Raw genomic sequence first — 115,343 nt, forward strand, 5'->3', positions numbered from 1 at the left:
CCCCCCAATCCGCGGCTGGCGCGAGGGCCCGAGCCGCCGCTTGCGCCGGCCCACTCCGCCCCGCTGCCGGCTCATGCAAGCGGCGGCGTCCGCCAGGGCCCGCGTCACGAGCGCCCTAGGCCCTCCCCGGTCTCTTCCATCCGGAGAACGCGACCGCCCTGGCCTTCGAGCGTCACCGAGCTGTCACCCACGCCGCCGCCGAAAGTGTGCTAGCCATGGGGCATGAGCGGCCTCGTGCTCCTCGTGGACGACGAGCAGGATCTCCTCGAGAGCCTCGACTACGCGCTGAAGAAGGAGGGCTTCCAGACCCGTCTGGCGCGCACCGGACGCGAGGCGCTGGAGCGCGCCCTGGAGAAGCCTCCGCCCGAGCTCGTGGTGCTCGACCTGATGCTCCCCGACCTCCCCGGTACCGAGGTCTGCCGTCAGCTACGCCAGCAGGCGACGACGCGCGACGTGCCGATCGTCATGCTCACGGCGCGGGGCGAAGAGATCGACCGCGTGGTGGGCTTCGAGGTCGGGGCCGACGACTACGTCGTCAAGCCCTTCAGCGTGCGCGAGCTCGTGCTGCGCCTCCGGGCCATCCTGCGACGCGCCCACTCCGGAGAGGAGCCCGTCGCCCCGCAGAGCTTCGGCCGCCTGCGCGTCGACCCGTCGGGGCATCGCGTCTGGGTCGACGACGAAGAGGTCACGCTGACGGCGCTCGAGTTCCGCCTCCTGTTGACCCTCTTCAGCCGCCGCGGCCGCGTGCAGTCGCGCGACCAGCTCCTCGCCGAGGCCTGGGGCATCACCGCCGACGTCACCACCCGCACCGTCGACACCCACGTGAAGCGGCTGCGTCAGAAGCTCGGCGCCGCCGCCGATTACGTCGAGACCCTGCGCGGCGTCGGCTATCGCTTCCGCGCGCGCCTCGACGAGGAGTAGCGCGTGCCCCTCGGCGTGCGCGGCAAGCTCTTTGGCCTCGCGCTGCTCCTCATCGCGGTGGCGGGCCTGGCCGCCGGCCTCTACCTCGAACACGCGCTCCGTCCCTGGCTCGAGACGCGCACCGAGGCCGAGCTGACGCGGCTCACCGCGGCGGCACGCCTTACCGTGGAGACGCTGCCGGCCCCGGCGACGACCGCTACCCTGCAGCCGGTGGCCGAGCGGCTGGCCCGCGCCGTGAAGGCTCGCGTCACGGTCATCGACCGGACGGGCCGCGTCCTCGCGGACTCGGGGCTCTCACCGCGCGCCCTCTCCGAGGTGGAGAGTCACCGCGACCGTCCGGAGGTGCTCGACGCGACGCGGACCGGACGAGGCCTCGCGCGCCGCTACAGCCACACGCTGCACACCGAGCTCCTCTACGAGGCGCAGGCCTTCTCCCGCCCCGATGCGCGCGGTGTCGTGCGACTGGCCATGCCGCACTCCGAGGTGGAAGAGCTCGCGACCCGCCTGAGACGCTTCTTGCTCGCGGCCGGGCTGCTGGCCCTGCTCGCCGCGGCGCTGATGAGCGCGGTCTCCTCGCACCTCTTTTCGCGCACGCTGCGAACCCTGGTGGAGAGCGCTCGCGCCCTGGCCTCGGGCTCCGCGCGCCGCGTGACCTTCTCCTCCACCGACGAGCTCGGCCGCCTCGCGGGCTCCTTCAACCGCCTCGCCGAGGAGCTCGAGCGCGCCCTGACCAGCCTCGCCGGGGAGCGGGACCGGGCCGAGACGATCCTCGACGCGATGGAGGAGGGGGTCCTCGTGCTGGACGCGGCGGGCCGCCTGCTCCTGGCGAACCCCGCAGCGCGCCGCCTCCTCGCCCTTCCGCCCTCGGCGGTGGGGCTCCTGCTCGCCGAGGTGGTCCGCGCCCCCGCCCTCCACGCCCTCCTCGAGGCCGAGCCGCGCGTGGCGCGCCGGCGCGCCGAGCTCGAGCTCCTCGTACCGTCGGGCCCTCCCGCCCGCCGCGTGCTGGCCCAGGTCACGCCGCTCCGGGCCACCTCGGGAACCCTCGTAGTCCTCCACGACGTGACCGAGATCCGGCGCCTCGAGGCCGTACGTCGCGACTTCGTGGCCAACGTCTCCCACGAGCTCCGCACCCCCGTCAGCGTGATCCGCGCCAACGCCGAGCTCCTCCTCGACGGTGCGCTCGAGCAACCCGATGGGGGCCGCCGTCTGGCCGAGGCGCTGGGCCGCAACGCCGAGCGGCTCTCGCGCCTCGTCGCCGACCTGCTCGACCTCGCCCGGCTCGAAGCCCGCGAGCACCCCCTGGAGCTCGCCCGGCTGGCCCTCGCCCCCGCGGCGCGCAAGGCGATCGACACGGTCGAGACCTTGGCCGCCGACAAGCAGCTCACGCTCGCAGTGGAGATCGCCGACGGAGTCGAGGTCCTGGCCGACGCCTCGGCCCTCGACCAGGTGTTGCTCAACCTGGTGGACAACGCGGTGAAGTACACCTCGAACGGCGGCCGGATCGTTCTCCGCGCCCGGACCGACGAGACGCGCGACGCCGAGGTACGGCTCGAGATCGTGGACGACGGGCCCGGCATCGAGGCGCAGCACCGCGAGCGCGTCTTCGAGCGCTTCTACCGGGTGGACGCGGGTCGCTCCCGCGAGCTCGGCGGCACGGGGCTCGGGCTCGCCATCGTGAAACATCTGGTCGAGGCGCAGGGAGGCCGCGTCGGCGTGGAGCCCGTCGCGCCGCACGGGTGCTGCTTCTGGGTGGTGCTGCGGCGGCCCGAGGAGACCGCACCGCGCTGATCTTGTCGCGCGGACGTCACCCGGCCGTCACCGTCGCGGGCTACACCAGACCGCGGAGGGAAAGGCCATGAACCCGACCGCGAACCGCCTTCGTCTTCGACCCCGTCGCGCCGTCGCGCTGCTCGCCGCCGGATCCGTGCTCGGCCTCGCTCTCGCCGGCTGCAGCAAGCGAGGCGGGTCCGGCGCGGCAGCCGAGCTCGTCGAGGTCGACGGCTCCAGCACCGTCTTTCCGATCACCGAGGCGGTGGCCGAGGAGTTTCAGCGGCGCGAGCGCGTGCGCGTTACGGCCCGCTCCTCGGGGACCGGCGGCGGATTCAAGCGCTTCTGTCGCGGCGAGGTCCCGATCGTGGGCGCCTCGCGGCCGATCAAGCCGACCGAGCTCGCCGCGTGCACGAAGGGGGGCGTGCGGTTCATCGAGCTCCCCGTGGCCTACGACGGCATCGCCATCGTGGTCCACCCGGAGAACGGCTGGGCCCGCGACCTGACGGTGCGCGAGCTGAAGACCATCTGGGCTCCCGAGGCGCAAGAGAAGGTCACGCGCTGGAGCCAGGTGCGAAAGGGCTGGCCCGACGAGGAGCTCCACCTCTTCGGGCCCGGGGTCGATTCGGGCACCTACGACTACTTCACGCAGGCCGTGGTCGGCCGGGAGCACGCGAGCCGCGGGGACTTCACCTCGAGCGAGGACGACAACGTCCTCGTGCAGGGCGTGTCCCGCGACCGCCTGGCGCTCGGCTACTTCGGCCTCGGCTACTACCAGGCCAACCGGCAGCGACTCAGGGCCGTCCCCGTCGACGACGGCAGGGCGGAGAACGGCCAGGGCCCGGTCCTCCCCTCGGCCGCCAGCGTGGCCGACGGTACCTACCAGCCCCTCGCCCGGCCGATCTTCCTCTACGTGGCGCAGTCCGCGCTCGAGCGCCCGGCCGTCGCCTCCTTCGCCACCTATTATCTGGAGCACGCCCCGCGGCTGAGCGCGGCCGTGGGCTACACGCCGCTCACCGCCCGCGCGATCGGCCTCGCCCGCGAGCGCCTCGCCCGACGCACTCCGGACTCGGCCTTCGGCGGCCACGGTTCGCGAGTGGGGGTCACCGTCGAGCAGGTCCTGAGCCAGCGGTAGGGGTGCCGGCGTGAACGCCCCCGACGTGGCACGGATGGCCGCGAACCCAGGCGAGCCCTCGGTGACCCCGAGCGAGCCCTCGCTGACGTCGAGCCCGCTCGCCCCCTCGCTCGCCCGCGTCCGGCGCCCCGGCGAGTGGTTCGTGGAGCGCGGGCTCTTCCTTTCGAGCGCCGTGTCGATCCTCGTGACCCTCGGCATCGTGGCCGTGCTCGCTACGGAGAGCGTCGCGTTCTTCCGCGAGGTGCCCCTCTCCCGCTTCTTCGGGGATAGCGCCTGGACGCCGCTCTTCGCCAACCCACGCTTCGGCATCTGGCCGCTCGTCGCCGGGACGCTCCTCACCTCCGCCATCGCCCTCGGCGTCGCGGTGCCCCTCGGTCTCCTCGCCGCGATCTATCTCTCCGAGCTCGCCACTCCCGGGGTGCGACGCGTGGTGAAGCCGGCCCTCGAGCTCCTCGCCGGCGTTCCCACGCTCGTCTTCGGCTACTTCGCGCTGGTGGTCGTCACGCCGCTCCTGCAGCGCGCGATCCCCGGGCTCGCCGGGTTCAACGCGCTCGGGCCGGGCTTCGTGATGGGGCTGATGATCGTGCCCTACGTCTCCTCCCTCGCCGAGGACGCGCTGCGCGCCGTGCCGACCCGCCTGCGCGAAAACGCCTACGCGCTCGGGGCCGCGCGCGCGACCACCATCCGCCGGGTCGTCCTCCCCGCCGCGGGCTCGGGGATCACCGCGGCCGTTCTGCTCGCCGTGGCCCGCGCGGTGGGCGAGACGATGATCGTGACCATCGCCGCGGGTCAGCAGCCCCGCCTCACCCTCGACCCCCGCGTCCCCATCGAGACCATGACCGCCTACATCGTGCAGATCAGCCTCGGCGACACGCCGGCGGACACCCTCGAGTACCGCACGATCTTCGCCGTCGGGGCCGCGCTCTTCCTCCTGACCTTCGCCCTGAACGCGGTCACCCAGCGCTTCACCCGCCGCCTGCGGAGGGCCGCATGAGCCGCCCCGCGAGCCCCCGCCTCGGCGAGCGCGTCCTCTCCGCCGTCTGCCTCGGCGCCGTGCTGCTGCCGCTCCTGGCCCTCGGCGTCCTGCTCCTCTACGTGCTCCTCGATGCCCTGCCACGCCTCACCGCCACCTTCGTCTCGGGCTACCCGTCCCGCGTCGCCGAACAGGCCGGCATCCTCCCCGGGCTCGTCGGAAGCCTCTACCTCTTGCTCCTCTGCGCCGCCTTCGCCCTGCCGCTCGGAGTGGGCGCCGCCGTCTACCTCGAGGAGTACGACGCGGAGAGCCGCCTCTCGCGCCTCGTCGAGCTCAACCTGGGTGCGCTGGCCGGCGTTCCGTCCGTGATCTACGGCCTGCTCGGCCTGGCCGTCTTCGTGCGCGCCGTGGGGCTCGGCAGAAGCCTGGTCGCAGGGGCCGCGACCCTGGCCCTGCTCGTGCTGCCGATCGTGATCATCTCCGCCCGCGAGGCGCTGCGCGCGGTGCCGCGGTCCCTGCGCGAGGCCAGCCTCTCCCTCGGCGCGACGCGCTGGCAGACCACCTGGCGCGTGACGCTGCCGACCGCCCTGCCGAGCATCCTCACGGGGGCCGTCCTCGCGCTCTCGCGCGCCATGGGCGAGACCGCGCCGCTGGTCGTGGTGGGCGCCCTGACCTACGTGACCTTCCTGCCCGACGGCCTCGACGCCCCCTTCACCGCGCTGCCGATCCAGATCTTCAGCTGGGTCTCGCGCCCGCAGCCCGAGTTTCTGCACAACGCGGCGGCCGGCATCGTGGCGCTGCTCGCCCTCCTCGTGCTGCTGAACCTCGCCGCCCTCTGGCTGCGCGCGCGCCTGGAGCGCCGGGCCGCATGATGCAAGGCCTCTCACCCTTCCCCCGAGGAGCTCGCATGGCTTCCGCCCCCCTCGCGTCGTCGCCCACGGTCGCCCCGCGCGGCGACGGGGCCAAGCTCGTGACCCACCGGCTCTGCGCCTTCTACGGCGAGCAAGCTGTGTTGAAGGAGGTCTCGCTGGCGATCCCCGCCCGGCGCGTGACGGCCGTGATCGGCCCCTCGGGCTGCGGCAAGTCCACCTTCATTCGCTGCTTCAACCGCATGCACGAGCTATCGCCGCGAGCGCGCAGCACGGGGCGCATCGAGCTCGACGGCGAGGACATCTTCGCCCCCTCCGTCGACCCCGCGCTCCTGCGGCGCCGCGTGGGGATGGTCTTTCAGCGGCCGAGCCCCTTTCCGAGCATGAACGTGCGCGAGAACGTGCTCGCTGGCCTCCGGCTCACCGGGCGCCTCGACCGACGCCGCGCCGACGAGCTGGTCGAGCGCGCGCTCCTCCGGGCCGCCCTCTGGGACGAGGTGAAGGACCGGCTCGCCGCCCCGGGCGAGAGCCTCTCGGGGGGACAGCAGCAGCGCCTCTGCATCGCGCGGGCTCTCGCCGTCGAGCCGGACGTCCTGCTCATGGACGAGCCCTGCTCGGCGCTCGACCCCAGCGCCACGGCGCGCATCGAGGACCTCGTGCACGCGCTGAAGGCGCGCTACACGGTGGTCATCGTGACGCACAACATGCAGCAGGCGGCCCGCGTCTCGGACCGCGTGGCCTTCTTGCTGATGGGCGAGCTCGTCGAGGAGGGGGAGACGGCGCAGGTCTTCACCGCCCCGCGGGACAGCCGCACCGAGGACTACATCACCGGACGCTTCGGATAGGGGTTCGCATGGCCCGCACGCACACCGACCGGGAATTCGAGGAGGAGCTGCGCGAGCTCCGCGAACGGCTGCTGCTGATGGCCGGCCGGGTCGAGGAGATGATCGCCCACGCGATACGCGCGCTCCTCGAGCGGGACGCGGACCTTGCGCGCGCGACGATCGCGCTCGACCGGCTGGTGAACCGCGCCGAGCGGGAGATCGACGACCGCTGCCTGCGCCTGCTCGCGCGACGTCAGCCCCTCGGCTCCGACCTGCGCTTCGTCGCGCTGTCGCTGAAGATGGTCACCGACCTGGAGCGGATCGGCGATTTGGCGGTGAACGTCTGCGAGCGCGCGGCGAGCCTCGCGCAGCAGGCCCCCGTGAGAGTGAGCGACGGCATTCCGCGGCTCGCGACGCTCGTGCAGGGGATGGTGCGCGAGGCGATGGACTCCTTCGTCGCCGGGGACGCGACCCGCGCCGAGGAGGTCATCCACCGCGACGACGAGGCGGACGAGCTCTACCACCAGATCTTCCGCGAGCAGATCGGCGAGATGCGGCAGGCCCCGGCGAGCCTCGAGCAGTGGATCCAGGTGCAGTCGGTCTCCAAGCTCCTCGAGCGGATGGCCGACCACGCCACGAACCTGGCCGAGGAGGTGATCTTCATGGTGCGCGGCGAGGACATCCGCCACCAGGGGAAGCTCCCCGCGTAGCGCGGCTGCGGGCTACGCGACGGGCGCCCCACCGAGGAGCTCGGCCAGGGTGCGCAGCCGCGCGGTGAAGCCAAGCTGCTCGCGCGCGGCGGTCACGTCGGCCTTCAGGATCGCCGGAAACCCGACCTGCGGAGGCTGCCAGCCGAGGTCCAGGCTCTGCCCCGTATGCGCACGCACCGCCGCGACCACCTCGTCGATCGAATACGACACGCCAGTGGCGATGTTGTAGTGGCCGAAGGCCTTCCCCTCCGCCACCGCATGCGAGGCGCGCAGGAAGGCCTCCGCCACATCGGTGGCGTGGACGTAGTCGCGCAGCACCGTGCCGTCGGGGGTCGCGTAGCCGCGCACCAGCACCCCGGCGCGGTGATACTCCTCGGGACGGATGGCCCGCCGCTCGGCGCTCACCGCGAGGAGCAGCGGGAAGATCAGCCCGAGGCTCTGCTCCACCTCGGGGAGCCCGGCGTCCTGCGCCGTCCCCATCACGTTGAAGAGCCGGAGCGAGATCGCCGCGAGCCGCCCGCGGTCCACCAGGTCGTCGAGGATCTGCTCGGTGAGGAGCTTGCTCGCGCCGTACGGATTGACCGGCCGCAGAGGCGAGCTCTCCCGCAGCACCACGTCCCCCGGGTCACCGTAGACCGCCGCGCTCGAGGCGAAGACCAGCTCGCGCACCCCCGCCGCCTCCATCGCCGCGAGGAGCGAGAGGGTCCCGGTCAGGTTCTGGTGGTAGTAGCGCATCGGCGCGCGCAGAGATTCTCCAACCTCGGTCAGCGCCGCGAGGTGCAGGACCTGCCCGATGCTCTGTTCCCGCAGCAAGGCCTCGAGCGCGGGCCCCGCCGTGACGAGGTCCATCCCGACCGGCGTCTCGCCGTCGAGGCGCACGCGGCTCAGCTTCCCGGGCCGGTCGAGGCTCACCACCGTGTGCCCCGCGGCGAGGAAGCGGGCCACCACGTGCCGCCCGATGTAGCCCTGCCCCCCCGTCACCAGCACCCGTCGTCTGCCCTGCGCATCCGTCATGTCGTCGCCTCCTCGATAGCGCGTCTGCCGGCCGATCCCTCGCATCTTCCCACGATGTACGCGAGAGGGTTGACAGGTAGGACTACAGCCGATATGAACTATTACTCAGAGCAAACACTCAGAGCAAGCATTCTGATCGCTGACTCGGATCCAAGAGGCGGTAACAAATTGGTTATTGAAGGGAATGGCAACGTTTCCGGAACGGGCCGGCCCACCCGCAAGGCGCGGCTGAAGGCCAAGCACCCGGAGCGGTACGCGGAGATCGTCCGCGTCGCCACGCGCCTCTTTTCCACCGACGGCTACGGCTCGGCCAACGTGAACCGCGTCGCCGCCGAGGTGGGCGTCGGCGTCGGCACGCTCTACAGCCACTTCGACGACAAGGACGACCTCTTTCTGGCCTGCGTCGAGGAAGCCGCGGCCACCGACCTCCGCGTGAAAGAGGAGCGCATCGACAAGCACGCCCCCGCGCTCGAGATGGTGCGCGCCATCATGCGCGTGGACCGCGAGCTGCATCAGCTCGACCCCGACGGCCAGCAGCTCCTCAAGTCGGTCTTCTACGGCATCAACTCGCACCTCGAGGTGGCGAAGGCCGCGCAGGCCATGTACCTCGGCAGCATCCAGCTCGTGACCCAGGCGCTGACCAAGGGGATCGAGGAGGGGGTCTTCGACCTGCGCGGGGACGTGGTGGTCGCCGCGCTCCTACTCACCGGGCTCATGGAGACCTTCCACGTGCTCGGCGGGCTCCTCGGCGAGACGAACACCAACGGCCGACCGCACCCGGCGGACCGCGCGCTCACCTTGCTCTGCGAGGGGATCCTCGCCCGGCCGGCCGCCACGAACAAGGAGACACCCTGATGAACCGCTTTCGCGAGAAGAGCTTCTGGCTCGAGGGGGACGCGTACGAGCCGGGTCCGTCGGTCGCGGGCTCGCGGCGCGTGGACGTCGCGATCGTGGGCGGCGGCTTCACGGGAACCTCGTCGGCCTACTTCCTCAAGCGCGCGCGCCCCGACTGGAAGGTGGCCGTGCTCGAGGCCGATGCGATCGGCTACGGCGCGAGCGGCCGCAACGGCGGCTTCGTGATGCCCCTCATCGGCTGGAACATGCCGGACGTCTACAAGCGGCTCGGCCACGAGCGCACCCAGCGCGCCTACCGCTTCATGTACCAGGCGGTGGACCACGTCGAGCAGATGGTCCGCGAGCACCAGATGGCCTGCGACCACGAGCGCACCGGCTACCTCATGCTCGCGATGAACGAGGCGCGCCTGCCGCACCTCGAGGAGGAGGCGAAGCTCGCCGCCAAGCTGGGCTACGACTACGACTTCCTCGACCGGCAGGGCGTCGCCGAGCACATCCGCTCCGACGCCTTCCTCGGCGGCTTCTTCGACCCGCGCTGCGCGATCATGAATCCGGCGCTCTACGTGCGCGAGATGCGGCGGGTCATCACCGGCCTCGGGGTCGAGGTCTTCGAAAACACCCCGGTCCAGCGCATCGAGGAGGGGCGGAGCATCACGCTGCACACGGCCGGCGGCGCGGTGGTCGCCGACCGCGTGGTACTCGCTACCAACGCCTACAGCGGGCAGCTCGGCTACTTCAAGAACCGCGTGATGCCGGTCTACACGTACATCGTCCTGACCGAGCCGCTCACCGACGCGCAGCTGCGCGAGATCGGCTGGCAGCGCCGCACGAGCCTCGAGACCGCGAGGAACCTGATCCACTACTTCCGGCTCACGGCGGACAACCGCATCGCCTTCGGCGGCGAGGACGTGGACTACCACTTCGGCGGCCAGATCCCCGACGTGGAGGGCTCCCCCGAGATCTTCGCGCGGCTCCGCGCGCGCGTGAGCGCCTTCTTCCCGTCGCTCGCGAACGTGCGCTTCACGCACGCCTGGGGGGGACCCATCGCCTTCACCCTGGACTTCTTCCCCACCGTCGGCGTGATGGGCGCGCACCGGAACCTCTTCTACGGCCTCGGCTACTGCGGCCACGGGGTGTCGATCGCGAACTACGTCGGCGCGGTGATCGCCGACCTCGCACTCGAGAAGCAGACCGAGCTCACCGAGCTCTTCTTCATCAATCGCAAGCCGTTCCCCATGCCGCCCGAACCCGCGCGCTGGCCGATGGCCCAGGGCTACCGCCGCGCGCTCCAGGCTCAGGACTGGTGGCACGCCCGCAGCGCACCCGCGTCGGGCCGATCCCTTTCGCGGCCGAAGACCGGCTTGAAGGAGGCGTGATGTACACCGAGCTGCTCCCCTACGAGAAGCTGACCCAGTCCGCGCTCCTCGCGCTCCCGCGCGAGCAGGCGGCCGTCTTCTGGACCGTGAGCCCCATCGAGGTGCACGGACCGCACCTGCCGCTCGGGACCGACATCCGGGTAGGGGACGAGGTCATGCGCCGCACCGCCAAGCTGTGGCTCGCCAAGTACCCGAACCGCCCGGCGCTCATGCTGCCCGCCCTCTGCCTCGGGGCGGATACGCTGCGCTTGCCCGGCTCTCTTCAGGTGAGCGGCGAGCTGATCGTGGACGCCATCGTCCAGGTCGGCACCGCGCTCCACGGCATCGGCTTCCGGACGCTCGTCATCGGGAGCAACCACGGCGGCCCGCGCCACCTCATCGCGCTCGAGAAGGCGCGGCGCATCCTGACCAAGGAAAAGGGGATGGTGGTGGTGAACCCGTTCGGGGCCTTCATGAACGCCATGACCGTGCGGGACCCGGAGGTCCTCGGCTTCGCCGGCATGGACCCCGCCTCGCCTCTCGGCGGCAACGACGACGTCCACGCCGGCACCTTCGAGACGAGCCTCGCGCTCGCGCTCTTCGCCGAGGACGTGGACCCCTCGTACCGGAAGCTCCCCAAGGTGGTCGTCCCCCGCACCGGCCGCGTGGCGGGCCTGATGCGCGCCGCCGCCCAGCGACTTCGCCGTCGCCAGAAACACGGCGGGCACAGCAGGACGGCGCTCGGCCTCGAGAACGCGGCGGGGCTCCTCGAGTGGCTGGCCATGAAGCCCACGCCGGGCTACGTGGGCGAGCCGCCCCTGGCCGACGCGACCGTCGGGGACCGTGCCCTCACCGGCATGGCCACGCACGCGCTCGACCTGCTCGAGCACACGCTCGCCGGCGACGCCCCCGAGAAGGCCAGCGAGCCCTTCCTCTGGGACGCGCGGATCATCGCGCGGCTGCCGCTCTGAGGTGAGCGACCTCGGCGCCCACGCTCCCGGTCTGGCCGCGGAGCGCCTCGCAGTGCCCCCCGTGGCGAGCGCCCTGCCGCGCGCCGCGCAGGCCTCCTACGCCGTGGGGAGCATGAGCTACACCATCGTCGAGCGCCTGCTCACGATGTGGCTCGCCTTCTACTATCTCGACGAGGCCAGCCCGGGGCACGTGGCCCTCTCGGCGAGCGCCTTCTTCGGCATCCTCTGGGTCGGACGCGCCCTCGACGCCGTCTGCGACGTGGTGATCGCCGGCAGCTCCGACCGTTCGAACGCGCGCCTCGGTCGCCGCCGCGCCTACATGGCGTGGGGCGGCCTGCCGATGTGCCTCCTCGCCGCGGCGATCTTCTTCCCCGTGCGCGGCGCGGGGGCCTTTGGCGCCGGCCTCTACCTGGCCGTCACGCTCAGCGTCTTCTGGGTCTTCTTCACCGTCTACACCGTCCCCTACCTCGCCCTCCTCTCCGAGCTCGCCACGACGCACCAGACGCGCGTGAACCTCGCGACCTTCAAGGCCACCGCCTCGCTCCTCGGCGCCGCGCTGGTCTTCGTGCTCTCGCCGCAGCTCATCGCCCCGCTCGGCTTCCAGGGGATGGTCGTGGTGCTCTCGGCCTTCGCCGTCGTCACCGCCTACGTGACCGTCGTCGGCGTGAACGAGCGGCGCTACGCCGTCTCCGAGCCCTCGGCCGTGCGGCTCCTGGCCTCCATCCGCCAGACCTTCGCCGACCGCGCCTTCGTGCGCTACCTGCTCGCGTTCCTCCTCTTCTGGCTCGGCTTCAACGTGGTCACCACCGGCATCCCCTTCTACGTGAAGAACCTGCTCGGCCTGCCGGAGGCGGCGGCGGGGGGTCTGATGGGCGTGGCCTTCGGCGGGGCCTTCCTGGCCTTTCCGCTGGTCAACCGCGTGGCCCTCCACCTCGGGCTGAAGCGCGCCTTCTGGGCCTGCATGATCCTCTTCGCCGCCGTGCTGCCGCTCATCTACTTCTGGGAGAGCGCCCCGCTCGGCCTCTCCCCGAAGACCGTGGCCTACGCCGTGATGGCCCTGGCGGGCCTGCCGCTCGCCGGCCTCTTCGTCCTCCCCGACGCCATCGTCGCGCGCCTCGCGCACCGCACCACCTGCGCCGAGGGTTCCGGCCGCGAGGGGATGTACTTCGGCGTGCAGGGCTTCTGCCTCAAGCTCACCTTCGGACTCTCGGGCTCGCTGATGGGCCTGCTCTTCGACCTGTTCGGCAAAGGGGGCTCGGCCGGCAACCTGGGCCTCAAGCTCACCGCCCCGGCGGGGGGCCTGCTCGTGGCCCTCGGGGCGGTCGTGTTCGCTCGCTTCCCCTCTGACGCGCTGAAGGACAACGCACGATGAAACGGTCGCTCTACTTGCTCCCGCTGCTCCTCGCGGCGCTCCCCCAGCCCGTGCGGGCCGACGACGCGGCCACGCTGCCGAAGGGCGTGGGTCGCGTGCGCATCAAACCCATCTACAGCTTCTTCAGCCGGCGCTGGAACCAGGACGGGGCCTCCGAGCGGCTGACCCACGACTTCGACCGCCGCGACCTGAACGCCGAGGTCTTCCCCGACCTGAACAAATTAGAACGTCTGTACGATTACAAGGCGGGCTCGCTGACGCTCGGCACGAGCAACGTCCAGAGCAACGTGCAGGTCGTGGTGCTCCCCATCGCCGCCGAGTTCGGCATCCTGGATCGCCTGACGGTCGGTGTGATCGTCCCCATCGTCCACCTGCGCCACACGCTCACCTCGCTGAGCGTGGACCCCGAGCCCCGCTGCACCCCCGACCGCTGTGGCATGGGGAAGAACCCCGGCGACACGAAGGTCAGCCGCGACGACTCCAAGTACCTGCCCCTCGACCACGACAAGGACGCGTCGACCAAGCTCCTCGCGCCCCTCAACACCGAGGACGTGCAGCACCTCCTCGGCGACGAGCTCTCGTACCAGCGCATGGAGAGCTGGAGCGGCACGGGCCTCGGGGACATCGAGCTCGGCTTCAAGGTGCGGGTCTTCTCCTGGCGCTTCTACACCACCGCGCTGCAGGCCGGCGTGCGGCTCCCCACGGGGCGCACCGACGACCCGAACAACCTCCTCGACCTCGGCTTCGGCGACGGACAGACCGACCTCGGCTTCTACTGGCAGAACGACTTCACCCCGTGGCGCGGGCTCCGGCTGAACGTCACGATGAAGTACACCGCGCAGCTCCCCGACCGAGAGCTCAAGCGCGTGCCAACCGCCGTGAACGTCCCCCTGGCCAAGAAGGAGAACATGGAGGAGGTCTGGCGCGACCTCGGCGACATCTTCGAGCTGGACCTCCTCGCCGCCTACGCCGTCCTGCCGGTCCTCAAGCCCTTCGTGCGCTACAACTTCGTCGCCAAGGGAGAGGACGACGTGCGCGGGGACAAGGGGCTGGCCTACCAGTCGCTCATGGACGAGACCGCCGTGCGCAACCACCGCATCGAGGCCGGGGTGACCTTCACCACCATCCCCTGGGTCGCGGCCAAGAAGTTCTCCATCCCCCTCGACGCCACGCTCTCCTACGAGCGCTCCCTCGCCGGCAAAAACAACGCCGCCATCTCCAACGTCCTGGCGCTCGAGATCGCCGGCTACTTCAAGGTGTTCTAGCCATGCACGCACGACGAGCCGTCTGGCCGCTCCTCCTGGCCGTACTTCCCGCGTTCACCTGCTACCAGGGCAAGGTGGACGTCGAGCTCCCCGTCTGGGACCAGGACATCAACGAGCACGAATCCGACGTCGCCGACCGGGCGATCAAGATCCTTCTCGGGATGCCGAACATCCAGATGGTCTACTGCCGCCGCGCGGATCAGTACGAGGTGCACGGCAAGGCGGGGAAGCTCTTCTACAAGCGCAACCGCGGCCCCGAGGGCTACAGCTACGAGGTCACCCTGCGCGAGGGCAGAGACCCGCTCGCGAACCAGGACCCGAAGGCGCACCCGGAGCTGAAGGGGGAGCTCGCGCTCGGCGACAACCCGAAGGGGACCGACTACACCGCGCAAGACAAGGGCTACACGGGCCCCACCGACCCGCGCATCTCGTTTCCCGACGGGGACAAGGTGGCCTGGCCGCTGGCCTACGAGCGCATCGCCGCGCTCTTCGACGGCAAGGACACCGGCGACCTGGTGATCGAGTTCACCCCCTGGGGCTGGGCCCCGCTCGGGGTCTACGACGGGCTCCCCAAGCCCGGGGCCCACGGACACCTGCACGAGATCGCCTCGCGCGCGCCGATCATCTTCGCCGGGAAGGGGGCGCAGAAGAAGAAGGTGGTGGACGCCTTCATCCGCAGCGTGGATATCGCCCCCACGGTGGCCAAGGCCATGGGCATCCAGAAGACCTTCGGCGTGGACGAGAAGGGCCACTATAGCCAGGAGGTCTACCTGAAGTGGCAGGACGGCCACGTGCTCGACGAGGCGCTCTCGGGCGAGACCCCCACCTACGTGCTCATGATCATGAACGACGCGCTCATGCACAGCGAGCTGATGAACCAGCTCCAGGGAGACGCCCCGCTCCCCACCTACCGCTGGATGGTGGAGAACGGCACGCTCTACAAGTACGGCGCGATCGTCAACTTCCCGAGCAACACCTATCCGAGCCACAACGCCATCGGCACGGGCGCCTACTCCGGACACCACGGCCTGGTGGACAACTGGTTCTACGACCGGCGCGCCAAGAAGCGCTACAACCCGATCCTCGAGGTCTTCGACACCGACCGCTTCATAGTCGACGAGGTGGAGACCCTCTACCAGGCCGTGCACCGGAGCTTCCCCACCTGGCACCCGGAGAAGAGCCCGCTCGGCAACTTCGTGGCCTCCTTCAGCTCCCCCATCACCAAGGGTGCCGACCTCGCGCTCTTCGAGGGGGTGCAGCCCATCGACTGGGACAAGTGCCCCGAGCCCGACGGCCTGCCCTTCCCCCCCACCGACGAGACGATCTCGACGCGCGCGCAGGCGGCCGACAACCTCGGCATCATGACTCTGGTCAAGGCCTACGTCGGCACCTACGAGCGCGACGGAAAGAAGCTCCGCTGCTCGCAGGTGCCGCGGCTCGGGATCATCAACCTGGGTCTCACCGACGACGAGATGCACCGCAGCGGGCCGCATTCGGACGGCGCGCGGCGCGCCATGGCGCAGACCGACGTGCGCATGGGCATCATCTTCGACACGCTGAAGAAGGCGGGAATCTTCGACAAGACCATGATCGTTCTCACCTCGGACCACGGGCAGGCGCTGCAGGACGTGCAGCGCAACCAGGAGATCGCCCCCGTGCTGGAGAAGGCCGGCATCCGCTTCCAGGCGAAGGACGTGGCGCTCCTCTACCTCCTCGTGAATCGCGTGCTGCTCTCCACGAAGGACTTCGTGGCGGGCCAGCAGACCACGGTCGACGTCACGGTCCAGGACGACGACACCGAGGAGCCGGTCCCCGGCGCGACCGTGACCTTCGTCTCGGGCAACGCCAGGGTCACCGCCAAGACCGACGCGCAGGGCAAGGCCCAGCTCACCTTCACCCCCGGCGCCGCCAAGACGCAGGTCACCGTCACCGACGGAAAACACACGGACTTCGATCGCAGCTATCCATAGAACGACGGCCCTGAGGGGGCGGAGCCCCCGACGAGTGAGGAGGAGAACGACGATGCGGTATCAGCTCTTCGGAATCGGACTCGGCACGCTGCTCGCGGTGGGCTGCAGCAGCAACACCACCACCCCGCCCGCGACGGACGGCGGCGGCGCCACGGACAGCGGAGGGGCGGGCCTCGTGATCACCATCTCGGCCCCCACCGCCGACGCGAAGGACGTCTCCGTCTCGGCGCCCGTGCTGAAGGCCACCTTCAACCGCGCGGTGACCGACCCGGACAAGCTGACCGTCGTGCTCGAGAAAGACGGAAAGCTCTACTACGGGCTGAAGAAGTACTCGGCCACGAACCACGAGCTCATCTTTACCCCCTTCACCACGCTGCAGAGCCGCAGCACCTACACCTTCAAGGTCGCCGCCGAGGGGATCGAGGCCAAGGTGAGCTTCACCACCGAGAAGGCCAACGAGGGCGCGCTCCCCGCGGCCGCCGGCAAGAGCTACGACTTCCGCATCAAGACCATCACCTACCCCTCCGAGCTCGCGGGCGTCTTCAACAGCCAGCTCAAGACCGCGCCCCCGGTGCTGATGCACGTCGTTTCGCTCAAGGAGACGACCGTCAAGGACGGCAACACCTTCGGCTCGATCCTCATCGCGGGGAGCACAGGCAAGGTCGGCGAGCCGCTTGGGCAGGCCAAGGTGCTCGTCGAGGACGCGACGCATACCAGCACGACGGCCATGGCCATTCAGGGGACCACCGAGGGAACCTGGCTCGGCGCGGGCCCCTCGGACCTGCACCTCACCGCCTCGGGCGTGCCGCTCGTGATCCGCGAGTTCTTCGTCAGCGGGCTCATCAGCACCGATGGGACGACGCTCTCGAACCTCCGGCTGGTGGGACTCATCGACCCCGAGGAGCTCGGGAAGGCCGTGAACGTGGACCTGGGCTTCATCTGCGCCGACGCCCGCTTCTCCAAGTTCTGCGACGCCCAGAAGCGCATCCGCGTGGCCGCCGAGGTGGAGAGCGCGCCCAACCCCATCGCGTTCACGACCTTCATCACCAAGCCGGTCAACGCCGCCAACGACGTGGAGCCGAACGCCGTAGTGCAGGTCCACTTCAGCGAGCCGGTCAACGCCGGCGAGACCAAGGTCGGTCTCAAGGACGCGGCCGGCAAGGAGGTGCCCGGCAAGACCGCCGTGGAGGGCAAGTCCGGCACCTTCACCCCGGACGCGCCGCTCGCCGCGAAGACCAAGTACACCGTCGAGGCGACCGGGGTCTCGGTGGACGGCAAGAAGGACGTTCGCCACCTGACCTTCACCACCAAGTAACGCGCGGGACGCGGGAGGGACGACCATGAGCCAGTGGGGCGCGAAGGCACTCGATCGGGGTTCTAAAGCAGACGTTCTAGAACGGGCGGGGCAGCACCTCTCCTCGGGGAAGCGGGAGTTCTACCGCTCGGTGGGGCTCGAGCTCGTGATGGGGGAGCGCCAGGGGGTCTACTTCAAGGACCTGGACGGGCGCGAGCTCTTCAACGCGCATTGCAACGGCGGGGTCTTCAACCTGGGTCACCGCCACCCCCGCATCGTGGCGGCGCTCGTCGAGGCGGCGCAGCACCTCGACCTGGGGAACCACCACCTCCTCAGCGCCACGCGCTCTCTCCTCGCCGAACGGCTCTGTCGCTCGGCCCCGGGGGACCTGGCCTTCGCGGTCTTCGCCTCGGGCGGGGGCGAGGCGGTGGACTTCGCCATCAAGCTGGCCCGGGCCCACACGCGACGGCCGGGGATCATCTCGGCCATCGGCGGCTATCACGGGCACACCGGGCTGGCCCTCGCCACGGGGGACGCGCAGTACAAGGACCCCTTCGAACCGCTCGCGCCGGGTTTCAGCCAGGTCCCGTTCGATGACCTGGCCGCGCTCGAGGCAGCCATCACCGACGAGACGGCGGCCGTGATCCTCGAGACCGTCCCGGCCACCCTCGGGATGCCCATCGCGCAGCCGGACTACTTTCGCGAGGTCCGGCGGCTCTGCGACGCCCGCGGCGCCCAGCTCATCATCGACGAGGTGCAGACGGGGCTCGGCCGCACCGGGCGCATGTGGGGGATCGACCACTACGGCGTGGTCCCGGACCTGCTGCTGACCGCCAAGGGACTCGGCGGCGGCATGTACCCCATCGCGGCCACGCTCTACCGGCCGCACCTCGACGCCTTCATGCGGCAGAACCCGTTCATTCACATCTCCACCGGGGGCGGAGCCGAGCTCGGCTGCGCCGTCGCGCTCGAGGTGCTCGAGGTCACCGAGGAGCCCGGCTTCCTCGAGACCGTCCGCGAGCGGGCGGTCCAGCTGCAGGAGGGGCTGACCCGGCTGCGCGAGGAGCACAGCCGCATCTTCGTCGAGGTCCGGCAGCTCGGGCTGATGGTCGGGCTCGCCATGTCGCACCCCTCCTTCGGACCCCTGCTCTGCCGCATCGCTCCCGAGGTGGGCCTTTTCTGCGTCTACGCCAACAACGATCAGCGGGTGCTCCAGTTTCTCATTCCGCTCATCTCCACCCCCTCCGAGGTGCAGGAGGCGCTCGGTCGCCTCGGCATGGCTCTCTCCCAGCTCGAGCGCCTCCAGGGAGGCCGTGCATGATCGACCTCGTGTACCTGACCGCGGTGGAGCGCGAGGTGGAGGCCGCGCTCGGCCGCGGAGAGACGCCGGCCGTCCCGATCATCGGGGCCGGCGAGGTGAGCGTGGTGCTCGGCCTCTCCGACCGCGGCGAGGACTTCGCGTGCAAGCGCATGCCCCGCTTCCCCGCCGGCGAGGCTGTCCCCCGCTACCGCGAGCTCTGCGGGCGCTACGCGGAGCTGCTCACCGAGCAACTCGGCCTCCACCTGCCCCGCCACGAGGTCCTCGACCTCGACGCCGCAAACGGGCAGCGCGCGGTCTACTACGTGCAGGAGCGCCTCCCCGCCGCGGCGCTGGCCCACAAGGTCCTGGCCCAGCTCCCGACGGACGAGGGGGTCCGGCTCCTGGAGCTCCTCTTCGGGCGCGTGGCGCGGCTTGCCGAGCACAACCGCGAGACGCCACACCTGATGCTGGGGCTCGACGCCCAGGTCTCGAACTGGGTCGTCCTCCCCTTCGACGGGGCGCGACCGAGCCTGCCCGAGAGCCCCGAGCTCTGGTACCTGGACACCAGCACCCCCTTTCTGCGGGTGGACGGAGCGGAGCAGCTCGACCTCGAGATCCTCCTGTCGTCCCTGCCGGCGCCGCTCGTGCCGGTGGTGCGGCTCTTCTTGATCGGGGACATCATCCAGGCCTACTACGAGCCCCGACGCATTCTAGTAGATGTGCTCGGAAACCTGATCAAGGAGCGCCTCGACGCGCTGCTCCCCGGGGGCGTGGCCGCGGCGAACCGGGTCCTGCAGGAGCGGTGCCCCTGGCTCGAGGCCCGGACGATCACCGAGGACGAGGTGCGGAAGTTCTACAAGGGCAACGCCCGCACCTGGGAGCTCCTGCAGCGGCTGCGACGCGCCGACCGCTTCGTGAAGCGCAAGCTGCTCCGCCGGCCGTATCCGTTTCTCCTGCCGGACCAGATCGAACGCTGAGCAGCAAGGCGTCTCGGCATAGCGCTGGCTCTTCCGTGAGGCTCCGATGGTCAAGATCCACGACGGTCGTCTGCTCACCACCCCCGAGGAGCTGGCTCCCGGGGTCCCCTGGCTCGTGACGGGAAACGAGTACGTCAGCCTCCCCACCCTGCGACCGACCGACGGGGCCGTGGAACGGCTCGGCGTGCTTCACTTCGCCGAGGCTTCGCTCCTCGAGGTCTGCGGGAGCAGCCCTGCGGCGAAGGAGCCGGGGAGCGAGGCGCTCTTCCTGCCGCGGCTCGTGCGCGGGGGGGTCCCCGAGCCTCTCGCGGGCAAGCTGACCTGGGAGCGGCTCGGGGACTTCGTCCCGCGCTTCCGATACGCCTCGAGCGACGGAGCGCTAGGCCTCGAGGGCACGGTCTTCGCCCCCCCCGGCGAGAAGGGCTTCGTCTACGCCTTGCGCGTCGAGCACCGGGGCGCGGCGGGGGTGGCGGCGGTGGAGCTCGAGCTGGGTCTCGACGGGAGCTGGGGCGACAGCCTGCAGACGGTCTTCACCAGCGGCCGCGTCCACGGCGTGCACCGCGCGAGCTACAACCGCTGGCTGGAAGGACCGGTCTTCGAGCTGCGCGCGGGCACCGCCCGGCTCGGCTGGGCCGTGATGGCCTCGGAGGCGCTCACCCGCTGCGACTGGGGGGCGGCAGCCGGCGAGGCGGCCGTCGAGTCACCCGCGTCGGCCGAGTCGGCGGCGTCGACCGATTCACGCGCGGCGACCGACTCGCCCCGCGAGCTCACCCTCCCGGTGGGGGAGCCGCTCCGCTTCGGCTACGCGTCCACGCTGCGCCTCGCGCCGGGAGAGGCCCGGACCCTCGCCTTCTACGTGGCCGTGAACCGCGAGGGGGACGGGGCCCGCACCACCGCGATCCACCTGGCACGGCGCGGATTCACAGACCTCCTCGACGAGACGCTGGCCTGGCACGCGGCCCGACGGGTGCTGCTCCCCCGGGCCCCCGAGGCCGACCGCGCGCGCCTCGAGCAGGTGGCGAACCTGAACCTGGCCTTCAATCGCCTCTTCGCCCTCGGTCGCACGATCGACACCGAGGAGCTCGTAGCCATCACCTCGCGCAGCCCGCGCTACTACGTGAGCGCCGCCTTCTGGTCGCGCGACAGCTTCCTCTGGAGCCTGCCCGCCGTGGCCCTGACCGATACGGCCGCGGCCCGCGAGCTGCTGCTCAACGCCTTCACGCGGCACCTCCGCAACGCCGGGGTGCACGCGCTCTACCTGGACGGAGCCGTGCTCTACCCGGGCTTCGAGCTGGACGAGCTCTGCGCCTTCGTCCTCGGGATCGATACCTACGTGCGCCACAGCGGTGAGCTCGCCTTTCTGGACGAGCCGCTCGTGCGTCAGACCCTCGGACGCGTCGAGACGGAGCTCTTCCGCCATCGCCACGGCACGCACTGGCTGTTCGACACCTTCCTCTACCCCTCCGACGATCCGGCAACCTACCCCTACCTGACCTACGACAACGCGCTCGTGGCCCGGACCTTCGAGCTCCTCGCCGACTGGGCCGAGCTCAAGCTCCTGCCCGCGGCCCGGCCGACGCACCCGCGCGCCGAGGGCCTCACCTACCGGCAGCTCGCCTCCGCCGTGCGCCAGGCGATCTTCGAGCACCTGGTCGTCCCGGGCCCCCTCGGCCCCATGTTCGCCTGGTCGACCGACCTCGGCGCCCCGCCCCGGCACAAGGTCTACGACGAGCCGCCCGGGAGTCTGCAGCTCCTCGCGCACTACGGCCTCTGCAGCCTCGAAAGCCCGGTGCTGCAGAACACCATCGCCTGGATCCACTCGCCCCATAACCCCTACGCGTACGAGGGACGCTTCGCCGAGGTGGGGTGCCCGCACTCCGAACATCCCTTCGTGATGGGGCTCTTCAACAGCCTCCTCTGCGGGCGGGCGGAGTCGACGCGAGAGACGCTCGCCCACGCGCCTCTGGACGGGGGGCTGGCCTGCGAAGCCTTCGACCGCGAGAGCGGCGAGGCCAAGACCGGGGCAGCGTTCGCCACCTGCGCGGGCTTTCTGGGCTACGCGATGTGGAAGGCCTGGGGCTGAGCCGCGGGGCCCGGTAGCCCGCCGCCGCGCTCCGCTACCGGCCGTACTTCCGCAGGATGTGCCAGTTGTTCGCGTCGACGGCGCGCTGATCCGCGTAGTTCACCTGGTAGCCCATGCCGGAGTCCACCATGCTGGGCGCGGGCGTGGCCTGCGACAGGGGTTGACGGTGCAGGCGCTGGCCGAGCGGCTGCCCGAGCAACGCGCGCACCGCGCGGCGCCCTTGGTCCAGCCCGAGAGACTGCTGCGCGCCGTCGGGCTCGGCGCGCTTGAAGCGCTGGTAGCTCGTCTCCACCGAGGCCTCGGGGATGTCGAAGCCCCACTTGCGGCGCACGTCCACGACCACGCCGCGCACGACGTCCTCGACGAAGAAGGTGCGCAGCACCTCCTCCATGCGGGCCAGGCGCGGAAAGCGCGCCACCAGCCCGGCCATCTCCTCGGGGCGTGGCTCGAGGTCCGGGCGATCGGCCCGCGCCGGCGGACGGCCGCTCGGATAGACCACACTTTCCTTGCGTAGCCCCGCGGTGGCGAAGTGCGTTTCGTCCGCCGCCCCCTCTCCGAAGACGCTCACCGCCCGGTAGAGCGCCGTGCGCTGCCCCTCGGGAGCGGCCGGCCAGTAGTAGACCTGGGCCGCATCCACGCCGTGCTTGTCGAACGTCACGTTCCCGCCCGGCCGCATACTCACCACGCCCCAGGTGTACCGCGTGCGGCGCTCTTGCAGCAGTATGCCGGGACCGTAGAGCCGGATGCGCTCGGCCAGCCCCTCGCGCGAGAGGAGCGGGAGCACCCCCCGCAACACCTCGGCCACCACCGCCTCGGCGGGCGGACACGCGCTCAGGACCAGCGTCGCGGGGTCGACGACCCGGATCGTGCCCGAGGGCGTGTTCGAGACGACCTGCTCCGCGCGGGCCGGCAGCGCGGCGAGCGCGAGGAACCCCGAGAGCGCGAACAGCGCCGGCGGTCCGAGGACCAGCGGCCGAGCGAGCTGACCAGTACGGGATGCGAGCATCGAAGCCTCCGGGACCGCAGGTTGCAAGGCACGGTCCAAACGCGCCGTGGGGAATCACACGACTTTTCTGGGACGGGCCGCGCAGGGACGCGGCTTCCGTCGCCGCTCTGGATCCAGGGCCGGGGAGCCACTGCAGATGAACGTGGGCAGCGGAGGCGTGGGGCGAGAGCGCGAGCGGTCGTGGGCGCACGCGGGCGGCCGGGGTGGGTCGGTGCGGCGGGGAGTGTTTCTTGCGTGTGTGTCTTCGTGCAAGGACAACGCCGAACACTGTACGTGCAAGGACCTTGCCTTTGTTCGTGCAAGGACATCTCTTGACGTCAGACCGGCGCTTTGCTAGTATTAGCCCTATTCATGCTGGCGTGTAAACGCACATCCTCCTCGGGCAATGACCGGTTCATGGGCGCCCGTCTTGCGGCGGGTTCTGCGAAGCAGCTTCCACTGCCTATGCGGGAGGCGACGGGATGGGGCGGGAAGCGCGAGGGCGCGGGAAGGAAGAAACGGCCCGGGAGCGGACTGCCGCATCGCGCGCGACCGCTGCTGGCGAGCCGGTTTCCGGTGCACGTGACCATGAAGGTCGTGGAGGGGCTGCCGAACCTGCGGAGCAAGAAGCAGCTACGAGCGATCGAAAACGCCTTCGTGAAGTCGGCGGGGCGCTTCGGCATGAACCTCGCGCACTACTCGATCCAGAAGAACCACCTGCACCTCGTGACCGAGGCCAAGGATCGGGAGGTGCTCATGCGAGGGCTGCGGGCGCTGGCGATTCGCCTCGCGCACGCGCTGAATGGGACCGTGGGCCGCAGGGGACGGGTCTTTCGGGACCGCTACCACCAGCACATCCTGAAGACGCCGAGCGAGGTGAAGGCCGCCCTCTCGTACGTGCTTCAAAATCGACGCAAGCACGAACGCGCACGCGGCAAGTGGGTCCCGCGGCGCGACCTCGACGCGTGCAGCTCGGCGCGCTACTTCACCGGGTGGAAGGACCTTGTGCCGATCCCCCCCGACGGAGACCCGCCGGTGCTCGAGCCGCGGACCTGGCTCCTCAAGACCGGCTGGAAGCTGCGGGGACTGATTCCCACGAGCGCGGTGCCGGGCACGAAAGACCTGGCCGGCTGAGGGGCCTGGACGGCTGCGCTCTCGGCGCCCTGGCCTTGGGGACGATGAAGCCGCTACGAGGACGCTGCACTACGTGTGCGCGCGGAGCTGCACCACGGAGCCGGTCTCCTCGGGGCGCCGGCGCTGCAGGATGCGCTCGGCCACGTGGCGCGCCTTGCGCACCTCGAGGGGGAAGCGCGCCAGCTCGAGCTCGGAGGAGCCGAGGTTGATCACGCCGTTCACGAGCAGCACCTGGTAGGTCAGCTCCTCGATGCCGTTCCAGAAGCGGATCGGATCGTAGACGCCCAGGTCCACGTCCAGCTCGCCGAGGTCGACGGCGTAATCGCGATTGGCGCAGATGTCGCGGATGGCCGCGAGCTGGTCGGGGAGCGCGATCCCCGGGCGGAAGCTGCCGCGCGCGACCCCGCTCGCCGGATCGTACCTGTAATACGGCGTGGCCAGCGTGAACGGCCGCCCCTCCGCGTCGAGGAAGGCGACGTGCGTGCTTTCGTGCTCCTCGAGGAGCAGCAGATTGTAGCCCTCGAGGTCCACGGGAAGGTTCGCCCCGGCCTCCACGAGGCCGCCGTAGGGCTTGCGCATCGCCTGGTGCACGGCGTCCTTGTTGCGTTGGAAGCGCGCGTTCACCTCCTCGTCCTCGAGGAGAAACTCGACGATGTCGAGTGCCGCCTTGGCCGGCCCCGAGAACTCGTACCCTTCGCGCGCGAGCTGGGTCTTGATCACGCCGGTGTGAACCTTCGCGCCCCGCATGGCGTCGGCGAAGAGACCGAGCGTCCGGTCCATCCCCTCGGGGTCCACGAAAGGGTTGCCGCAGAAGGTGCTCACCAGCGGCTCGTAGATCTGGTCGTAGACCTCCCGGTCCAGCACCACCCGCTGACGCCCCTCGCAGAGCAGCCAGAAGAGGTTCTGCATCAGGTCGTACTCCACGCCGTAGATCTGCCGCTCCTGGCCCCCCTGCCGGAAGCGCTTCCCCTTGAACGCCGCGCTCACGATCTCGCGCGCCAGGTAGACGTCCCCCGCTCCGTCGCGAAAGACGAGGCAGGTGCGCTCCTTCCCGCCGACCGGCATCACCTCCCAGGCGAGGAGGTCGTCGACCGCGTGCCGGTAGCGCGTGACGAGCGCCGTCTCCTCCGCCAGCTCGAGCCCGGCCCGCAGCGTCGGCTGGTCCCCCGCCGTCCCCTTGTTCTTGCGCAGGCCGCGCACGAGCACGTGCTTGAGCACGTGGTGCGCGTCCTCGCTCACCTCCACCGCGTTGCCGCGCGTGCCCTCGTAGTTGTTGATGTAGAAGAAGCCGTTCACCCGCGTCGGCCGCAAGAGCTTCTTGCGGTCACAGATCCCCGGGATGGTCACGCGCGGGTTCTTCGGGTGGTCGAGGTTCGAGTAGCTCCCCTTCTTCAGCAGGTCCCCGTAGCGCGCCTTCCACCCCTCGGTGATGTCGGTCAGGCGCATGAAGTCGCCCGTCTCGGTGCCGAAGGCGTAGAGCTGACGGTCCTCGCCGCGCCAGATCGAGAGCATGTCGCCGGCGAGGATGTCCACCTTGCGCACCTCGGCCGCCAGGGCCTTGCCGCTGATCATCTGCTCCATCAGCGCGGTGATCGTCTCCGACTTGCCCGCCCCGCTGTCGGCCGAGAAAACGAGCGTCTTGCGCAGCCCGTTCTTGAAGGTGATGGTGATCATCGCCCCATGCACGGGCAGACCGCCGAGCGCCTTGACCTGCTCGTTGTGCAGCGTGAGCAGCGACTTCTTCAGAAAGCCGACGTAGTCCGTCGCGTCCTCGCGCGCCACCCAGGCGGTCGGCAGGAGCGCGCCCCCGGCCTTGCGGTCGAGGATATAGCCCGTCTTGTAGCTGTCCCCGACGATCTTGGCCGGCAGGCCGAAGAGGAGCACGCCGTCCCAGTCGAGCCCCTTCAGGTTCTCCTTCAGCTGCACGGCCTCGATCTGCGGGAAGAGCCGGAGCTCGTCGCTGATCAGGTGAAAGCACGACCTGTGGATCACGAGCAGCATGCGGAAGGGCCCCACCTGCACCGCCTTGCAGACGTAGTGCCCGAGCTCGGCGAGCTCCGCGAAGGCGTCGAGGCGTCGCCGGAAGAAGTCGAGGCCCGGCGTGGCGCGTCCCGCGACGTCCCCGCTCCCGTCGCGGCGGATGAAGCCGTAGCGATAGTCGGAGACGCGCTTCGTGGCCCCCGTGGTGGCCGACGGCATCGGGTTCAGCGCCGTCGTCGCCCCCGCGAAGGTGCAGCCGGAGACGATCGCCTTCAGGTACGGCGGTAGCCCCGCGTGCGGCTTCACCCCGTCGAGCTCCTCGTAGCCGATCTCGAAGCTCGAGGGCGCGGCGGTGCGCGCCTCGGGCAGCTCGAAGGCGTGCATCAGCTCGTTGACGAGCCGGTTCACGTTGTCGCTGATCCCCTGCAGCGCGGCGACCTTCTCCTCGTAGCGCCGTGCCTCGAGCCGCACCGCGAGCACCTTGATCGTGCTCGCGCCGTGCCACTCGTCGTAGAGCGCGCGCATCAGCTGGCGGAAGACGTCGTCGATGAGGTGCCGGTCGTGATAGGCGGCCTGACAGGCCAGCGGCCCGTAGCGGTTCACCACGCGGTCGAAGGAGAGGTCCGCGAGGCGCGCCTCCCGGCGGTAGACCTTCTTCAGCAGCCGGCGGTAGAGCAGGCGGAAGACCTCGCTGCCGAGGAGCTCGTCCACCGTCTCGCAGCCGCGGGTCTGCACGAAGACCTTGTCCGCGACGGAGCGCCCCTCCTCGATGCAGTAGACGACCCCCTTCTCGCTCGGGCTCACGGCGAAGCCCATCCGCGTCGGCGCGCGCTTCGGGGCCGGCGCGTCGGCCGGCCGCGGCACGATTCCGTGCGCCGCGAGCAAGGGGAGCAGGTCCTCGACCAGCCGCTCGAGCTCGTCGCCCCCCTCCCCGGCGAAGATCCGGGGCAGCGCAGCCGGGTCACGCCCCGCGCGGTCGAACTCGTCCCAGTAGCGCCGCAGGATGGTGACGTAGGTCTCGATGGCCTGCCCGAGGCGGTCGTAGCTCGCGCGGTCCCCGGCCAGGCTCCCTCCCAGCGAGAGGCGCACGAAGCCGTCCCCGGCGTGGATCACGTCGGCCTTGCGGTACTCGCTCGCCGCCTGCAGGAAGGCGCGGATCCCGCGCACGTCGCCCCCGTCGCAGAGGCGCACGCAATAATAGAACGCGCCGTGGGGCTCGATGGCCTGCCGGTCGGGTGCGGCGCGTAGAAACGCCAGGCGGCACTGCTCGACGCGCTTCTCCACGTCGGTGCGTAGGCGCCGCTCGAGGCGGAGCTGTTTCAGGCCCTTCACCAGGCCGCTCAGGCACTCGGAGAGATGGCGGGCCGTGGCGCCGCGCTGCTCGAGGCGCAAGAGCTCCTCGTAGCCGCCGAGCAGGGTCTCGAAGACCACCACCGAGAAGGTCTCGTCCTCGACGCGACCGAGCGCCTCCTCGAGGAGTACGCGGAGCTTCTCTTGCGGCGTCCCGGTGGCCGTCGGGTCGACCAGCTCCGCCGCGATGCGTTCGACCTCGCGGGTGGTGCGCTTCGCCGCCAGGCCCGACTCGAGCTTGAGCTGCGTCAGGTAGAGCGACATGAGGTGCGGCCCCGAGGCGCGCCGCTCGGCGTACTCCACCGCCTCCGGGACGTTGGAGTGCAAAAGGCCCGTCCGGTCGCCGGCCCCCTCGAGCCCTTTCGTCGTGGCGCTGACGGTGATGACCCGCACCGGGCGCGCGAAGTGGCTGCGGTACTTCTCGTAGACCTGCGCCAGGCAGTCGTCCCCCTCGCGGGCCTTGCGCTCGCTGAAGATCAGCTTGTGGTACGAGTTGTCGTCGAGAATCGTGAGGCCGTACTCCTCCGCGATCTGCAGCAGCTTCAGCACCGTCTCGCGCCGGTAGACCACCGCCGTCGGGTTGTGCGGCGAATTCACGACGAGCAGCATGCTCCGACAATAGAGCTCGAAGACCTCGGGGAAGCGCCGGAAGAGGTAGCGCAGCTCCTCGAGCCGCTGCACGAGCACGAGCGGGTCGAGCTCGTGGTGCGCGTTCTGCGGCACGAGGATCTGGCAGTGCGTCGGGTAGTCCTTCTCCGGAAAGACGTCCTGGTAGGTCCAGGCCATCTCGGGGAGGATCAGCGTCGGGTAGAAGTGCCCCTGCTCGACGAGGTTCAGCACCGCCTCGATCTCGCCCACCGCGACGGGGTCGAGCTCGCCCTTGAGGTCCGCGATCGAGCGCTGCGCCGTCCGCACCAGCTCCTGCACCGGCGTCAGCACGTCGCGCAATCTCCGGTCGTAGCGCCCCACCTTGTCGCCGACGAGCTCCTCGAGACGTCCGTGCAAGGCGCCGAGCCCCGCCTCGGACATCGCGCGCTTGAGGAGCGCCGCCGCCCCTCCGGTCACGTTGCCAAAGGCCGCCTTGTCCACCCCCTCCCGCGTGAGCCGCGCCATCTTGCTCGCCGCGTCGGCCGCCCGGTAGACCATCGTGCGCGCCATGTGGTCGGCCAGGCGCACCCCCTCCTCGCCGGCCTTCCACTGCGTGGGTGAGAGCGCGCGCACCTGCGACTGCTTGATCGCGGCCTGGATCTCGTCGGTGCTGGAGTCGGGGATCTGCAGGCCGCTCTTCAGCTCCTTGACGCGCTGACGGCAGCTCTCGAGGTGCGCCGCGCGGAACTCCTCCACGTGGCGCCGCACCGCCTCGCGGTGGTATTCGCCCACGAGCGTGAGCGCGCCGCGGCCGCCTCCCGGCAACACCGTCACGCGGTACTCCGCGGGGGGCAGCCCCTTGTAGAAGTAGCGCATCCAGCCTTCGGCCACCTCGCGGCGCAGGGCCTCGGCGCGCTCGTGGCGCGTGCGATCCGAGGAGGTGGCGACCTCCTCGAGGAACCGCACCATGCGGGCGAGCTTGGCGAGCGCCAGGTAGTCGAACAGCCCGTTGCGGCGCCACTCCTGCGCGCGGATCTCCTCGACCGTCGCGGCGCGCACCCCCTCCTCGACCAGCGAGGCCAGCCGCTGGTCGAGCGCCTGCCGGATCTCCGAGAGCACTCGGGGCGGGACGCGCTCGAGGATGCGACGGAGCTGCAGCTGGGTGTTCGCGGGGCGGCCGGCGAAGCTCACCTGCACGTTGCGCAGCGTCCGCGCCACGTGCGGAAAGAGCGTGTAGACGATGGTCGTGTTCGACTGCCGGGCCCGCGTCGAGTCGTCGATCAGGATCAGCCGCCCGAGGACGCTGGCCCAGCCGGTCTCCCCCTCGCGCGCAACGAAGATGCGGTGCGGAATGCGCGTGACCCGCGCCACGAAGACCGCGTTGGGCTCGATCTGCATGCGCGCCATCAGCCCGGCGTCTACCTTGTCCACGCCGTCGACGAGCCGCACCGGGGAGGCTCCCTGGGGGCCCGCCTTGTCGAAGACGTGGTTCTGCACCAGCTCGATCACGCGCTCGGGGCTCTCGGTGACGATCGCGCGGTTGAAGAGGCGCGCCCCTTCGCAGTTCACGAACTCCGCCGCCTCGCGCAGGAACTCCGTCTCCTCGGCCGCGGTGTTGTAGTGCAGGCTCGATTCCACGAGCGTGCCGAGCAGTCCGAGGAGCTGCTCGACGGCGACCGGCTCGCAATCGAGCGTCTCGACGTGCGCGGCCAGCTCGCCCGCCGGACGGCCGAGCAGGGTGCGCGCGACCAGCTCCCGCATCCCCTGCGTCACCGGGGGCGTGCCGATGGAGAGGCTGTAGCGCGTGAGCACCTCGAGCGCCGCGGCGTCGAGCTCGAGGCGACCGTCGCCGACGCGCACGCTGCGCCCGAGCTTGCGCCGCAGCCGCGTCTTGAAGGTCTCGGCCGCGCGTACGACCTGGAAGACCGGCGACTCCCCCGTCGCGGGCATCAGCTGATCGAGCAGCGTGTAGCCCATGCGGTCGAAGGTCTGCTCGTACTCGCGGACCTGTCGCGTGACCGCCTCGAGCTCGCCGACGCTCGAGCCGTGGAGCTCCTCGGGCAGCGCGAGGATCTTGTCGATCTCGGGGATGAGCTGGGTGTGGATCGTCCCCTCGTGCATCGAGGCCGCGACGGTCTTGAGGGCCCGGATACGATCGGTGAGAGCGGCTACCTGTTCCATGCGCGTGCCCTGGAGAGCGCCGCGCCTTCGAAAGGGGGGGCGGCGGCTCGCGGGCCGAGTGTAGCAGAAAGTAGGTTCTGGAGCGCCCGGGGCCCAAGGTGCCGCGGCGGGCCAGACCGGGCCCTGGGCTTTTTCGTTCGATCGAAGCCCGGCCGTCCGCTAGACTGAAGGGAAGCGAGGGAACTCAAGCTCCAAGCAGCGACCGGACGAGAGACAGGAGGACGTTTCTTCGAACAGCGAGGTGAGGGCATGCGAACGCTCCGCGAGGTGCGAGTGCTCTTGGCCGCCTGCTGTACGCTGGCTGCTTGCCACAACCGTATCCCCGTTCCCGCCGACGAGGCGGGGCCCCCGACCGCCGACGCCGGGGTGGACGGACCGATCGTCGTCCCCGACGGGCCGCCACCGGACGCGCGACGCGCCTGCCGCAAGGAGACGACGCCGCTCCAGTCGGTGACCGATCCGCGCGGGAACTTCACCCTGGCCGTGCCGGAGCGGGTGCAGGTCCGCATCATCGGCATCGACGGGGCGCCGCGCCCCACGGCCGCGGCCACGCTCGACGACGGCGAGGTCGCCGCCTTCGTCGCCACGCGGTCGGCCGAAGGCTCGGACCCGGTGGAGTCGCTCGCCGAGTTCCAGCAGCGGGTGGGGGCGATGCTCGAGGACCATGGGCTCGGCACCGTCGTACTGCGCGCCTCGGGTGCGCGCGGCACGAGCGCCGAGGGGAACCCGGACGTCAAGGAAGCGGTGTGGGACATCGCGAGTCCCAAGGCCGTCGCCCCCGCGTACCTCCGCAACTGGCTCATCGCCGTGGCGACAAACCGCGGCTACGGCGAGCTGGTCAACCTGCCAAGCCCCGGCGGCCGCCTCACGACGAGCCTGGTGCTCAAGGTGACGCTCGTCGCGCGCACCGATCAGATCGTGGTCAACGCGGCGGTGACGGATCGCGCGAGCTATGACGCGCCGACGAGCCCGGTGGCGGTGATCGCGGAGGACCTGGCGAACGGAACGGCCGTCGCCGCCGCCGGTCGCTCGACGAGCATGACCTGCGACGTGGGGCCGATCACGGGTCGAGCGGTGGCCGACATCATCTGGGTCGTGGACGAGTCCAACTCGATGAGCGACAACCGCCAGGACATCGTCAACAACGCGAACAAGTTCTTCGCCAAGGCGATCGCCGCCGGGCTCGACTTCCGCATGGGCGTCGTCGGCGTGAAGGACCCCGGCAAGGCGGGCGTCACCCTCGGGAAGTTCTGCTCGAGCATCTCGACGGACCCGGCGGACGACGGCGGGGAGGATCGCTTTCTCGGCCCGAACGAGCAGGCCACCTTCTCCTCGTGCGTGAAGAATCCGCCCTATCACGAGCTCGGGGCCGAGTTCGGCCTGACCCACGGCTACCACGCGGTGCTGCGGCATCTGCCGCGCGCCGCCAACCACCCGGCCAAGATCCGCCCCGAGGCCAAGCTCGCGCTGATCTTCGTCACCGACGAGGCGCCGCACGAGCTGAAGCAGGGGACCTCGTACGGGGGCAAGGAAGGCTTTCTCTCGTACGCGGACTACCGCAGCACGGGGTGCCACCTCGACGAGAAGAAGCAGCAGACCCTCGAGGAGTTCATCACCCCCTGGACCGAGCTCTTCTCGGGGGCGGAGAGCCCCGAGGCGCGCGCGACGGTGCACCTCATCGGGGGCGTTTGCAGCAACACCTGCCGCGCCGAGATGGCGTACGGCTACCAGGAGTTGGCGCGACGCTTCGGGGGTCAGGTGGGCGACGTCTGCCAGGCCGACCTGAGCCCCACGCTGCAGGTCATCGTGGACAGCATCGTGGCCTCGGCCTCGCCGCGGGTCCTCGGCCAGCGGCCCATCAGCTCCACGCTCACCGTCGAGGTGAACGGGCTGCGCCTGCCCCGCAGCCACCAGAAGGGCTTCGCCTACAACGCCACCTCGAACGCGCTCAGCTTCATCAACGTGGGCGTGAACAAGGGGAACCAGGTGGTGGCCTCCTACCGACGGTTCGAGCTATAGTCGCGGCGCCATGCCACTGCTGCCCGTCCCTGCCGAGTCGCGCGAGCGCCTGCAACGCACCGTGTACCGTGAGTTCCTGACCGAGCCCGGCCTGGCCCACGAGGTGGGGCTCGAGTCGCTGCCGACGAAGCTGGCCAGCCGCCTCGGCTGCTCGGCCGACGAGGCGGTCGAGAAGCTCCTCGAGGCGCCGTTCCTCGAGGCGCTCACGCTGGCGCAGCTCCAGCAGCTCGTGGCGATCCGCGACATGGCGCTCATCTCGCGCACCGCCGCCGCGCTCTCGGCGGAGCTCAAGGAGCCCGAGGTGACCTACGAGGCGTGCTGTCGGGCGGCGCTCATCTACGCTGCCGCCGGCATGGAGCCGCACGTCTTCGCCGCGCTCAGGGCCGCCGCGGCCAAGCACGACGAGTGGGCGCGACACCATTACCTCTACGGACTGCTCCTCGGGATGGGCGGCGACGCGGACCGCGCGATGTGGGAGCTCGGGATGGCGCTGTCGCGCGAGCCGTACGAAGACGGGCGCATTCGCGTGCGGCAGGCCATGGAGCTGCTCGAGCCGTACTCGACCCGAGAATAGCGACTAGAAGCGGATCGGCCGGCGTCGGCGTCGGAGGAGCGTGAGCAGCGCAACGAACGCCAGCGCAGCGCACGACGCGGCGCCCCTGCCCACGGGAACCACGGCGCACCCGGCCGCTGGCGACTCGGCGGTCCCGTCTGAAGCCGACAGCGCAAGCCCGAGGTTCTGGTCCAGGATCTTGCGCGCATCCTGCACCGTCCGTCCGCAGCTCGACGTCCCCTTCAGCTCGGCCTGCCCGAAGCAGCAGGCGGTGCGGCTCAGCGTCGGGTACATGATGTCCTGCAGGTCGTCCACGTGCTCGAGGCCGAAGGTGTGACCTAGCTCGTGCGCGATGACCAGCGCCAGGCGCGCGGGGCTGTCCACGCGGTCGGCAAAGACGAGGGACACGTCGCTCGGCTGCGTATTCTCGCAGTCGAGGGGGGAGGCGCCGATTCCCCCCTCGGCGGCACCGAGCACTCCCTCGCCGCGGCCCCCGACGACCACCATTGTGTAGGGGCCGGCCGCAGGGCGGGTTGTCACGAGCTCCACCTGCCAGGGACGAAAGAGACGCGCCAGCTCGACGAGCAGCTCGGGCTGCGCGCGCGCCCGGCCCCCGAGTGGCTCCCAGTCGAGCGCCGGGTAGGCGAGCTCGGGAACGAGCAGCGCCGGCGAGGAGCTCGCGTGGGCATCGCTCCCGCCACGTACGAGCCGCTCGCCCTCGAGGGCCACGTAGACCACCTGCTTGAGGGACCGGGGGCCCGGCTCGGCGCGGGCGAAGCCGGTCCCGAGACTGGCCACGAGCCCGAAGACCACCACTGCCGCTCGCCGGAGGTTCACTGGTCTCGTCACGCCTGAACGGTATTGGAGGGAGCCCACGTCTTCTTTGACACCGGGCGCCCGGAAAAACGACCCCTCGCGACCTCGGCGCCCGCGAACCGTCGCCACCGCGCCGCGCCATAAATCTACACAAAACAATGTAACTTAAAATACATTTCTAGCGCCGCCGCTGGCAGTGGTCCAGCCAGAACTCACCCAGGTTGATTTCCGCCATAGCACAAGCGTTTAAAACAAGATACTTAGATGAATGGCGCAACTTGACCACATAGGCGTTGACTGGAGTCAATGCAGGGTGATTTACTACCTGGAGATCGTGGGGCGGGCGGCTGTGACATCCTCAAGATGTATTCTGGTTTACTTTCTGGGAGCGTTGCTCGGCGGTTGCCGCGCACCTGCCGGCGGAGAGCTCGTGGTCGAGCCGATCCCGGAGCCGGGGCTTCCGCTGACGACCCTCGCCCGCGTCACGATCACGCCCGAGGGCACCGGCTCACGCGAGCTGGCCTGGACCGCGGGTAGCCCACGCAGTGGCGCCACGGCGCGTCTCGTTTGGCAGGGGCTCGCTCCGACCCGCGAGGGTGCGGTCGTGGCCGAGGCCTTCGACGCTCGTGGCACGCTCGTGGGCCGGGGCCAGGCGCAGGGCGTAGCCCTCGAGGACGGCGCGCGCACGGTTGTTGCGATACGGCTGCGACGCGTCGAGCAACCCGGTGACGCCGGGGTGGCCGCGCTCCGGCTCGGGCCCGGCCGCTTCATCTCGGGCGAGGCGCTCCCCGTGGCGGTCGAGCTCCTCGGGCCGGCTTCCTCCGGCGCGCTCCTCTGGTCGTCGAGCGCGGGCACGATCGAGGAGCCCCGTGCCCCCATCACCACGCTCCGCGTCCCGCTCGAAGAGGGCACCGTCGCACTCACCGCCTCGCTGCTCGTTCCCCAGGGGGCGATCCCGCCGCTCAGCGCCACCTTCGCCGTGCGGCCCACGGGCTCGGCCGACGTCACGACCACCTTCAACACCTGGCCGGCGATCACGTCGCTCGCCCCGAGCCCCGCCCTCGTCGCGCCGGGGGCGAGCACGAGCCTTGTCCTCTCGGCGAACGACAGCGACGGGGATCCGATGACCTACGCCTGGAGCGACGGCGGCGGGGCCTGCGCAGGCACCTTCAGCGACGCCTCCGCCGCGAGCCCGAGCTGGACGGCTCCCGCGACCGTGCCCCCCTCGGGGAGCTGCACGCTTTCGGTCGCGATCACGGACGGGCGAGGGGGCTCGACCAGCGGCGCCGTCACGCTCACCGTCGGCACCCGGGCGGGGAATGTCGCCCCGGCGATCGGACCCACGTTTCAGGCCACGGAACGACTCGCCCCCGGCGAGAGCGCCACCTTCCGCGTCGCGGCGACCGATCCCGAGGGAGGCCCGCTCACCTTCGCCTGGAGCGCGAGCGCGGGCTCGCTCGGCACGCCCACGACGACGGCCGGCGAGAGCGAGGTGCGCTTCACCGCCCCCGCAGCCGCCTGCGGGCAACGCCTCCGGGCCCTCGTCACCGACGACGCCGGCGCCACCACCGAGCAGCTCTTCTCCGTGACCTGCCCCACCTGCGGCAACGGCGCGCTCGACGCGGGCGAGGTCTGCGACGGCAGCGCGCTCGGCGGGCGCACCTGCGCGATCGAGGGCTTCACCGCGGGCACGCTCGCTTGCACAACGAGTTGCACGCTGGACCGCACGGGCTGCCGCAAGGTCACCGCGCTCGCGAGCGGCACGACGGCCACGCTCCGCGCCGTCGGCGGGAGCCCCGCGCGGACCTGGGCGGTCGGCGCCTCCGGAGCCGCGGTCGCCCTCACCCCCGGCGGGGGAGCGCAGCTTCGGCCCGCTCCCGTCACGAGCACGCTGCGCGCGGTCTGGGCCGCCTCGGCGAACGACGCGTTTTTCGTGGGCGAGGGCGGCACCGCGCTCCGCTTCGACGGGCTGCGTTTCGCCCCGCAGAGCGTGGGCACGGCCGTCGGGCTCTACGGCTGCTGGGGCGGGAGCGCGTCGAACGGTTGGCTCGTGGGGGCCGCGGGCACCGCGCGCCGCTTCGACGGCGCGAGCTGGCAGGCCGTGACCTCGGGCGTGACGCAGGACCTGTTCGCGGTCGCCGGCCTGGGCGCGAGCGAGATCCTCGCGGTAGGCGCCTCCGGGGTCGCGCGGCGAGGCGGCGCCTCGGGCCTCGTCGCGGTCACGACCGGCACCACGCGCAACCTCTTCGGCCTCTGGCTCGCCGGCCCGACCGACGGCTGGGCCGTGGGGGCGAACGGCACCTTGCTGCGCTTCGACGGCACGCGCTTCGTCGCCACGCCCTCGGGAACCGGCCGCCCCCTCTACGGCGTGTGGGGGAGCGGCCCAAGCGAGGTCTGGGCCGTGGGCGCGATGGGAACGCTGCTCCGCTTCGACGGGGCGAGCTGGAAGAGCGTGGCCTCGGGCACGACGAAGGACCTCTATGGCGTGTGGGGCGCGGGCCCGAGCGAGGCTTGGGCCGTGGGCGCGAGCGGAACGGTGCTGCGCCTCGAGGCGGGGCAGGCGGATTGACGACTTTGAAGGTTCTGTGACAGCGCAGGGGGCTCTGGGCCCCCGCAAGAAGGTGCGGACGACGATGCGGGGTTGGGTGGAGCGATACGGTCGCGCGCTGGCGGTGGCCACACTTCTCCTCGGGCTTGCGGCCTGCGGCAAGGGTGGCGCCGAGGGGAGCGCGGTGATCGGCGTGTCCGTGAAGAAGCTCTCCGGGGCGGACGTCACGCGCGTGACGGTGACCGTGACCGGCACCGGGATCGGCGCGCCGATGACGGCCAACCTGGGCCTCGCGAGCGGCCAGTGGAAGGGCACGATCGGCGGGATCCCCGTGGGCGCGGACCGCACCTTCAAGGCCGACGCGTACGACGCCGCCGACCAGCTCCTCTACACGGGGCAGGTCACGGGCGTGAACATCGTGAGCGGCACGCCGGCGCTCCTGACGCTGCTGCTCCAGCAGGCGGTCACACCGAACCCGTTCGCCAACTCGGCGCCGGTGATCGACGCGGTGGCGGCCTCGGCGGCGAGCGTCGAGCCGAGCGGCACCCTCCAGCTCAACGTCCTCGCGCACGACCCGGATTCGGACCCCCTGACGTATGCCTGGAACGCGACGGCCGGCAGCTTCACGAACGCCTCCAGCGCCACACCGACCTGGACCGCCCCGGCCACCGAGGGGCCGCAGACCCTCACCATCACCGTCTCGGACAACAAGGGGGCGAGCCAGGCCTTCAGCGTGCAGCTCAACGTGGGCGCGTCGAGCGGCAGCGGCACGATCGAGGTCAGCTTCAACACCTGGCCCGTGGTGCAAGGGATGAACGTCACCCCGTCGCTGCTCGGCGCGAGCCAGACCGCGGCGCTCACGGTGACGGCCATGGACCCCGACAGCGATCCGCTGACCTTCTTCTGGAGCGACGGCGGCGGCGCCTGCGCGGGCAGTTTCAGCAGCACGACCGTGCAGAACCCCTCGTGGACCGCGCCGGCGGTGCTGCCGGCCTCGGGAGCCTGCACCCTCACCGTCACGGTCAGCGACGGCCGCGGCGGGGCCTCGACCGGCTCTCTCACGCTCCAGACCTCCGCGCCGCCCGTCTTTGCCAGCGGCCCGGTGCTCGTCGCGGCGGTGGGACCGGCCACGACCTTTGATGGGGCCCACTACCTCATCCCGCCGGTGACGATCGGCGCCACGACGTACTTCTCGGCGACCGACGGCGTGCACGGCTACGAGCTCTGGAAGAGCGACGGCACCGCGACGGGCACCGTCCTGGTCAAGGACATCAACTCGAACGGCAACGGCGGCCCGCAACTGCTGGTGGCCGTCGGCACCACGCTCTACTTCACGGCCAACGACGGCACGAACGGCACCGAGCTCTGGAAGAGTGACGGCACCGCGGCAGGCACCGTCCTGGTCAAGGACATCTACGGCGGCTCGACCTCGAGCGACCCAACGAGCCTGACGGCCGTGGGCGGCACGCTCTACTTCTCGGCCACGAGCGTCACGAACGGGACGGAGCTCTGGAAGTCCGACGGCACGAGCGCCGGCACCGTAATGGTCAAGGACGTCTACCCCGGGAGCGGGGGCTCGTCCCCGGCCTCGCTCGTGGGCCTCGGGAGCACCCTCTATTTCGTCGCCAACGATGGGACGAGCGGCTACGAGCTGTGGAAGAGCGACGGCACCTCGGCCGGGACGGTCTTGGTGAAGAACATCAGCCCGGGTGGCTCCTCCAGCCCCAGCAATCTCTCCGCCGCGGGCGGCGTGCTCTACTTCGGAGCCGACGACGGCACGAACGGCGAGGAGCTCTGGAAGTCCGACGGCACCTCCGCCGGTACGGTGCTCGTGAAGGACATCAGCCCGGGCAGCGCTCCCTCCGCGCCCTATGGGATGACCGCGATGGGGTCGGCGGTCTATTTCGACGCCGACGATGGGATCCACGGCACCGAGCTCTGGAAGACCGATGGCACGGCGGCGGGCACCGTCCTCGTCTCCGACATCGACCCGGGCGACGCGTACGCCAATCCCAGCAACTTCACGGTCATCGGCAGCTCGCTCTATTTCCAAGCCACCACCTCGGCCAACGGCACCGAGCTCTGGAAATCCGACGGCACGGCCCTAGGCACGGTCCTCGTCAAGGATCTCAACCCTGGACCCGGCAGCTCGCTTCCCTACTATTACTTCCGCGCGGTCGGAGAAAGCACGCTCCTCTTCGTCGCCGACGACGGAGCGACGGGGTACGAGCTCTGGAAGAGCGACGGCACCACCTCGGGCACCGTCCTCGTCAAGGACGTGAACCTGCGACGAAAGGGCTTCAGCTACAACACGAAGAACCTGACGGCCGTGGGGAGCACCATCTACTTCGCCGCGGACGACGGCGACGTCACCAACGGCCAGGAGCTCTGGAAGTCCGACGGCACGACGGCCGGTACGGCGATGGTCAAGGACATCAACCCGGGAGCGGGCTCCTCCAACCCCACCAACTTGACCGCCAGCGGGAGCACGGTCTTCTTCGTTGCCACCGACGGCACAAGCGGCGCCGAGCTCTGGAAGTCCGACGGCACGAGCGCCGGCACCGTGATGGTCAAAGACATCAACCTCGGTGCCGCCAGCAGCAACCCGAGCTACCTGGTCTCCTTCGGGGGCGCGCTCTACTTCGCCGCCAGCGACGGCACGAACGGCGCCGAGCTCTGGAAGTCCGACGGCACGAGCGCCGGCACCGTGATGGTCAAGGACATCAACCCGGGTGCCACTACCAGCAATCCGAGCTACCTGGTCGCCTTCGGGGGCGCCCTCTACTTCGCGGCACGTGACGGCACGAGCGGCGCCGAGCTCTGGAAGTCAGACGGCACCACCGCCGGCACCGGGCTCGTGAAGGACATCAACACCGGGGCTGCGGGCTCGACCCCGATGGGCTTTCAGGTCGTGGGGAGCACGCTCTACTTCCAGGCCCTGAGCGCCACGACCGGCACCGAGCTCTGGAAAACCGACGGGACGGCCGCCGGTACCGTGCTGGTCAAGGACATCCTGCCTGGCTTGGGGAGCTCGTCCCCGAGCCAGCTCACCAACGTGGCCGGCACGCTCTTCTTCCGGGCCAACGACGGCGCGAACGGCACCGAGCTTTGGAAGTCCGACGGCACCGCCGCCGGCACCGGGCTCGTGAAGGACATCTACCCAGGCCCCACGGGCTCCACGCCGTGGAATCTCACGGCCCTCGGGAGCACGCTCCTCTTCCGCGCCACCGACGGCGTGGGCGGCGTCGAGCTCTGGAAGAGCGACGGCACGACCGCTGGAACGACGATCGTGAAGGACATCTGCCCGGGCGCGAGCGGTTCGAGCCCGAACGCCTTCGCCGTGGCCGGAAGCGCGATCTACTTCAACGCCGAGGACGGCACCCACGGCACCGAGCTCTGGAGGACCGACGGCACGAGCGGAGGCACGGTGCTGGTGAAGGACCTCCGCCCCGGCATGGATGCTTCCACGCCGGACTACCTCGTCGTCGTGGGCACGAAGCTCTTCTTCACGGCCACGACCCACCCGGAGGGGCTCGGCCTCTGGTCGCTCTATTACTGACGCAGGCAACAGGTTTCGCGTCGGATGACGCGCTCGAAGTTTGGATCTCACAGGCTACGCACAGGGGCGCACAGGGCCCCGCAACAGGGAGTGGACGATGATGCGGTCTTGGGTCGAGCGGTACGGCAGCGTGCTGGCGGTGGCAGCGCTTCTCTTCGGGCTTTCCGCCTGCGGTAAGGGCGGCGCCGAGGGGAGCGCGGTGATCGGCGTGTCGGTGAAGAAGCTCTCCGGAGCCGACGTCACGCGCGTAACGGTCACCGTCACGGGAACGGGGATCGGAACCCCGATCACGGCCAACCTGGGCCTCGTGAGCGGCCAGTGGAAGGGCACGATCAGCGGCATCCCCGTGGGCGCGGACCGCACCTTCAAGGCCGACGCCTACGACGCTGCCGACCAGCTCCTCTACACGGGCCAGGTCACGGGCGTGAACGTCGTGAGCGGCACGCCGGCACTCGTCACGCTGTTGCTCCAACAGGCGACGGCGCCGAACCCCTACGCCAACTCCGCCCCGGTGATCGACGCGGTGGTGGCCTCGGCGGCGAACGTCGAGCCGGGCGGCACGGTCCAGCTCACCGTGCTCGCGCACGACCCGGATTCGGACCCCCTGACCTACGCCTGGGGTGCGACTGCCGGCAGCTTCACGAGCGGCTCGACCGCCACGCCCACCTGGACCGCCCCGGCCACCGAGGGGCCACAGACCCTCACCATCACCGTCTCGGACAGCAAGGGCGCGAGCCAGGCCTTCAGCGTGCAGCTCAACGTGGGCTCGTCGAGCAGCAGCGCCTCTCTCGAGGTGAGCTTCAACACCTGGCCCGTGGTGCAGGGGATGAACGCCACCCCGTCGCAGCTCGGTGCGGGCCAGACCACGGCGCTCACGCTCACGGCCATGGACCCGGACAGCGATCCCCTGACCTTCCTCTGGAGCGACGGCGGCGGCGCCTGCGCGGGCAGCTTCAGCAGCGCCACCGTGCAGAACCCCTCCTGGACCGCCCCAGCGGTCGTGCCGCCTTCCGGGGCCTGCACCCTCACCGTCACGGTCAGCGACGGGCGCGGCGGAGCCTCGACCGGCTCTTTCACGCTCCAGACCTCCGCTCCGCCGGTGTTTGCGAGCGGCCCGGTGCTCGTGGCGGCCGTAGGCCCCTCGACGACCTTCAATGGCGCCAACTACTCCGTCACGCCCGCGACGATCGGCAGTACGACCTACTTCGTCGCAACTGACGGCCAGCACGGCTACGAACTCTGGAAGACCGATGGCACCGCCGGCGGCACGGCCATGGTCAAGGACATCAACCCCAACGGGAACGGGAGCCCGCAGTCGCTCCTGGCTGTCGGAACCACGCTCTTCTTCGTCGCCAACGACGGAACGAACGGCGTCGAGCTCTGGAAGAGCGACGGCTCCGCGGCAGGCACCGTGATGGTCAAGGACATCTACAGCGGCTCGAACTCGAGCGGCCCGACGGGCCTGACGGTCATGGGCGGCACCGTCTACTTCTCCGCCACGAACGGCACGAACGGCACCGAGCTCTGGAAGAGTGACGGGACCACCGCCGGAACCCTGATGGTCAAGGACATCGTGGGTGGCAGCGGCGGCAGCAACCCGTATCAATTCGTCGCGGTCGGCAGCACGCTCTTCTTCAGCGCCAGCGACGGAACGAACGGTATCGAGCTCTGGAAGTCCGACGGCACGCCGAGCGGAACTGTCCTGGTGAAGGACCTCAACCCGGGAACGCCGTTCTACTACGGCCCAAGCTCGCTCGTGGCCGTCGGAAGCAGCCTCTTCTTCGCCGTGGACGACGGCGCGACCGGGAGCGAGCTCTGGAAGAGCGACGGCTCGTCCGCTGGGACGGTGATGGTGAAGGACATCAACCCGGGCAGCGGCTCCTCGAGCCCCACGAATCTCGTGGCCGCGGGCGGCGTGGTCTACTTCCGAGCGGACGACGGAACGAACGGCACCGAGCTCTGGAAATCCGACGGCACCTCGGCCGGTACGGTGCTCGTGAAGGACATCAACCCGGGCAGCGCTCCCTCCACGGCCTATGGGATGACGGCGGTGGGGGCGACGGTCTACTTCGGCGCCGACGATGGGACCCACGGGTACGAGCTCTGGAAGACCGACGGCACGGCGCTGGGTACCGTCCTCGTCTCTGAGATCAACCCGGGCGTCTCGGGCGCCGACCCCAGCCACTTCACGGTGATCGGCAGCTCGTTCTATTTCCAGGCGACCACGGCGACCAACGGCCCCGAGCTCTGGAGGTCCGACGGCACCGCCCTCGGCACGGCCCTCGTCAAGGATATCAAGCCTGGCACCGAAGGCGCGGCTCCGGCGCCCCTCGTCGCGGCCGGAAGCACCCTCTTCTTCGTCGCCGACGACGGGGCTCACGGCTACGAGTTCTGGAAGAGCGACGGCACCACGTCGGGCACCGTCCTCGTCAAGGACGTGAACCTGCGACGACAGGGCTTCAGCAACGCCAGGTACCTGACCGCCGTGGGAAGCACCGTGTTCTTCGCCGTGGACGATGGCGTGACCGGCCAGGAGCTCTGGAAAACTGACGGCACGACGGCGGGTACCGTGATGGTCAAAGATATCTATCCGGGAGCGGGCTCCTCGGGCCCGTACAGCTTGACCGTCGTCGGGAGCACGCTCTTCTTCATCGCCACCGACGGCACCAACGGCGTCGAGCTCTGGAAGTCCGACGGCACGAACGCAGGGACGGTGATGGTCAAGGACATCACCCCGGGCGGCGACAGCACCAGCCCGACCTACTTGCTTTCCTTCGGCGGCGCCCTCTACTTCACCGCCGGCGACGGCACGAACGGCGCCGAGCTCTGGAAGTCCGACGGCACGAGCGCCGGCACCGTGATGGTCAAGGACATCAACCCGGGCGCCCCGAGCGGCAGCCCGAGCTACTTGACGACCTTCGGGGGCGCGATCTACTTCGCGGCAAACGACGGCACGAGCGGCATCGAACTCTGGAAGTCCGATGGCACCAGCGGCGGCACCGTGATGGTCAAGGACCTCGCCCTCGGGGTGACGAACGCGAGCCCCTCAGGCTTCCTGGCCGTGGGGAGCACGCTCTACTTCTCCGCCACGGACGGCACGACCGGCCCCGAGCTCTGGAAGTCCGATGGCACCGCGGGGGGCACCGTGCTGGTAAAGGACATTCGCCCGGGCACCAGCGGCTCGGCTCCGAACCTCCTCACCAACGTGGCCGGAACGCTCTTCTTCCGCGCCAACGACGGCGCCTCCGGCATCGAGCTCTGGAAGTCCGACGGCACCAACTCCGGGACCATCATTGTGAAGGACATCTACACCGGCAACTCCTCCTCGACGCCCTGGAATCTGACCGCCCTGGGCAGCACGCTCATCTTCCGGGCCAATGACGGGGTGGGCGGCATCGAGCTCTGGAAGAGCGACGGCACGCTTGCCGGTACCACCGTGCTGAAGGAGATCTACCCGGGCGCGAACGGTTCGAACCCGGACGCCTTCGCAGTCGCCGGAAGCTCGATCTACTTCAGGGCTAACGACAGTACGCACGGCAGCGAGCTCTGGAAGACCGACGGCACGACGGCGGGCACGGTGCTGGTAAAGGACCTCCTCCCCGGCGTCGACGCTTCCAGCCCCGATTACCTCCTCGTAGTGGGCACGAAGCTCTTCTTCACCGCCACGAGCCATCCGGAGGGCCTCGGCCTCTGGTCGCTCTACTACTAGCGGCGAGCGACGTGGCGACGCTCCCCAAGCTCGCGCGTGAGGCGGCCCGGCTCCGTCGGGTCGGCTTCGCGCTCGGGGTCTCCCTCCTCGCCGCGGCCTGCGGCGCGGAGGGCTTGCCGGGCGGCGCCGCTCTCGGCGTCTCGGTCAAGGGCCTCTCCGCGGCCGACGTCACGCGCGTGACGGTCACCGTCACGGGGGGGGGGATCGGCACGCCCATCGTGCAGAACCTCGCGCTCACCGCGGGCGTTTGGCGCGGCACGATCGCCAAGATCCCCTCCGGTACGAACCGGACCTTCGCCGCGCAGGCCGCGAACGCCGCCGGCACAGTGCTCTACGAGGGCCAGCTCTCCGGCGTGACCATCGCCACCGGCTCGACGGCGGTAGTCACGCTGCTCCTGCAGCAGAAGACGCCCCCCCTCCCCTTCGGCAACAGCGTGCCGGTGATCGACGGGCTCTTCGCCTCGAGCAACGCCGTGGCGCCCGGCACCCCGGTGAGCCTCTCGCTCGCCGCGCACGACCCCGACCCCGCCGACGCCCTGCGCTTCACCTGGAGCGCGAGCGGCGGCGTCTTCAACGACCTCGGCGCCGCGGCCCCGCTCTGGACCGCGCCCGCCACCGAGGGTCCGGTCACGCTCGCCGTGACCGTCAGCGACGGCAGGGGGGGCGACGTCACCCTCTCCTTCGGGATCGACGTCTCCTTCGCGCACGCGAAGGGCGCCGCCCGGATCGAGGCCGGCTTCAACACCTGGCCGGTGGTCGCCAGCCTCCTCGCCACCCCCTCGCGGCTCGACGTGGGCGAGAGCACGACGCTCACCCTCACCGCGAGCGACGGCGACAGCGATACGCTCACCTTCGCCTGGGCCGACGGCGGCGGGGCCTGCGCGGGGAGCTTCAGCAGCCCGAGCGTACAGAACCCCACCTGGACCGCCCCGGCCACCCTTCCTCCCTCGGGCGACTGTACGCTCGCGGTCACCGTCTCCGACGGACGCGGGGGAACGACCACGGGCTCTTTGCGCCTCTCGGTCAGCGCGCCCCCGCCCGTGAACCTCGCCCCCGCGATCGGCGCGAGCTTTCAGTCCACGACCTCCATAGTTCCCGGCGCCACGGTCTCCTTCTGGGTCGAGGCGCAGGACCCCGAGGGACAGCCGATCACCTTCGCCTGGAGCGCGAGCTCGGGGGCGATGGGCACCGCGACCAGCACGGCCACGCGCAGCGACGCGAGCTGGACCGCCCCCGCCACGGGCTGCGCGCACACCGTCACCGCGACCATCACCGACGCGGCCGGGGCCAGCGCCACCAGGAGCTTCGCCGTCTCGACCTGCCCCTGAAGCTGGCCTACACTGCAGTCCTCCTTCATCCATGCGTCACCGAGCCGCCGCGCTATCGCTCTGCCTCGCCGCCTGCGGAGGCGCTCCGTCGGGCCCCACCTCTGACGCCGCGCCCGCCGCCGACGGCGCGCTCTTTCGCTGCGAGACCCCGGGCCGCGCCTGCAACGCGCACGACCCGTGCGCCATCGATCCGGTCTGCGGCCCGGACCACCTCTGCCGCGCCACGCGCTTCCAGCTCTGCGACGACGGCCTCGACTGCACGGAGAACCTCTGCGAAGGGAGCGGGGCCTGCCGCTTCGCCCCCAAGCCCGGCTTCTGCGCGCTCCCGATCCGCCAGCCGGGCAAGACCACCGAGCTCCGCTGCTTCAAGGCCGAGGAGCGAAGCCCCCTCGATCCGTGCCAGAGCTGCGACCCGACGGGGGACCCCACCGCCTGGCACCCCGCCACCGGCGGCTCCTGCGATGACAAGAACGGCTGCACCAAGGACGACTACTGCAACGCGGGCCGCTGTACCGGCACCTACTACGGCGAGAAGTGCGCCGACGGCCTCTCCTGCACGGACGACCTCTGCGACGGCAAGGGGGGCTGCCTCGGCAACCAGCTCCGCGCGAGCTCGTGCCTGGTCGACAAGAAGTGCTTCACCGCCGGCGACACGGACGCCAAGAGCTGCAGCAGCTGCGAGCCCAAGACCTCGCAGGAGGCCTTCACGCCACTCGCGGTCTTCTGCCGCATCAACGGGCTCTGCTACAAGCCGGGGCAGAAGGACGACACCGGCTGCTACGTCTGCGACCCGGTCCGCAACCCGAACGACTGGTCGGCGGTGGCCGGCCTCTGCCTGATCGACGGCGCGTGCTTTCGCAAGGGCGACACGAACGACGGGGGCTGCGGCGTCTGCGATCCGAGCCTGAGCAGCTCCGCCTGGAGCATCCCGGGCGACGCCTGCTACATCGACGGCCTGTGCCGCAAGCCCGACGAGCTCGACGACACGGGCTGCGGGAAATGCATCCCGTCGAAGAGCAAGCTCGAGTGGACCCCGGTCCCCGACCGCTGCCTGATCGACGGCGCCTGCTACACGCCGGGCGCGACGAACCAGGGCGGCTGTGGCGAGTGCGTCCCCGCCGAGAGCCCGACGCGCTGGCGCGTGAAGGGCGCCGCGTGCCTCATCGGAAACGTCTGCCGTACGAGCGGCGAGCTGGACCCCACCGCCTGCGCGGCCTGCGCGCCCGACAAGAGCAAGACCGACTGGAGCCCTCTCTCCGGCAAGTGCGTGATCGCCGGGGTCTGCTTCTCCGACGGGCAGAAGGACGCGACCGGGTGCCTGGCCTGCAGCACCGCGCAGAACCCGAAGGACTGGAGCCCTGCCGCCGGCAGTCAGACGAGCTTCTGGGACTTCGAGAGCGGTGCGCTCCCCATCGGCTGGGCCGTGCTGAACAAGGACCCCGTGGTGGGCTGGCAGGTGAGCCCGCGCCGGCCGTTCGCGGGCAAGCAGAGCGTCTATTACGGCCACCCGAAGAACGGGAACTACGTCTCGGGAGGCGCGAACCGCGGCACGCTCACGACCTCCTCGGTCGCGCTCCCGACGGGCAAGAAGGCGGCCCTCCGCTTCCGCCTCTGGATGGACACCGAGGCGGGCGAGAACTACGACCGGTTCGCGCTCACCGCGCTCGACGGCGCGGGTAACACTGTGGTCTGGAAGAAGACCAGCGCCACCGTGCCCCGCATGCGCCAGTGGCTGGAGATCCTCGTGGACCTCACGAGCCTCGCCGGCCGCACCGTGCGCCTCGAGTGGAAGCTCGACACGGGGGACGGCATCGCCAACCAGGGCGAGGGCATCTACATCGACGACGTGACGGTCTATACGAACTGCCCCTGAATGCGGCTGGGCGAAGACCACAAGCGATTCATTTCCAGACTTGTTAAAGGACTATTAACAGGTCAGTATTAAATCCATGAAAGCGCTGCGCGTCTCGGAAGACATCGTCCCCGTGAGCGAGTTCAAGGCCCAGGCCGCCGAGTGGTTGCGACGTCTGACGACCACGGGACAGCCCCTGGTGATCACCCAGAACGGCAAGCCCGCCGGCGTTCTTCTCTCGCCCGAGGCCTACGACGAGCTCGCCGAACGGGCGCGCTTCGTCGCTGCAGTAGAGGATGGGCTCGCCGATTCGCAGGCCGGCCGCTTGACCGACCAGGCCACGTTGGCGGCGGAGCTGAAGGCCCGGTATCGCGCGCGCCCCCGCCGATGACCTCCCGAGGGCGCGGCGGACGACGGCGCGGCGCCCGGCCCGTCGTACGCTGGACCGATCGAGCTCGCCGGGACCTACTCCAGATCGGCGACCACATCGCGGCGGATAACCCGGCGGCCGCTGAGAGCTGGGTGGCGAAGCTCCTGGAGCTCGCGGCCCGCGCGGGCGCGCTTCCTCGTGCCGGACGCCGCGTCCCGGAAATCGGCCGCGACGACGTCCGGGAGGTCTTCCTGCGGACCTATCGACTGGTCTACCGCGTCACCGACGACGGCATTCACGTGCTCACGGTGTCGGAGGGACATCGCCTCCTTCCGCGAGAGGTGCTGGCGGACGACGCCCTGAAGGGCGGCAACGAATAGAGCCCGGCGAGGGCATCTACATCGACGACGTGACGGTCTATACTGCCTGCCCATGATCGCGTCGCGCTCCTCGCTCGGACAGGCTCTCGTCGTCGTCATCCTCGCCGTCGCCCTTCTGCCCGCCTGCACCTGCGGCCCGAGGGAAACCCCGCGCACACCGGACGCCGCGCTCGGCGGGACGCCCGGTCGGCTGCCCGATCTCCGCCAGCACGCGAAGCGTGCCGCCCTCTACACCAAGGAGACGCGCCGTCGGCTCGTCGGCGGGCACCCACCGGTCGCGCCCGCGCGAGTGCTGGTGCGCGTCGCGAACGAGCTGCCGAGCGTCGGCGTGCCCGCGAGTTTCGCGGCGTGGCGGCGAGCTATGGGCGAGAAGGCGCAGGGCCTGGCCGCGGGGGCACCGCCCAAACCGGCGTACAACGCGGTCGTCGAGACCTGCGTCGCCTGTCATCGGCTGTACGCCCCGAAGACCGTCCCTGCGATGGAGGCGTTTCGGCTGCCGTGAGGGGGACGGGTTCAGGCCCGTCGCCGGGTAGCCGTCCGCAATCTTTGCGCACCCCTGCAAGCTTTGCCGGCGGGGCGCCTCTCGGCAGTATCCAACCGATGGAAATCACAACGTTGGGGGAAATCGCCACCTCGGCACGGACGATGCACCTCCGGGCTCCAGCCGAAGGAGCGTCCATGCGTCGCACCGCTCTCCTCTCCTTAATCGTTGCCCTGCTCATCCCCGGGCCGGCCCCTCGCGCCCGTCTGAATCCCCTCCGAGTGCTCACCTCCCAGACCGTGCGGCCGGAGATCTTGTTCGCTATCGACCTCTCGGGGTCGATGCGCCAGGTCCCAGGTTCAGGTGCCTGGCAGGGCGCCGGCTGTATGGCCACCAACACCGAGATCGACAAGTGCGGAGATGGCATCTGCAGCGGCTATGAAACCACCTCGAGCTGCGCCAACGACTGCAGAAACATCGACGACAACTCGAGCACCGCATCGGTGCGCCAGACCGCCGGTTCCGCCGAGCAGTGCATGAACACGACCTCCGGCAGCAGCAGGCAGGGCATGACCGAACGGGCGCTGAGGAACGTGTTGCCGCTCGTCCGCTCGGCGAGCGTGGGCCTCGCGGGATTCAAGATGACGGGCTACTACGAATACTTCACGGGCTCGTATGCGGTCAGCTCCTGCGGCGCGTGCTCCGGGACCACCGGGACCTGCGGCTCCTGCAAGAAGGTCACGGTTTTTCTCAGCGAGCTCGAGCTCAGGTCCGCGGCGGTATGGACGGGTGGCCTGGGCTGGGACAACACGAATAACAAGCCCGTGACGAGCTTCACCGTCAACAGCACGGTCTACACGCTCCTCTCGGGCGCGGGGCTCGCCATCACCACGGACAGCCTCTATAGACGGTTGAGCTCCGGGGTCTACGTCTACAAGCGATTCTCGTGGTCCACCACGAACGGCAAGGCCTATAACGACGGCACCAACGACTGGGAGTATCTGGGCAGCTACTATGCCTACATGCAGGTCCCTCGGTCGTCGGCGACGACCTCGACAATCAGCACGACCTACAAGGGCCCGCAGTACGTGAGCGGGAGCTCCACGTACGTCTACCGGCGGTTCAAGAAGGACGGTGCACCTGCAGGGAATCCGATGCAAGGCATCTCCAGAGACCCGGCGGACGGTTCCGAGATCATCATCCCGCTCCTGCAGCCGACGAGCACCACGCCGCAGTCGACCTTCGATGACAACGTGGCCAAGATCGTGGCGCGCTTCAATCGCGTGGACAACGGCGGGTTCTTCATGAAGACCAACACGCCGACGGAGGCGCTCGTCCAGCTCGCCCAATCGCACTTCGCGGCACGTGCAGCCGGCACGTCGCCTTACACGACGCCCGATGCCGCCGCGGGTTGCCGTTCGCGCGTCGTGATCTTGCTGAGCGACGGCGAGCACAACATCGGCAGTCCTCCCTCGGGGGCGACTCAGACGCTCTACGCCGCATATCCCTCGAATCCGATCAAGACCTACGCGGTGGCCTTGCCCAATCTGACCAGCACGGCCCTGGCCGAGCTCGACACCATCGCTGACGCTGGAGACGACGGCGAGATGAACGGCAGCGCCACCGCTATCAGCTCGAACAACGAGGACGACCTCGTAGAGGCGCTCAAGGAGCTCTTTGCGGAGCTCCTCCAGGGCGACTACACGACGACCCAAGCGGGGGTGGCTACATCGGCCGGCAGCACGCTCACCGGGAACGTAGCACTCGTCCCCTCGACGGAGTATCCGAGCTGGCAGGGGCGGCTGCGGGCCTACAACCTGCTCAAGGCATCCACGGACCCGGACTTCCTGATGTGGGAGGCGGGGGCTGTTCTCGCGGCGCGCACGAGCCCTCGCGCGCTCTACACCGGTCCCAACACGAGCGGGGCCACGACGCCCATTGCCGTTTCGACCTCCAACCTGACGGCGGTGAAGGCCGCCTGGAGTCGGTCGGGCGCCACCTTGCCCACGGACGCCGAGGTCACAGCCACGATCAACTACATCACGCAGAAGAAGCTCGCCCCCTTGCTCAACTCCGTGCCGGCCGTCGTGGCGGCCCCTCCCAAGTACAGCTCGAGCAACCTTTCGGGGCACGACACCTTCGAGACGACCTACGAGAACCGCGAGGCCTTGGCCTACGTGGCCTCGAACGACGGAGTGCTGCACGCTTTCCGTATCGCCGACGGGACCGAGGCCTTCGGCTACATCTCGCCCGACGCGTGGCCCAGGATCTACGCGCTCTACAAGGCGGGGGGGCAGGACCTGGACCTGACGAGGTTCCGCTGGATCCTGGCCAACTCCCCGCGCGTCGAGGACGTAAAGGTCTCCAGCTCGGCCGCATGGGCCACGCAGCTCGCTCTGAACTACGGCCCGGGCGGGGACCAGTTCGTGGTGCTGGACATCACGAACCCGAGCACCTGCACGAGCGGCGTCTGCACGCTGAACAGCCCGCCGTTCACGACCAAGTCCTACTCGCGGGACCTCGGCACGAGCGTGACGAACTACATCGCCGAGACCTGGTCGCTCCCGGCCTTCTTCTACGTCAAGCAGGGGGCCAACACCCTGAGCGCGGCGGCCTACGCGAGCGGCTACATCCCCCCCAGCGGTACGGGCACGGACGAGCGCTACTACATCTATCAGGACACCCTCTGGACGGGGAGCTCCGCGAGCACCTATACCCTCGCCCCGCTGACCAGCACGAACGCCCCCAAGGTGGACTACGCGGTGGTGGCCGACAGCGTGGCGGTGATCAATCCCGACGACCAGCGCACGATCGTAGCCACCTATCAGGTGGACGCCAACGGCCGCTTCATGCGCTTCGAGGCCGGCAAGACCACGCCGTCGAGCAAGGTGAAGACGCTCCTCGACGGCAGCTCCGGTGGCGCAGGCGCCCCGCACCCCTTCCTCCTCGCCCCCGCGGCGATCTACCGCGGCTCGAGCCGGGCCACCTTCGCCGTCATGTCCGGGGCCTTCATGGAGGAGGGCGCCTGGATGAGCAACGCCTCGTACGAGTCCAAGGTCTGGCTGCGCACCGACGACAACGGCACGCTCCAGTCTTCGGACAGCTTCACCTGCGCGATCAGCCAGGTCTGCGGCACGGCCTGCTACAACGGGGGAACCGTGGCGGCGGATTGCACGGCGCCGTCGGTGCGGGCGCTCCCCGTCTCGTCGCCGATCCTCGTCGAGAATAAGCTCAACAGCTCCAACATCGAGGCTTTCTTCCTCTACTACGACCCGCCCGCGGCGCAGTGCTCGGGCAATCAGATCGCGCTCGGAACGAGCTACGTCTTCCGCGTCAGCACCACCGGCGCGACCCAGAACCTGATGAAGATGAAGACCTACCCGAACACCATCGCGTCGGGGCTCTCCATCGTGGGCGGCGGTACGGAGATCGTGGTCAGCAAGTCGGCCAAGGGCACGGGCGCGCAGGCCAGCGTCGAGACCTTCAGCGGCGGCGCGCTCTCCGGCGGCTCATCGGGCACCCCGGGGATGGAGTCCTGGCGCGAAGTCCGGTAGTGGAGCACGGGCTCTGCGCGTCGCTAGCCGGCGTCGGGAGCACCACAGCCGATCAGCTCGTTCCGCGCCGGCCCCTCACTCCTTCGGATCGATGATGGTGGCGCAGCGTCCCTTGAAGCAGATGGCGTTGTTGCCGCAGCGGCGACCGCACACGCCGCAGTTGTGCTGGTCGTTCTGAAGGTTCACGCAGCCCCCGGGACACCAGTTCGGCTTGGTCGGCGGACAGACGCGCGCATCCGGTGGCGGCGGAACGGCCCGATCGGGCACGACGATGGAACCGTCGGAGCGCGAACCTTGATCGGGAGGACGTGATGCGCCGTCGACTCGCGCCGCCCCGTCGCCGCGACGGGCGTCCTGGCCCCGGGCCCCGTCGTGCCCCGCGATCCATCCGTCGGTGAAGCCGAGACCTCCGTCGCCCCCCGGCACGCAGAGGTCCTTCGCGCGATCGCAGACGAGCCCTTCACCGCACGGGTCCCCCGCCGCACAGCTCTCCGGCGGCGTCGGCATGCGGCTGCAACCGATGAGGAGCGACGCAGCGGCCAGGCCCCCAAGAACGATCAGGAACGGTCGCAGCGCGGCGCGGTGCACGAGTTACAGGATACCACACCGAGCGTTGGGCTTCGGGTTCGGCGCGCGAGGCCTCTGCTATGGGAGGTGCAGCTTCCCCGGAAGTCGCTAGGACGGCGGGGGTTGCGCCAGGGCGGCCTCTACCTGCTGCGCGCTGAATCCCTGAAAGACGCGGCCGTTGATCACGATGAGCGGCACGACCCCTTGCCGCAGCCGGTAGCGCTGCTGGATCGCCGCGTACTGCTGCGCCGCCTCGGGGTTCTTCTCCACGTCCAGCTCGAGAAACGGAATGCCGCGCTGCGCGAAGTAGGCCTTCGCGGACTTGCACGAGGGGCACCAAGCCGTCGTGAAGATGACCGCCTTCGGCTTGGCCTGCGCGCCCGCGGCGGCGCCTCCTGCGGTGCCGCCCGCCGCTGTCCCCGCCGCAGCCGTGGCCCGGGGCTTCCGTCGCTTGCGCGGCTTCTTCGGCCGCTGCGCCTCGGCGAGCGCGGCTTGCTTCTTCAGCTCGCTGAGCTTGGGCATCGCGCGATCCAGCCACGCGCTGCGCGGCTCCATCCAGACGCGGTAGCCGTGCGGCCCCTCCACCTTCCGCAGGTCCGCCACGTAGACCTGGTCCCCGGGCGGCCGGCTCTTCGGGTCGGTGACCATGACCAGGCTCCGCGCCGCGGCCTCCACGCTCGCGACCTGCTCGACGGTGCGCATCTCCGCGCGGTGATCGAAGTAGGTGAAGAGCAGCCCGAGACCCTCGCGCACGGCGAGGACCGGGCGCAGGCCGGCTCGGCCGCCCGTCGCGTCGCCGCGCGCCGCGGGCGTGGGAACGGGCGTCGGAATAGGCGTCGGAGCGGGGGACGCCTGGCGTGCGGGCGCTCCCTCGCGCTGGCAGGAGCACAGGCCCCCCGCGAGCAGCAAGAGGGGCACGCACCAGAAACCGCGAAGGAGCCAGGGAGCAGGGACCGGCAGGCGGACGCGCATCGCTTGTGTTCTATCGCATTCGGGGCGCCGGCGCACCCGCTCGCCGGTCGCGCGCGCAGCGCCTCCCCGGCGAGCCGGTCGGAGCGCGGGGCACCATATCTGGTGGCATCCGGGCCTCAGCGCTTCAAGATGTGGTATTTGCGCTTGACGGAGCTCCCCGCCGTGCACAAAATAATCGGAACGAGCGTCGTAACAGCGTCAGTGCAGAACCGTCGGATACAGCGGATTCGGACGTCGCCTCGGATGCGGCGACTATAGATGGAGGACCCGAGAGATGGCGAAGAAGCAAACGCGGCGTAGCGTGTCTATCCGCGGACTCACCTATGAAACCGTGCGGAAGTACTGCGAGCGCCACGGGCTCAGCATGAGCGAGTTCGTCGAGGAACGGATTTCCACCTTCTTCGGCAACGGCCAGGCGGCCGCGCCAACGGTGAAGGAAGCTCCGCCCCTGCCGGCGCGCGAACCTGCTGCCCGGCCGACCCCGGCACCGGTCAAGCCCGTCGTGGCCTCCGCCAAGCCCGCCCCCGCCCCCGCGAAGGCTGCTGCTCCGGCTCGTCCCGTGGCCCCGGCCCCGACCCCGGCGCCCGCCCCGGCCCGCGCGCCCTCGCCCGCCGCCGCAGCACCCGCCGCGAAGAGCGCGACGGCCCGTCAGGCGAAGGACCAGAGCCAGCTCAACACCGAGCAGCTCCACGACGCGGCCCGGCACTTCACCTTCTGACCGCTCTAACCACGCGTTGATCGCCCGTGCCCCCCCGTGCTAGGGTGGCCCCGCCCCAAGCGGGCGGAGCTGAGCATGCGTGCATCCCAGGCTGACCGCGAGAGATGGCTCGCCATCGTCATGGCCGCGGCCATGGACCACGACATCCTGCACCCCGAGGACGTGCTCCAGCACGTCACTCCGGAGGTGCTCGCCACGCACCTGCCCCCCGACGTGATGAGCGGGGTGCTGGCCGCCTCGCTACAGGCCGGGGTCATGACCGCGGAGGTCATACTGCGCACGGCGGGGCCCGGCGTGCTCAGCCGCTACATCCCTCCCGACGTGCTCTGGTCGGCGATCGAGACCGCCGCCCACCGCTCGCAGATCCCCGGTTGAGGTGTGACCATGGATCGCCGACGAGAGTGGATTCGCATCGTCATCGAAGAGGGCTTGCGGCTGCAAGTGCTGGAACCTGACGACCTCCTGCGCCACGCCACGCCGAGCGTGCTGGCCACGGACCTGCCGCCCCGCCTGGTCGCCACGCTGCTGCAGGTAGGCATGACGAGCGGCAGCTTCAACGCCGACCTGCTCGTCGAGAGCCTGGGCGCGGGGAACATCGCCGAGTACGTCCCGCTGCCCGTCCTCTGGGCCAGCATCGACGAGGTCGCCGGGCGCATCATCGCCGAGCACCCGCTCACCGCCGGCGCCGTGAGCGCCGAGCACGCGGGGGCTTTCGTGGACGAGGCTCTCGCCCACGCGGTGCTCCCGAACGACGACGGACCGGACATCGAGGTCCTCGACGACTAGGTCCGCAAACTTTGCGGCCTCACGGAAACCTTTGCTCGGCTCACCCCCCACGGATTTGGGCCGAGCGCCGTAACCTGCAATAATCCTCGAACGGTCGTTGAAGCAGTCACCCCCCGCCGATGGCACGGGGCCTGCACGACTCCGTCGAGGAGCAGCCCATGGCCCACGCCTCCCACAGCCCCGCGCCACGAGATGCCGGCTTCACGCTGGTCGAGCTCATGGTCGTGGTCGTGATCCTCGGCATCCTGGCGATGGTCGCGGTGCCCGCGATGCAACGCGACAGCAAGGAAGACAACTTCAACAAGTTCGTGAACCAGTTCATTCACGACCTCTTGCGGGCCCGGCACGAGGCCACCGGCTCGCGCGAGGACCGCAGCGTGATGCTCTACTCCACCTCGCGCTACACGCTGGAGGCCGTGCTCCCCGGGAGCAGCACGGTGGCCACGCTCCGCGACGTCTCGGCCCCCACGGGCGTGCAGCTCTCGGGGGCGGTGCTCACGACGGTGCTGCCGGGCGCCTCGACGCCCACGCCGACCGCCCCTCCGGCGCAGGTACGCTACCTCGGCACGGGGACCGTGCAGGCCTGCACCGGCTCCGCCTGTACGGCAGCCAACAACGCGGTCACGATCTTCTTTCAGACCACCGACGCCCTGCACCGCGCGCGCGTCGTGATCTACCAGAGCACGGGATACGCCCGTCGGTACAAGGGATGGAACTGATGCGCTCCCGACGGAAACAGAGGCGCGAGGGCGGCTTCACCATGATGGAGCTGCTCATCACCATGCTGCTGCTCGCGATCGTCATGGTGGGGCTCGCCAGCCTGCAGGTGCACACGGTCCGGCAGGTCACCTCCTCGCGCCGCTCCACCGAGGCCATGCGCCTCGGCCAGAGCGTGCTCGAGCAGTACAACGCGATGGGCTACGCGCAGCTCCCCTCGGCGGCCGCGGACTGGTCGCTCGAGACGAACGCGCAGGGGAACAACATGCAGAACGTGGCCGTGGACGGGCTCTCCGCGGGCCCGTACACCGTCCAGCGCCTCGTCGAAGACGTGGGGACGCAGAAGCTCATCACGATCCGCGTGGCGTGGAAGGACATCGCCCCCGGTGCCGCCGTCAGCACGGGTGCCGTCGAGTACCCGACGCTGCAGGTCACCATGACCACCCAGAGGTCCCAATGACCGGCCGAACGACGCGCGTCCGACGGCGCCACGAAGACGGTCTGACGATCATCGAGCTCATGGTGTCGCTCTTGCTCTCGTCGATGCTCTCGGCGGGGCTCTTCTACCTCGTCTCGGGGCAGAGCAAGACCTACTCGGCGCAGCTCGGCAGCCTCGTGACGCAGGAGAACCTCTGGGGCGCGATGGAATACCTGCAGCGGCAGGTGCGCTACGCGGGCTACGGCGGCTGGGGCGCCTGTCCGAACGGCGTGGTGAATATGTACGACGGCTCGGGGGGGACCACGGCCTCCACGCTCATCCCGTATCGGTCGTACAACAACTGCAACATCTTCAAGCGCGACCCGGCCACCTGCGGCAGCGCCACCGACGGCACCGACTCCTTCACCGTGACCTACGACTCGGACGCGCTCACCAACGGCGTAGGCACGGTGCGCATCGTGGACGCCATGCCGAGCTCGTCGTCCATCCTGAAGGTGAACGGCCCGGGCAGCTTCAAGCAGTGCGACCTGCTCATCCTGTACGAGCCGGGGACGTCGAAGCCCTGCACGGTGATCCAGGAGACCCAGGATCCTCAGAAGACCGGCAACAAGTGGCATATCCAGCACAACCCCGCCGGATGCGACGGCATCTACAACCCGCCCGGCGGGCACAACATCTTCCCCACGGGGGGCTACGGCGCGAACGCGCTGGTGATCCGCTTCGGCTCCACGAGCTCCATGCCCCGGCACTTCGCGATCGACGACACGGTCAACCCGCCGCGGCTCGTCACCTGGAGCACGCGGAACGCGAATCCCTCCGCGGACAAGGCGAACCTCGAGGTGGTAGCCGACAACATCGAGGACCTGCAGCTCACCTGGGCCTGCGACGTGAACGGCAACGGCCTCTTCGAGGAGACCCCGAGCTCCCCGACCACCGACGAGTGGGCCTACACCGCGACGGGAGACACCGCCCCCGCCTGCGGCACGGCGAAGACCGGACAGGTGCGCATCACGCTCGTGGGGCGCACCACGAGCGCCGACACGTCGAACCGCACGGGTTTCCGTCCGGGGGCCGAGGATCGCGCCGCCGGCACCGTGGCGCAGGACCTGACGGCCAGCGGCCAGCTCGGCACGTACGGCCGCGCCGTCCTGCGCGCCACAGCCACCCCTCACAACATTCGATAGGCACGCCCATGGCACGACGCACGGCAAGCGATTCTGGTTCGGTCCTGGTGCTCGCGCTTCTGCTCACCACGATCATCCTCGGCGTGGGGCTCACCGCGGCCTGGATGTCCAGCACGAGCTCGCGCGTCTCGGGCAACCTGGGACGCCGCCAGGAGGCCTTCTACGCGGCGCAGGCCGGAATCGAACGCGCCCGCGCCTATCTCGTCGCGAACAAGTCGGGGTGGGCCAGCCAGCTCGGCGGCAGCACCGCCTGCGGCTCGAACACGCGGGACCTGCCCACGAACAAGGGCCGCATCCTCTGCGACAACGGCACCGCGCTCTCCAACGTGCCGGTCATCGGCTCGGGGACCACCACGGCGACCAAGGTGTCGGGGCTGTCGAAGGTGACCTACTCGGTCTGGGTGCGCAACGACTGGGAGTCCGAGTGCGGCCTGGTCCAGAACGCGGCCGCCAGCACGGCCAACTACGCCGACTGCGACGGAAACGGCTCGGCCGATTCCTCGGACCTGGCCACGGCGGTCATCGACAACGACACGCGCGTGGTGGTGCGCTCGGAAGGGGTGGCCCGCGACGGCCTGAGCTACGTCGCGCTGGAGGCGGTGATCGGCGCCTCCACCTCGACGCAGGTCTCGGCCACGTACGGGCAGAAGGGGGGCGAGAGCTCGGGCTCCAACTCGTACCTGGGCGCGTCCCTCACCACCAACTAGCCGACCTTCAGCACCAGCGCCATGGCCGTATCCCCCGCCGCGCAGCCCGCAAAGAGTCCGTAGCCGCCGCCGGCGAGCGCCAGCTCCTCGATGAGCTCGATCACCGCGCGCGTCCCGGTGGGCCCCTGCGGATGCCCGTAGATGAGCGGCGAGCCGTAGCGGTTCATGGCCTCGGCCGCGACGCCGGTCTGCTTGCAGAAGTAAACGTCGTTCACCGCGAAGGGGTTGTGGGTCTTGATCGCGCGGCAGTCGGAGAGCTTGATCCCGGCGCGCTCGACGGCCTGCTGCGCCGCGGGGACCACGGCCATGGCCATGAAGGCCTTCTTCGTGCGCGCCTCGCCGAAGGAGAGGAGCTGGATGGGGAGCTTCGCCTCGCGGCTGAGCTTCTCCGCGCGCTCGCGCGTGCAGACCACGATCCCCGCGTTGCCGTCGGCGGGGAAGGTCTGCGTACCGTAGCTCACCGTGCCGCCCTCGAGGACCGGCTTCAGCTTGGCCAGCCCGTCGGCGGTGGTCGGGAAGGCCCCCTCGTCCGCCTCGACCACGGAGACCGCCCTGCCCTTCTTGAGCTGGACCTTGGCCAGGTAGCGCTGCTGGAAGGCGCGGCCGTTCGCCAGCGCGTCCTGATACTGCCGGTAGCGCAGCAGCGTGACCTCGTCCTGAGCCTCCTTGGAGATCCCCGCCTCGCGGGCCACGTTCTCGGCCGTCTGGATCATCGCGCCGCCGGCGTACGGGTCGCGGTTGAAGTTGTCCCAGACCCAGTCTTCCGCCTGCCCGCGCCCACCCGGAGCGGCCGGGTTCGGGTAATAGAGGTGCGGACCGTTGCTCGTGCGGTCGGCGCTCACTCCGAGCAGGCAGGTGCGCTGGCCGGTCTCGACCTCGGCGGCGGCGGTGGCGATCACCCGCGCGCTCGTGGCGCAGGCCTGGGCGATCGTGGGTCCCGTCACGCCCGCCGCGCCGATCATCCCCGCCAGCCACGGAGCGCCGTAGAAGCTCGCCGCCTGCGGGACCGTCATGCCGAGGAGCACACCATCGAAGGTCTCGGGGGCCACCTGCTTCTCGGCCAGCACGGCGGAGGCCACCTGCGCCGCGAGCTCGACGGAGTTGTAGCCGGAGAGGCTCCCCTGCCACCGACAGAACGGGGTGCTCCAGTACGCGCCGTAGGGGATGAAGGCTTTGCTGAGCGACATGGGGGACCTCCCTTATGGGTTCGGCGATGGGTTCGGCGCGGATGGTATGGGGGCCGCCACCGGGGGGTCAACGAGGATCCGGGGGATACTTTGCCTCGCTGCCGCGCGGGGCGACCTGCGCTACACTGTCGGAATCGAACGGTACGGCCGAGGGGACGGGATGAGCGAGAACATCGCCCTGCAACGCATTCGCTCCTGGGTCGAGATCAGCACCGATCTCGACGACCACAGCGAGAGCAACTTCTACACCGGCTTCGCCAACGACTTGAACGGGGGCGGCGTCTTCGTGGCCACCCGCGACACGCTCGCGGTGGGCACCAAGGCCAAGATCGAGCTCAAGTTCCCCGACGGAGGCCCGACGCTGCAGGTGAACGGCCGCGTGCGCTGGACCCGAGAACGCCACGACGGCCCCGACGGCGAACCGGGGATCGGCTTCGAGTTCGTGGACCTTTCCGACGAGGCCAGAAAGCGCATCGAGAGCTTCCTCTCCCGGCGCGAACCGCTCTTCTTCGACGACAACCCGATCACGCGACACAACCTCGAGGCCCCTCCGGCGCGGCCGCGTCGCACGCTGCTCTGGGTCGCTCTGGGGCTCGCCAGCCTCGCCGGGCTCGCCTTCCTGCTCTACCGCGCGGGGCTCTTCGGCCCGAGGTAGAGCGGCGTCTCGGCGCGAAAGCCGACCGGCAACCGCTCGGCCAGCTCCTCCCCGTCGAGCGCGTAGAGCGGGCTCACCTCCACCGCCCCTTCGCCCGAGAGCGTGCCCCCGGCCTCGGTGATCCAGCGCCGGTAGAGCGCGGTCATCAGCCCACGCGCCGAGTCGGGGCTGTCCACGCCGCTCGCGTTCTTGACCGGCGCGAACTCCTCGTCGCGGTCGATCTCGAGCACCAGCGACCGCTTCGCGTCGGGGAGCGTGTCCATGGCGAAGGTCTCGAGCTTGTAGCCGCACGGCGCGGTGGGCTCCACGCGCCGTCCGCTCGGGTCGAGGTGCGGGATCTTCTTGTGGGCCCGGTGATACGGCAGGTCTGCGCGCTCGGCCTGCTCGCGCAGGAAGGGGACGCTCCAGACGAAGAGCCCCGGATTCGCGTAGCCGTAGCGCAGCGCACCGCGGGCGTCGCGACTCTCTGCGAGCGCCTCGGGGATCACGGTGTACTCGACGACGGAGAGCCGGCCGCCGACGCGCGCGTAGGCGCCCACCTTCTCGGCCGGATGCACCTTCGGGATGGCCTTGCACGAGTAGTCGCTCTGCCGCAGCAGGTGGTAGCCCACAAAGCGCGGGTCGCAGCTCAGCGAGAGCGGGTTGTCGACCTGGACGTAGCTCGCCGCGCGGATGCCGAGCCGCTCCATCTGCGCGAGCGCGCCGCTGCCGGCGAGGGCGGCGAAGAGCCCGCCGTTGCCGTTCGCGGCCAGGACCAAGCTCCCTCGCTCCTCGAGGAGCAACCGACCCTGCTCGTCCACCGCCGGTGCGAGCCCCTGCGGAAAGATGAGCAGCCGGTCCTCGGGCAGGCCGAAGCGGTTGGCCTCGGCGAAGATGCGGCAGGTCGCCTCGTGGTTGTCGGGGCTCGTCATGAGGTAGAGCGGCGGCACGGCCCCGTAGCGCCGCCCGAGCGCGACGAGCCGCTCGACGTGCATCTGGAAGAGCGTGCGACCGCTCACCGGACCGAGGACGAAGGCCCCCTTCGGCCCGTCGAAGCCGAGCCGGCTCCCCTGCCCCCCCGCGACGAGAATGCAGGCCACCTCGCCGGCGCGCAGGGCCGCCTCGCCGCGCGCGCGGGCCTCCGCCGCGTCGGACGCGTCGAGCGGGATGAGCTCCTCGTACGGCGTGATGGTGGCCGGGTCCACGGCGAGCTCGGGAGTCTCGAGGACCCGCGCGAGCCAGGCCAGGTCGAGGGCCTCGATCTGCCCGAGGAGCCTTTCCTGGCCGGCCCCGTCCAGCTCGTCGAACCAGCGCAGCACGTGGGACTGCCCGAAGGCGCTGAGCTTCCGCTCGGCATCGGCACGCGTGATCATGGGTGCGTTCTCGTCGTCGAGTCGTTAAGCGGGGGGCGCGGCGGCCGGCGTCGGTGGCCGGGCCAGGGCTTCGATCACCCCGCTGCAAGCGGTCGGGCGTTCGAGCAGCACACGCGCGTCCACGGCCTGCGAGAAGTCGTCGTAGGGAAACTCGGGCTCGGGCCCCGCTTCCTTGAGCTTGGCGGCCAGGGCGTCGGCCGGGCACTGCACGTGCGCCGGCACCCCGGCGAGCTGCATCACGAGCAGGTTCTCCCACAGGGGGACGGGGGCGCCGCAGAAATGACACGGAGATTCCCGGTCCGGGTCCCCCGCCAAACGGGTGGCGAGGGCGCGGGCCTGCTCGACCAGCGCCGCGAGCAAATTGTGAAGATCCTCCTCGGACATCACCTCATCGTGGGGTAGTGCACGCGCTGTGTCAAGCGCCGCCAAGCCCGCGCCGTGGTACCTTCCCGCCCCGCACCGAGGAGGCCACCATGCACATCCAGCGAATCGCGCACATCGCCATCGCCGTGAAGGACCTGGAGACGCAGATCGCCCACTACCGGGACACCTTCGGCCTCGAGCTCGTGGGGCGCGAGGAGGTCGCGGACCAGAAGGTCAAGGTGGCCATGCTGCGCGTCGGTGAGACGACGATCGAGCTCCTCGAGCCGACGAGCCCCGATAGCCCGGTGGCGAAGTTTCTCGACAAGCGCGGAGAGGGGATCCACCACCTGGCCTTTCAGGTGGACGGCCTCGCCTCGGCGCTCGGGGAGCTCCGCGACAAAGGGGTGGCGCTGCTCGACGCGGAACCGCGGGACGGCGCGCACGGCCAGCGCATCGCCTTTCTGCACCCGCGCGCAACGTTCGGAGTCCTTACCGAGCTCTGCGAGCCGGGAGCCGCCCCGGACGGGGATCACGGATCCGGAGGATCCGGGAATCCGCTTGACGCTTGACGGGCCGGGGCCTTGCGCGCTACCCAATGATGGCGCCGACCAGAACGAGCCAGTGGTGAGTTCGCCTACGACGCGCGCGCCGTTTGCAGTGAGGAGGAGGGCGATGTTCAGCAAGGCCCAGGGGATGTTCAAGCTGTTGCAGGACCGGGTGAAGAGCACCCTGCAGACGGTCGCGGAGGTGGCGGAGTCGGTGGGCGTGCCGTCGTCTGTGACGTCGCTGCTCAAGGATGGCAACGGCCAGGAGGCCTGGTCCGGCGGCGGAGCGAGCTATCACGCACCGCCGGCAGCCAGCGCGCCACGCGCCACGGCGGAAGCCGTGCCCGCGGCGTCGCGGCGCACCGAGGTTCCGCGCGCGAGCGCGTACCAGCCGCCCGCGGCCGCCTTCTCCGACGACGACGCGGATGCGTTCGACGGACCCGAGGAGGGGGTCGAGAGCGACGACGAAAGCGCGGAGAACGGCTCCTTGTCGGCCGCGCCGCGCGGCAAGCGCGTCTCGCACAAGAAGCGGCCGCTCGAGGGGAACCGCGAGGCTTCGTCGCGCATCAAGCGCCTCGAGGTGGACGACGAGATCGGCGGGAGCACCTACCTCGCGCGCATCGTCTGGTCGCTCGGGGTGGCGTCGCTCGAAGGACTCGGGCCGCTCCGGCCGGCGGACATCGCCCGCATGGTCATGTCCCGCTCGGCGGTGAGCCTGGAGCCGCCCAACGTGGCGCGCTACATCCGACGCAGCAAGCCGAGCTGCATCGTGGTCGACCGCACCGAGGGGAGCTCGCAGTTCTACAAGCTCAACGGCAAGGGCAAGAAGCTGTTCGAGGAGAAGTGGGGGCCTGGGGCGGGGCCCAACTGAGCATGCTCGCCGGCCGCCGCCCTCCCCTGCGCTAGCTACGCCGTCGCATGGCCCGCGGGCGACTCCTCCTTCGCAACATCTACCACCTGGCCGTTGGCGACGACGCGAACACGCGCCTGCGCGGCGTGGACCTGCTCGTCGACGGTTCGCGCATCGCGGACATCGGGCCGTCACTGCCGCGCGGCGAGGCGGAGGTGATCGACGCCTCGACGAAGCTCGTCATCCCGGGGCTCGTCAACACGCACCACCACATGTACCAGACGCTGCAGCGCAACCTGCCTGCGGTGCAGAACGCGGGCCTCTTCGACTGGCTGAAGGGCCTCTATCCGATCTGGCGCTACCTCACGGCCGAGGTGGTCTCGGTCTCGACGCAGCTCGCCTGCGCGGAGCTGCTCAAGACCGGCTGCACCACCACCAGCGACCATCACTACATCTTCCCGGCCGGCGTCACCGAGGACCTGATCGGACTGCAGGTCCAGGCGGCCCTCGAGACGGGGATCCGCATCTGCACGAGTCGCGGGAGCATGTCCCGGGGCGAGAGCCAGGGCGGCCTGCCGCCGGACTCGGTGGTGCAGGACGAGCGCACGATCCTCGAGGACTCGGCGCGGGTCATCGCGGCGTACCACGACCCCAGCCCCTTCTCGCGGCAGCGCGTGGCGCTCGCCCCGTGCTCCCCCTTCTCGGTCACCGAGAAGCTGATGGCCGAGAGCGCGGCCCTCGCGCGGCGTCACGGCGTGCGCCTGCACACCCACCTCGCCGAGACGCTCGACGAGGAGACCTACTGCGTCGAGCGCTACGGCTGCCGCCCGCTGGCCCTGATGGAGCGCGTGGGCTGGCTCGGACCCGACGTCTGGTTCGCGCACGGCATCCACTTCGACGACGCGGAGCTCGAGGTGCTCGCACGCACCGGCACCGGCGTGGCGCACTGCCCGAGCTCGAACATGCGGCTCGGGTCGGGGATCTGCCGGGTCCCCGAGCTCCTCGCCCGCGGCGTGCGCGTCGGGCTGGCCGTGGACGGCAGCGCCTCGAACGACAGCTCGAACATGCTCGGCGAGCTCCGGAGCTGCCTGCTCGTGCACCGCGTGCACGGCACCCCGGCGGCGATGACGGCCGACCTCGCGCTGCGCCTCGCCACTCGCGGAAGCGCGGAGCTCCTCGGCTGGGAGCGCCTCGGCACCCTCGCGGTGGGGCAAGCGGCCGACCTCGCGCTCGTCGAGATGAAGCGCCTCGACTACGCGGGCGCTCTCTCGGACCCCCTCGCGGCGGCGGTCTTCGCCGGGATCAGCCACAACGTGCACACCACGATCGTGGACGGAAAGGTGGTCGTCTCGGGGGGCCGCCTCGTCTGCCTCGACGAGGACGCGCTCCGCGACCGCGCGAACGCCCTCTCGAAGCGCATGCTCGAGCAGGCGGGCCACTCGACGAAGTGGATGCTCTGATCGGCGAGCTCTGGGGTTGACCGCCGCTACAGGCGGCCGACGAAGTGCGTCCCCCCGCGCCCCGCGAGCGCGTCCTCGAGGCTGCCGGGGTTGGTGATCAGCCCGCGCTTGCCCCCGGCGCGCAAAAACCCGGCGATCGCCTCCACCTTGGGCCCCATGCTCCCCGCGGCGAAGTGCCCCTCGCCGATGAGCCGCTCCACGTCGTCCATCGTGACCGCGCTGAGCGCGCGCTGCTCGGGCTTCTTGTAGGCCACGTAGACCTGCGGCACGTCCGTGAGGATGATCATCAGCTCCGCGCCGATGTTCGAGGCCAGGATGCTCGAGGTCAGGTCCTTGTCGATCACCGCCTCGACCCCCTGGTAGTTGTCGTGGGAGTCCTTGACGATCGGGATCCCGCCGCCGCCGCACGCGATGACGATGTGCCCGCGCAGCGCGGCGTCGCGAATCATGTGGCGCTGCACCACGCGGAGCGGCTTCGGCGAGGGGACCACGCGACGCCAGCCGCGGCCGGAATCGTCGATCACCGTCCAGCCGTGCTCCTCGTGGCAGCGTCGCGCCTCCTCCTCGCTCATGAAGCGGCCGACGGGCTTGGTGGGCGCCGCGAACGCCGGGTCGCGCTTGTCCACGAGCACCTGCGAGATCACCGTCACCACGTAGCGCTGCACGTTGCGCCGACGGAGCTGGTTGAGCAGCGCCTGCTGCAGCACGTAGCCCAGCCACCCCTCCGTGTCGGCCACCAGCACGTCGAGCGGCATGGCCGGGACCTGGTCGCGCGTGAGATCCGTCTGCAGGAGCAGCTGCCCCACCTGCGGACCGTTGCCGTGCGTGATCACCACGTTGTAGTCGCGCTCGATGAGCGTCATCAGCACGAGCGAGATCTCGTCGGCGTTCTGCTGGTGGTGTTCGATCGTGCCGGCCTGCCCCGGCTGCATGAAGGCGTGGCCGCCCATGGCCACGAGCGCGAGCGGTCGTTCGGAGCGATCCATGCGCCCATGCTATCGCAGGCCACGGCGCGAGCGCCAATTGTTGGCCGGCTCACGCAACCGATCGACGCAGAAAAGATTGACCCCAGCGCAAAGCCAGGCAAAAATGCCGAGACCATCAATCATGGTACCCATGAGCAGCCTGGCCATGCCGTCGAGGCCAGCTTAGGACGGCAGCATGCACCGTAGCTCTCTGGTCTCGCGAAGCGTTGTCGCCCTATTCCTCCTCACCCTGAACGCCCGAGCCCACGCGGCCCCCTTCAAGCAGGGGGAAAAGCTTCTCGACGTGCAGCTCTTCCAGCCCGGGGTGGGGCCCAGCGACTTCCTGAACGTGCGAGGCGCCGCGTCGCCCGGTCATCTGCAGCTCTCGGCCAACGCCTACCTCATCTACATGCGCGCGCCGCTGCGCGCCACCTTCCCCGACGGCACCAAGGACCTCGCCGTGAGCCATCAGCTCGGGTGGGACCTCTCCGTCGGCGTGGGCCTCTGGAACCGTCTCATCGTCGGGGTGGGGCTGCCCATCGGCATGCTCCAGATGTGTCCCGGTGGAAACATCCAGTGCGCGCAGCTCGACCGCATCAACCTCTCGGACCAGAACTTCTCCGGCGGCGGCGTGGGCGACATCCGCCTCATGCTCCACGGAACGATTCTCGCGCCGAAGGCCGGTGGAGGTTTCGGCCTCGGGGTGGGCGCGACGGTGACCTTCCCGACGGCGGACGCGACCTCGTTCGTCGGAGAGGGCAACGTGGCCGACGCGTCCAACCCCGGTGGGAATCACGCCTTCCGCCCGACGGTGGCGGGGTTTCTCGCGGCCGACTACGCCTTCTGGCGCATGCGGGTCGGGCTGAACGCCGGCTACCTCTGGCGGCGCGACGTGACCTTCCGCCAGCTTCGCGTGAGCGACCAGGTGATGTACGGCCTCGGGGTCGGGCTGCGCGCGCTCTCGTGGCTGGAGGCGATCGCCGAGTTCGACGGGCGCCTGGCGCTCGCGGAGACCTCCAAGGCCAATAGCCCGCACGAGGTCATGCTCGCCGCACGTTTTCGGCGCGGCGCGCTGCGCTTCGACGCGGGCGTGGGCGTCGGCGTGCTCGGCGACTTCGGCGCACCGGACGTGCGCGCCTTCGCGGGGGTGGGCTTCGCCGGCAAGGTGACCGAGGCCGACGCGGACCTCGACGGCGTTCCGGACAGCGCGGACCAGTGCCCGAACGAGCCGGAGGACAAGGACGGCTTCCAGGACAAGGACGGCTGCCCCGACCTGGACAACGACAACGACGGTATTCCGGACGCGCTCGACAAGTGCCCGAACGTGGCGGCCGTCACGGCGAGCGGCTGTCCGCTCGAGGATTCGGACAAGGACGGCGTGGCCGACGACCAGGACCGCTGCCCGAACGACCCCGAGGACCGGGACGGCTTCGAGGATAGCGACGGGTGCCCCGATCCGGACAACGACAAGGACGGCATCGCGGACAAGAGCGACAAGTGCCCCGACAAGCCCGAGACCTTCAACGGCCACGAGGACGAGGACGGCTGCCCGGACACGACGCCGCAGATCGCCAAGCCGACGCCGCCGCAGGTCACGCCAACGCACATCGCGATCGGCGAGCGGGTGACCTTCGTCTCGGGCAAGGCCGAGCTGACGGAGTCGGCGAAGCGGCTCCTGGCGCAGGTCGCGGAGGAGATCAACAAGCACGCCGAGGTGAAGCTGGTGCGCATCGAGGGTCACACGGACAACCAGGGCTCCAAGGCGCGGAACCAGCGCCTCTCCGAGGAGCGCGCGCGGACCGTGCTCAAGTTCCTCGTGACCAAGCGCGTGGCCAAGAAGCGGCTGCAGGCGGTGGGCTACGGCAGCACGCGTCCGGTGGAGAAGAACGACACCGACGAGGGCCGCGCGAAGAACCGCCGGGTCGAGTTCATCGTGGTGCAGTAGGGGTGGGGTACGGCCCGCCTGGCGCGGGAGCCGGGCTCGGCGCGGGTGCTCAGCTGGTCGCGGGCGCTCAGCTCTCGGCGAGACCCACGAGACCCGAGTCGCCGAGCGGCGCGAAGAGGCTCTGCACCTCGTCCGCCGACCACGCCGTCCCTTGCGGTGCGAGCAGGCTCTCCGCGAGCCGGGCCTTGCGCCGCTGGAGCCTGAGCATCCGCTCCTCGACGGAACCGGCCACGATCAGGCTGTAGACGAAGACGGGCTTGGTCTGGCCGATGCGGTGCGCGCGGTCGGTGGCCTGCGCCTGGGCCGCGGGGTTCCACCAGGGATCGTAGTGGATCACCGTGTCGGCCGAGGTCAGGTTCAGCCCGGTGCCGCCGGCCTTCAGGCTGATGAGGAAGACGTCGACCTGGCCCTGCTCGAAGGCGTCCACCGCGCGCTGGCGGTCGACCGTCGCGCCGGTGAGCGCGACGTAGGGTCGGCCGAGCTGCTCGAGTCCCTGCCCGATGAGCGCGAGCATGCTCGTGAACTGCGAGAAGAGGAGCACGCGGCGGCCCTGCTCGAGGAGCTGGGGGAGCAGCTCGAAGAGGAGCTCGTACTTGGCCGTCTCCTCGACCTCGCGCGCGGCGCGCACGTTCACGAGGCGCGGATCGCAGCAGACCTGACGCAGCTTCATCAGGGCGTCCAGGATGGCAATCGTGGATTGCGCGAGCCCCTGCCGGGTGATGGCCTGGCGCACCTGCGCGTGGGCCGCCACGCGGATGCTCTCGTAGAGGTCGCGCTGGGCCCCCTTGAGCTCCACGGCGCGCACGATCTCGGTCTTCGGCGGGAGCTCGCGCGCCACCTGGTCCTTCGTGCGCCGCAGCACGAAGGGCGCCACGCGCTGCCGCAGGGCCTCTAGGCGATGCTCGTCCCCCGCCGCCTCGATCGGATACCGGAAGTGCTCGCGGAACTGGCGCGAGCTGCCGAGCAGCCCCGGCGTGAGGAAGTCGAAGAGCGCCCAGAGCTCGCCGAGGTGATTCTCGAGCGGCGTTCCGGAGAGGCAGAGCCGGTGCTCGGCGTCGAGCCGCTTGGCCGCCCGATGGGCCTGGCTGGAGGCGTTCTTGATCGCCTGCGCCTCGTCGAGGACCAGCAGGTGGTAGCGCTGCGCGGCGAGCTCGTCGAGGTCAAGCACGAGGAGCGGGTAGGTGGTCAGGACCACGTCGTGCTGGTAGGCCAGCCGCCGCCGTACGTGGCGCTTCGGCCCGTGCAGCACGAGCACCCGGAGCGCCGGTGCGAAGCGTGCCAGCTCGCGCCGCCAGTTCGAGACGAGACTCGTCGGGGCAACCACCAGCGACGGATGCTCGGCCCGCCCCGAGCGGTGCTCGACGAGCAGGTGCGCGATGGTCTGGAGCGTCTTGCCGAGCCCCATGTCGTCGGCCAGCACGCCCCCGACCTCCTGCGCCCGGAGGTGCTGCATCCACGCCAGCCCGTCCTCCTGGTAGGGGCGCAGGGTGGCCCGCAGGCCGCTCGGCGCCTCCACCTTGTGCACGGCCTCGGGGATGTACCCGTAGCCCCGGTCGCGCAGGCGCGTCTCCCCTTCCCACGAGACGCGCCGCTCGCCGAGGAGCGCGAGGTCGAGCCGCGCCAGCGCCCCGGCCCCGAGCGTCGGCAACTTCAGCTCGCCCCCCTTGGCTCCTTCGTAGAGCTCGAGGAGCACGTCGAGCAGCACCTTCAGGCGGTCGGGCTCGATCGGCAGGTACACGCCCTCGCCGACGGGGAGCGCGTAACACCTCCGCCGCGCCTTCTGCAGGGCCTTGAGGCTCGCCGCGTCCTCGAGCAGCGAGAGCAGCCCCGGCACCAGGTTGATGCGCCGGCCGTTCACGTCGATGCCGAGCTCGAGGCTGAACCAGTCGGGCTCCTCGTCCTCCTCGAGGCGCGCGTAGAAGGGGACCGCGTCGTCCACGACGCGCCAGCGGTACGAGTCGGCCACCTCCACCTGCCAGCCGAGCCGCCGCAGCTGCGGCACCGTGTAGGCCGTGAAGCCACAGACGGTGTGCACGTCGCTCTCCACGTGCACGAGGTAGTCGGCCTTCGAGCCCGGGGCGGCCACGTGCTCGAGGCACGAGAGCTCGACCGCACCGAAGGCCTCGAGCACCGCGCGCGCGTGATTCTCGAGCGCGACGTCCCGCTCGAGGGGAGCCGCAGCCCCGCTGCCGCCGACGAACACGCGCGAGACCGGCTGCGCGGCGGAGACCACCGTGCCGCCGTAGTCGAAGGAGAGCTGGATCGCGGGGGCCTCGGCCTCCTCGTAATCGGGGGCCCAGGCCGTGCCGCGGTCGATGAGGACCCGCTCCGTGAACAGCCGAATCCGGGGGACGCACGCGGAAGCGGGCGTCGGCGACAACGCAGTGAGCTGCATCTGCACTCACTACTTAAGGCGTGTCGATCGCCGTGTCCAGAGTTTCCGTCGGCTCCTCCGGGCGCGGCGGCCAAGCGCGACGACCGAGCGCGGCATGAGGAGATCTGGCAGCAATTGCGCGCTCCCGGCGGCGCGGGGAGGTCACCGTCCAGGGGGCGTGGTATCCTAGGTCTGTCGTATGCGTCAGACGCTCCGCAAGGCCACCGAGACGATCCGCGGGCGAAGTGAGGGCCTTCTCCGTCCGGCTCCGTTCGCGCGCGGCCTGCTCGCCGCGGGCCTGCTCGCGACAGGGCTCCTCGGCACCGGCTGCTTCGGCGAGGTCGCCGCCGAGATGCGCTTTCGCGACAGCGTGCAGCTCCACCGCAGCGGCCGCTACGAGGAGGCCCTGCGGCACTACCAGGTGCTGATCACCGACGACCCCTCGCGGGACGGGGTGCTCTCCAACATGGGGCTGCTCTACCTCCAGACGAGGCGTCCGCGGCAGGCCGAGGCAGCGCTGCGCCGCGCCATCGAGATCAACGAGCGCAACGTGATCGGCCGCTACCTCCTGGCCATGACCCTGCTCGCCACGCAGCGGCGGGACGAGGCCCGGCGCGAGACGGTCCGGACCCTGACGCACCGCCAGCAATGGATCGCCGAGGCCCGCACGCGGCACGGCACCGTCGAGGAAAGTCGCATCGACGGCCGCATCGTCTCGGAGATGTTCGCGGCCCGTCTGGACGCCCTGTGCCGGGAGACGGGGCTCCCCGCCGCCGCGGTGCGCCGCGTCCCAAGCACGGGCCCGATGGCCGGGGATCTGACCATCGCCACGCTCACGACCCGCGACGGAAAATAGTTCGCGCTCCGAAGGAATCGCCTCGGAGGGAGGGGCGGCGCAGCCGTCGTCGACCGTCGCTCCCGGTGCCCGTGACGGAAGGCGCAATACTGGACAAGCGTTAGGCAGGACGGTAGGCTCGTCGGGAAGAGGAGAGCCATGGGTGCGCGCCTGGGCGTCGAGGTCACGGATACCGAAGGGGTAAACCTCATTCGGCTATCGGGCGTCATCGACGAAGACAACGACCTGCTCGAGATCACCAAACAAGTGAAACGTCCCACGGTGCTCATCAACACCTCGGACGTGGAACGCATCAATTCCTGCGGCGTGCGCGACTGGGTGACCTGGCTCGGCGAGCTGCAGCGCCAAGGCTGTACCATCTTTCTGCTCGAGTGCTCGCCGGCCATCATGACCCAGGTGAACCTGGTCAATAACTTCGTCGGCAACGGCATCATCGCCAGCTTCTACGCGCCGTATTTCTGCTCCTCGTGCGAATCCGACAAGATGCTGCTCATCAACGTGGAAGACGCCCTCAAGGGCCTGCCGTTCCACGCGCCTACCTGTCGCTGCGATCAGTGCGATCACACGATGGAGTTCGACGACATCGAGAGCTCCTACTTCGGGTTTCTCAACACCCTGACCCAGCCGCGCATCGAAGCCAGCCTGGATCAGGTCATCAAGCGGCTCACGCGCGAGAGCAAGGGCACGCTGCGCACGCGGTCCACCTCGATGCCGCTGCCGAGCGTCGCCACCCCCTCCACCCCGTCGGCCGGTTCGTCGTCGTCGTCGGGAGCCTCGGGCATTCCGCCGATGCCCACCATCCCGAGCGGAAACCTGAAGGGCTTGCTCACCGACGTGGCCTACGACAAGGTCGGTCAGCAGCAGCAGGAGCACAAGGGCGGAATCGGCAAGCTGCTCTACCTCATCGTGGCGCTGCTCGCCGCCGCCATCGCGCTCCTCGGCTACGTCGTCCTGCGCTCGGGCAGCTAGTCAGAGCGACCGCCGCTCGTCGCGTCCTGGGACCGCTCCGGTCTGACCCTTCTCCTCCGTAACCTGCGTCAGATTGACACCCCCGCCATCGAGCGGTACATAGCCTCACCTATCCCCGCTGGGGATCAACTTACCGAGGGAGGTATCGTGATGGTGACCAAGGTCATGGCAGGACTGGGCGCGCTCGCGCTGGCGTGCGCGGGGTGCTCGAGCGACAACGGAACGCCCAAGACGGACACGGGAGTGGCGGTCGACCAGGGGATGACCCACGACAGCGCCGCGGGCGACGCGCGAAAGCCCGACGCTGGCGCTGGCGACGCGGCCAAGCCGGATGCGAAGGCGCCGACGACGTACACGGCGCTGCTCGCCGCGAGCGAGCTCTCGGGGCGGCTGACCTGGGGTCCCACCCCCTCGCCCGCGCCGACGCCGACGAAGATCCTGAGCCTCAGGCTAACCTTCGACCCCAACGACCCGAGCCTGAAGCCCGACTTCCAGGACGCGCCGTCGCCCCCGAATTGCACCGTCTACAAGTGGACGGGGACCACGCCGCCGAACCGCACCGCCGGCGACGCGGGGAAGGTGTCCGTCAAGGGTCACAAGGAGGTGAACTGGGTGGACGGCGCGGCGCCGACCACCTCCGGCAAACTGCCCGCGACCATCGATTGCACGCGCAAGCAGCTCGGCACGAGCAAGTTCTACACCTATGACTGCGGCCTCCCCGACAGCACCGTGCTGCCGGCCGATTCCTGGCTCGACGATACCTCCAAGCTGGAGTTCACCGTGGCGGGCGGGACCGAGGTCAAGGCCTTCTCGAAGAAGGACCTGGCGGCGGCGGCGATGGCCAAGCCGAAAGCCTCCTTCGACCTGAACCAGCTCGACCCGACGGCGGCCACCGTGACGGCCGAGTGGGAGACGCTCCCCACGGGCGGCGCGGACCTCGTCGCCGTGGACATGTACGCCTACCTCAAGGACAAGAGCGAACACACGCGCATCACCTGCGTCACGCTGGCCGTGGCGGGCAAGAAGCAGATCCCGGCGGATGCGCTGAAGCTGCTGCCGAAGGTCACGAAGGACGACAACCCGCTGCTCATCCAGACCGGGCTGGTGGCGCTGAAGGTCACGAGCGCGACGGAGTCCTGGGGCATCTGGTACACCGGCGTCGGGCGCGGCAGCGTCGGCCTGACCTGCCGCACCACGACCGGTTTCTGCCCCGTCAAGTAGCCCACGCCTACGCGTCCTCGCCCTCGGGCCCCGGTCGCAGCGCCGGGGTCCCCCCTGCCTCTCCCCGCACATCGCCTGTGCTAAGATGGCGGCACCGAGCCGCCGATGCACGAGGATCCGCCGACGCCGCCGCCCGTTCCCGCGAGCCCCAGCTCCCCCGACGCGGATCCGTTGATTGGCCTGTGGGTCCTCGACCAGTACCAGCTCGTGCGCCTCATCGCGCGAGGCGGCATGGGGGCCGTCTACCTGGCCGAGCAGTCGGCGATGGACCGCTTCGCCGCGGTCAAGATCCTCCACGCCCGGCGCGAGACCGAGTGGCGCAATCGTTTCCGCCAGGAGGCGCGCACCGCCAGCCGGCTCTCCCACCCGCACATCGTCACGGTCTACAACTTCGGCGAGCTCGCTGACGGGTCGCTCTTTCTGGCGATGGAATACGTGGACGGGACGAGCCTCGGCGGGCTCCTCGAGCGCGGCCCCTTGCCCCTCGGACGGGCCGTGGCCCTCGCGCGGCAGTGCGCCTCGGCGCTGGCGTACGCCCACGACCGCAAGGTGATTCACCGCGACTTCAAGCCCGACAACGTGATGGTCGCCGAGGTGCAGGGGAAGGCGCACGCAAAGGTAGTGGACTTCGGCCTGGCGCGCGTCACCGAGGAGGCGGGCCACACCAACACGGGCGCCCTCGTGGGAACGCCCCGCTACATGAGCCCCGAGCAGTGGCGCGGCGAGCCGGCCACGAGCTTCAGCGACCAGTACGCGCTGGGGATGGTGATCTACGAGCTGCTCGCGGGACGGCCGGCCCTCTACTCGGACAACCAGATCGGCTACCTGCACCTGCACCAGCACGTGATGCCCGCGGCTCCGTCGACGATTCGGCCCGCGCCCGAGGTCGCGGCCTTCGACGGCCTCGTCCTGCGCCTGCTCGCCAAGTCCCCGAAGGCGCGCTTCCCCTCGCTCGAGGAGGCCACGGCGGAGCTGGCTCGCCTCGAGCTGGCTCTCGGCCTGCAGGACACGGGGGGCGGAGGCCTCGCACGCGACGACCAGGAAGCGTTCGAAGAGCGCACCCCGCTTCCGTCGGAGGACCTCGACACCGTCTCGGTGCGGCCGGGCGGGGCGAAGCTCGAGCCCGTGGCGACGCGCGCTGCGGGTCGGGAGCAAGGCGCGGTGCGCCTCGCGCTCCTAGGTCCCACCGAGCCGCTGAAGGGCGCCGACTGGGGGATCCTGGCGCGCAAGCACCTCCGCCTCGCCGAGCGCTGCGCCTCGCCGCTCGACCTGAAGCCCTCCGCGGAGGAGCCGGACCTGTCGGTGCTGCCGCTCCCCGTCACGCGCTGGGAGGAGGCCTGGGGCCCCTGGGCCGGCGCCGGCGTCGCGCCGCAGCGAACGCTCGCCTGCTTCGACGGCGCGCCGGAGAAGGCGGACGTCTCGGAGGCCGCGGAGCAGTTTCCCCATCTCCTCGTCGGAGCGCGCCCGCTCGAACCGCTGGCCGTCGGCCTGGCGCTGAGCTGGATGGCGCGACCCGACCGGTCGGGGATCGACCAGCTCCCGCTCGACGGCGCGATCCAGGTCATCCAGATCACCTCCTCGGCGCAGAAGGCCGCCTACGTGGACTCGCTCCTCGACGACGCGCGCTCCGAAGGCGTTCGGCAGCGCGGCCTGCGCGCGCTCACCGAGCTCGCCGAGGAGATGATCATGAACGCCATCTTCGACGCCCCCACGGCCGCCGACGGCCGCCCGCGCTACGCCCAGCTCGACCGCGCGGCCGAGCTCACCTTGCGCCCGGGAGAAGAGGCCACGCTGCGCTGGATGATCGGCGACCGCTTCATCGCCGTCTCGATCCGCGACCCCTTCGGCGCCCTGACGCCGGCGGAGGCGCTCGGCGGCACCACGGGGCAGGCGCGCCAGCCAAAGCTGAGCGGGCGCGGAGGCGGCGCGGGGATGGGGCTGCGCATCATGTCGCGCGCGGCGCGGCACCTCTTCTTCGCCATCTGCCCCGGGACCTGGTGCGAGGTGCTCGCGCTCGTGGACCGCGAGCCCGATGCGAGCGCGCTGGGCCGCACGGTCTGCGTGCTGAACGGACTCGGCCAGGTCGCACGCCGCGTCGGCGATCGCCTTCGCTTGCGAGAGATGCGCCAGCGAGACGCGCTGCACCTCGAGCTCGCCGGCGAGATCAACGAGACGAGCCAGCTCCAGCCGGTCTTTGACCCGCCGGGGCGGGTGGTGCTGGACCTGGCCGGCGTGACGCGCATGAACTCGATGGGGATCCGCGTCTGGTTCGAGGCCGCGCGCGCCGGGAACCCCGAGCAGGACCTGGTCTTCGAACGCTGCTCGATGGCGGTGGTGAGCCAGCTCAACTTGCTGCCGGCCTTCAGCGAGACGGGCCGCGTGGGGTCGATCCTCGCCCCGTACGTCTGCGGGCACTGCAAGAAGGAGAGCCTCGAGCTCCTCACGCGCGCCGAGCTCGACGCGACGCTGCCTCCGGCCCGCGCCTGCGAGAGCTGCCACAGGCCGCTCGTCTTCGACGAGGTGCCCGAGGAGTACTTCGCCTTCCTGCAGGAAGCGTGAGCTACCGCCGGCGCGTCGTGAGCAGGCTCCGCGCCCGATCCCACGCGTAGCGAAGGCCGAGCATCGCCACGTGGGCCTGGTTCCGGTACTCGCCGGGGAGCGGGGCGACCTCCGCGGTGGGCGTGCGGCCCGTGAGCATGAAGAGGTACGCCAGGTCGGCCGAGAAGGCGCGGTAGGCGTACGAGAGCCCGAGGCTGACCTCGTACCGGTGTCCGTCGGGGAGCTCGGGGCCGAGCGTGTCGGCCGGCACGGGGCTCTGCTTGAAGACGAAGCCGGCGCGCAAGGGCAGGTTCGGCCGCAGCCGATACTCGGCGCCGAGGTGAACGACCACGATGGTCTTCCAGCGCTTCGGCTCGGCCACGCTGAGCTCGGGGTTCTCCGTGAACTCGAGCTGGAGCTCCCGGAAGTTGTTCCAGGTGACCACGTCCATGGCGAGGGCGAGGGCCAGCTTGGGGGTCGCGAAGGCCACGGCGCCGACCGATAGCACGTGCGGAAGATCGAGCGGCGCCTTGACGGGACCGTCGGTGAGGCGCGCCCGCAGACCCGCGGGCACGAGCTCGGCGCGGCCGGCGCGGGTGAAGGCCGCCTTGCCGTTGAAGGTGAGGGGCGCACCGCTGCGCAGGCTCACCCCCACGTGGAGCAGCTTCGGAATGGCCCGGAAGAGCACCCCGGCGTTCATGCCGAACCCGACGTCCCCGCCCGAGAGCTCCACGTCGACGTCGTCCTCGAGCCGCGCGGAGAGCGTGACCGCGCGCTCGAGCGAGACGGCAGCCTTCACGATGGAGATGCCGAAACCCACGCACACCTGGCGGTTCACCTGCAGCGCGAGCGTCGGGGCGAGGGCCACGGACTCGAGGCGGATGCGCCGGACGATGCTGCGCCCCCAGAACGCGCGGCTCTCGCCCCCCACGCTCACCGTGCTGGGCCAGGCCATTCCCAGGCCGAAGGGGACGTGCACGCTGAGGGCGGCCACCACGCGCTCGTGGAGGCGGTAGGCCACGTGCAGATGCGGGAGCCAGAAGAGCTGGCGCTCGGCGTCGATGGTCACCGGCGCGCCGCTCCCCGGGGCCGCGCCGTCGTAGCGCGCGGAGGGGGCGAGGAGCGCGAGCCCCGCCTCGAGGTGCAGCCCGCGGAGCTGACCGAGTCCGCCGGGGTTGAAGAACGCGGCCGCCGCCGTGTCGGCGAGGCCGGTGAAGGCGTTCCCCATCCCCAGGGCGCGCGCGGAATGCTGGTCGAGGAGAAAGCCCGAGGCGAGCGCCGCGGGACAGGGGGCCACGAGGGCTAAAAGCAGGAAAGCGAGAGCGCGTCGCACGACCACCTTTTTCACTCCACCGCGCGCGCTCCGGCGTCGCTCGCGACCGGCCGCTCTACACAGAATGGATCGCGACCAAGGTGACCATGTCTAGTTGCAGGTCCCCGCGGTCACGTTGGGCGTGCAGACCGTCCCCGTCGAGAGGAAGGTGGCTGCTTGGAGCTGCGCCGCCGCCGTCGCCGCCTCGCTCCCCGCCGGGTCGGCGTTCCGCAGGAAGCCGTGCCCCTGGTCGGCGAAGACCGTCTTGCTGATGTCGATCCCGGCCGCCTCGGCCAGGTACTTGCCGTAGATCGTGGGGAGCGTCTGGTCCTTGCCCGCGAGCTGTACGATCACGGACTTCTTGGGCACGTTCGTCCCGGCCTTGACCAGGTCGGGAAGCTGCGCCTTCTGCAGGTAGCGGGCGAAGTTCCCCGGGTCGCCGGGGTCCACGATCCAGCAGAAGGTGTTGATGAGCTGCAGGTAGGCCACGCTCCCCTCGGCCGCCCCCTGCGCGGTCATGAACTCCGTGACCTCTTTCTTGAAGGCCGGTGAGTTGGCGTAGGCGATCGGCAGCGGCGCCCCCGGCACGTTCAGCACGGCCCGCTGCGGGAGCGGATCCACCGCCGCGACAAGGGTGCTCAGGATCCCACCCAGGGACTGGCCGATGACCTGCACCTTGGTCGGGTCGAACTTCAGGCCGGCGATCCCCGAGGCCCCGTTGAGCGCGATGGCCCGCAGGAGCGCCGCGGCGTCCACGACGTGCTGCCGGAGGTTGTCGCGCACGGCGAAGGGGTTCGCCAGCACGAGGAAGCGCGCCCCCGAGGCGTCGGGCGTGCCGTCGCCGTCCGTGTCGAGCAGCGCGGTGGAGCACTTGCCCGCGGCGAGGTCGCAGGTCCCGCCAGCCGTACAATGTTCGTTTTTCGTGCAAAGTGAGCGAGACCCATGAAACCCGGCATCGAAGGCCAGCGTGGCGTAGCCGACCTTTGCCAGGCTGTTCGCGAGCTCGAACATGGCCGTCTTCTGCCCGTTCAGGCCGTGCTGGAAGACGGCCACGGGCCAGCCGCCCGCCGGCATCGTCCCCTTGGGCAGCGCGAGCAGGAACGGAATCAGCTCGGCCTTCCCCTTCGTCGGATCGGGGAGGAAGGCCCCCGTCTTGGCGTCGAGCGCGTTCCACGAGACGAACGTCCCGTCGGGCACGAAGCCGCCGAGCGCGTCCTTGGGAGCCGCCGCGGGCCAGCCGGCGAGGGTCGCGTCGATGGTGCCGCCGAGCTTGGGCGTGTTGAAGTCCGCCGCGGCGAGGATCTGCCAGGGCATGGCCCGGAGCTTGGTCATCGGCTCGGCGATGGTCTGGGTCTTGAAGGTCCACGCGGCGACGACGTCCTCGCGCTTGAAGCCCTGCGCCTCGAGGCTGTCGAAGAGCGGCTTGTGCGCCATGCGCGCCATCTCGGCCTGCAGCGCCGTGGCGTCGTCGAGCACGCTCACCGCGCTCTTGCCCCCGGCCGCGAGCAGCGAGTGCCGGTTGCGAATCAGGACCGTGAACACCGAAGGGATGAGCCGCCGGCCCTTGTCGTCCTTCAGCCCGCTCGTCGGCTTCAGGTCGCCCGCCTTGTAGCGGGAGAGCAGCACCACCGCGTGCTGCGTCTTCTCGCCGAGCGGCGAGGCGGGGGTAGCCACGATGGCCGGCGCCCGCTCCTCGAAGGTGAAGTTCATCGCGATGGTGGCCTTGGCGTCCAGGTCGAGCGCGAGCCCGCCCACGCCGTACTCGAGCGAGGGCGGATCGATCTTGCCCGTGACCACCGCGAACGAGCCCCCCTGCGTGGAGAAGCCGTCGAGGGTGTTCAGCCCCTGCCGGAGCGCGGCCTGCGCGGCCGACTCGCCGGGACGCGCGGGGATGTTCACCTTCCCCGTCCCCTGGTCGATCAGCAGGTTATTGGGGAAGGGGATCACGCCGGCCGTCGGGTCGTAGACCACCTCCGTTTGCGAGGTCACGCTGAAGGCCCAGAGCGACGCGACCTCCTCGCGCTTGAGCACCCCCGCACCGTCGAGCCCCTTGAGGATCGCGTCGTAGGCCTGCCGGATCAGCTCGAAGCGGGTGGCCTTCTGCAGGCCGGTCATCGCCCCCGGCTTGCTCGCCGGGTCGTCGATGAAGGAGGAGACCTTGGTATCGGTGCATTCTTTCTTCGTCGCGTCGAAGGTGCACAGGGGATGCGGGCTGAGCGCGAGGTGCATGAGCGCCGAGCGCTTCGGTGCCGTCGCGTCCTTGCTCTCCTTGTTCTTGAGCCCCTTCGCGCCGCCGAGGGCCACGAGCACCACCTTGCCGCCGCGGGGAAACCCGCCCTTGCGGCTCAGGGTGAGGCGTTTGCGGCCGGCGTTCCAGCTGGTCGACACGTCGGAGAGCGGGGAGATGCCATCCTGCGCGACCTGGAAGCCGAGGACGCTGCCGGTGATCGTCGCCTCGTCGAGCTCGGCGTAGAAGTCGAGCGTGGGCGACGACGCCGCGGGGAAGCCGTCCAGGCTGTTCAGGTAGGCGTTGAACTCCTTCTCGGCGTCGCTCGCCGTCGGGGCGCTCGGCACGGCGAGAAACCCGGTCGCGGGATCCCGCACCAGGTCCGTGGGCGACGGGACGCGGGGCGGCACCGACGCGGGCTCGAAGATCGCCTCGTTCATGTTCACGACGGTGAAGCTCCAGAGGACGGCCACCTGTTCGCGCTTGAGCCCCTTCTTCTCGGCCACCGCCAGGAGCCCGCCGAAACCGCGGCGCAGGCGCTCGAAGTCCGTGGCCTTGGCCAGGATGCTGGACTTGATGAGCGCCTCCACCTCCTCGGCGGGCTTGTCGGCGTACTTCGGATCGTCGTGGATCGCCTTCTTCACCGAGCTGTCGATCAGCGCGGAGTAGTTGTACGTGCAGCAGCCGAGGGCGGGCTTCCCGGTAGCAGGCGTGGCGCAGCGACCGCTCGCCGCGTCGAAGGAGGTGTTCGGGTCCCACTCGCAGAGCGGGGAAGCGGCCGTCGCGACCTCGAAGAGCGCCGAGCGCGTCAGCGCCTTGCCGGCCGCGTCCTTGACCCCCTTGTCCGACCCCGTCAGCACGAAGAAGGCGTACGAGGCGCCGCGCTTCCAGCCGGCGTAGTTCCAGACGCGCACCAGGCTCGTGGTCTTGCCGGCGGCCTCGACCTTCTTGTGCTCGAAGACCAGGTCCGCCACGTCGGTCGCCAGGCCCCCCTCGCCGAGCTCGTAGACCTTGATGCTCTCGGCGCTCACGCTCTTCTCGTCGAGCTCGCCGGTGAACTTGACCTCCGCGGTGGCGCTGCTCGGAAAGCCGTTCAGCGTGTTCAGGTAGCCGTCGAGATAGGCCTGCGCCGGGTTCTGCGTCGCGTCGGCCACGGGGACCTTGAGCAGGCCCGTGGCGGCATCCCGCGCCAGGTCGGTGGGAGTGGGCACCGCGGGCGGCGAAGCGGACGGGTCGAAGACCGGAGTGACCTGCCCCGTCGGAGGCGGCGTGGTCTGGATCTCCTTGGCGCAGGCCGCGAAGAGCAGGGCAGCCGAGGCAAGTCCCATCACAGGGAGTGAGGCACACCGCTTCATGGATTCCTCCGGTGTCGTCGGACAGGGTGGCGTTGCGGGGCGGAGCCTATGAATACCATGGCGGAAGTGTCAACACCCTGAGCTCGCCCGGACCATTGAGTCGCTCCATCGCGCGTGCTAGGGTCCCGCGCCAATGGAGCTCCGGGTCGCGATTCTGGCCACCAATCCCGTCGCGGCCCGCGCCGTGGCCCGCGTGATTCGCTGCGGTGGCGCCACGGTGGACGTCGTCACCACCCCCGAGGAGCTCGGCGAGGTGCTGTCCTCCGGCACCGAGCTCGTGGGCTTCGACGCCAACGCCCTCCCGGCGGTGCTCCCCTTCTTGCAGCTACGACCGTCGGTGCAGGCCTTCCTCTGGGCCAGCGAGAGCGTCGACCCACTGCTCGAACCGCTGCTCGGGGCGCCGCAGGTGAATCACGTCTTCGGCTTGCGGTATCCCGACGCGCCTCCCCGCCCGTGGGAGCTCCTGAGCATCATCCGACGCCGCAGCGGCGGCCTGGCCCCGCCCCTCGGCACGGGCCTCGACTGGGGCGCGTGGCAGCGGGAGTGGGTGCCGGCCTCGACGGCGGACCGCGACCAGGTCGTCAGCGAGGTGGAGGAGCTCTGCCGCGAGCTCGCCGGGGTGCGCGTCGCCACGACGATGGGCGAGGTGGCGCACGAGCTCCTGATGAACGCGATGTACGACGCCCCCGTGGATGGGCAGGGACAGCCGCTTTTTGCCCATCAACGGACCACCGCGATCGAGCTCGCGCCGAATCAACGCCCGCGCCTGCTCTGCGGCTGCGACGGCAACCGTTTGCTCCTCGCCGTGAACGACCCCTTCGGCCGACTGCGGCGCGAACACGTCTTCGGCGGGCTGCACCGCGCGACCGCCGCGGGGACGCTCGACCGCTCGGGTGGAGGCGCCGGCCTGGGGATGATGATGCTCTACCGCGCCGCGACGCTGCTCTTCTTCGACGTGGTGCCCGGGAGCTTCACCCAGGTGACCGTGGTGCTCGAGCTGGACGTCCCGCCCCGGGACCTTCGGCACCTGCCGCGCTCGATCCACGTCTTCAGTCCCGCGCGCTGAGGCCGCGCCCTCCCGACGCAACGGGAAGGGTTCCCACGGGTCCGTCGTCTCAGTTTTCCCTCGCCAGCTTTCGCGGCGCCGTGCTAAAGCTCGCGCACTTTTTGCGATATCGTCGAACGTCTCTTCGCCCGTCGTTCACGGAGGCCGCGATGACCCTCAAGAACTTCGTGTCGAGGTCCCTCACCCTGCTGGTCCTGCTGGCGTGCACGCGCGCGCAGGCGGCGGGCTTCGCCACGGCCGAATGCGGAGCCCGCGCTCTCGCCATGGGCAACGCCTTCACGGCCATCGCGGACAGCCCGTCGGCGGTCTACTTCAACCCGGCGGGCCTGGCCCAGATGGAGGGCCTCCAGCTCGAGGCCGGCGTGAGCCTCGTGGTGCCGAATTTCGGCTACACGCTGACGGCCCCCGGCACGACAACCGACGTGAACGTGAGCGGCAAGACCCAGTTCTTCCCCATTCCCTCCTTCTACGCGACGTACCGCATCCACGACCGCGTCGCGGCGGGCATCGGCATGAACGCTCCCTTCGGCCTCGGCATCCAGTGGCCCGACACGGTCAACGTGGGGGGCAAGGAGACCGCCTGGTGGGGCCGCAGCCTCATTCAAGAAGCCGACGTGAAGGTCGTCACCTTCAACCCCACGCTGGCCTTCAAGCTGCATCCGCGCCTGATGATCGGCGGCGGCCTGACCATCGCCCAGTCGTCGGTTTACCTCATGCGGAAGGTCACGAGCTCGAGCTCGCTCGCAGACGACGTGCAAGTGGATCTGTCGGGGGACGACCTCGGCTTCGGCGGAACGGCCGGCATTCTCTTCTCCGCCGTACCGAACCGGCTGAACGTGGGTCTCAGCTACCGCAGCGGGGTGTCGATCAACTACGAGGGCAAGGCGGCGTTCACGAAGAACGGCTCCGCCGCGAACATCCCGACCGGCCTGCGCTCGCGGCTCATCGACGGGCCGGTCACGGCACACCTCGCCTTGCCGCACGTCATCTCCTTCGGGGCTGCAGCGTTCATCCTGCCCAAGAAGCTGACCATCGGCTTCGGCGTGGACGTGACCACCTGGAGCTCGTACGAAGAGCTGGCGATCAACTTCACCGAGCACCCGGAGCTCTCGTCGGCGGAGGCCAAGCACTGGCGCAACACCGTCGCCGTGCGCCTCGGCGGGGAGTACCGCGTACTGCCGCAGCTCCCGTTGCGGCTCGGGCTGGTCTACGACCAGAGCCCCGCGCCCAAGAGCACCGTGGGACCCGAGCTCCCCGACGCGGACCGCTACGAGGTGGCGCTAGGTGCGGGCTATCGCGTGGCCGGGCTCACGATCGATCTGGCGTACCTATTCCTGTTGACCGGCGATCAGAAGACCGCCGATACGGCGCCGCTCGTTGGCACCTATCGTGCGACGGCTCACGTTCTGGCGCTCAGTCTGGGCTACGGCTTCAGTATCTAGCTGCATCTCGCGCGCCACGCCGCACCGCACCACGATCTCTCCATCACGGCCAACGGACCCGCTGACGCCCGGCGAGCGCGGCGGTATACTGGATCCATGGTCCAGTACCAACGACGACGAGCGGGGCCGCGCGTCCCGTTCGAAGGGCCGATGGTCGTCCTCGCGGCCGGACGAACGCTGGACTGCAAGGCGGCCAACCTGAGCGCCTCGGGGATGCTGCTCTATCCGCCCGCGCGCGCTCGCCCGGGCCTCCCCCTGCGGGTCGTCTTCTCGCTCCCCGCGCTCGAGGACCGGCTGGAGCTGGACGCCACCTTGGTCCGCGAAGGGACCGCCGGTGGACGCTACGCCTGGGGCGTGGCCTTCACCGAGGTAGCGCCGCAGGTGGGCACGCTCCTCCGGACCTACGTGCGTCGCGCGATTCGCGGCGAGAGCGAGCCCGAGCCCGAGATGAGCCCCGAGGCGCGCTTTCTCCTCGAGCCCACCCCGGTCGAAGCGGAGCCTCCGGCGCTCACGCGCCCCGCCCGGCCCCCACTCACGGGAGAGGTGGCCATCGGGATCACGGGGGAGCCGCGCTCGCGCGTAGGGGGCCTCTCGAGCCCCGGGGTCGGCGTCGGTTCGAGCCCCGGGGTCGGCGTCGGTTCGAGGCCGCGCGTCGGCCTCGGCACGGAACCGGGCTTCGGTACGGGTGAGCCAGCGAAGGTGGTCCGCGAAGTGCCAGCCAGCGGCCCGCATGCGTCGCGGCCCCGACGGGCCTCGCCCCCCGACGAGGACGAGCTGCTGGGCGAGGACACCGGCGTGCGCGAGCTCTACAAGGCCGCGGTGCGCGAGGTCTCCCGCGACGCGAAGCCCGGCAAGAGAAAGGGCTGGTTCAAGTAGGCCGCTTTTGCTAGATCGACGGCGCACGACGGAGGCGCCGTGAACGATCCCAAGCACGCTGCAGAACGTCTCGGACTCACCCCCATGCGGCCGCTCGAGGTGGGCGCCGGCGGCACCACCTCGGAGCTGCTGCGCGAGATGTCCGCCACGGCCTTCACGGGCCGGGCCCTCGGCGAGGCCGCCGACGTGCTCGAGGCGATGATCCGCGAGAAGGCCTTCACCGTCATGACCCTGAGCGGGGCCATGACCATGGCCGGCCTGAACAAGCTGATCATGGAGATGATCCGGCGCGGGTGGGTGCGCGTCGTAGTGGCCACGGGGGCCCTCGTGGGCCACGGGCTCGTCGAGGACCTGGGCTTCACGCACTACAAGGCGAACCCCGACGTCTCCGACGAGGAATACCTGAAGGTGCGCTTCAACCGCGTCTACGACACCGTGGAGCCCGAGCACAACCTCGAGCGCCTGGAGCTGACGATTCGCGGCCTGCTGCACGAGCTGGCCGACGCCCGCGACGAGCCGCTCGGCAGCCACGAGCTCCTGCGCTTCCTCGGCGAGCGCCTCCCCGGCCACGGCGTCCTGCAGGAGGCCGCGCGCGCCAACGTGCCGGTCTTCATCCCGGCGTTCACCGACTCCGAGCTCGGCCTGGACGTGGCCGTGCACCAGCTCATGCGCCGGCGCGACGGCAAGCGCCCGCTCGTGTACGACGGCTTCCGCGACCTCTTCCACTACGTCAGCCTCTGCGAGGGGCACCACGACGCGGGGGGAAAGCTCGGCATCTTCACCATCGGGGGCGGCGTTCCGCGAAACTGGGCCCAGCAGCTCGGTCCCTACGTGGACATCCGCGGCTCGCGTATGGGCGAGGAGAGCCCCGTGGTCCGCTACGCCTACGGCGTGCGCATCTGCCCCGACCCGGTCCACTACGGCCACCTCTCGGGCTGCACCTACTCGGAAGGCGTGAGCTGGGGGAAATTCGTCGCCCGCGGCGAGGGCGGTCGCTACGCGGAGGTGCTCTGCGACGCCACGGTGGCCTGGCCGCTCCTCGTGCGCGCGATGATCGAACGCGGCCTCTGAGGGCTGTCACGCACCGTCGCCCGAGCGCCCCTACAAGCCGCACCACTTGCTGCGTGAATGGTGCTAGCGTGCGGCCCATGCGGCGGCGGCTCGCGTTCGCGCTCTCGATGCTCCTCGCCACCTCGGCGCCGGGTCTCGCTCGCGCCGACTCCGCCGCGCCGGAGTTCCGCCACGCGGACCCGAGCGTCCGCGCCCTCGCCGCGCGCACCGCGGGGGAGAAGGGACGCGGCCAGGCCACCCCGAGCCTCATCGAGCTCCTCGACGATCCAGCGCCGATGGTCCGTCGCGAGGCGGCGCGCGCCCTCGGCTTGCTCCGCGCGCGGCAAGCGGCTCGTCCGCTCGCCGTCGTGGCGCAGACGGACCTCGACCCGCTCGTGCGCCACATCGCCAGCGAGGCGTTACGGCGCATCGACCCCCGCGGCTACGTGGCCATGATCTCGGCGGCGAATCCGCTCTTGCCGCGCGACCGCGCCGCGGCGGGAACGCCCCCCTCCCCCCGCGGCCGCCCCGCGTTCCTCTTCGCCCTCGGCCTGGGGGTAAACGCGCGACGGCCGGCCGACACGGTCGCGGGCGAGCTCGGCCTCGGGTTGCGCTGGCCCTGGGTGGAGACCCAGCTCAGCCTCGGCTTCCCCGATATGACCCTCTTCGGCCAGGTGCGCCTGAACCTGCCCATCTCGCCGCGCGTCGTCCCCTACGTCACCGGCGGGGCGGCGCTGGTCTTCAACAACCGCTCGAAGCTCCTGCCCGGACCGTCGGTGGCCTTCGCGCTCGGGGCCGGCCTGCGCGCGCGGCTCCCTGCCTCCTTCTACCTCTACCTCGAGGCGCTCGCGAGCTACACCGTGCTCGAACCAACGCCCGCGCAAGACCACGCCTCGACGCCGAGCTTCACCCTGTCCGGGACGCGCCTGCGCATCCCGCTCTTCCTCGGGCTGGGGTACGAGCTATGACCCGCACCGCACCCACGGCGCTCGCGCTCGCGCTCCTCCTCGTCGGCTGCAAGGAGGGTCCGTTCTCGGGCGAGCCGGAGGTCACGACCTGCGGCGCGGCGGATCGCCCCTGCGGCCTGAGCTGCGGGCTGGCCTGTCCGCTGGAGGCCGCGGAGGCGGTGCTCGGCTGCGTCCTGACCCTCGAAGGAGAGCTCTCCGCCGACCGCCGCCGCTGCACCTTCGCCGACGGCAGCGTCGTGAGCTTCGCGACGGCGCTCTCCACCGACGCCGCGACCTTGCGCACCCAGACGCTCGGCGTGACCATCGAGCGCGGCGGCAAGACCTGCGTCAGCATCAAGGCCGACCCCCTGGACCCCGCCGGAGGCCGCACGCAAGGCGTGACCGAGATCGTGCTCCCCGGCGGCACCTACCGGCAGGAGGTCTGGCTGGCCGCCGCCGCGCAGCCTGCGCTCTCCGACGGTGGGCGGGACGGCAGAGCCTCGAGCGCCCCCGACAGCGCCCCGACGGAGCTGCGCCCCACGCGCATGGCAGTGGAGTGTCCGAGCGGCAAGCACTACGCCGGCGAGGGGGCCGAGCTCTGCAGTCGCTGCCCGGCCCTCCAGTGTTCCGCGCTGCCCGCGCTCAGCCTTCGAGCCCTCGCCCAGGGCACCGCCGTCGAGCTTCGCCTCGTCGACGGCAAGGGCGCGACCCCGCTCTTCACCTGCCGCGCCGCGAAGCCGACGCCCTGATTCAGGCGGCGCGCCGTTGACCCCTGAGCCCGCTTCGGGAATGCTCTGGAAATGCCGCGCTCCGTGCTCCTCGTCGCCGTCGCCTCGCTGACCCTCCTCGGGGCCTGCGGCTCCGCGCCCTACCAGACCGGGGGACGGCTTCACCGCGGCACGGTCTACGTCTTCACCGGCGCCGGGCAAAGGCAGGAGCTGGTCCACGACGCGGGCTATCCGCAGCTCACCTTGACCACCCAGTTCCACCTGCGCCTCGCCGGAACGGCCGGCAGCACGCGCTACGGCATCCAGGCCACCATCGACCCGGTGAACGTGGCCCAGCGCTACGAGTTCCCGAAGAGCAGCGAGCAGCTCACGGTCACGCTCCAGCGCGACGGCAAGAGCGTGGCCGTGACGACCGTGAGCGGCTTCTTGATGGTGGAGGCCCGCGACCAGGGAAGCGAGCTCGGCTCGGCGTATTGCTCGCTCGACCTCTCGGCGGGGGGAGGCAGCCTGGCCGAGGTGGACCTGAAGTTCGACGCGGAGGCGCGTTAGACGCCATGCGCCTTCTGGTCACCTCGGACGTCCACCTGGACTTCGGCGGACACCTCACCTTGCGCTCCACGATCGACGCGATGGTCTCGCGCATGGCGGCCGAACGCCCCGACGCGCTCGTGCTGGCCGGAGACCTCGCGCACGGCTTCGCCGCCTTCGAGGCCTGTCTCGACGCGTTCGCGCCGCTCGGCGTGCCCACCGGGGTCGTGGCCGGCAACCACGACGTCTGGCGCGACGTGGACCGCCACGTTCCGAGCCGCGCCCTCTGGGAGACGGAGCTCAAGCGCGCCACCCGCCAGCGCGAGTTCGCCTGGCTCGAGGAGGACACGCTCCGCGTGGGGAGCCTGGCCGTCATCGGATCGCTCGTCTGGTACGACTACTCGGCGGCGCTGCCCGACTACGACCTCGACTACGCGCTCGTGAAGCGGCACATGATCAACGACGCGAACTGGATCGATTGGCCCTGGGGCGACGCGGACGTGGCCGAGGGGTTGAGAGAGGGCCTCGTACGGCGGCTCGCGCTCCTCGAGACGGACCCGCGCGTGGACCGCGTGCTCTTGGCCACGCACGTGCCGATCTTCTCGGAGCAGCTCATCCAGCGCCCCGACGAACCGACCTGGCAGCTCCGGCACGCCTTCTTCGGCAACCTCACCACCGGACGCGCGGTCCTGCCCTTCGAGAAGCTGCGCCACGTGGTCAGCGGCCACACGCACGCCGCCGCGCAGGGAACGGTGGACCGGAGCCCCCTTCCGCCCATACAGTGCCAGGTCATCGGCAGCGAGTACGGCGCCCCGACCTTCGTCGTCGTGGAGCTCTGAGGCAGCCGGGGAGGAATCGTGACGGACAAGGTGCGGCTGGAGCAGCGGGGCAAAACGCTCGTGGTCACGATCCAGCGCCCCGAGCGGCGCAACTGCGTGGACGGCGAGACGGCCGGAGCGCTCGAGGCCGCCGTCACGCGTTTTCGAGACGACGAGGGGCTGGCCGTCCTCGTGCTCACGGGCGCGGGTGGACAAGCGTTCTGCTCGGGCGCCGACCTGTCGGACCTCGCGGGGCTCTCGGAGCGCCCTGGTGCCTGGCAGAGCGGACCGATGGGGTGCACGCGGCTCGCCGACGTGGGCAAGCCCACCATCGCGGCGATCGACGGGTACTGCACCGCGGGCGGGCTCGAGCTGGCCTGCTGGTGCGACCTGCGCGTGGCCTCGGCGGGGGCCCAGTTCGGCGTGCTCAACCGTCGGTGGGGCGTTCCGCTCGTGGACGGCGGGACGCAGCGGCTGCCGCGCCTCGTGGGCCTCGGCAATGCCCTCTATCTGATCGAGACGGGGGTGCTGATCGACGCCATGCACGCGCTGCGCATGGGCCTCGTGCAGGAGGTGCTCACGGACGGACCGGCGTTGCCGCGGGCCCTGGCCCTGGCCGAGGCCATGGCGGCGGTCCCCCAGCGGGGCCTCCGGAACGACCGGGCCGCGGCCCTGGCGGGGTGCGGCCTGCCGCTCGAGGCCGGCCTCGAGAAGGAGCTCGAGGCCCACGCCACCACGCTCGGCGATCCGGAAATCGTGCAGGCCATCGCGCGGTTCGCCGCCGGAGACCGGCCTGCCCCGCTGCGCCCCGCAGACTGATAGTTGACATCCCCTCCACATGTGGGCAAACTGGAGGGGCTCTTATGGTGCTTTCGATCGAGGGTTTCGGGCAGTGGGTCGGTCCCGTCCGGGTCTGCCATTCGTCGGACGTCGCCAACGAGGCTGAAGGTCGTCTGAGCTCCCGCGCCGCGGGCAAAGGAGCGCATGTGGGCTAAGGGCGGGGGGAAAGACCATCCTCGTTCTCGCGTTTCCGTCGATCATGAACGAATCTCACGAGCACACCAACTTCCCCTCAACTCGCGCTGTATTGGGCAGGGGCCTCGGAACACGGCGAACGGCGGGTGCCGTCGCGTCGGGTTTCAGGGCCCCATAACGCAAGGTGCTGGAGCAATCCGGCGGGCAAAAGGAACGGTCTGATGGCAAAGAAGCTGTATGTGGGCAACCTCCCGTGGAACGCAACCTCCGACGATCTGGAAGCGCTCTTCGAGTCCTATGGCAAGGTCTCGAGTGCACAGGTGATTGTGGACCGCGAGACTGGGCAATCGAGGGGATTTGGGTTCGTGGAGATGGAGGCCCCGGATTCTGCCGAGGCCGCCATGCGCGCCCTGGACGGCAATGACTTCCGCGGTCGCACGCTGCGCGTGAACGAAGCCCGCGATAACCGCGGTGGCGGCGGTGGCGGCGGTGGCGGCGGCGGCGGTGGCGGCGGCGGACGTGGGGGTGGCGGCGGCGGACGCGGGGGTGGCGGCGGCGGACGCGGGGGTGGCGGCGGCGGCTGGGGCGGCGGACGCGACCGGGATCGCTAGAGCTTCTGACGCCAAAGGCCGTTTCTTCCTGTAACGGCGAATCGACCTCCGGATGCGCGTTCCTTCGGGGCGCATCCGGCTCCTCCTTCGTGCGCCAGCCTCGGTCGCAGCCCGCGACGAACGCCTAGCCCGATCGCTCGGTAGATCGTTCTTTCGCCCCGCGCGTTCCCACCTCCGTCACCACGGAAGGGAGCCTGCTCATGCGCAAGACCGTCATCACCCTGGGGATCGCCTCGGTGCTCGTCGTATCGGCCCTCTATGCGGCGAAGGGACCGCGCTCGCTCGGCGGGCAGCAGGCCCCGGTGCAGGACGCGAAGGGGCGCCCCAAGGTGGACCTCGTGATCGCGCTCGACACGAGCGGCAGCATGGACGGTTTGATCAACGCCGCGCGCCAGAAGCTCTGGGACCTGGTGAACGAGGTGGGCCGCGCCAAGCCCACCCCGGTGCTCCGCGTGGCGCTCGTGACCTACGGCAGCGAGGGCACCGAGGAGAACGGCTACGTGGTGATCCGCAGCAAGCTCACGAGCGACCTGGACGCCATCTACAGCAAGCTCTTCGAGCTCCGCACGAACGGCGGCACCGAGTACGTGGGCCGCGTGGTGCATCGAAGCGTGAAGGAGCTGAACTGGGACCAGGACCAGCGCACGCTCAAGCAGATCTTCGTGGCGGGCAACGAGTCGGCCGACCAGGACCAGCGTGTGCGCGCGTCGGCGGCGGTGAAGCTGGCCCGGCAGCAGGGGATCTTCGTGAACACGATCCATTGCGGCTACGCCTCGGGGGGCGAACGCGAGGGCTGGCAAGAAGTCGCGCGGCTCGGTAGCGGCGTGTTCGCGGCGATCGACCACAACCACGGCACGGTGCTCGTCAGCACGCCCTACGACGCGAAGATCAACGCGCTCAGCGCCAAGCTGAACGGCACGTACGTGGGCTACGGTCGGGCGGCGGCCGAGGGGGCGGCGATGCAGGCGGCGCAGGACAAGAACGCCGAGCAGGCGCACGCGAGCGCGGGGGCGGCGCGAGCGGTGGCCAAGGCGAGCGGCCTCTATCGCAACGAGCGCTGGGACCTGGTGGACGCGCGCAAGGCCGGCAAGCTGGACGGCATCAAGGGCGAGGCGCTCCCCGAGAAGTGGCGCAAGCTGGGCAAGAAGGAGCTGAACGCGGAGCTGGACAAGCTCGAGAAGGAGCGCGAGGGGCTGCGGCGCGAGATCCTGGCGCTGTCCAAGCAGCGCGACGCCTTCGTGGCCGTCGAGAAGAAGAAGAAGGGCCTCTCCGAGGACAAGGCCTTCGACCACGCCGTGAAGCGCGCCATCCGCGTGCAGGCCGCGTCGAAGAAGATCCGCTTCGAGTAGCCGCCGCGCACGACCCGTCCCGTCCGCAGCCCCGCTTCCCGGCCCACTCGCCTCCGCCCCCACCGACACATTCCCGTTGACCGCTTGCTCTGCGCGCCCACCGGGGGCCACAATGGTCCGGCGGAACGAGCTGGGGACGGGGAGAATGCACCAGGGAGAAATCCTCACACGCACCACGCGCTGTTGGCTCGGGGAGGACGGCATCGTGCGGTTCGTGAGCCTTCCCGAGACGCACCAGACCCTCGAGCACGCGCGGGAGAACATCGCCGTCTGCGCGAAGTTCGCCAACGGGCGTCGGCGACCGGTGCTGGTGGACATCCGCTCGCTCACGGCGATCGACGGCGACGCCCGGCGGTACTACGCGGGCGACGAGGCGGCGCAGGTCGAAAGCGCCATCGCACTGCTCGTCGGCTCGCCGGTGAGCCGCATGGTGGGAAACTTCTTCCTGTCCATCAATCGGCCCCAGGTCCCGGTGCGGCTCTTCACGATCGAGGGCGAGGCGCTGGCCTGGCTCAGGGGCTTCATCGACGAGAAGGAAGAAGGCCGGTGACGCCCGTCGCTGCCGACGTCCCGAAATCGATAGACCTGCCCACGATCGTGCTCGTCCTCCGAGACGACGGCCTGCTCGTGGCGACGAACAAGCCCGGCACGGTGCAGACGCTCGAGGACGCGCGCGAGAACGTGGAGGGCACCCGGAGCCTCGGACTTGGGCGACGACCACCGCTCCTCGTGGACATGCGCGAGTCGCGCGGCATGGAAAGGGCGGCCCGCGCCTACTACGCCGGCCCCGAAGGGGAGAAGGTGGTCTGCGCGATTGGCCTCCTCGTCGGCTCCCCTGCGACGCGGATCATCGGCAACTTCTTCATCGGTCTGAACCGCGTGCTCGTGCCCTGCAAGCTCTTTAGCGACGAAGAGGACGCGGTCGCGTGGCTGCGGGGGTTTCTTCCATGAGCGACCCTCGCCTCGACGAGGTCTTCCAACTACTGCTGCGCCTCGCCGGCGGAGAGCTCGAGGCGCGGGGCACGCCGTCGGAGGCCGGCGACGACCTGGACGCGATCCTCCTCGGCTTGAACATGCTGGCGGAGGAGCTGGGCACTCGCACCGAGGAGCTGCGGGCCTCCGAGGCCCGCTTTCGCGCCCTCAACGACGAGCTCGAGACGCGGGTAGAAGAGCGCACGACCGCGCTTCAGCGCAGCGACGCGCGCAGCTCGGCTCTGCTCGCGGCCCTACCCTTCGTGCTCTTTCGCATCGAGCGCGAGGGACGGGTGCTGGACTTCCACCTGCCGAGCAGTCTGCGGCTGCCCCCGGAGCTCCCGGAGCTGGTGGGCCTGCAGCTCGACGAGATCCCGGCCATCGATGCCGAGACGGGGGCTCGGCTGCGCGCCACGATCGAGGAGGCCCTGCGCAGTGGTGCACCAGGGCGCCTCGACCTCGAGCGTCCGTCAGGGATCTGGGAGACCGTGGTCGTGCCCGCGGGCGCGCGCGAGGTGATCTGCGTGAGTCGGGACGTGACGGCCGAGCGCCAGGCCGCGGCGGCCGTTCGCGCCGCGCTCCACGAGAAAGAGGCCCTGCTGCGGGAGATTCATCACCGCGTGAAGAACAACCTTCAGGTGGTCTCGAGCCTGATGCGGCTGCAGCTCGGCAGCCGCACCGATCCGGCGCTGGTGGAGTTCGTGACCGAGAGCCAGGCCCGCATCGCCGCGCTCGCGCTGGTCCACGAGCACCTCTACGGCTCCGACGACCTCTCCCGTATCGAGGTCGCGAGCTACGTGAACACCCTGGCCGCGAACCTCGTGCGGGGCTACGGAACGGCCGATGCGCGCGTCGCGCTGGGCGTGTCGGCCGACGGGGGCGCGGTGCTGCCGATGGACCAGGCGATCCCCTGCGGCCTGATCGTGACCGAGGCGGTCTCGAACAGCCTGAAGCACGGCTTCCCGGGCGAGCGGCGCGGACACATCTGGATCGGGTTCGCCTCGGCGAACGCCTCGCACCGGCTCTCGGTGCGCGACAACGGCGTGGGACTGCCGGCGGGCCTCGAGCCCCGCCGCCTGCGCTCGCTCGGCATGAAGCTCATGCACCAGCTCAGCCGCCAGCTCCACGGGGTGCTGGAGCTCCGCGGAGAGGGCGGCACCGAGATCTCCGTGACCTTTCCGCAGGTGGGTACCGGCGTCGCGCCGGCAGTGCTACCCGGAAGCGGGGCCGGGATCTAGTCCAAGGAGCCGGCCCGACGACCCTTCACGGCCCGCGCCGCACGGTCCACGGCCTCCCGCACCTGCGTCGAAACGAAAGGCTTGTAGACGATGGCCTCGGGACCGGCGAGCGTCGCGCGCCGCTGGGTGGCCGGATCGGCGTTGCCGGTAACGAAGATCACCGCCCCGGACCAGCTCCGACGAAGCTGCTCGGCCACCGCCACCCCGTCGTCCCTGCCGAGGCCGATGTCCAGGAGCACCACGTCGGGGTCCTCGCGCCGGACGGCCTCGTAGACCTCGGCCGCGCTGGTCGCTGTCTCCACCACCTCGTGGCCGGCCTGGAGCAGCAGGCCCTCCAGGTCGAGCGCGATCACCGCTTCGTCTTCGGCAATGAGAATGCGGGCCATGGTCCAGGCTCCCCTGCTCGCTCGGCGGCGCGCGTTGACCGGGGGTCCGGCTCTGGTACACTAGCGCGGTTTGCCAAGGAACCCCGGGATTCTATCGCGATGGACATCGTTTGTCCGCGTTGCAAAACAGAGTACGAATTCGATGACGCCAAGGTCACCGAGGCCGGCGTCACGGTCAAGTGCACCACGTGCGACTACACCTTCAAGGTGCGCAAGCGGCAGGTGGTGGAGACGGAGCCCGTCGATGCCCTGATGAACGCGCCGCGCCCTCCGTCGGGAGGGATGGGGCGGCCGTGGATGATCCGCACCGCCGACGGACACGTGCTGCACTTCCAGGAGCTCCCGACGCTCCAGCAGTGGATCGTGGAGCGCAAGGTGAGTCGCGAGGACCAGATCTCGCGCACCGGCGAGACCTGGAAGCGCCTCGGGGACATCGCCGAGCTCTCGTCCTTCTTTCAGGTCGTGGACGCCGCGATGGCCTCGCAGCCGCGGCGAGACCCGTCGCGGCAGATGCCGCCGCAGCCCGCGCCGCCGCCGCCGGTCGCGCGAAGCGGACCCGTGGCCTTCGGTCAGGCGCCGCGCGCGGACGAGCCGGCCTTCGCCGCCACCAGCGCCCCGCAGTTCGGCGCGGCGGTGGGCCAGACGGCAGCGTGGGAGGAGACCGGCTCCCGGCCCGCCCTGCGCGGGAGCTCGGCGCGCAGCGCCAGCTTCGACGTGCTCGAGGTGCCAAAGCGGGCCGTCGGGAAGTTCCTGGCGCTCGGCACGATCGGAGCGCTCCTCGTCGCGGGGGGCGCCGTGGCGCTCCTGAAGCCCGAGCTGGTGAAGGGTCTCTTCGGGCGCGGAAGCGGCAGCGCTCCGGTCCAGAGCGAGATCTACCGCAAGGGCTTCGCGCTCCTGCTGCTCGACGACGAGCAGAGCCTGAAGCAGGCCGAGCAGATCTTCGGTTCCGCCCCGGGGACGGACGCCCTCTCGGTGGCCGGACGCGCCGAGGTGCACGCCACCCGGGCCCAGCACCTCCGGGACCTGGCCGAGGTGCTCGAGCGACGGGCCGAGCTCCCGTCGCAGGCCGGGGAGCCCGGCAAGCTTCTCAAGCTGCGCGCGGCCAAGCTGCGCGAGGATGCGGTCGAGCAGCTGCGCCTCGCCGACTCGCACGCCAAGCTCGCGTTCGGCGCGATCCCCGAGCGCCCCGAGGTGCTGCGGGTCGTGGCCGAGGTGCGGCGGCAGCAAGGACAGACGGGGGCCGTGGTCCTCGACGTGATCGAGAAGGCGCGGCGGGCGCTGCCGGACGACCCGGGCATCTACTTCGTCGAGGGGGCGTACTGGGCCGATCGCGGCAAGCCCACCAAGGCCATCGACCTGCTGCGAGTGGCGCAGGCCAAGACCCGCGCGCAGACGAGCCGCACGATGCCGCGCGCCTCGATGCAGCTCGCGCTCATCGCCTTGCGGGCGGGAGATCGGGCCGAGGCAAAGCGCGAGACGACCACGGTGCTCGAGGTCAACCCGAACCACGGGTGGGCGAAGGAGCTGCGCGACGAGGCCGAGGCCGAGGCGAGCGGAGGCCCCGCGGCCGGAGCGAAGGGTGCGACGACCGCGGACGCAGGAGCCGGAGCCGTCCCCACGACGAGCACCGCGGACGCCGGAGCCGCGCAACCCGTGGCCGGCGGCGAGAAGCCCGTGGGCGGCGAGAAGCCTGTCGGCGGCGAGAAGCCCGTGGGGAGCAAGGAGCCGACCAAGGGGCCCAGCGCGGGCGCGGTGCCGTCGGGGCCCGTCCCCGCCGACTACGAAGGGCTCGTGAAGCTCGCCGACAAGCTGAGCGAGGGGGGCAAGGCGGGGCAGGCCACCAAGCTCTACGAGAAGGCGCTGAAGCTCAAGCCGCGCGGCGTGGAGGCGCTCACGGGCCTCGGGTACTGCAAGCTCGACCAGCGCCGCTACGCCATGGCCCTGAACCAGTTCCACATGGTGCTGCGCATCGAGGCCACGCACGGCGACGCCCTGCTGGGGATGGCCGAGGCGTACAAGTCGATGGGCAATCGAAGCAAGGCCGCCGACTACTACCGCGCGTACCTGACGGCGCATCCGTCGGGCCCCAAGGCCTCCATGGCCCAGCGCAACCTGGGCGAGCTGGGCGAGAAGTCCGAGGGGACGGGGGCCGGGACGGGTGCGGGTACCGGCGAGAGCGCGCCGAAGAAGGACGACGGGGCGAAGAAGGAAGACGAGCCGAAGGCTCCGGCACCGACGCCCGCGCCGATCCCCGAGCCCGGCGAGACCAAGTCGCCGCCCCCACCGCCACCAGCTCCCGTGGAGTAAGGCACCGAGGCTCGAGCCGCCGCGGCTCGGCCGTAGCTCGGTCGCAGCTAAGCTCCGGCTCGCACGCCCGCCCGCCGGGCCACCGTGCATAGCAGCTCGCAGAGGGCCCGAAGCTCGTCGGTGGAGGCATCCTCCGCCGAGAAGGCCACCTCGCCCAGGGGCACGGGCCAGCTATCCGCCGCCGGTCGCGCCACGTACTGCACCCCCTCGGCGGGCCAGACTCCGAGGAGCCCATGGACCCAGCGGCGCAGGGGCTCCCGGAGCTCCTCGCCGCTCAGGTGGTCGGCCCCCTGACCCGCTCCGCCACGCAGCACGAACTGCGGATCGAAGACCGGCAGGCGCGGCCCGGCCCCATCGGGAACCCGTCGTCCCCGTCGTCCTCGGCGGCGCAGGAGCGTCGTGGTCGCGGGGAGGCGCGGCACCTGGCCCACGTTGAGCTCGAGCTCGAGGACCTCCGTCCCGCGGCTGAGCAGCCGCAGCGTGACCGGAAGACCCTCGCTCTCGGTGCGCAGGCGCGCGACCTGCGTGCCCTCGTTGCTGAGCAGCACGACCTCGGGCGGCTGACTCGCGCCGATGTCCGTGCTGAGCCGCCGGAAGAAGGTCTTCCACGCCTCGGCCGTCGGGGGCGCAAGCGGCCGGATCCCCTCGCGGACCGTGGACGACGCGCCCTGCCCGTCGAGAGCTCCGCGCACGAGCAGGAGCAACGCCACCTGCGTGAGCAGGAGCTGGTGCGGTAGCTGGAGGTGAAACCCGGAGAGCCCGAGCAGCAGCAGGCCCTGCGCCGTGGTCCGCGAAGCGCCGGGCACCGGAAGCAGCGTGCCGATGGTCAGCACGAAGAAGAAGAAGGCCACCAGGTGGATGCCCCCCTGCAGCGACGGAGGCGGCAGGTTGATGCTCAGCCCGTAGTAGGCGGCCTGGGCGGTGGGCGCGTAGAAGTACTGCGTGGCCACCGCGAGCCCGCCGGTGGCGAGCAACGCCACGGCCATCGGGATGGGCTCGAAGAAGGCCTGTCGCCGCGGAAACGGCGCGTAGAAGAGGAAGGAGGCGAAGGCCCCCACCACCACGAGGTGCTCGCCGGCCTCGAAGAGCCGGGCAGGCAGGTCGGCGAACCTCCCCGTCGGGGCGACGGCTACGAGCTGCTGCGTGAGCAGCCAGTAGCCGTGGAGCAGGAGCGGCAGCGCGAAGTAGACGAGGCCGATCTTGGCGCGCGTGGGCACCGGTCGCCGCATCACGGCCAGGACCAGCGCGAGGATGAGCAGGAGGAAGGAGCTGTTCAGGTGCGGGGCGAGCAGGTTCGGCAGCCGCACGAAGAGCCCCACCGCCGCGAGCGGAAGGAAGAGCGCCGCCGTGACGGTCACCGCCATGCGCCCCGGGAGGTCGAGCAGGTGTCGGTCGCGGAGCTGGACCACCACGGCCCAGGAGAAGACGGCCAGGGCGAGTAGCCCCGTCAGGTAGAAGACGAAGAGCCCGCCGCGGTCGACGAAGCGGTAGAGCAGGCTCGAGCTGTCCTCGGCGCTGACGAGGTGCACCCCGACCCGGTTCAGGCCGAGCTCAAGCGCCGCGCTGACGATGAGTAGCCCGACGAGGGGGAAGCGCGAGCTCAGGTTCATGCGCAGCGGCATTGTATCGCAACTTCCGAGGAAGGCGCGGAATTGCCGACGCGATATCACGGGCCGCGCGCCCTTGCCAACGAATTTGCGCCGCTACGGGGGCGCTGTTACCGTCGGAGAATGCGATCGGCGGTGGCGCTCCTGCTCCTCGGATGGCCGCTTGCGGCGGCGGCCGAGCCGGTGGTGATGCTGGATCCCGGCCACGGGGGGAGCAACCAGGGAGCCTTCGGGCCCGAGGCCGGACGCCACGAGAAGCAGCTCACGCTGGAGCTCGCGCGTCGCTGTCAACTGGCCCTCCGACGTCTGTTGCCGGAGGCTCGGGTGGTGCTCACGCGCGGGGACGATCGGTACCTGACCCTGGCCGAGCGCGTGCGGCGGGCCAACAGCGCGCGCGCCACCCTCTTCGTCAGCCTGCACCTGAACGCCAGCCCGAGCCGCAGCGAGCAGGGCTTCCAGACCTACGTTCTCAGCGCCGAGGCCTCGGACCGCGAGGCGCGGCGCCTGGCCTGGCGCGAGAACCGTCACGACGGCCCGGGGCACGGCGGCGGTGGAGCCGCGGAGGGGCAAGCGAGCGACGTCGACCGCCGGCAGGACGATCTGCGCGCGATCGTGACCGAGGTGCGGCAGCGCTCGGCTCAGCGCCACGCGGCGCGCCTGGCGGCCGCGATCCACCGCGCGCTGACCGGGCTGCGCGGTCGCGAGCGAGACCGTGGGCTGCGGCAAGCCCCCTTCGACGTGCTGATGGGCCTCGAGATGCCCGGGGTGCTGGTCGAGCTCGGCCACATCGACCACCCGGTCGAGGGACCCGAGCTGGCTCGCGCCGAGACGCAGACCCGCCTCGCGGAGGCGCTGGCCAGTGGCATCGCCCGCCACGTGCGCGGCGAAGGGGCCGCGCCAGGAACGAGGTCGCGCCGCGCGCGTTGACAAGCCGCATCCGGGTGGCGTACCCACTGCCCATGCGGACCGACGGCCGACGAAACGACGAACTGCGTCCCATCCACCTCATCACCGGCTACCAGAAGGCGCCGGCCGGCTCGGCCCTCATCCAGTGGGGGGAGACCTGGGTGCTCTGCGCCGCCTCCGTCGACGAGACGGTGCCTCCCTTTCGCGCCGCCTCGGGGGGGGGCTGGGTGACCGGCGAGTACAACATGCTCCCCGGCGCGACGCGGCCGCGGAAGTCGCGACGGAACGGCGGGCGAGAGACGGAGATCCAGCGCCTCATCGGGCGGGTCCTGCGCGCGGCGGTGAACCTGCAGGCCCTCGGGCCGCGCACCGTCACGGTGGACTGCGACGTGCTGCAGGCGGACGGGGGGACGCGGGTCGCGTCGATCACGGGCGGCTGGGTGGCCCTCGGGCTGGCGCTGCGCAAGCTCGAGCGCGACGGGCTCGTCCGTGGCGAGGTGCTGCGCACGCCGCTCGCCGCGGTGAGCGTCGGCATGGTGGACGGCGAGGCGCGGCTCGACCTGCCCTACGTGGAGGACGCCGCCGCCGACGTAGATCTGAACGTGGCCATGACCGCCGACGGCAAGCTGGTCGAGGTGCAGGGGACGGCCGAAGGAGCGCCCTTCGAGCGAAGTCAGCTCGACGCGATGCTGGAGCTCGGCCGGCAGGGGATCGAACGGCTGTGCGAGCTCCAGGCGCGAGCCCTCGGCGCGGGGCTCGACGGAGGCCGCGTCCCCATCAGCCTATGAAGTTGCTCTTCGCCACGCGGAACCGCGGCAAGCTGCGCGAGCTCGGCGAGCTGCTCGCGCTGCCCGGGGTCGCGCTCGTGAGCCTCGAGGACGTTCCCCCCTTCCTCGAGACGGAGGAGACGGGGTCCACGTTCGCCGAGAACGCCGTGGCCAAGGCCCGGGAAGCGGCGCGCTTCACGGGGCTGCCGAGCCTGGCCGACGACAGCGGCCTGGAGGTGGACGCCCTCGGCGGCGCGCCCGGTGTGCGCTCGGCCCGCTTTGCCGGTCCGGGCGCGACGGATGCGCAGCGCAACGCGCTGCTCCTCGAGAAGCTCGCCGGCGTCGAGACCACGCGCCGCACCGCGCGCTTTCGCTGCGCGCTGGCCTTCGTAGACCCGGCGAGTCCGGACGCGCCGCTCGTGACGGAAGGCGTCTGCGAGGGGCGCATCCTGGACGCCCCGCGGGGGAAGGGCGGCTTCGGCTACGACCCGCTCTTCTTCGTGGAGAGCCTCGGACAGACCTTCGCCGAGGCGACCGCGGAGCAGAAGCACGCGCTCAGCCACCGCGGCCGCGCGATGCGGGCGATGGGCGAGCTGCTGCGCGCGCGGCTGGGCCGGTGACGCCGCCGTCTCGACGAGGACGCGCGCTCCTCGTCGGGGCGGTCCTCCTCCTCGGCCTCGCCCCGTTTCTACCTGCCGTGGGGGGCGAGTTCCTCAACTGGGACGACGACCGCTTCGTCGTCGAGAACCCGCTCGTCCGGGGCGCGTCGCTCGCGCACCTGAAGGCCATCTTCGGCGCGCCGCACTTCGAGGCCTACCACCCGCTGCACCTCGCCTCGTACCTCGTCGACCATCGGCTCTTCGGGGACTGGGCGCCCGGGTATAGGCTGCACAACCTGCTCCTCTACCTCGTCTGTCTCGAGCTCCTGCGGCGGCTGCTCCTGCGGCTCGGCGTGCCCTTCGCCGCGGCGCTCTTCGGCACGGCGCTCTTCGCGCTGCACCCGCTCCACGTCGAGGCGGTGGTCTGGGTCAGCGCGCGCAAGGAGACCCTCTCGCTGGCCTTCTTCCTCGGCTCGGCGCTCTGCTATCTCGGCGCCGCTTCCTGGCGCGAGCGGCGCATGTGGGTCGCGGCGCTGCTCTTCGGGGCGGCGCTGCTCAGCAAGACCTCGACGGTCGTCCTGCCGCTCGTGCTCGTGGCGGCGGAGAGCGCGCTCGGCCGGCGCACGCTGCGGCAGAGCCTCGTGCGCGCGCTGCCCCTCGTCGGCCTCGCCGCGGCGGTGGGGCTCTACGTCGTCGGCCTCTGGCAGGCGAACGAGATGGTGCGCCCGCTCCCCGAGGGAGGGCTCTTCGGCCGCGCGGCGCTGGTCTGCAAGACCTACGGCCACCACCTGCTGAAGCTCGTGGCGCCGCTCGACCTCGGCCCCGTGTATCCGACGAGCGGGCTCGGGCGCTTCGACCGCCTGGCTGCGCTCGGGGCGGTAGGCCTCGTCGCGCTCGGCCTCGGTAGCTGGCGCGCGCGCTCCCCTTTCGTGCGACTCGGCGCGCTCTGGCTGCTCGTCGCGCTTCTGCCCGTCGCGAACCTCGTCCCGGTCTACTTCGTCGTGCAGGACCGCTACGCCTTCATCCCGTCGGTGGCGGTGGCCCTCGTCGGCAGCGCGCTGGCGCTGCGACTCGCGGAGGCCACGCCCTCGGTTCGACGCGTCGGAGTCGCCGCGGGAGCCGCGCTCTGCCTGGCCTTCGCCGCCCTCTCCGCCCGTCAGGCTCACGCGTGGCGCTCGAACGAGAGCCTCTGGCGGCTGGCCGTGCTCTCGCAGCCCGAGGCCTACTTCGCGCACCTCGGCCTCGGACACACGCTGCGCAAGACGCGCCGCTTCGAGGAGGCCGTGACGGTGTATGCGCGCGCCGTGAGCCTCGAGCCGCGCTGGCCCTGGGCTCGCGTCGCCCTCTGCCTGGCCGACGTGGATCGACGCGACCTCGGTCGCACCGACGGCTCGCGCGCGGCCCGCGTGGAGCGAGAGCTCGCCCGCGCGTGGGGACGCGCCGAGGCATCGATCGAGCGCTCCGTGGCGCTGCTCGGCGAAGGACTGCTCCGCTGCGCGCAGGTGGCCGAGGGCCGGGCCTTCGAGCTCCTCCCCCCGAGGCCCGCCGACCTCCTCGCCGCCGCGAGCCGCTGGACCGCCGCCGGCCAGGGACAGGTGGCCCTGCGCCACCTCGCGCAGGTCGGTGAGCCGGCGCGCTCGGGCGCAGCGTGGCACGAGCTCGACGCGCAAGCTCTGGCGCTCCTCGGCCGCCACGACGTGGCCCGCGCCGCGCTCCGTCGGTCGCTCGCGCTCGAGCCCCGTCCGGCGGCCGCGCTGCTGCGCTCCGCACGCGCGCTCCTCGCCCTCGGCCGGCCCGAGCTCGCCCGCCTGTATCTCGAGGCCGTTCCGCGCGGCGCAGCCGAGGGGCCCTCGGAGGCTCCTCCAGCCACCCTGCCTGCGCCGAGAGGCCCGTGACGCGGCGTAGGGGGATCCCGGGTTCGCGTGCGCCGCGCCCAGTCGAAGCCGTTCGCGTCGGAACCGCTATCCCACGGAGATCGTAGATCAATGCGTCAACGCCAGCCTCATCGGTTCGGGCGCTGAGAGCCCCGCGGTGAGACCCGAGGACCCCTCCGGACCTGGCGGGCCGGACCGCCATTGGCCGGCACGCAGTGTGCACAGGCTGCGTGAAAACCAATCGAGCTGGAGTCGATCGATGCGCACGCCGCTGCTAGCAACCTTGGTACTGCTCGCCACCGCCAGCGCGAACCCGCGCGCCGCCGTCGCCGCGAACCCGACCCGCAATCCGATCGTGCGGGCGGGCCGCTTCCTCGGCCAGCTGCACGCGAAGACGATGGACCTGACGGTCAGGAAATACGCTCCCGGCGGCGGCCTCGGCCTTGCCGTGGCGCAAGGTATCGCCGGCGGCTTCACCGTGGCCTTGTCCGCACAGGCCTTCGCCCAGCACCACCCCGTCGGGGGCGCGCTGCTCACGCTGGCCTCGATCTTCAACTGGGGCACGAATCCGCTCCTCACGCGCACCGGCTGGGCTCGCGATAACCTCGCCGCGCCGCGCCCGGGGATTCTGCCCAAGGTGGCGCGTCTGCTGACCCACATCGCCGGCCTCGAGATCGACGCCGTGGTGCTCGCCACCGCCGGCCCCACTATCGCCGTGAAGAACGTCGTGCGCCGCCTGCACCGCCAGCCGACCGTGAGCCTCTCCGCCGAGCTCGGCCTGACGAAGTAGCGACGACGCGCCGGCAGACCGCCCCTCTCGGTTCTTGCCACACCCGCCCTCCTGAGTATTAATAGGCCGTCGTTCCGGGGTGTAGCGCAGCCTGGCTAGCGCGCCTGCTTTGGGAGCAGGATGTCGGAGGTTCGAATCCTCTCACCCCGACTTAGGTGCCACCAACAAGGGAGGGGACATGAAGCGAAGGGTGCTGGTCTGGCCGCTGCTGCTCGTCGCGGCGTGCAGCAACAACGGGACGACGAAGGCCGATGCGGGGGCCGGCGACGCGGCGGTGGCGGATAGCGCGGCGACGGCCGACCGCGGCAGCTCCACCGGCGACGGGCCCGTCACGAGCAAGGACGGCGGTGGCACGAAGGACCTCGCCGCGGCCAAGGATAGCGCCCCGGCGACGGGCCCGACCGATCCGAACAAGCCCCTCGAGCTCACGGCGGGCAAGGCCTTCTCGTCGACGCTGAAGGCAGCGAGCGGCGGGGTCGAGACGGTCCACTTCTTCAAGTTCACCACCGCCGGCAGCGGTCGCTACACGGTGTCCCTCGAGGCCGAGCAGGACGTCCAGGCCCAGTGGTGCGACAAGTCCGTCATAACGGGCTGCATGTGCGTCGCGCAAACGAACTACACGACCTGCTGCTATCCGACCGCCGGCAAGACGACCTGCTCCTTCACCATGGAGAAGTCCGCGGGCACGGGTTTCCCGGCCGGCACGACGATCTACCCGAGCGTCTTCCACTTCAAGCCGAAGGACATCCCGTACACCCTGACCATCACCGGCCCGCTCTAGGACCCGGTCACCTGCGCCGCGCTCCTTCCCGGCAGGCTGCGTCGCGCCTGCGCCCCACGCCCCGGCCCGTAGCATGGGTCAATCCGAGTCTTCCGCTGGCCAATAAGGGGCCAGGTTGACCCGTTTTCACGGCCCGCGTAGAGTCGTGGGCCTCATCAGGGCGTGAAGGAGGAACCGATGAAGCGCGTCCGACGCATCTTCGTGCGTGTGCTGCTCGTGCTGGCGATCTTGGTGGCGGGGGTCTTCGGGGTCGTCCAGTTCCGGAAGAATCGGACCTTCGCGGCGGCCGAACTCGGGCTGAAGGCCACGAAGGATCCGAAGGTCATCGCGCGCGGCCGCTACCTGGCGCTCGGCCCGGCGCACTGCTTCGGCTGCCACTCGCGACCCGAGGACGAGGCCGCCGCCCTGCGCGGCGACGAGGTCGCTCCCGCGGGGGGGCACGTCTTCGACATCCCCCCCGGCAAGCTCTTCGCGCCGAACATCACGCCCGACCCCGAGACGGGGATTGGCCGCCGCACCGACGCCGAGCTCGCGCGCATCATGCGGCTAGGGATCCGCGCGGACGGTCGCGTAGCGATGCCGCTGATGCCCTTTCAGAACCTCGCCGACGAGGACCTCGTCGCGCTGCTCTCGTACCTGCGCTCGCTCAAGCCCGTGAAGAACGCCGTGCCCGACCACGAATGGCACCTGCTCGGAGATTTCCTGCGCGCCTTCGTGCTCAAGCCCGAAGGACCGGCGGGTACGCCCCCCGCGCGCATGGTCCCGAGCGTCACCGCGGAGTACGGCCGCTACCTCGCGCACAGCGTCGCGAACTGCAACGGATGCCACACGGACCGGGACTTCCGCTCCGGGGCCTTCATCGGCAAGCCCTTCGCCGGCGGCTCCCCGATGCCCGCGATGGACGACCCGAAGTTCGAGGTGGCCGCGCCCAACATCACCGCCGACCCGAAGACCGGGCGCCTCGCCAAGTTCACCGAGGACGAGTTCGTGAAGCGCCTCAAGTCCGGCACGCCGAGCGCCCCCGGCACGCACATGCCCTGGGGGAGCTTCCGCCACATGACCGACGAGGATCTGCGCGCCGTCTACCGCTACCTCAAGACGGTCCCGCCCGTGGAGAACGACGTCGGGCCGCTCCGCCGGCCGATTCGCTGAAGCCCGGCCTGCGCCGCGCGAGCCGCGCGACTTACAACCAGGCGTAGGCGTGGCGCAGCGCCTCGTGCCCGCCGTGGGGGAGGGACTCGCCGTGCGCGAGGATGGCCCCGTCAATCTCCCACTCGAGGATGCGGTCCATCTGCCGCCGGGCCAGCTTGCGGTCGCGGATCATCACGCGCTCGAGGTGGCCGACCCCCGGCGCATTGTTGCCCATCACGCGGGCCACGAGGCGCGTGGTGGGTGACGCGTGGGTCGACAGGTTCAGCAGCGAGTCGGCGCAGATGAAGGTCCGGCTCCGGTGGTGATAGAAGACCACCTCGTTCTCGCGGCGCGCCGAGAAGTAGATCTGCTCGAGGTCCTTGTCCCAGAGTTCGTGGGCCACGTCCCCGAGCACGCACGAGAAAGCCAGGTCGGTGCGCTTCCACTCGAGCCCGGGACAGGCCGCGACCAGAGCCTTCGGGTACGCCGCCATCCACGCGCCGACGTGCAGGTGGTGAAAGATGCTAGGGGCCACGACGGCCCGCACCTCGCCGAGCGCATCCACCGCCTGCCGCGTCTGCGCGTCGAGCGCCACGGGCGAATGCACGAACAGCCCGCCGTCGGCGAGGCGCACGACGGTCATGCGCGAGCCGCACTCGACGCCCCAGAACTTGGCCTTCCGGGTGTCGGTCCAAACCTCGTCTGCAAAGGGAGTCAGCATGGGCCGGGACGGTAGCGCGAAGCGGCGCCGGGACCAAGGGCCCTGACAGATCTACTCTACACGCAGCCTCCCGCCACGCAGCGCTTCCCCTCGGCGCAGCGCACGTAGCACTTGCCGCAGTGCTCGACGTCGGTGAGCAGGTCGGAGCATCCTCGGCCGCAGTCGGTGAGGCCCGCGGCGCAGCTCGGCTGGCAGCTTCCCTTCGAGCAGACGCTCCCCTTCGCGCAGACGTTGCCGCAGCTCCCGCAGTTGTACGGGTCCTTCTGCGGAGCGACGCACTGCTGGTTGCACATCTGCTTCGGCGCCGGGCACTGGCAGAAGCCGCCGACGCAGGTCGTGCCCGCACCGCAGGCAGCGCCGCACAGGCCGCAATCCGGCGAGACGAAGAAGTCGGTGCAGTGCGCCGCGCTCCCGGTGGAGCCGCAGGCCCAGGCGAGGCTCCCGGGACAGACGCACGCGCCCGCCTGGCAGACCTTGCCGCCGCTGCAGGCCTGGCCGCACGCGCCGCAGTGCTTCCCGTCGGTGAGAAGATCGATGCAGCTCCCGTTGCAGGACTGCGTTCCGCTCGGGCAGGCCTGGCACTGCCCCTTGTAGCAGCCAAGCCCCGCCCCGCACTTGGTGCCGCAGATACCGCAGTGGCTCGGGTCCTTCTGCAGGTCCACGCAGACCGTCTTCATGGCCATCGGGTCCTGACACTTGCTCATGCCGGCGGGGCAGCTTCCCTCGCACTTGCCGTCGATGCAGTAGCACTCGTTGCTGAAGAAGCCGCACCCCATGCCCCGCTTGCAGTCGTTGTTGCAGCCGCCGCAATGCTCGATGTCGCTCTTGGTGTCCACGCACTTCGCCGGAGGCGGTGGAGCTCCGGGCCTATAGGAGCCGTAGCACTGCGTCTGACCGCCGGGGCACGCGCCCGCCGCCGGCGGCAGACAAGCTACCGGGGCAAAGAGCGACGGCGCGCGGCAGACCGTGCCCGGGCCGCACTTGTTCCCGCAGCGTCCGCAATGGTCGGCGCTGGCCGTGGAGATGCACTTCCCGTCGCAGAGCTGATTTCCCGGGTTGCAGACGCAGGCACCGGCCAGGCAGGTGCCGAGCCCACAGGCCTTGCCGCAGCCGCCGCAGTTCTCGGCGTCCAGCGCGAGGTCCGTGCAGCGCCCCTGACACAGCTGCTGCCCCGGCGGACAGACGCACTTGCCGCCGTCGCAGACCTGCCCGGCGGTGCAGCGCTTGCCGCACGCGCCGCAGTTGGCCGGGTCGCGCTTCGCGTCGGTGCAGAGTCCGCCGCAGGTGGTCGCCCCCGTCGGACAGGCGGCCACGCACTGGCTGCCGGAACAGACCTCGCCCGCCTTGCACCTCCCGCCGCAGTTGCCGGCGCAGGCGGTCCCGCTGTCGCAGACGCACTTTCCTCCCTGGCAGTGCGAGCCCGGGCCGCAGGCGACCCCGCACGCCCCGCAGTTGCGGTTGTCGGTCGCCGGATCGATGCACGCGCGTCGGTAGTCGCCGGGGAGCTGGCAGGCGAGCTGCGTCGGGGCGCACCCGCAGGTCCCGGCAGTGCAGATCGCGCCCGCGATCACGTTCTCGCAGCGCAGGTCGCACCGCCCGCAGTGCTGGGCGCTCGACTGCGTATCCACGCAGCCTCCGCCGCACACCGTGGCCGAGCACGTGCCGGTGCACTGGCCCTTGTAGCAGGTCTGTCCCGGCTTGCACTCGTTGCCGCAGGACCCGCAGGCCGAGAAATAACTGCTCAGGTCCACGCAGGCCCCGTTGCACAGGCTGTAGCCCGTCGGACACTCGTAGGCCTGACACTTCCCGGCGACGCAGACCTGGCTATTCCCGCAGCGCATCCCGCAGGCCCCGCAGTTGGCGGGGTCGGTCTGGAGGCTGGCGCACAGCCCCCCGCCGCAGACCGTCGTGCCGGCCGGGCAGGTGCAGACGCCGTTCACGCACGCGCCGCTGCCGCAGCTCGAGCCGCAGGCGCCGCAACTATTCGCGCTCGTCGCGAGATTCACGCAGCTCTCGGAGCTCGCGTAGCACATCACCTCGGGGAAGGCGCAGGGCTGGCATTTCCCCTGCGCGCAAACCTGCCAGCTCGGGCAGGCGTTGCCGCAACCGCCGCAGTTGAAGCGGTCCTTGCTCAGGTCCGTGCAGCGGGGCTGCTGCCCGGCCATGCAGGAGGTCGTGCCCGTCGGACAGCCGCAGATCCCGTTGGTGCAGACCTCTCCCGTGCCGCACTTCTTGCCGCAGACCCCGCAGCTCTCGGTGCTGCTCTGCACGTTGGTGCAGACGCCGTTGCAGGGGAGCCATCCGGCCGGGCACTGGCACTTGCCCGCCGTGCACTTGGTCCCGGCGCCGCACACCGTGCCGCAGCCGCCGCAGTTCGCGTTGTCCGCGAGCGGATCGATGCATGCGCCGCCGCAGCTCTGCTTGCCCGCGTCGCACACGCACTTCCCCTGCACGCAGGTCCCGGCGCCGCACCCCTTGTTGCACCCGCCGCAATGGGCCGGGCTGGTCAGCGGATCGACGCACTTCCCGCCGCAGCTCAGGCCGTTGCCGTCACAGCGCACGATCTGCGCGTCCTTGCCGGCTCGCAGGTCGCGACGGCCCGCGAGGTCCTCCTGCCACGGATCGAGGTCGCCCGCGCCTGCGCCATCGTCGATGCCCGCGTCACGGGCCGGACCGGTTCCACCGTCGGAGTCGGCGGCGTCGACCGCCGTGGCGGCCGAACCGTCGGTCACGAGAGTCGGCTCGTCGACTCCGCATCCCGCTGCGCAGGCCATCAAAGCTACGAGCGCTACCGCCCGGGCCGACCGAGACGAGCACCAGCTACGACGCGACATGAGACGTCCTCCGGCATGCAAACGAGCCACGGCCGAAACCCACGCCGACTTCGCGGGCGGGAGATGCCGGCCTTCGGGGGTGAACGGTCGCGCCGGTACGGCTGGTGCGCCGACGTACTGCCGCATCGGTTGCCAGGGCAGTTCGTGGCGTTCAGGAAAAATCCAACGACTATTGGTCGGGCCGCCGGTCGGGCCACTGCGAGGGTCGCCGCGGGGCGGGGCGCGAGCTCGCGGCGAGACGCTCGAGCTACTACCGATCGGCGAACTGGAAGATGCGCCCGTCCTGTTCCTTCAAGGCGAGGCTGAAGAGCTGAAGCTGCGTCATCTGATCGACCTTGCGCGGGTTCTTCAGCGCGTACGCGATAGCCTGGTCGAGCGGCATCAGCCGAATGGCCTTTCGCGCGGCGAGTCCCTCGACGGTAGTCCCGGCCGCGAGCCGGTACTCGCGCACCATCAGGTTCATGTGGAAGCTGTTCTCGCCGCCGCTCGCGTTGTAGCTCCCGGCGTTCCAGGTGCCGCTCGTCGGGATGAGGCCCATCCCGGTGAACGCGGCGTGCGCGTCGGCGATGGCCGCGCCGTAGACCGGCACGGAGCCCAGGTTGCCGCGCTCGCCTCCCCCCCCGAAGCCCGGCAGCTCGAGCCAGGCCGCGCGATACCCGGCTACGTTGCGCACGATGCCCCGCAGCTGGACCGTGGCCGTGGCCGGTCCGTCGGGGCGCGCGGTCTTGGCCGCCAGCCAGCGTTCCTTGCGCGCCGCGACCCCCGAGCTGTAGGTCGGCACGAGGGCGACGTAGAGCCGCCCGTCCGGAGCGCGCACCACGGGCAGCTCCGAGACCTGGTCGGGCGCCTCGGCCACCTGGTGCGGAGCGGGGTCGGAGGTCTGCCGCGTCCCGTCGCGCGTCCCCATGGTCAACCGGCGGGCGATGATCGCCAGATCGTCGCCGCGCCATTCGCTCCGCTCGAGCTCCTTGCCCGCCGCGAGCTGCACCTCGCTGAACGCGCTGTCGCCCACCGCGCGTCGGCGATCCGGATCCAGGGCGTGCGCCCACCGATGGCGCTTCACGAACGAGGGCGTGCCGCCCAGGCTCCGCGGCAGCGGCACCTTCAACCGATGCGCGGCGATGAGGAGCGCGAGCGCCGTACGTCCGTCGGTGAGGAGCCCACTTCGCGCGTAGCCGATCGCCTCGTCCAGCGGCAGGTCCCGAAAGACGCGCGCGCCGTTCTCGGCCACCTCGCCGCTCGGCGCGAGCTGGTCCGGCTTCACACGCGGAGTCACCCCCTGCTTCTCGAGGAGCACGACCAGGTTCGCCACCCCCGCGTTGCGATCGGGAGAGAAGGCCATCCCCTGCTGGCGCGCCACCGGCCGGAAGAGGCGCCGAAAGAGCCGGCCCAGGCCGTCGTCCGAGAGGTGCTTGACGTCCACCTCGGCCAGCTCGGCCGGGTTCAGCTCCTCCACGAGCCCCAGCATGAGCTTGCGGCTCAGGTCGGCGCCACCACCACGGCGCGCTTCGAGCGTCTCGCCGGCGCTGTCCGAGAGGGTCCAGAGGTGCCCCCCCGGCCGACGAGCGTCGCGACGCCGCTCCGCCTCGGGAGCCCGGGTCTGTTCGCGCAGCGTGACCGTATAGCGGCCGTTCGGCCCGCGCCGCACGAGGAGCACGTTGATCACGTCGAGCCCCGGCCGTCGCGCGACCACGTGGCTCGACTTCGGCACGGGGTTTATGCCCTGGCGCGCCCTCGGCAGCGTCACGGTGACCGGCTGCAGGAAGAAGCCCGCCGCCGCGGGGTCGGCGAGCAGCGCGGTGACGCGAGACCGCTCCTTGGTCCGTCGGGCGGTCTTCTCCCGGGCGGCCTCGACCGGCGCGTGCGGCAGCCAGAGGCCCAGCGCGGCGACGAGGGCGACGAGAGCGACGACCCGGCGCATCCGCGGGGAGACGGGGGTCGTAGGACAGGCGCGCACGCGACGGAGCTGAGCAAGCCGCGTGCCCGCGCTCGTGGAGGATGTGTGGCGCCGCGCGGGCCCCGGTGCGAGCTAAACCGCCGATTCGACACACCCGCCTAGGCCGCCGGTCCCTGACGGTACGGCGGGCCCCGGCCACTCCCCCGGCCTGTATCACGGGTCAGCAGACCCCATGCGCCGTCGAGCGCGCGCACGGAGGTCGACCCTCCACCCCCGCAGCTCCGAAGAGCGGCGGAATCGTCCTCCTGCCGCTCCCCGTTTGCACCGCACCGGCTCGGGTCGCCGCCCGGCCGGGTCTCGCGCCCCCAGCGCATCGCGCCTCACCGTCGACGATCCAACGAGTTAGGCCATGGTACGGGTCCTGCTAAGGGCCAGGTGACGCCATGGTCCACGCTCGCTCCGCCACTGCTCGCCCCGCTCTCTCCGTCGCGCTCGCCTCCCTCGTCGGAGGGCTCCTGCTCGCGCTCGTCGCTCCGGTGCGGCCCGCCCTCGCGAAGGGCGCCGACGGGAATCCCTCGCTGGTCCGGCAGCTCTTCGAGCGCACTCGGGGAAGGCTCCACAGGCGACCCACCGTGGAGCTCACGATCGTGGCCCGCGAGACGCTCCCCGCGGCGGGCGGCGCCTCCACGCCGGAGCCCACGCGCACGATTCGCTGGACGCGCCAGCGCAACGGACACGACTGCGGCCCCGCGCTCCTCCTGAACAGCATGCAGATGCTGGGCATCACCGTGCCGCACACGACGATGGCGGCGGTCCGCACGGCCGTCAACACGGCCCGCGAGGCGCGCAAGGATCGACCCCGCGCGGCCTACGAGTGGCTCTCGAATCTGGACCTCAACGGCTACCTGGCCACCTACGCCGGCCTCAGCGCGGAGACCTGCCAGCTCACCCAGGCGAGCGGGCCCGCGCCCCTGCTCACCAGCCTGTCCGCGCGTCCCTTCCGCTTGCTCTACATGATGTCGAACAATCACTTCACGGGGGTCACCCCCGCCGAGGAGCGCGGCAAGTACTGGTATCTGGATTCGTTCGCCGCGGGTCCGGAGCGCATCGACGCTCGGGGGCTCGCCGCGCTGCTCCTCGAGAACATCCCGAGCCTGCCGGGTGAAGCCGGCCTGGTCACCGTCCTGCGCTAGGGGGCCCGCTTCGAGACCCCCGCTCGCCGCCGCACCTTCTGCTTCGCGTCCGCGCGCCGCCGTGCTACCAGGCTCGTCATCTCACGAGCGAGGAAAGCGAGGCACGCATGGGAGCCAATGCGCGGGGTCTGCTGTCGATCGTCATGGCGAGCTGGCTCGTCGGCTGCAGCTCGAGCCCCTCGGGGACCACGGATGCCGCGACCGGACCCGTCACCGACGGCGGTCCGGCCGTCGACGGACGATCGGCGGTGGAGACCACGGCACAGGTGAGCGCCTCCGCGGGGGGCACTGTGCGCGCGCAAGGGGCGACGCTGGCCATCCCGCCAAACGCGCTCTCGGGCGACGCCGTGGTGACGCTCGCCGACCACGGCACGCCCGCCAAGCACCCCGAGGACCCGCTGCGTCCGCTCGGCAGCGCGTTCAGCGTGACGCTGAAGGCGGTGGGGGGCGGCGACGCGCCGCGCTTTCTTGCACCCGCGGTCCTCACCCTCTCCCTCGCCACGCAGCCGGCCGACGTGCAGGATGTGATCCTCGCCGAATCGGACGAGCACCCGGCCGTGACCTACCTGCACAAGGGCCGCGCCGGAAAGGCCGACGGGCCGGAGATCTTCATCTCGTACGACTACACCGTTCCGGGCACGAGATACTGGCTGCTGGGCTCTCTCGCTCCGCGGCCCAAACCCACTGAGGACGAGTTCGTGCAGGTGCCCTGGTACTGGCAAGGCGGCCACCCGTGGTGCGTACCCACGGCGCTCTCGGCGCTGCTGCGCTTCTATGATTTCGCCGAGGAGCTCGAGCCGCTGAACACGACCTTTGGCAACACCACGGCTCTCGCCAACTGGCAGATCGCCGGCAAGACCGGCCAGGCCGGCGAGTCGGGCGCTGGGTCCGACGAGCTCGACTGGGTGGGCGCCAAGGGCCACTGGCTGCAGAAGGTCTGGGATCTGGACATGGTCCTCGAAGGCCCCGAGCCGAAGACCAACCGCTTTCCGGCCTTCCTGAGCTACGTGCGCAACATCAACGCGGGCGACGCGGCGGCGGGCGTGCCGCGCAAGCCCTTGGGGCTCTTCCGCGACTTCGCGGGCCACGCGATGGTGGCCGTGGGCAGCGACGAGTTCGGCATGTTCGTCCACGATTCGAACGGCTACGTGGCGCACAAGTTCGATTGGCTCGAGGTGCATAAGAACTGGCGCGGCACCGAAGAGTCGGGCACTCCGCCCAAGCCCTCGTACAAGACCAAGCTCGCCACGGTGCTGATCACCGATCTGCCCATCAAGGCCAAAGAGAGGCGCTCGGGCTCGGTGGTGATCGGCCCTGGAGACCTGCGCTACGGCACCGGCGGGGGCCCCGGCGGCGCGACCGCGAGCCTGGCCTGGGACGGTCGCAAGCCGCACGTGAAGGGCTACTACTTCAAGTCCGACCTCGGCGGCGGCGAGGAGAAGGCGCTCCGCCCACTCCCCTTCCTCTACAAGTACCGCATCGCCAACGTGACGAACGTCGAGCTGAGCTACAAGACGGTGGCCGAGCTCTCGGGCGAGACCTACGGCGCGGGATCCGTGGAGAAGATACACACCATCACCGTGCCGGCGCACTCGCTCAGCAGCTACGTGTCGGGGCAGTTCGATCAATCACCCGCGACGGGCAAGAGCGCGCACTTCGCCGTGAAGCTCTATCAGATCGAGGACCGCAACGTGGTGCAGGACGTGAAGTGGGTGACCTACGAGATCGCTGAACCGCTCGCGCCGCAGGTGAACATCCTGACTCCCGTCAACGGCACCTCGTTCTATACGTCGAGCGCGGTGGCGCTGTCGGGGTCGTCGTACGATCCGACGACCGGCAAGCCGATCCCCGAGGGCAAGCTGCGGTGGCTGATCGACGGTACGCAGATGGCCACGGGCTCGTCGGGGTCCGTGAGCTTCGACACCACGGGGAAACACACGATCGACTTCGTCGGCACCGGCCTCGGCGGGCAAGAGGCGAAGGCCAGCATCAGCATCATCGTCGAGAAACAGCTGCCGACGACGCCGGCCAGCGTCACGATCCTCGGGCCGTCGGGCGGGAGCGTCTACGACACGGGCTCGTATCAGGCCAGCACTGCGCCCGTGACCTTCCTCGCCAGCGGCTCGCCGAACATGCAGTTCAGCTGGAGCTCCTCGGTGCAAGGAGCCCTCGGCTTCGGCGCCAGCCTGACCGCGGCGGTGCAGACCACGAAGACCGGCAACTGCGCCCCCTGGACGGAGCACACGATCACGCTCAGCGGCAAGGACGACTTCGCCCGCACGGCCACCGCGAGCATCAAGATCTGGGTCCACACGCTCTGCATCAAGTAGCGACCGACACGGGCACCGCGAGGGGCTCGCGCGCGCGCATCGGAGGACTCCAGCGGCCACGCCCCTGACCTGCGCGGCCACGCGTCGAGACGCCACCCTGCCGGGCCGAGGGATCCCCGCCCTCTCGATCTCGGTCGCCCGACCGTCGCAGGCGCCAGCCTCTCGCCCGGGGCACCTTACGCGTTCCGCGGGCCCCACGGGACGTCCCCCGCGCGAGGGCCAAGTCTTGCGCCAACTTCGGCCGCCCGCCCCTCCGCCGCGCGCCCGCTTGCCCCTGCCGGTGAAGGCGCCAGGCGTTGGTGCCCGGCTTGCACTGGCGCCGTCTCACGCGCGTACACCGCAGCAACGCCCGCCGCGAGAGCCGCGGGCCGAGGAGCACGTTCCATGCGACGAGGTCATCGCACCCTGATCGTTTCCGGCCTGATGGTCGCCAGCCTGGCCGCCTGCGGCGGAGAGGAGCTCTCGCCCGACGGGGCGCGGCAGGCGAGCGGCGCGGCGTCGACGAGCTGCGACGTGGCGGTGGACTCCCTCTCGGTCCTCATCACCGGCGGGGAGAAGCGCTGGGCCGCCTCCCGCGCGCCGATCTACTACTACGACGCCACGAAGGGGCCGGCGCTGCAGACCACGAAGGCGCTCTACGGCGAGGAGCTCTGCGTAGATCGCAAGACCACCACCATCCAGGGCGCGAAGTATCGCCTCGCGGCCTACCATCGGCTGGAGTTCGGCGAGTCGTCGGTCTACCTGGCCGAGGCCGACCTCGGGAAGGGCTACCGCTTGGGGGCCCGCCCCACCTGCCGCCGCGGGAACGTCCTCGGCTGCACGCCGGGCCAGTCCGAGCCGAGCGAGACCTGCCCGGGCGACAACATCGGCATCAAGGACGGCCTGCCGGCCTACACGCTCTGGCCGAACGTGAACCTCCGCGAGACGGCGGGGACCGACGGCAGCGTGCTCGCGGCCCTCGCCACGGCGCCGACGCCCGTCTGCCTCGACCGGCTCTGGCTCAACACCTACGAGACGCCGCGGGACGGCCACGTGTGGGCCAAGACCTGGCTCGACACGCCCAACAAGGACGGCTCGACGAGCGAGGGCACCTACCCGCGCGGCGGCAGGGCCTTCGTGGCGCTCGACCTGATCGGCATCGGCGAGCTGCCCGCGCGACGGGCGGAGGTGAGCGCCGTGACGAAGCCGACCTACGACGCGCGCTTCCTCGTGGACCTCGGCAGCTCGAACGAGCTCTTCGACCTCGAGGTACGCTACTCGGATCAGTGCGGCGAGCTCTCGCGCTTCCACAACCCGAGGAGCTCCGGTCGGCGCCTCTTCGCCACCGCGAAGCGCAGCTCCTTCGTCGAGCTGGACGTGGGAGTGCCGACGAACACCCTCTGGTGCTCGCAGCTAGTACGCCACGTCTGGGTCAACGTCCGCGCCGGCAGCACGCTCCTCGGCCAGGTCTACGGCAAGCTCTGGTGGGAGGGCTCGGCGGTGCAGTTCGCCTTCTACGGCGGCGGCGGCCTGACGGACGCGGTCTTCGCCACGGGGCGGACGGTGGACTCGCGCCTAGGTAATTAGCGGGCCCGCGTCGCTACTGCGGTCGCGCTTTCACCGAGGAGGGCGTGCAGCGATAGCTCGCGCCGAGGGTGGCCGAGGCGCTCGCGCGGTGCCGCGCCGGGAAGGCCGCCGCGTTCACCGCCCCCTGGCAGTTGCTGCTGCACCACAGGTTGCACTTGCCGCAGCAGCTCCCGCTGCACCCCGAGGCGCAGTGGCAGTTCGTCCCCGAGCACTGATCGGTGCAGGCCCCCTTGCAGCCGCCCGAGCAGTTGGAACCGCAGCTCCCCTGGCACCCTCCGGAGCACGTCCCGCCGCAACCGCCCTGGCAGTTGCCCTGACAGCCTCCGGAGCAGGTTCCCTGACAGTTGCCCTGGCACCCTCCGGAACAGCTTCCGCTGCAGTTCCCCGTGCAGTTCCCGCCGCAGGCCGTCGTGCAGCTTCCGGTGCAGTTCCCGCCGCAGGCCGTCGTGCAGCTTCCGGTGCAGTTCCCGCCGCAGGCCGTCGTGCAGCTCCCGGTGCAGTTCCCGCCGCAGGCCGTCGTGCAGCTCCCGGTGCAGTTCCCGCCGCAGGCCGTGGTGCAGCTTCCGGTGCAGTTCCCGCCGCAGGCCGTCGTGCAGCTCCCGGTGCAGTTCCCGCCGCAGGCCGTGGTGCAGCTCCCGGTGCAGCTCGCCCCGCAGGTCGTCCCGACGTCGCGTCGCGGTGCATCGGCCCTCGTCGCATCCCGCAGCCCGCGATCGGGGCGCGGCCCATCGGTGAGCGCGCTATCGGCGCTCGCGCCGTCACCGGGCGCCGCCGAGTCCCCGGCACCGTCCCCGCCAGACGCACCGTCTCCGCGCCCGTCGGTGCGTCCCGCGTCGCGAAAGGTGGCCGTCTCGGCGTCGGGCGACTGCTCGTACTTCCCGTCCCCGGCGCAGCGCGCGAGGAAGACGAACCCCACGCCGCCGAGGTACCGCAGCACCTGTCGCCGCTCGACGCGCGCTGTCGCTCGCTCGTCGGAGGCGCCTTCTCTGTCGGACGGCTTCTTCACGGACATCGGTTCATCCCGCGCGACACGCCACTCTCCATGCTACGGGAGTCCTCTCCGGCGCTCAACGAAAGAGAGCTCTTCGCCGCCTCGCACCTCACTCGAGGTAGATGTCGCACGAGTCGAAGTCGATCGACCAGTTCCCCCCGTCCTTCCCCTCCCAGCCGTATTTCCGGGCCATTCCCTCCCACCACTGCTGAAAGCGCACACTCACGCCCCCCATGTCGCGCACGGCCTTTTCGTAGAGGGGCGACTTCGCCAGCGTCTCCGCGTCCATCTTGCCGAGCGCGAGAAAGAGCTCTCCGAGCGCCGTCTTGCGCTGGAAGAGCTCCCGAACCTCGTCTCGCTCCTCGGGGGAAACCCGTCCCACGAGCTTCTTGGCCATCGCCTGCTCCTTGTCGATTGCACAGGCCGCCGCCTGCGTCGCCGCGACGACCTCGCGCGGGGCCCGCGGTTGCCGCATCTTGCGGTTGGTCAGCTTCTCGAACGGCTCCTCGTACGACACGAACGGAATGCTCGGGAGGTCGGTCATGCGCCCGTGCTCCTTCAGCGCCTCGAGGAGCTGTCGCGAGCTCTCGCGCTCCAGGTGGGCGGCCCGACAGACCTGCCACGGCGGCGTGTTCAGCTCGAGCGTGGCGCGACGGTTGAGGTACACGCAGCGACGACAATGATACGCGTCGCAGAGGGCGCAGATGGGCGCCGCGGCGCGTTCGAGCAGCCGACGGTTCGGCAGGCGTGGCTCGTC

General features: G+C 70.6%; 90 protein-coding genes and 1 tRNA gene. 71 read left to right on the forward strand and 20 right to left on the reverse strand.

All coding sequences use genetic code 11. The features are described from left to right. Window positions 1–222 precede the first annotated feature (222 nt). The 7 genes from IT371_26850 (at window position 223) to phoU (ending at window position 7,199) form a co-directional block, all read left to right on the forward strand. Window positions 223–921, forward strand: coding sequence for a response regulator transcription factor (locus IT371_26850; GenBank protein ID MCC6751301.1), 699 nt, complete (start codon window positions 223–225; stop codon window positions 919–921). Between the two features lie 3 nt (window positions 922–924). Next, complete coding sequence (locus IT371_26855; protein MCC6751302.1) at window positions 925–2,709, forward strand: HAMP domain-containing protein; 1,785 nt, start codon at window positions 925–927, stop codon at window positions 2,707–2,709. A 67-nt stretch (window positions 2,710–2,776) separates the two neighbouring features. Next, window positions 2,777–3,823, forward strand: a complete 1,047-nt coding sequence (locus IT371_26860; protein MCC6751303.1) for a PstS family phosphate ABC transporter substrate-binding protein — start codon at window positions 2,777–2,779, stop codon at window positions 3,821–3,823. Window positions 3,824–3,857: 34 nt separating this feature from the next. Beyond that, a complete protein-coding gene (gene pstC, locus IT371_26865; GenBank protein ID MCC6751304.1) occupies window positions 3,858–4,817 on the forward strand; it encodes a phosphate ABC transporter permease subunit PstC in 960 nt (319 codons plus the stop codon). Continuing rightward, entirely contained in the window at window positions 4,814–5,668 is an 855-nt protein-coding gene (pstA, locus tag IT371_26870; protein ID MCC6751305.1) for a phosphate ABC transporter permease PstA, read from the forward strand. Before pstC ends, pstA begins: the two co-directional genes overlap by 4 nt. Next, complete coding sequence (pstB, locus tag IT371_26875; protein ID MCC6751306.1) at window positions 5,668–6,510, forward strand: phosphate ABC transporter ATP-binding protein; 843 nt, start codon at window positions 5,668–5,670, stop codon at window positions 6,508–6,510. The genes pstA and pstB overlap by 1 nt, the downstream gene beginning before the upstream one ends. 8 nt (window positions 6,511–6,518) lie before the next feature. Continuing rightward, window positions 6,519–7,199 (forward strand): phosphate signaling complex protein PhoU, encoded by a 681-nt coding sequence (gene phoU / locus IT371_26880; GenBank protein ID MCC6751307.1) that lies wholly within the window; start codon window positions 6,519–6,521, stop codon window positions 7,197–7,199. Window positions 7,200–7,211: 12 nt separating this feature from the next. Here the strand turns inward: phoU and IT371_26885 are convergent, their stop codons facing one another. Then, a complete protein-coding gene (locus tag IT371_26885; protein MCC6751308.1) occupies window positions 7,212–8,213 on the reverse strand; it encodes an NAD-dependent epimerase/dehydratase family protein in 1,002 nt (333 codons plus the stop codon). A 168-nt stretch (window positions 8,214–8,381) separates the two neighbouring features. Between IT371_26885 and IT371_26890 the strand changes: the two genes are divergently transcribed. From IT371_26890 to IT371_26935, 10 genes are read left to right on the forward strand one after another with little or no spacing between them, the layout of a single operon-like run. Then, window positions 8,382–9,068 carry a TetR/AcrR family transcriptional regulator gene (locus IT371_26890; GenBank protein ID MCC6751309.1) on the forward strand — a complete coding sequence of 229 codons (687 nt, stop codon included), beginning with the start codon at window positions 8,382–8,384 and terminating at the stop codon, window positions 9,066–9,068. Further along, on the forward strand, window positions 9,068–10,444 hold the full coding sequence (locus IT371_26895; protein ID MCC6751310.1) for an FAD-dependent oxidoreductase: 1,377 nt from the start codon (window positions 9,068–9,070) through the stop codon (window positions 10,442–10,444). The genes IT371_26890 and IT371_26895 overlap by 1 nt, the downstream gene beginning before the upstream one ends. Further along, entirely contained in the window at window positions 10,444–11,394 is a 951-nt protein-coding gene (locus IT371_26900; protein MCC6751311.1) for a creatininase family protein, read from the forward strand. The genes IT371_26895 and IT371_26900 overlap by 1 nt, the downstream gene beginning before the upstream one ends. A 1-nt stretch (window position 11,395) precedes the next feature. After that, window positions 11,396–12,766, forward strand: coding sequence for an MFS transporter (locus tag IT371_26905; GenBank protein MCC6751312.1), 1,371 nt, complete (start codon window positions 11,396–11,398; stop codon window positions 12,764–12,766). Next, window positions 12,763–14,031: a hypothetical protein gene (locus IT371_26910; GenBank protein ID MCC6751313.1), complete on the forward strand. Its 1,269-nt coding sequence runs from the start codon at window positions 12,763–12,765 to the stop codon at window positions 14,029–14,031. The genes IT371_26905 and IT371_26910 overlap by 4 nt, the downstream gene beginning before the upstream one ends. A gap of 2 nt (window positions 14,032–14,033) precedes the next feature. After that, entirely contained in the window at window positions 14,034–16,001 is a 1,968-nt protein-coding gene (locus IT371_26915; protein ID MCC6751314.1) for an alkaline phosphatase family protein, read from the forward strand. A 52-nt stretch (window positions 16,002–16,053) separates the two neighbouring features. Next, window positions 16,054–17,316 (forward strand): Ig-like domain-containing protein, encoded by a 1,263-nt coding sequence (locus IT371_26920; protein MCC6751315.1) that lies wholly within the window; start codon window positions 16,054–16,056, stop codon window positions 17,314–17,316. 25 nt (window positions 17,317–17,341) lie between these two features. Continuing rightward, a complete protein-coding gene (locus IT371_26925) occupies window positions 17,342–18,616 on the forward strand; it encodes an aspartate aminotransferase family protein (protein MCC6751316.1) in 1,275 nt (424 codons plus the stop codon). Next, complete coding sequence (locus IT371_26930; protein MCC6751317.1) at window positions 18,613–19,572, forward strand: hypothetical protein; 960 nt, start codon at window positions 18,613–18,615, stop codon at window positions 19,570–19,572. Before IT371_26925 ends, IT371_26930 begins: the two co-directional genes overlap by 4 nt. 46 nt (window positions 19,573–19,618) lie before the next feature. After that, entirely contained in the window at window positions 19,619–21,655 is a 2,037-nt protein-coding gene (locus IT371_26935) for a glycoside hydrolase family 125 protein (GenBank protein MCC6751318.1), read from the forward strand. Between the two features lie 34 nt (window positions 21,656–21,689). On the opposite strand, the gene IT371_26940 is transcribed toward IT371_26935, so the two are convergent. Then, window positions 21,690–22,661: a hypothetical protein gene (locus tag IT371_26940; GenBank protein MCC6751319.1), complete on the reverse strand. Its 972-nt coding sequence runs from the start codon at window positions 22,659–22,661 to the stop codon at window positions 21,690–21,692. A gap of 444 nt (window positions 22,662–23,105) precedes the next feature. Between IT371_26940 and IT371_26945 the strand changes: the two genes are divergently transcribed. Next, window positions 23,106–23,774: a hypothetical protein gene (locus IT371_26945; protein MCC6751320.1), complete on the forward strand. Its 669-nt coding sequence runs from the start codon at window positions 23,106–23,108 to the stop codon at window positions 23,772–23,774. 69 nt (window positions 23,775–23,843) lie between these two features. On the opposite strand, the gene IT371_26950 is transcribed toward IT371_26945, so the two are convergent. Beyond that, entirely contained in the window at window positions 23,844–29,873 is a 6,030-nt protein-coding gene (locus tag IT371_26950) for an aminotransferase class I/II-fold pyridoxal phosphate-dependent enzyme (GenBank protein MCC6751321.1), read from the reverse strand. 249 nt (window positions 29,874–30,122) lie between these two features. On the opposite strand from IT371_26950, the gene IT371_26955 reads away from it, so the two are divergent. Together IT371_26955 and IT371_26960 are read left to right on the forward strand one after the other, a co-directional pair. Continuing rightward, entirely contained in the window at window positions 30,123–31,892 is a 1,770-nt protein-coding gene (locus IT371_26955; GenBank protein MCC6751322.1) for a VWA domain-containing protein, read from the forward strand. A 10-nt stretch (window positions 31,893–31,902) separates the two neighbouring features. Beyond that, window positions 31,903–32,466 carry a hypothetical protein gene (locus tag IT371_26960; protein ID MCC6751323.1) on the forward strand — a complete coding sequence of 188 codons (564 nt, stop codon included), beginning with the start codon at window positions 31,903–31,905 and terminating at the stop codon, window positions 32,464–32,466. Between the two features lie 3 nt (window positions 32,467–32,469). On the opposite strand, the gene IT371_26965 is transcribed toward IT371_26960, so the two are convergent. Continuing rightward, window positions 32,470–33,282 carry a matrixin family metalloprotease gene (locus tag IT371_26965; protein ID MCC6751324.1) on the reverse strand — a complete coding sequence of 271 codons (813 nt, stop codon included), beginning with the start codon at window positions 33,280–33,282 and terminating at the stop codon, window positions 32,470–32,472. 409 nt (window positions 33,283–33,691) lie between these two features. Here IT371_26965 and IT371_26970 point away from each other — a divergent pair, with 409 nt between their 5' ends. The 9 genes from IT371_26970 to IT371_27010 all read left to right on the forward strand — a co-directional run bounded on the left by IT371_26970 (window position 33,692) and on the right by IT371_27010 (window position 51,042). Then, window positions 33,692–35,830 carry a hypothetical protein gene (locus tag IT371_26970; GenBank protein MCC6751325.1) on the forward strand — a complete coding sequence of 713 codons (2,139 nt, stop codon included), beginning with the start codon at window positions 33,692–33,694 and terminating at the stop codon, window positions 35,828–35,830. An 850-nt stretch (window positions 35,831–36,680) separates the two neighbouring features. After that, entirely contained in the window at window positions 36,681–39,368 is a 2,688-nt protein-coding gene (locus tag IT371_26975; protein MCC6751326.1) for a hypothetical protein, read from the forward strand. 1,273 nt (window positions 39,369–40,641) lie between these two features. Continuing rightward, complete coding sequence (locus IT371_26980) at window positions 40,642–43,077, forward strand: hypothetical protein (protein ID MCC6751327.1); 2,436 nt, start codon at window positions 40,642–40,644, stop codon at window positions 43,075–43,077. A gap of 11 nt (window positions 43,078–43,088) precedes the next feature. After that, the gene (locus tag IT371_26985; protein MCC6751328.1) at window positions 43,089–44,405 is read left to right on the forward strand and encodes a hypothetical protein; all 1,317 of its coding nucleotides are present in this window, start codon (window positions 43,089–43,091) and stop codon (window positions 44,403–44,405) included. Between the two features lie 31 nt (window positions 44,406–44,436). Then, window positions 44,437–46,278 (forward strand): choice-of-anchor J domain-containing protein, encoded by a 1,842-nt coding sequence (locus IT371_26990; GenBank protein ID MCC6751329.1) that lies wholly within the window; start codon window positions 44,437–44,439, stop codon window positions 46,276–46,278. Between the two features lie 76 nt (window positions 46,279–46,354). After that, a complete protein-coding gene (locus tag IT371_26995) occupies window positions 46,355–46,648 on the forward strand; it encodes a type II toxin-antitoxin system Phd/YefM family antitoxin (protein ID MCC6751330.1) in 294 nt (97 codons plus the stop codon). After that, window positions 46,645–47,007, forward strand: a complete 363-nt coding sequence (locus IT371_27000) for a type II toxin-antitoxin system RelE/ParE family toxin (protein ID MCC6751331.1) — start codon at window positions 46,645–46,647, stop codon at window positions 47,005–47,007. Before IT371_26995 ends, IT371_27000 begins: the two co-directional genes overlap by 4 nt. Window positions 47,008–47,059: 52 nt before the next feature. Beyond that, window positions 47,060–47,509 carry a hypothetical protein gene (locus tag IT371_27005; protein ID MCC6751332.1) on the forward strand — a complete coding sequence of 150 codons (450 nt, stop codon included), beginning with the start codon at window positions 47,060–47,062 and terminating at the stop codon, window positions 47,507–47,509. Between the two features lie 365 nt (window positions 47,510–47,874). After that, window positions 47,875–51,042 (forward strand): hypothetical protein, encoded by a 3,168-nt coding sequence (locus IT371_27010; GenBank protein MCC6751333.1) that lies wholly within the window; start codon window positions 47,875–47,877, stop codon window positions 51,040–51,042. 75 nt (window positions 51,043–51,117) lie between these two features. Here IT371_27010 and IT371_27015 read toward each other — a convergent pair whose 3' ends face one another. Both IT371_27015 and IT371_27020 read right to left on the reverse strand, forming a co-directional pair. After that, the gene (locus IT371_27015; GenBank protein MCC6751334.1) at window positions 51,118–51,630 is read right to left on the reverse strand and encodes a hypothetical protein; all 513 of its coding nucleotides are present in this window, start codon (window positions 51,628–51,630) and stop codon (window positions 51,118–51,120) included. 87 nt (window positions 51,631–51,717) lie between these two features. After that, window positions 51,718–52,581 (reverse strand): hypothetical protein, encoded by an 864-nt coding sequence (locus tag IT371_27020; protein MCC6751335.1) that lies wholly within the window; start codon window positions 52,579–52,581, stop codon window positions 51,718–51,720. A gap of 274 nt (window positions 52,582–52,855) precedes the next feature. Between IT371_27020 and IT371_27025 the strand changes: the two genes are divergently transcribed. The 7 genes from IT371_27025 (at window position 52,856) to IT371_27055 (ending at window position 57,132) form a co-directional block, all read left to right on the forward strand. Further along, complete coding sequence (locus tag IT371_27025) at window positions 52,856–53,299, forward strand: hypothetical protein (protein ID MCC6751336.1); 444 nt, start codon at window positions 52,856–52,858, stop codon at window positions 53,297–53,299. Between the two features lie 75 nt (window positions 53,300–53,374). Then, window positions 53,375–53,674: a hypothetical protein gene (locus tag IT371_27030; GenBank protein MCC6751337.1), complete on the forward strand. Its 300-nt coding sequence runs from the start codon at window positions 53,375–53,377 to the stop codon at window positions 53,672–53,674. A gap of 9 nt (window positions 53,675–53,683) precedes the next feature. After that, window positions 53,684–54,085: a hypothetical protein gene (locus tag IT371_27035; protein MCC6751338.1), complete on the forward strand. Its 402-nt coding sequence runs from the start codon at window positions 53,684–53,686 to the stop codon at window positions 54,083–54,085. 158 nt (window positions 54,086–54,243) lie between these two features. Then, entirely contained in the window at window positions 54,244–54,804 is a 561-nt protein-coding gene (locus IT371_27040; protein ID MCC6751339.1) for a prepilin-type N-terminal cleavage/methylation domain-containing protein, read from the forward strand. Beyond that, the gene (locus IT371_27045; GenBank protein ID MCC6751340.1) at window positions 54,804–55,262 is read left to right on the forward strand and encodes a prepilin-type N-terminal cleavage/methylation domain-containing protein; all 459 of its coding nucleotides are present in this window, start codon (window positions 54,804–54,806) and stop codon (window positions 55,260–55,262) included. Before IT371_27040 ends, IT371_27045 begins: the two co-directional genes overlap by 1 nt. Then, the gene (locus IT371_27050; GenBank protein MCC6751341.1) at window positions 55,259–56,425 is read left to right on the forward strand and encodes a prepilin-type N-terminal cleavage/methylation domain-containing protein; all 1,167 of its coding nucleotides are present in this window, start codon (window positions 55,259–55,261) and stop codon (window positions 56,423–56,425) included. Before IT371_27045 ends, IT371_27050 begins: the two co-directional genes overlap by 4 nt. Window positions 56,426–56,433: 8 nt before the next feature. Continuing rightward, window positions 56,434–57,132 (forward strand): pilus assembly PilX N-terminal domain-containing protein, encoded by a 699-nt coding sequence (locus tag IT371_27055; GenBank protein MCC6751342.1) that lies wholly within the window; start codon window positions 56,434–56,436, stop codon window positions 57,130–57,132. Here the strand turns inward: IT371_27055 and IT371_27060 are convergent. Next, window positions 57,129–58,319 (reverse strand): thiolase family protein, encoded by a 1,191-nt coding sequence (locus tag IT371_27060; protein ID MCC6751343.1) that lies wholly within the window; start codon window positions 58,317–58,319, stop codon window positions 57,129–57,131. The two genes, IT371_27055 and IT371_27060, sit on opposite strands and share 4 nt — an antisense overlap. A gap of 160 nt (window positions 58,320–58,479) precedes the next feature. Here IT371_27060 and IT371_27065 point away from each other — a divergent pair, with 160 nt between their 5' ends. Next, the gene (locus IT371_27065; protein ID MCC6751344.1) at window positions 58,480–58,974 is read left to right on the forward strand and encodes a TIGR02266 family protein; all 495 of its coding nucleotides are present in this window, start codon (window positions 58,480–58,482) and stop codon (window positions 58,972–58,974) included. Here the strand turns inward: IT371_27065 and IT371_27070 are convergent. Both IT371_27070 and IT371_27075 read right to left on the reverse strand, forming a co-directional pair. After that, on the reverse strand, window positions 58,944–60,326 hold the full coding sequence (locus IT371_27070) for a UTP--glucose-1-phosphate uridylyltransferase (protein ID MCC6751345.1): 1,383 nt from the start codon (window positions 60,324–60,326) through the stop codon (window positions 58,944–58,946). The genes IT371_27065 and IT371_27070 overlap by 31 nt on opposite strands. 24 nt (window positions 60,327–60,350) lie before the next feature. After that, the gene (locus IT371_27075; protein ID MCC6751346.1) at window positions 60,351–60,710 is read right to left on the reverse strand and encodes a hypothetical protein; all 360 of its coding nucleotides are present in this window, start codon (window positions 60,708–60,710) and stop codon (window positions 60,351–60,353) included. Window positions 60,711–60,799: 89 nt separating this feature from the next. Here IT371_27075 and mce point away from each other — a divergent pair, with 89 nt between their 5' ends. The 3 genes from mce (at window position 60,800) to IT371_27090 (ending at window position 63,544) form a co-directional block, all read left to right on the forward strand. After that, window positions 60,800–61,258, forward strand: coding sequence for a methylmalonyl-CoA epimerase (mce, locus tag IT371_27080; GenBank protein ID MCC6751347.1), 459 nt, complete (start codon window positions 60,800–60,802; stop codon window positions 61,256–61,258). A gap of 103 nt (window positions 61,259–61,361) precedes the next feature. Continuing rightward, on the forward strand, window positions 61,362–62,105 hold the full coding sequence (locus IT371_27085; protein MCC6751348.1) for a hypothetical protein: 744 nt from the start codon (window positions 61,362–61,364) through the stop codon (window positions 62,103–62,105). A 47-nt stretch (window positions 62,106–62,152) separates the two neighbouring features. Next, window positions 62,153–63,544 (forward strand): 8-oxoguanine deaminase, encoded by a 1,392-nt coding sequence (locus IT371_27090; protein MCC6751349.1) that lies wholly within the window; start codon window positions 62,153–62,155, stop codon window positions 63,542–63,544. Window positions 63,545–63,570: 26 nt separating this feature from the next. Here IT371_27090 and arcC read toward each other — a convergent pair whose 3' ends face one another. Continuing rightward, window positions 63,571–64,530 carry a carbamate kinase gene (arcC, locus tag IT371_27095; GenBank protein MCC6751350.1) on the reverse strand — a complete coding sequence of 320 codons (960 nt, stop codon included), beginning with the start codon at window positions 64,528–64,530 and terminating at the stop codon, window positions 63,571–63,573. A gap of 175 nt (window positions 64,531–64,705) precedes the next feature. Here arcC and IT371_27100 point away from each other — a divergent pair, with 175 nt between their 5' ends. Then, a complete protein-coding gene (locus tag IT371_27100) occupies window positions 64,706–66,454 on the forward strand; it encodes an OmpA family protein (protein ID MCC6751351.1) in 1,749 nt (582 codons plus the stop codon). Between the two features lie 67 nt (window positions 66,455–66,521). On the opposite strand, the gene IT371_27105 is transcribed toward IT371_27100, so the two are convergent. Next, the gene (locus IT371_27105; protein MCC6751352.1) at window positions 66,522–68,849 is read right to left on the reverse strand and encodes a DEAD/DEAH box helicase; all 2,328 of its coding nucleotides are present in this window, start codon (window positions 68,847–68,849) and stop codon (window positions 66,522–66,524) included. 178 nt (window positions 68,850–69,027) lie between these two features. On the opposite strand from IT371_27105, the gene IT371_27110 reads away from it, so the two are divergent. The 4 genes from IT371_27110 (at window position 69,028) to IT371_27125 (ending at window position 74,433) form a co-directional block, all read left to right on the forward strand. Continuing rightward, window positions 69,028–69,684 carry a tetratricopeptide repeat protein gene (locus tag IT371_27110; protein MCC6751353.1) on the forward strand — a complete coding sequence of 219 codons (657 nt, stop codon included), beginning with the start codon at window positions 69,028–69,030 and terminating at the stop codon, window positions 69,682–69,684. A 138-nt stretch (window positions 69,685–69,822) separates the two neighbouring features. After that, window positions 69,823–70,653 (forward strand): anti-sigma factor antagonist, encoded by an 831-nt coding sequence (locus IT371_27115; protein ID MCC6751354.1) that lies wholly within the window; start codon window positions 69,823–69,825, stop codon window positions 70,651–70,653. A 150-nt stretch (window positions 70,654–70,803) separates the two neighbouring features. Then, window positions 70,804–71,874: a hypothetical protein gene (locus tag IT371_27120; GenBank protein ID MCC6751355.1), complete on the forward strand. Its 1,071-nt coding sequence runs from the start codon at window positions 70,804–70,806 to the stop codon at window positions 71,872–71,874. A gap of 105 nt (window positions 71,875–71,979) precedes the next feature. Beyond that, window positions 71,980–74,433 (forward strand): protein kinase, encoded by a 2,454-nt coding sequence (locus tag IT371_27125; protein MCC6751356.1) that lies wholly within the window; start codon window positions 71,980–71,982, stop codon window positions 74,431–74,433. Window position 74,434: 1 nt separating this feature from the next. On the opposite strand, the gene IT371_27130 is transcribed toward IT371_27125, so the two are convergent. Both IT371_27130 and IT371_27135 read right to left on the reverse strand, forming a co-directional pair. Beyond that, window positions 74,435–75,745, reverse strand: a complete 1,311-nt coding sequence (locus IT371_27130) for an outer membrane protein transport protein (protein MCC6751357.1) — start codon at window positions 75,743–75,745, stop codon at window positions 74,435–74,437. A 90-nt stretch (window positions 75,746–75,835) separates the two neighbouring features. Then, entirely contained in the window at window positions 75,836–79,306 is a 3,471-nt protein-coding gene (locus IT371_27135; GenBank protein ID MCC6751358.1) for an alpha/beta fold hydrolase, read from the reverse strand. Between the two features lie 133 nt (window positions 79,307–79,439). Between IT371_27135 and IT371_27140 the strand changes: the two genes are divergently transcribed. The 14 genes from IT371_27140 (at window position 79,440) to IT371_27205 (ending at window position 91,906) form a co-directional block, all read left to right on the forward strand. Further along, window positions 79,440–80,372 carry a hypothetical protein gene (locus IT371_27140; protein MCC6751359.1) on the forward strand — a complete coding sequence of 311 codons (933 nt, stop codon included), beginning with the start codon at window positions 79,440–79,442 and terminating at the stop codon, window positions 80,370–80,372. 149 nt (window positions 80,373–80,521) lie between these two features. Then, window positions 80,522–81,814: an outer membrane protein transport protein gene (locus tag IT371_27145; GenBank protein MCC6751360.1), complete on the forward strand. Its 1,293-nt coding sequence runs from the start codon at window positions 80,522–80,524 to the stop codon at window positions 81,812–81,814. Between the two features lie 96 nt (window positions 81,815–81,910). After that, window positions 81,911–82,690, forward strand: coding sequence for a PilZ domain-containing protein (locus IT371_27150; protein MCC6751361.1), 780 nt, complete (start codon window positions 81,911–81,913; stop codon window positions 82,688–82,690). 84 nt (window positions 82,691–82,774) lie between these two features. Then, window positions 82,775–83,761, forward strand: coding sequence for a deoxyhypusine synthase family protein (locus IT371_27155; GenBank protein ID MCC6751362.1), 987 nt, complete (start codon window positions 82,775–82,777; stop codon window positions 83,759–83,761). 77 nt (window positions 83,762–83,838) lie between these two features. Then, window positions 83,839–84,708, forward strand: coding sequence for a HEAT repeat domain-containing protein (locus IT371_27160; protein MCC6751363.1), 870 nt, complete (start codon window positions 83,839–83,841; stop codon window positions 84,706–84,708). Next, the gene (locus IT371_27165) at window positions 84,705–85,436 is read left to right on the forward strand and encodes a hypothetical protein (GenBank protein MCC6751364.1); all 732 of its coding nucleotides are present in this window, start codon (window positions 84,705–84,707) and stop codon (window positions 85,434–85,436) included. The genes IT371_27160 and IT371_27165 overlap by 4 nt, the downstream gene beginning before the upstream one ends. 51 nt (window positions 85,437–85,487) lie before the next feature. After that, entirely contained in the window at window positions 85,488–85,964 is a 477-nt protein-coding gene (locus IT371_27170; GenBank protein ID MCC6751365.1) for a hypothetical protein, read from the forward strand. 5 nt (window positions 85,965–85,969) lie between these two features. Further along, the gene (locus tag IT371_27175) at window positions 85,970–86,782 is read left to right on the forward strand and encodes a metallophosphoesterase (protein ID MCC6751366.1); all 813 of its coding nucleotides are present in this window, start codon (window positions 85,970–85,972) and stop codon (window positions 86,780–86,782) included. An 18-nt stretch (window positions 86,783–86,800) separates the two neighbouring features. After that, the gene (locus tag IT371_27180; protein MCC6751367.1) at window positions 86,801–87,580 is read left to right on the forward strand and encodes an enoyl-CoA hydratase/isomerase family protein; all 780 of its coding nucleotides are present in this window, start codon (window positions 86,801–86,803) and stop codon (window positions 87,578–87,580) included. Window positions 87,581–87,957: 377 nt separating this feature from the next. After that, window positions 87,958–88,347, forward strand: a complete 390-nt coding sequence (locus IT371_27185) for an RNA-binding protein (GenBank protein ID MCC6751368.1) — start codon at window positions 87,958–87,960, stop codon at window positions 88,345–88,347. Between the two features lie 200 nt (window positions 88,348–88,547). Beyond that, window positions 88,548–89,696 (forward strand): VWA domain-containing protein, encoded by a 1,149-nt coding sequence (locus tag IT371_27190; GenBank protein MCC6751369.1) that lies wholly within the window; start codon window positions 88,548–88,550, stop codon window positions 89,694–89,696. Window positions 89,697–89,901: 205 nt separating this feature from the next. Continuing rightward, window positions 89,902–90,246 (forward strand): STAS/SEC14 domain-containing protein, encoded by a 345-nt coding sequence (locus IT371_27195; GenBank protein ID MCC6751370.1) that lies wholly within the window; start codon window positions 89,902–89,904, stop codon window positions 90,244–90,246. After that, window positions 90,243–90,647: a hypothetical protein gene (locus IT371_27200; protein MCC6751371.1), complete on the forward strand. Its 405-nt coding sequence runs from the start codon at window positions 90,243–90,245 to the stop codon at window positions 90,645–90,647. The genes IT371_27195 and IT371_27200 overlap by 4 nt, the downstream gene beginning before the upstream one ends. Beyond that, a complete protein-coding gene (locus IT371_27205; protein ID MCC6751372.1) occupies window positions 90,644–91,906 on the forward strand; it encodes a hypothetical protein in 1,263 nt (420 codons plus the stop codon). The genes IT371_27200 and IT371_27205 overlap by 4 nt, the downstream gene beginning before the upstream one ends. On the opposite strand, the gene IT371_27210 is transcribed toward IT371_27205, so the two are convergent. Next, window positions 91,903–92,292 (reverse strand): response regulator, encoded by a 390-nt coding sequence (locus IT371_27210; protein ID MCC6751373.1) that lies wholly within the window; start codon window positions 92,290–92,292, stop codon window positions 91,903–91,905. The genes IT371_27205 and IT371_27210 overlap by 4 nt on opposite strands. A 99-nt stretch (window positions 92,293–92,391) precedes the next feature. Between IT371_27210 and IT371_27215 the strand changes: the two genes are divergently transcribed. Beyond that, on the forward strand, window positions 92,392–94,599 hold the full coding sequence (locus IT371_27215; GenBank protein ID MCC6751374.1) for a zinc-ribbon domain-containing protein: 2,208 nt from the start codon (window positions 92,392–92,394) through the stop codon (window positions 94,597–94,599). 47 nt (window positions 94,600–94,646) lie between these two features. Here the strand turns inward: IT371_27215 and IT371_27220 are convergent, their stop codons facing one another. Then, the gene (locus IT371_27220) at window positions 94,647–96,221 is read right to left on the reverse strand and encodes a hypothetical protein (GenBank protein MCC6751375.1); all 1,575 of its coding nucleotides are present in this window, start codon (window positions 96,219–96,221) and stop codon (window positions 94,647–94,649) included. A 108-nt stretch (window positions 96,222–96,329) separates the two neighbouring features. On the opposite strand from IT371_27220, the gene IT371_27225 reads away from it, so the two are divergent. From IT371_27225 to IT371_27260, 8 genes are all read left to right on the forward strand, one after another. Next, window positions 96,330–97,133 carry an N-acetylmuramoyl-L-alanine amidase gene (locus IT371_27225; GenBank protein ID MCC6751376.1) on the forward strand — a complete coding sequence of 268 codons (804 nt, stop codon included), beginning with the start codon at window positions 96,330–96,332 and terminating at the stop codon, window positions 97,131–97,133. 32 nt (window positions 97,134–97,165) lie between these two features. Then, window positions 97,166–97,900, forward strand: coding sequence for a ribonuclease PH (rph, locus tag IT371_27230; GenBank protein MCC6751377.1), 735 nt, complete (start codon window positions 97,166–97,168; stop codon window positions 97,898–97,900). After that, the gene (locus tag IT371_27235; protein MCC6751378.1) at window positions 97,897–98,499 is read left to right on the forward strand and encodes an XTP/dITP diphosphatase; all 603 of its coding nucleotides are present in this window, start codon (window positions 97,897–97,899) and stop codon (window positions 98,497–98,499) included. The genes rph and IT371_27235 overlap by 4 nt, the downstream gene beginning before the upstream one ends. Next, window positions 98,496–100,373: a hypothetical protein gene (locus IT371_27240; protein ID MCC6751379.1), complete on the forward strand. Its 1,878-nt coding sequence runs from the start codon at window positions 98,496–98,498 to the stop codon at window positions 100,371–100,373. The genes IT371_27235 and IT371_27240 overlap by 4 nt, the downstream gene beginning before the upstream one ends. A gap of 238 nt (window positions 100,374–100,611) precedes the next feature. Continuing rightward, window positions 100,612–101,142, forward strand: coding sequence for a hypothetical protein (locus tag IT371_27245; protein MCC6751380.1), 531 nt, complete (start codon window positions 100,612–100,614; stop codon window positions 101,140–101,142). Window positions 101,143–101,217: 75 nt separating this feature from the next. Further along, window positions 101,218–101,292 (forward strand) — tRNA-Pro (locus IT371_27250). A 28-nt stretch (window positions 101,293–101,320) separates the two neighbouring features. Next, entirely contained in the window at window positions 101,321–101,923 is a 603-nt protein-coding gene (locus IT371_27255; protein MCC6751381.1) for a hypothetical protein, read from the forward strand. Between the two features lie 177 nt (window positions 101,924–102,100). After that, a complete protein-coding gene (locus tag IT371_27260) occupies window positions 102,101–103,075 on the forward strand; it encodes a c-type cytochrome (protein MCC6751382.1) in 975 nt (324 codons plus the stop codon). A 31-nt stretch (window positions 103,076–103,106) separates the two neighbouring features. Here the strand turns inward: IT371_27260 and IT371_27265 are convergent, their stop codons facing one another. The 3 genes from IT371_27265 to IT371_27275 all read right to left on the reverse strand — a co-directional run bounded on the left by IT371_27265 (window position 103,107) and on the right by IT371_27275 (window position 108,566). Next, entirely contained in the window at window positions 103,107–103,775 is a 669-nt protein-coding gene (locus tag IT371_27265; protein ID MCC6751383.1) for a DUF4336 domain-containing protein, read from the reverse strand. A 56-nt stretch (window positions 103,776–103,831) separates the two neighbouring features. Next, window positions 103,832–106,507 (reverse strand): hypothetical protein, encoded by a 2,676-nt coding sequence (locus IT371_27270; protein MCC6751384.1) that lies wholly within the window; start codon window positions 106,505–106,507, stop codon window positions 103,832–103,834. Window positions 106,508–106,859: 352 nt separating this feature from the next. Next, a complete protein-coding gene (locus tag IT371_27275; GenBank protein MCC6751385.1) occupies window positions 106,860–108,566 on the reverse strand; it encodes a hypothetical protein in 1,707 nt (568 codons plus the stop codon). A gap of 383 nt (window positions 108,567–108,949) precedes the next feature. On the opposite strand from IT371_27275, the gene IT371_27280 reads away from it, so the two are divergent. The 3 genes from IT371_27280 to IT371_27290 all read left to right on the forward strand — a co-directional run bounded on the left by IT371_27280 (window position 108,950) and on the right by IT371_27290 (window position 113,595). Beyond that, window positions 108,950–109,699 carry a hypothetical protein gene (locus IT371_27280; protein MCC6751386.1) on the forward strand — a complete coding sequence of 250 codons (750 nt, stop codon included), beginning with the start codon at window positions 108,950–108,952 and terminating at the stop codon, window positions 109,697–109,699. Window positions 109,700–109,806: 107 nt separating this feature from the next. Further along, entirely contained in the window at window positions 109,807–112,029 is a 2,223-nt protein-coding gene (locus IT371_27285) for a hypothetical protein (GenBank protein ID MCC6751387.1), read from the forward strand. A 384-nt stretch (window positions 112,030–112,413) separates the two neighbouring features. Continuing rightward, the gene (locus IT371_27290) at window positions 112,414–113,595 is read left to right on the forward strand and encodes a hypothetical protein (protein ID MCC6751388.1); all 1,182 of its coding nucleotides are present in this window, start codon (window positions 112,414–112,416) and stop codon (window positions 113,593–113,595) included. Between the two features lie 13 nt (window positions 113,596–113,608). Here IT371_27290 and IT371_27295 read toward each other — a convergent pair whose 3' ends face one another. Together IT371_27295 and IT371_27300 are read right to left on the reverse strand one after the other, a co-directional pair. Then, on the reverse strand, window positions 113,609–114,607 hold the full coding sequence (locus IT371_27295) for a hypothetical protein (protein MCC6751389.1): 999 nt from the start codon (window positions 114,605–114,607) through the stop codon (window positions 113,609–113,611). A gap of 88 nt (window positions 114,608–114,695) precedes the next feature. Continuing rightward, entirely contained in the window at window positions 114,696–114,983 is a 288-nt protein-coding gene (locus IT371_27300; GenBank protein ID MCC6751390.1) for a CXXX repeat peptide modification system protein, read from the reverse strand. Window positions 114,984–115,343: the final 360 nt, after the last annotated feature.

This window comes from Deltaproteobacteria bacterium, assembly GCA_020848905.1.
Taxonomy (GTDB): Bacteria; Myxococcota_A; Polyangia.

What these genes read in the sequence shown, in the direction of transcription:
- IT371_26850 (MCC6751301.1), top strand. Translation starts at nt 223, where the DNA reads ATGAGCGGCCTCGTGCTCCTCGTGGACGACGAGCAGGATCTCCTCGAG.
- IT371_26860 (MCC6751303.1), top strand. Translation starts at nt 2,777, where the DNA reads ATGAACCCGACCGCGAACCGCCTTCGTCTTCGACCCCGTCGCGCCGTC.
- pstC (MCC6751304.1), top strand. Translation starts at nt 3,858, where the DNA reads ATGGCCGCGAACCCAGGCGAGCCCTCGGTGACCCCGAGCGAGCCCTCG.
- pstA (MCC6751305.1), top strand. Translation starts at nt 4,814, where the DNA reads ATGAGCCGCCCCGCGAGCCCCCGCCTCGGCGAGCGCGTCCTCTCCGCC.
- pstB (MCC6751306.1), top strand. Translation starts at nt 5,668, where the DNA reads ATGCAAGGCCTCTCACCCTTCCCCCGAGGAGCTCGCATGGCTTCCGCC.
- phoU (MCC6751307.1), top strand. Translation starts at nt 6,519, where the DNA reads ATGGCCCGCACGCACACCGACCGGGAATTCGAGGAGGAGCTGCGCGAG.
- IT371_26885 (MCC6751308.1), bottom strand. Translation starts at nt 8,213, where the DNA reads ATGACGGATGCGCAGGGCAGACGACGGGTGCTGGTGACGGGGGGGCAG.
- IT371_26895 (MCC6751310.1), top strand. Translation starts at nt 9,068, where the DNA reads ATGAACCGCTTTCGCGAGAAGAGCTTCTGGCTCGAGGGGGACGCGTAC.
- IT371_26900 (MCC6751311.1), top strand. Translation starts at nt 10,444, where the DNA reads ATGTACACCGAGCTGCTCCCCTACGAGAAGCTGACCCAGTCCGCGCTC.
- IT371_26910 (MCC6751313.1), top strand. Translation starts at nt 12,763, where the DNA reads ATGAAACGGTCGCTCTACTTGCTCCCGCTGCTCCTCGCGGCGCTCCCC.
- IT371_26915 (MCC6751314.1), top strand. Translation starts at nt 14,034, where the DNA reads ATGCACGCACGACGAGCCGTCTGGCCGCTCCTCCTGGCCGTACTTCCC.
- IT371_26920 (MCC6751315.1), top strand. Translation starts at nt 16,054, where the DNA reads ATGCGGTATCAGCTCTTCGGAATCGGACTCGGCACGCTGCTCGCGGTG.
- IT371_26925 (MCC6751316.1), top strand. Translation starts at nt 17,342, where the DNA reads ATGAGCCAGTGGGGCGCGAAGGCACTCGATCGGGGTTCTAAAGCAGAC.
- IT371_26930 (MCC6751317.1), top strand. Translation starts at nt 18,613, where the DNA reads ATGATCGACCTCGTGTACCTGACCGCGGTGGAGCGCGAGGTGGAGGCC.
- IT371_26935 (MCC6751318.1), top strand. Translation starts at nt 19,619, where the DNA reads ATGGTCAAGATCCACGACGGTCGTCTGCTCACCACCCCCGAGGAGCTG.
- IT371_26940 (MCC6751319.1), bottom strand. Translation starts at nt 22,661, where the DNA reads ATGCTCGCATCCCGTACTGGTCAGCTCGCTCGGCCGCTGGTCCTCGGA.
- IT371_26945 (MCC6751320.1), top strand. Translation starts at nt 23,106, where the DNA reads ATGCGGGAGGCGACGGGATGGGGCGGGAAGCGCGAGGGCGCGGGAAGG.
- IT371_26950 (MCC6751321.1), bottom strand. Translation starts at nt 29,873, where the DNA reads ATGGAACAGGTAGCCGCTCTCACCGATCGTATCCGGGCCCTCAAGACC.
- IT371_26955 (MCC6751322.1), top strand. Translation starts at nt 30,123, where the DNA reads ATGCGAACGCTCCGCGAGGTGCGAGTGCTCTTGGCCGCCTGCTGTACG.
- IT371_26960 (MCC6751323.1), top strand. Translation starts at nt 31,903, where the DNA reads ATGCCACTGCTGCCCGTCCCTGCCGAGTCGCGCGAGCGCCTGCAACGC.
- IT371_26975 (MCC6751326.1), top strand. Translation starts at nt 36,681, where the DNA reads ATGGACCCCGACAGCGATCCGCTGACCTTCTTCTGGAGCGACGGCGGC.
- IT371_26980 (MCC6751327.1), top strand. Translation starts at nt 40,642, where the DNA reads ATGGTCAAGGACATCAACCCCAACGGGAACGGGAGCCCGCAGTCGCTC.
- IT371_26990 (MCC6751329.1), top strand. Translation starts at nt 44,437, where the DNA reads ATGCGTCACCGAGCCGCCGCGCTATCGCTCTGCCTCGCCGCCTGCGGA.
- IT371_26995 (MCC6751330.1), top strand. Translation starts at nt 46,355, where the DNA reads ATGAAAGCGCTGCGCGTCTCGGAAGACATCGTCCCCGTGAGCGAGTTC.
- IT371_27000 (MCC6751331.1), top strand. Translation starts at nt 46,645, where the DNA reads ATGACCTCCCGAGGGCGCGGCGGACGACGGCGCGGCGCCCGGCCCGTC.
- IT371_27005 (MCC6751332.1), top strand. Translation starts at nt 47,060, where the DNA reads ATGATCGCGTCGCGCTCCTCGCTCGGACAGGCTCTCGTCGTCGTCATC.
- IT371_27010 (MCC6751333.1), top strand. Translation starts at nt 47,875, where the DNA reads ATGGCCACCAACACCGAGATCGACAAGTGCGGAGATGGCATCTGCAGC.
- IT371_27020 (MCC6751335.1), bottom strand. Translation starts at nt 52,581, where the DNA reads ATGCGCGTCCGCCTGCCGGTCCCTGCTCCCTGGCTCCTTCGCGGTTTC.
- IT371_27025 (MCC6751336.1), top strand. Translation starts at nt 52,856, where the DNA reads ATGGCGAAGAAGCAAACGCGGCGTAGCGTGTCTATCCGCGGACTCACC.
- IT371_27030 (MCC6751337.1), top strand. Translation starts at nt 53,375, where the DNA reads ATGCGTGCATCCCAGGCTGACCGCGAGAGATGGCTCGCCATCGTCATG.
- IT371_27035 (MCC6751338.1), top strand. Translation starts at nt 53,684, where the DNA reads ATGGATCGCCGACGAGAGTGGATTCGCATCGTCATCGAAGAGGGCTTG.
- IT371_27040 (MCC6751339.1), top strand. Translation starts at nt 54,244, where the DNA reads ATGGCCCACGCCTCCCACAGCCCCGCGCCACGAGATGCCGGCTTCACG.
- IT371_27045 (MCC6751340.1), top strand. Translation starts at nt 54,804, where the DNA reads ATGCGCTCCCGACGGAAACAGAGGCGCGAGGGCGGCTTCACCATGATG.
- IT371_27050 (MCC6751341.1), top strand. Translation starts at nt 55,259, where the DNA reads ATGACCGGCCGAACGACGCGCGTCCGACGGCGCCACGAAGACGGTCTG.
- IT371_27055 (MCC6751342.1), top strand. Translation starts at nt 56,434, where the DNA reads ATGGCACGACGCACGGCAAGCGATTCTGGTTCGGTCCTGGTGCTCGCG.
- IT371_27060 (MCC6751343.1), bottom strand. Translation starts at nt 58,319, where the DNA reads ATGTCGCTCAGCAAAGCCTTCATCCCCTACGGCGCGTACTGGAGCACC.
- IT371_27065 (MCC6751344.1), top strand. Translation starts at nt 58,480, where the DNA reads ATGAGCGAGAACATCGCCCTGCAACGCATTCGCTCCTGGGTCGAGATC.
- IT371_27070 (MCC6751345.1), bottom strand. Translation starts at nt 60,326, where the DNA reads ATGATCACGCGTGCCGATGCCGAGCGGAAGCTCAGCGCCTTCGGGCAG.
- IT371_27075 (MCC6751346.1), bottom strand. Translation starts at nt 60,710, where the DNA reads ATGTCCGAGGAGGATCTTCACAATTTGCTCGCGGCGCTGGTCGAGCAG.
- mce (MCC6751347.1), top strand. Translation starts at nt 60,800, where the DNA reads ATGCACATCCAGCGAATCGCGCACATCGCCATCGCCGTGAAGGACCTG.
- IT371_27085 (MCC6751348.1), top strand. Translation starts at nt 61,362, where the DNA reads ATGTTCAGCAAGGCCCAGGGGATGTTCAAGCTGTTGCAGGACCGGGTG.
- IT371_27090 (MCC6751349.1), top strand. Translation starts at nt 62,153, where the DNA reads ATGGCCCGCGGGCGACTCCTCCTTCGCAACATCTACCACCTGGCCGTT.
- arcC (MCC6751350.1), bottom strand. Translation starts at nt 64,530, where the DNA reads ATGGATCGCTCCGAACGACCGCTCGCGCTCGTGGCCATGGGCGGCCAC.
- IT371_27100 (MCC6751351.1), top strand. Translation starts at nt 64,706, where the DNA reads ATGCACCGTAGCTCTCTGGTCTCGCGAAGCGTTGTCGCCCTATTCCTC.
- IT371_27105 (MCC6751352.1), bottom strand. Translation starts at nt 68,849, where the DNA reads ATGCAGCTCACTGCGTTGTCGCCGACGCCCGCTTCCGCGTGCGTCCCC.
- IT371_27110 (MCC6751353.1), top strand. Translation starts at nt 69,028, where the DNA reads ATGCGTCAGACGCTCCGCAAGGCCACCGAGACGATCCGCGGGCGAAGT.
- IT371_27115 (MCC6751354.1), top strand. Translation starts at nt 69,823, where the DNA reads ATGGGTGCGCGCCTGGGCGTCGAGGTCACGGATACCGAAGGGGTAAAC.
- IT371_27120 (MCC6751355.1), top strand. Translation starts at nt 70,804, where the DNA reads ATGGTGACCAAGGTCATGGCAGGACTGGGCGCGCTCGCGCTGGCGTGC.
- IT371_27125 (MCC6751356.1), top strand. Translation starts at nt 71,980, where the DNA reads ATGCACGAGGATCCGCCGACGCCGCCGCCCGTTCCCGCGAGCCCCAGC.
- IT371_27135 (MCC6751358.1), bottom strand. Translation starts at nt 79,306, where the DNA reads ATGAAGCGGTGTGCCTCACTCCCTGTGATGGGACTTGCCTCGGCTGCC.
- IT371_27140 (MCC6751359.1), top strand. Translation starts at nt 79,440, where the DNA reads ATGGAGCTCCGGGTCGCGATTCTGGCCACCAATCCCGTCGCGGCCCGC.
- IT371_27145 (MCC6751360.1), top strand. Translation starts at nt 80,522, where the DNA reads ATGACCCTCAAGAACTTCGTGTCGAGGTCCCTCACCCTGCTGGTCCTG.
- IT371_27150 (MCC6751361.1), top strand. Translation starts at nt 81,911, where the DNA reads ATGGTCCAGTACCAACGACGACGAGCGGGGCCGCGCGTCCCGTTCGAA.
- IT371_27155 (MCC6751362.1), top strand. Translation starts at nt 82,775, where the DNA reads ATGCGGCCGCTCGAGGTGGGCGCCGGCGGCACCACCTCGGAGCTGCTG.
- IT371_27160 (MCC6751363.1), top strand. Translation starts at nt 83,839, where the DNA reads ATGCGGCGGCGGCTCGCGTTCGCGCTCTCGATGCTCCTCGCCACCTCG.
- IT371_27165 (MCC6751364.1), top strand. Translation starts at nt 84,705, where the DNA reads ATGACCCGCACCGCACCCACGGCGCTCGCGCTCGCGCTCCTCCTCGTC.
- IT371_27170 (MCC6751365.1), top strand. Translation starts at nt 85,488, where the DNA reads ATGCCGCGCTCCGTGCTCCTCGTCGCCGTCGCCTCGCTGACCCTCCTC.
- IT371_27175 (MCC6751366.1), top strand. Translation starts at nt 85,970, where the DNA reads ATGCGCCTTCTGGTCACCTCGGACGTCCACCTGGACTTCGGCGGACAC.
- IT371_27185 (MCC6751368.1), top strand. Translation starts at nt 87,958, where the DNA reads ATGGCAAAGAAGCTGTATGTGGGCAACCTCCCGTGGAACGCAACCTCC.
- IT371_27190 (MCC6751369.1), top strand. Translation starts at nt 88,548, where the DNA reads ATGCGCAAGACCGTCATCACCCTGGGGATCGCCTCGGTGCTCGTCGTA.
- IT371_27205 (MCC6751372.1), top strand. Translation starts at nt 90,644, where the DNA reads ATGAGCGACCCTCGCCTCGACGAGGTCTTCCAACTACTGCTGCGCCTC.
- IT371_27210 (MCC6751373.1), bottom strand. Translation starts at nt 92,292, where the DNA reads ATGGCCCGCATTCTCATTGCCGAAGACGAAGCGGTGATCGCGCTCGAC.
- IT371_27215 (MCC6751374.1), top strand. Translation starts at nt 92,392, where the DNA reads ATGGACATCGTTTGTCCGCGTTGCAAAACAGAGTACGAATTCGATGAC.
- IT371_27220 (MCC6751375.1), bottom strand. Translation starts at nt 96,221, where the DNA reads ATGCCGCTGCGCATGAACCTGAGCTCGCGCTTCCCCCTCGTCGGGCTA.
- IT371_27225 (MCC6751376.1), top strand. Translation starts at nt 96,330, where the DNA reads ATGCGATCGGCGGTGGCGCTCCTGCTCCTCGGATGGCCGCTTGCGGCG.
- rph (MCC6751377.1), top strand. Translation starts at nt 97,166, where the DNA reads ATGCGGACCGACGGCCGACGAAACGACGAACTGCGTCCCATCCACCTC.
- IT371_27235 (MCC6751378.1), top strand. Translation starts at nt 97,897, where the DNA reads ATGAAGTTGCTCTTCGCCACGCGGAACCGCGGCAAGCTGCGCGAGCTC.
- IT371_27245 (MCC6751380.1), top strand. Translation starts at nt 100,612, where the DNA reads ATGCGCACGCCGCTGCTAGCAACCTTGGTACTGCTCGCCACCGCCAGC.
- IT371_27255 (MCC6751381.1), top strand. Translation starts at nt 101,321, where the DNA reads ATGAAGCGAAGGGTGCTGGTCTGGCCGCTGCTGCTCGTCGCGGCGTGC.
- IT371_27260 (MCC6751382.1), top strand. Translation starts at nt 102,101, where the DNA reads ATGAAGCGCGTCCGACGCATCTTCGTGCGTGTGCTGCTCGTGCTGGCG.
- IT371_27265 (MCC6751383.1), bottom strand. Translation starts at nt 103,775, where the DNA reads ATGCTGACTCCCTTTGCAGACGAGGTTTGGACCGACACCCGGAAGGCC.
- IT371_27280 (MCC6751386.1), top strand. Translation starts at nt 108,950, where the DNA reads ATGGTCCACGCTCGCTCCGCCACTGCTCGCCCCGCTCTCTCCGTCGCG.
- IT371_27285 (MCC6751387.1), top strand. Translation starts at nt 109,807, where the DNA reads ATGGGAGCCAATGCGCGGGGTCTGCTGTCGATCGTCATGGCGAGCTGG.
- IT371_27290 (MCC6751388.1), top strand. Translation starts at nt 112,414, where the DNA reads ATGCGACGAGGTCATCGCACCCTGATCGTTTCCGGCCTGATGGTCGCC.
- IT371_27295 (MCC6751389.1), bottom strand. Translation starts at nt 114,607, where the DNA reads ATGTCCGTGAAGAAGCCGTCCGACAGAGAAGGCGCCTCCGACGAGCGA.
- IT371_27300 (MCC6751390.1), bottom strand. Translation starts at nt 114,983, where the DNA reads ATGGCCAAGAAGCTCGTGGGACGGGTTTCCCCCGAGGAGCGAGACGAG.